This is a genomic window from Micromonospora sp. B9E7, assembly GCF_039871815.1.
Lineage (GTDB): Bacteria > Actinomycetota > Actinomycetes > Mycobacteriales > Micromonosporaceae > Micromonospora.
This window is the reverse complement of sequence record NZ_JBDPLX010000019.1, coordinates 1-114,329: the sequence shown is the minus strand read 5'-3', so window position 1 is coordinate 114,329 and position 114,329 is coordinate 1. Positions and strand designations below refer to the sequence as shown.

The 114,329-nt window shown below is 71.2% G+C and carries 105 protein-coding genes (1 of these 105 running past the window's edge); 35 read left to right on the top strand and 70 right to left on the bottom strand.

Features of this window, described 5'->3' with window-relative positions:
• Together ABGB10_RS25785 and ABGB10_RS25780 are read left to right on the top strand one after the other, a co-directional pair.
• A protein-coding gene (locus ABGB10_RS25785; protein WP_347663562.1) for an immune inhibitor A domain-containing protein crosses the window boundary here: on the top strand, positions 1-1,300 show its 3' portion. 1,136 nt of this gene lie to the left of the window's left edge; the window shows 1,300 of its 2,436 coding nt (coding positions 1,137-2,436); its start codon lies off the left edge, out of view; the stop codon is at positions 1,298-1,300.
• Between the two features lie 181 nt (positions 1,301-1,481).
• Entirely contained in the window at positions 1,482-2,414 is a 933-nt protein-coding gene (locus ABGB10_RS25780; RefSeq protein WP_347663535.1) for an alpha/beta hydrolase, read from the top strand.
• Between the two features lie 4 nt (positions 2,415-2,418).
• Here ABGB10_RS25780 and ABGB10_RS25775 read toward each other — a convergent pair whose 3' ends face one another.
• Together ABGB10_RS25775 and ABGB10_RS25770 are read right to left on the bottom strand one after the other, a co-directional pair.
• Complete coding sequence (locus ABGB10_RS25775; protein WP_347663534.1) at positions 2,419-2,784, bottom strand: hypothetical protein; 366 nt, start codon at positions 2,782-2,784, stop codon at positions 2,419-2,421.
• Positions 2,781-5,588: an SseB family protein gene (locus ABGB10_RS25770; protein ID WP_347663533.1), complete on the bottom strand. Its 2,808-nt coding sequence runs from the start codon at positions 5,586-5,588 to the stop codon at positions 2,781-2,783. Before ABGB10_RS25770 ends, ABGB10_RS25775 begins: the two co-directional genes overlap by 4 nt.
• A 152-nt stretch (positions 5,589-5,740) precedes the next feature.
• On the opposite strand from ABGB10_RS25770, the gene mycP reads away from it, so the two are divergent.
• Positions 5,741-6,964 carry a type VII secretion-associated serine protease mycosin gene (gene mycP / locus ABGB10_RS25765; RefSeq protein ID WP_347663532.1) on the top strand — a complete coding sequence of 408 codons (1,224 nt, stop codon included), beginning with the start codon at positions 5,741-5,743 and terminating at the stop codon, positions 6,962-6,964.
• Positions 6,965-7,130: 166 nt separating this feature from the next.
• Here mycP and ABGB10_RS25760 read toward each other — a convergent pair whose 3' ends face one another.
• Positions 7,131-7,424, bottom strand: coding sequence for a WXG100 family type VII secretion target (locus ABGB10_RS25760; protein WP_278137018.1), 294 nt, complete (start codon positions 7,422-7,424; stop codon positions 7,131-7,133).
• Positions 7,425-7,445: 21 nt separating this feature from the next.
• Positions 7,446-7,766: a WXG100 family type VII secretion target gene (locus ABGB10_RS25755; RefSeq protein WP_238645909.1), complete on the bottom strand. Its 321-nt coding sequence runs from the start codon at positions 7,764-7,766 to the stop codon at positions 7,446-7,448.
• A gap of 291 nt (positions 7,767-8,057) precedes the next feature.
• Between ABGB10_RS25755 and eccE the strand changes: the two genes are divergently transcribed.
• The 4 genes from eccE to rarD all read left to right on the top strand — a co-directional run bounded on the left by eccE (position 8,058) and on the right by rarD (position 11,949).
• A complete protein-coding gene (gene eccE, locus ABGB10_RS25750; RefSeq protein ID WP_347663531.1) occupies positions 8,058-9,965 on the top strand; it encodes a type VII secretion protein EccE in 1,908 nt (635 codons plus the stop codon).
• A 61-nt stretch (positions 9,966-10,026) separates the two neighbouring features.
• Positions 10,027-10,413: a phage holin family protein gene (locus tag ABGB10_RS25745; RefSeq protein ID WP_347663530.1), complete on the top strand. Its 387-nt coding sequence runs from the start codon at positions 10,027-10,029 to the stop codon at positions 10,411-10,413.
• 106 nt (positions 10,414-10,519) lie between these two features.
• The gene (locus ABGB10_RS25740) at positions 10,520-11,017 is read left to right on the top strand and encodes a GNAT family N-acetyltransferase (protein WP_347663529.1); all 498 of its coding nucleotides are present in this window, start codon (positions 10,520-10,522) and stop codon (positions 11,015-11,017) included.
• Positions 11,014-11,949, top strand: a complete 936-nt coding sequence (gene rarD / locus ABGB10_RS25735; protein ID WP_347663528.1) for an EamA family transporter RarD — start codon at positions 11,014-11,016, stop codon at positions 11,947-11,949. The genes ABGB10_RS25740 and rarD overlap by 4 nt, the downstream gene beginning before the upstream one ends.
• Before the next feature lie 307 nt (positions 11,950-12,256).
• Here rarD and ABGB10_RS25730 read toward each other — a convergent pair whose 3' ends face one another.
• Together ABGB10_RS25730 and ABGB10_RS25725 are read right to left on the bottom strand one after the other, a co-directional pair.
• Positions 12,257-12,967, bottom strand: a complete 711-nt coding sequence (locus ABGB10_RS25730) for a zf-HC2 domain-containing protein (protein ID WP_347663527.1) — start codon at positions 12,965-12,967, stop codon at positions 12,257-12,259.
• A complete protein-coding gene (locus tag ABGB10_RS25725; RefSeq protein ID WP_088986748.1) occupies positions 12,964-13,479 on the bottom strand; it encodes a sigma-70 family RNA polymerase sigma factor in 516 nt (171 codons plus the stop codon). Before ABGB10_RS25725 ends, ABGB10_RS25730 begins: the two co-directional genes overlap by 4 nt.
• A 214-nt stretch (positions 13,480-13,693) precedes the next feature.
• On the opposite strand from ABGB10_RS25725, the gene ABGB10_RS25720 reads away from it, so the two are divergent.
• Positions 13,694-15,820: a PhoX family phosphatase gene (locus ABGB10_RS25720; protein ID WP_347663526.1), complete on the top strand. Its 2,127-nt coding sequence runs from the start codon at positions 13,694-13,696 to the stop codon at positions 15,818-15,820.
• A 109-nt stretch (positions 15,821-15,929) separates the two neighbouring features.
• Here the strand turns inward: ABGB10_RS25720 and ABGB10_RS25715 are convergent, their stop codons facing one another.
• A complete protein-coding gene (locus tag ABGB10_RS25715; RefSeq protein ID WP_347663525.1) occupies positions 15,930-16,712 on the bottom strand; it encodes an IclR family transcriptional regulator C-terminal domain-containing protein in 783 nt (260 codons plus the stop codon).
• Positions 16,713-16,866: 154 nt separating this feature from the next.
• On the opposite strand from ABGB10_RS25715, the gene ABGB10_RS25710 reads away from it, so the two are divergent.
• Entirely contained in the window at positions 16,867-18,096 is a 1,230-nt protein-coding gene (locus ABGB10_RS25710) for an MFS transporter (RefSeq protein WP_347663524.1), read from the top strand.
• Here ABGB10_RS25710 and ABGB10_RS25705 read toward each other — a convergent pair.
• The 20 genes from ABGB10_RS25705 to mqnC all read right to left on the bottom strand — a co-directional run bounded on the left by ABGB10_RS25705 (position 18,072) and on the right by mqnC (position 41,326).
• Complete coding sequence (locus ABGB10_RS25705) at positions 18,072-19,157, bottom strand: polyprenyl synthetase family protein (protein ID WP_347663523.1); 1,086 nt, start codon at positions 19,155-19,157, stop codon at positions 18,072-18,074. The genes ABGB10_RS25710 and ABGB10_RS25705 overlap by 25 nt on opposite strands.
• Before the next feature lie 90 nt (positions 19,158-19,247).
• Entirely contained in the window at positions 19,248-20,801 is a 1,554-nt protein-coding gene (gene nuoN, locus ABGB10_RS25700; protein WP_347663522.1) for an NADH-quinone oxidoreductase subunit NuoN, read from the bottom strand.
• On the bottom strand, positions 20,798-22,330 hold the full coding sequence (locus ABGB10_RS25695) for an NADH-quinone oxidoreductase subunit M (protein ID WP_347663521.1): 1,533 nt from the start codon (positions 22,328-22,330) through the stop codon (positions 20,798-20,800). Before ABGB10_RS25695 ends, nuoN begins: the two co-directional genes overlap by 4 nt.
• A gap of 64 nt (positions 22,331-22,394) precedes the next feature.
• Positions 22,395-24,323 (bottom strand): NADH-quinone oxidoreductase subunit L, encoded by a 1,929-nt coding sequence (gene nuoL / locus ABGB10_RS25690; protein WP_347663519.1) that lies wholly within the window; start codon positions 24,321-24,323, stop codon positions 22,395-22,397.
• 11 nt (positions 24,324-24,334) lie between these two features.
• Positions 24,335-24,652: an NADH-quinone oxidoreductase subunit NuoK gene (gene nuoK, locus ABGB10_RS25685; protein ID WP_347663518.1), complete on the bottom strand. Its 318-nt coding sequence runs from the start codon at positions 24,650-24,652 to the stop codon at positions 24,335-24,337.
• The gene (locus ABGB10_RS25680; protein WP_347663517.1) at positions 24,652-25,422 is read right to left on the bottom strand and encodes an NADH-quinone oxidoreductase subunit J; all 771 of its coding nucleotides are present in this window, start codon (positions 25,420-25,422) and stop codon (positions 24,652-24,654) included. Before ABGB10_RS25680 ends, nuoK begins: the two co-directional genes overlap by 1 nt.
• On the bottom strand, positions 25,419-26,060 hold the full coding sequence (gene nuoI / locus ABGB10_RS25675; RefSeq protein ID WP_347663516.1) for an NADH-quinone oxidoreductase subunit NuoI: 642 nt from the start codon (positions 26,058-26,060) through the stop codon (positions 25,419-25,421). Before nuoI ends, ABGB10_RS25680 begins: the two co-directional genes overlap by 4 nt.
• Before the next feature lies 1 nt (position 26,061).
• Positions 26,062-27,414 carry an NADH-quinone oxidoreductase subunit NuoH gene (nuoH, locus tag ABGB10_RS25670; protein ID WP_347663515.1) on the bottom strand — a complete coding sequence of 451 codons (1,353 nt, stop codon included), beginning with the start codon at positions 27,412-27,414 and terminating at the stop codon, positions 26,062-26,064.
• 61 nt (positions 27,415-27,475) lie between these two features.
• Positions 27,476-29,983 carry an NADH-quinone oxidoreductase subunit G gene (locus ABGB10_RS25665; protein WP_347663514.1) on the bottom strand — a complete coding sequence of 836 codons (2,508 nt, stop codon included), beginning with the start codon at positions 29,981-29,983 and terminating at the stop codon, positions 27,476-27,478.
• On the bottom strand, positions 29,983-31,299 hold the full coding sequence (gene nuoF / locus ABGB10_RS25660; protein WP_347663513.1) for an NADH-quinone oxidoreductase subunit NuoF: 1,317 nt from the start codon (positions 31,297-31,299) through the stop codon (positions 29,983-29,985). Before nuoF ends, ABGB10_RS25665 begins: the two co-directional genes overlap by 1 nt.
• The gene (gene nuoE / locus ABGB10_RS25655; RefSeq protein WP_347663512.1) at positions 31,296-32,498 is read right to left on the bottom strand and encodes an NADH-quinone oxidoreductase subunit NuoE; all 1,203 of its coding nucleotides are present in this window, start codon (positions 32,496-32,498) and stop codon (positions 31,296-31,298) included. The genes nuoF and nuoE overlap by 4 nt, the downstream gene beginning before the upstream one ends.
• The gene (locus ABGB10_RS25650) at positions 32,495-33,820 is read right to left on the bottom strand and encodes an NADH-quinone oxidoreductase subunit D (protein ID WP_347663511.1); all 1,326 of its coding nucleotides are present in this window, start codon (positions 33,818-33,820) and stop codon (positions 32,495-32,497) included. The genes nuoE and ABGB10_RS25650 overlap by 4 nt, the downstream gene beginning before the upstream one ends.
• 52 nt (positions 33,821-33,872) lie before the next feature.
• Positions 33,873-34,610 (bottom strand): NADH-quinone oxidoreductase subunit C, encoded by a 738-nt coding sequence (locus ABGB10_RS25645; protein ID WP_347663510.1) that lies wholly within the window; start codon positions 34,608-34,610, stop codon positions 33,873-33,875.
• Positions 34,607-35,284, bottom strand: a complete 678-nt coding sequence (locus ABGB10_RS25640) for an NADH-quinone oxidoreductase subunit B (RefSeq protein WP_088986765.1) — start codon at positions 35,282-35,284, stop codon at positions 34,607-34,609. Before ABGB10_RS25640 ends, ABGB10_RS25645 begins: the two co-directional genes overlap by 4 nt.
• A gap of 14 nt (positions 35,285-35,298) precedes the next feature.
• Positions 35,299-35,664, bottom strand: coding sequence for an NADH-quinone oxidoreductase subunit A (locus tag ABGB10_RS25635; protein ID WP_007454588.1), 366 nt, complete (start codon positions 35,662-35,664; stop codon positions 35,299-35,301).
• 135 nt (positions 35,665-35,799) lie between these two features.
• Complete coding sequence (locus ABGB10_RS25630) at positions 35,800-37,077, bottom strand: geranylgeranyl reductase family protein (RefSeq protein WP_347663509.1); 1,278 nt, start codon at positions 37,075-37,077, stop codon at positions 35,800-35,802.
• Between the two features lie 139 nt (positions 37,078-37,216).
• Positions 37,217-37,441, bottom strand: a complete 225-nt coding sequence (locus ABGB10_RS25625) for a hypothetical protein (RefSeq protein WP_347663507.1) — start codon at positions 37,439-37,441, stop codon at positions 37,217-37,219.
• An 88-nt stretch (positions 37,442-37,529) separates the two neighbouring features.
• Entirely contained in the window at positions 37,530-38,264 is a 735-nt protein-coding gene (locus ABGB10_RS25620; RefSeq protein ID WP_347663506.1) for a demethylmenaquinone methyltransferase, read from the bottom strand.
• Positions 38,265-38,410: 146 nt separating this feature from the next.
• Entirely contained in the window at positions 38,411-39,706 is a 1,296-nt protein-coding gene (locus ABGB10_RS25615) for an LPXTG cell wall anchor domain-containing protein (RefSeq protein ID WP_347663505.1), read from the bottom strand.
• Positions 39,707-40,135: 429 nt separating this feature from the next.
• Positions 40,136-41,326, bottom strand: coding sequence for a cyclic dehypoxanthinyl futalosine synthase (gene mqnC / locus ABGB10_RS25610; RefSeq protein WP_347663504.1), 1,191 nt, complete (start codon positions 41,324-41,326; stop codon positions 40,136-40,138).
• 451 nt (positions 41,327-41,777) lie between these two features.
• On the opposite strand from mqnC, the gene ABGB10_RS25605 reads away from it, so the two are divergent.
• The 3 genes from ABGB10_RS25605 to ABGB10_RS25595 all read left to right on the top strand — a co-directional run bounded on the left by ABGB10_RS25605 (position 41,778) and on the right by ABGB10_RS25595 (position 44,211).
• Positions 41,778-42,995: an AAA family ATPase gene (locus ABGB10_RS25605; protein WP_347663502.1), complete on the top strand. Its 1,218-nt coding sequence runs from the start codon at positions 41,778-41,780 to the stop codon at positions 42,993-42,995.
• A 117-nt stretch (positions 42,996-43,112) separates the two neighbouring features.
• Positions 43,113-43,754: an RloB family protein gene (locus ABGB10_RS25600; protein ID WP_347663501.1), complete on the top strand. Its 642-nt coding sequence runs from the start codon at positions 43,113-43,115 to the stop codon at positions 43,752-43,754.
• Between the two features lie 16 nt (positions 43,755-43,770).
• Positions 43,771-44,211 (top strand): hypothetical protein, encoded by a 441-nt coding sequence (locus ABGB10_RS25595; RefSeq protein WP_347663561.1) that lies wholly within the window; start codon positions 43,771-43,773, stop codon positions 44,209-44,211.
• Here ABGB10_RS25595 and paaE read toward each other — a convergent pair.
• The 6 genes from paaE to paaA are packed head-to-tail and all read right to left on the bottom strand — an operon-like array spanning position 44,189 to position 48,008.
• Entirely contained in the window at positions 44,189-45,298 is a 1,110-nt protein-coding gene (paaE, locus tag ABGB10_RS25590) for a 1,2-phenylacetyl-CoA epoxidase subunit PaaE (protein ID WP_347663500.1), read from the bottom strand. The two genes, ABGB10_RS25595 and paaE, sit on opposite strands and share 23 nt — an antisense overlap.
• Entirely contained in the window at positions 45,295-45,771 is a 477-nt protein-coding gene (gene paaD / locus ABGB10_RS25585; protein ID WP_347663560.1) for a 1,2-phenylacetyl-CoA epoxidase subunit PaaD, read from the bottom strand. Before paaD ends, paaE begins: the two co-directional genes overlap by 4 nt.
• The gene (gene paaC, locus ABGB10_RS25580) at positions 45,765-46,490 is read right to left on the bottom strand and encodes a 1,2-phenylacetyl-CoA epoxidase subunit PaaC (protein ID WP_347663499.1); all 726 of its coding nucleotides are present in this window, start codon (positions 46,488-46,490) and stop codon (positions 45,765-45,767) included. Before paaC ends, paaD begins: the two co-directional genes overlap by 7 nt.
• Positions 46,487-46,651 carry a hypothetical protein gene (locus tag ABGB10_RS25575; RefSeq protein ID WP_347663498.1) on the bottom strand — a complete coding sequence of 55 codons (165 nt, stop codon included), beginning with the start codon at positions 46,649-46,651 and terminating at the stop codon, positions 46,487-46,489. The genes paaC and ABGB10_RS25575 overlap by 4 nt, the downstream gene beginning before the upstream one ends.
• Positions 46,648-46,932: a 1,2-phenylacetyl-CoA epoxidase subunit PaaB gene (paaB, locus tag ABGB10_RS25570; RefSeq protein WP_347663497.1), complete on the bottom strand. Its 285-nt coding sequence runs from the start codon at positions 46,930-46,932 to the stop codon at positions 46,648-46,650. Before paaB ends, ABGB10_RS25575 begins: the two co-directional genes overlap by 4 nt.
• Positions 46,929-48,008, bottom strand: a complete 1,080-nt coding sequence (gene paaA / locus ABGB10_RS25565; protein ID WP_347663496.1) for a 1,2-phenylacetyl-CoA epoxidase subunit PaaA — start codon at positions 48,006-48,008, stop codon at positions 46,929-46,931. The genes paaB and paaA overlap by 4 nt, the downstream gene beginning before the upstream one ends.
• A gap of 372 nt (positions 48,009-48,380) precedes the next feature.
• On the opposite strand from paaA, the gene ABGB10_RS25560 reads away from it, so the two are divergent.
• Entirely contained in the window at positions 48,381-49,367 is a 987-nt protein-coding gene (locus tag ABGB10_RS25560) for a hypothetical protein (protein WP_347663495.1), read from the top strand.
• Complete coding sequence (locus tag ABGB10_RS25555) at positions 49,367-50,329, top strand: hypothetical protein (protein ID WP_347663494.1); 963 nt, start codon at positions 49,367-49,369, stop codon at positions 50,327-50,329. The genes ABGB10_RS25560 and ABGB10_RS25555 overlap by 1 nt, the downstream gene beginning before the upstream one ends.
• A 92-nt stretch (positions 50,330-50,421) precedes the next feature.
• On the opposite strand, the gene ABGB10_RS25550 is transcribed toward ABGB10_RS25555, so the two are convergent.
• The 3 genes from ABGB10_RS25550 to ABGB10_RS25540 are packed head-to-tail and all read right to left on the bottom strand — an operon-like array spanning position 50,422 to position 53,237.
• Positions 50,422-51,273: a menaquinone biosynthesis protein gene (locus ABGB10_RS25550; protein WP_347663493.1), complete on the bottom strand. Its 852-nt coding sequence runs from the start codon at positions 51,271-51,273 to the stop codon at positions 50,422-50,424.
• Positions 51,225-52,610, bottom strand: coding sequence for an MFS transporter (locus tag ABGB10_RS25545; RefSeq protein WP_347663492.1), 1,386 nt, complete (start codon positions 52,608-52,610; stop codon positions 51,225-51,227). Before ABGB10_RS25545 ends, ABGB10_RS25550 begins: the two co-directional genes overlap by 49 nt.
• A 42-nt stretch (positions 52,611-52,652) precedes the next feature.
• A complete protein-coding gene (locus ABGB10_RS25540) occupies positions 52,653-53,237 on the bottom strand; it encodes a winged helix-turn-helix domain-containing protein (protein WP_347663491.1) in 585 nt (194 codons plus the stop codon).
• Positions 53,238-53,683: 446 nt separating this feature from the next.
• On the opposite strand from ABGB10_RS25540, the gene ABGB10_RS25535 reads away from it, so the two are divergent.
• Entirely contained in the window at positions 53,684-54,934 is a 1,251-nt protein-coding gene (locus ABGB10_RS25535; protein ID WP_347663490.1) for a DUF222 domain-containing protein, read from the top strand.
• Positions 54,935-55,545: 611 nt separating this feature from the next.
• Entirely contained in the window at positions 55,546-57,840 is a 2,295-nt protein-coding gene (locus ABGB10_RS25530) for an AAA family ATPase (protein ID WP_347663489.1), read from the top strand.
• 196 nt (positions 57,841-58,036) lie between these two features.
• On the opposite strand, the gene ABGB10_RS25525 is transcribed toward ABGB10_RS25530, so the two are convergent.
• Genes ABGB10_RS25525 through ABGB10_RS25510 form a run of 4 tightly spaced genes read right to left on the bottom strand, consistent with a single transcriptional unit; the run spans position 58,037 to position 60,392 of the window.
• Positions 58,037-58,648, bottom strand: coding sequence for a hypothetical protein (locus ABGB10_RS25525; RefSeq protein ID WP_347663488.1), 612 nt, complete (start codon positions 58,646-58,648; stop codon positions 58,037-58,039).
• A 4-nt stretch (positions 58,649-58,652) separates the two neighbouring features.
• Positions 58,653-59,054 carry a YbaB/EbfC family nucleoid-associated protein gene (locus ABGB10_RS25520; protein ID WP_347663486.1) on the bottom strand — a complete coding sequence of 134 codons (402 nt, stop codon included), beginning with the start codon at positions 59,052-59,054 and terminating at the stop codon, positions 58,653-58,655.
• Between the two features lie 10 nt (positions 59,055-59,064).
• Positions 59,065-59,991, bottom strand: a complete 927-nt coding sequence (locus tag ABGB10_RS25515) for a WXG100 family type VII secretion target (protein WP_347663485.1) — start codon at positions 59,989-59,991, stop codon at positions 59,065-59,067.
• Positions 59,988-60,392: a type VII secretion target gene (locus ABGB10_RS25510; protein ID WP_347663484.1), complete on the bottom strand. Its 405-nt coding sequence runs from the start codon at positions 60,390-60,392 to the stop codon at positions 59,988-59,990. Before ABGB10_RS25510 ends, ABGB10_RS25515 begins: the two co-directional genes overlap by 4 nt.
• A gap of 135 nt (positions 60,393-60,527) precedes the next feature.
• Between ABGB10_RS25510 and ABGB10_RS25505 the strand changes: the two genes are divergently transcribed.
• From ABGB10_RS25505 to ABGB10_RS25485, 5 genes are all read left to right on the top strand, one after another.
• Positions 60,528-61,166: a transporter gene (locus tag ABGB10_RS25505; protein ID WP_347663483.1), complete on the top strand. Its 639-nt coding sequence runs from the start codon at positions 60,528-60,530 to the stop codon at positions 61,164-61,166.
• Entirely contained in the window at positions 61,163-61,474 is a 312-nt protein-coding gene (locus ABGB10_RS25500; protein WP_347663482.1) for a transcriptional regulator, read from the top strand. Before ABGB10_RS25505 ends, ABGB10_RS25500 begins: the two co-directional genes overlap by 4 nt.
• Positions 61,471-62,412, top strand: a complete 942-nt coding sequence (locus ABGB10_RS25495; protein WP_347663481.1) for an ABC transporter ATP-binding protein — start codon at positions 61,471-61,473, stop codon at positions 62,410-62,412. The genes ABGB10_RS25500 and ABGB10_RS25495 overlap by 4 nt, the downstream gene beginning before the upstream one ends.
• Before the next feature lie 10 nt (positions 62,413-62,422).
• Complete coding sequence (locus ABGB10_RS25490; RefSeq protein ID WP_347663480.1) at positions 62,423-63,160, top strand: ABC transporter permease; 738 nt, start codon at positions 62,423-62,425, stop codon at positions 63,158-63,160.
• A gap of 94 nt (positions 63,161-63,254) precedes the next feature.
• Positions 63,255-64,019: a VOC family protein gene (locus tag ABGB10_RS25485; RefSeq protein WP_347663479.1), complete on the top strand. Its 765-nt coding sequence runs from the start codon at positions 63,255-63,257 to the stop codon at positions 64,017-64,019.
• On the opposite strand, the gene ABGB10_RS25480 is transcribed toward ABGB10_RS25485, so the two are convergent.
• From ABGB10_RS25480 to ABGB10_RS25465, 4 genes are all read right to left on the bottom strand, one after another.
• Positions 63,969-64,808, bottom strand: a complete 840-nt coding sequence (locus ABGB10_RS25480) for an ABC transporter ATP-binding protein (protein ID WP_347663559.1) — start codon at positions 64,806-64,808, stop codon at positions 63,969-63,971. The two genes, ABGB10_RS25485 and ABGB10_RS25480, sit on opposite strands and share 51 nt — an antisense overlap.
• Before the next feature lie 53 nt (positions 64,809-64,861).
• A complete protein-coding gene (locus tag ABGB10_RS25475) occupies positions 64,862-65,896 on the bottom strand; it encodes an iron ABC transporter permease (protein WP_347663558.1) in 1,035 nt (344 codons plus the stop codon).
• 148 nt (positions 65,897-66,044) lie between these two features.
• Positions 66,045-66,974, bottom strand: a complete 930-nt coding sequence (locus ABGB10_RS25470; RefSeq protein ID WP_347663478.1) for an ABC transporter substrate-binding protein — start codon at positions 66,972-66,974, stop codon at positions 66,045-66,047.
• A 353-nt stretch (positions 66,975-67,327) separates the two neighbouring features.
• Complete coding sequence (locus ABGB10_RS25465; protein WP_347663477.1) at positions 67,328-69,205, bottom strand: M14 family metallopeptidase; 1,878 nt, start codon at positions 69,203-69,205, stop codon at positions 67,328-67,330.
• A gap of 211 nt (positions 69,206-69,416) precedes the next feature.
• On the opposite strand from ABGB10_RS25465, the gene ABGB10_RS25460 reads away from it, so the two are divergent.
• Entirely contained in the window at positions 69,417-70,754 is a 1,338-nt protein-coding gene (locus ABGB10_RS25460; RefSeq protein WP_347663476.1) for a C39 family peptidase, read from the top strand.
• 105 nt (positions 70,755-70,859) lie between these two features.
• On the opposite strand, the gene ABGB10_RS25455 is transcribed toward ABGB10_RS25460, so the two are convergent.
• The 3 genes from ABGB10_RS25455 to mqnE form a co-directional block, all read right to left on the bottom strand.
• A complete protein-coding gene (locus tag ABGB10_RS25455; RefSeq protein WP_347663475.1) occupies positions 70,860-71,141 on the bottom strand; it encodes a DUF4229 domain-containing protein in 282 nt (93 codons plus the stop codon).
• Between the two features lie 73 nt (positions 71,142-71,214).
• Positions 71,215-71,688 carry a hypothetical protein gene (locus tag ABGB10_RS25450; RefSeq protein ID WP_347663474.1) on the bottom strand — a complete coding sequence of 158 codons (474 nt, stop codon included), beginning with the start codon at positions 71,686-71,688 and terminating at the stop codon, positions 71,215-71,217.
• 23 nt (positions 71,689-71,711) lie between these two features.
• On the bottom strand, positions 71,712-72,881 hold the full coding sequence (mqnE, locus tag ABGB10_RS25445) for an aminofutalosine synthase MqnE (protein WP_347663473.1): 1,170 nt from the start codon (positions 72,879-72,881) through the stop codon (positions 71,712-71,714).
• 239 nt (positions 72,882-73,120) lie between these two features.
• Here mqnE and ABGB10_RS25440 point away from each other — a divergent pair, with 239 nt between their 5' ends.
• From ABGB10_RS25440 to ABGB10_RS25425, 4 genes are all read left to right on the top strand, one after another.
• On the top strand, positions 73,121-74,668 hold the full coding sequence (locus ABGB10_RS25440) for a C40 family peptidase (protein ID WP_347663472.1): 1,548 nt from the start codon (positions 73,121-73,123) through the stop codon (positions 74,666-74,668).
• A gap of 114 nt (positions 74,669-74,782) precedes the next feature.
• Complete coding sequence (locus ABGB10_RS25435; protein WP_347663471.1) at positions 74,783-76,501, top strand: hypothetical protein; 1,719 nt, start codon at positions 74,783-74,785, stop codon at positions 76,499-76,501.
• 338 nt (positions 76,502-76,839) lie between these two features.
• Positions 76,840-78,726, top strand: coding sequence for a DEAD/DEAH box helicase (locus ABGB10_RS25430; RefSeq protein ID WP_347663557.1), 1,887 nt, complete (start codon positions 76,840-76,842; stop codon positions 78,724-78,726).
• Between the two features lie 114 nt (positions 78,727-78,840).
• On the top strand, positions 78,841-79,461 hold the full coding sequence (locus ABGB10_RS25425) for a putative glycolipid-binding domain-containing protein (protein ID WP_347663556.1): 621 nt from the start codon (positions 78,841-78,843) through the stop codon (positions 79,459-79,461).
• Positions 79,462-79,504: 43 nt separating this feature from the next.
• Here ABGB10_RS25425 and ABGB10_RS25420 read toward each other — a convergent pair whose 3' ends face one another.
• Genes ABGB10_RS25420 through ABGB10_RS25410 form a run of 3 tightly spaced genes read right to left on the bottom strand, consistent with a single transcriptional unit; the run spans position 79,505 to position 81,967 of the window.
• Positions 79,505-80,596 (bottom strand): PLP-dependent cysteine synthase family protein, encoded by a 1,092-nt coding sequence (locus tag ABGB10_RS25420; protein ID WP_347663470.1) that lies wholly within the window; start codon positions 80,594-80,596, stop codon positions 79,505-79,507.
• 31 nt (positions 80,597-80,627) lie between these two features.
• On the bottom strand, positions 80,628-81,458 hold the full coding sequence (locus tag ABGB10_RS25415) for an SDR family NAD(P)-dependent oxidoreductase (protein WP_347663469.1): 831 nt from the start codon (positions 81,456-81,458) through the stop codon (positions 80,628-80,630).
• Between the two features lie 50 nt (positions 81,459-81,508).
• The gene (locus ABGB10_RS25410; RefSeq protein WP_088986799.1) at positions 81,509-81,967 is read right to left on the bottom strand and encodes an Lrp/AsnC family transcriptional regulator; all 459 of its coding nucleotides are present in this window, start codon (positions 81,965-81,967) and stop codon (positions 81,509-81,511) included.
• Positions 81,968-82,237: 270 nt separating this feature from the next.
• Between ABGB10_RS25410 and ABGB10_RS25405 the strand changes: the two genes are divergently transcribed.
• Positions 82,238-82,504 (top strand): BldC family transcriptional regulator, encoded by a 267-nt coding sequence (locus ABGB10_RS25405; protein WP_007454516.1) that lies wholly within the window; start codon positions 82,238-82,240, stop codon positions 82,502-82,504.
• A 112-nt stretch (positions 82,505-82,616) separates the two neighbouring features.
• Here ABGB10_RS25405 and ABGB10_RS25400 read toward each other — a convergent pair whose 3' ends face one another.
• Entirely contained in the window at positions 82,617-83,246 is a 630-nt protein-coding gene (locus ABGB10_RS25400; RefSeq protein WP_347663468.1) for a UbiX family flavin prenyltransferase, read from the bottom strand.
• Positions 83,247-83,393: 147 nt separating this feature from the next.
• Here ABGB10_RS25400 and ABGB10_RS25395 point away from each other — a divergent pair, with 147 nt between their 5' ends.
• Positions 83,394-84,401: a terpene synthase gene (locus ABGB10_RS25395; protein WP_347663466.1), complete on the top strand. Its 1,008-nt coding sequence runs from the start codon at positions 83,394-83,396 to the stop codon at positions 84,399-84,401.
• A 63-nt stretch (positions 84,402-84,464) separates the two neighbouring features.
• On the opposite strand, the gene mqnP is transcribed toward ABGB10_RS25395, so the two are convergent.
• Both mqnP and ABGB10_RS25385 read right to left on the bottom strand, forming a co-directional pair.
• Positions 84,465-85,376: a menaquinone biosynthesis prenyltransferase MqnP gene (gene mqnP / locus ABGB10_RS25390; RefSeq protein ID WP_347663465.1), complete on the bottom strand. Its 912-nt coding sequence runs from the start codon at positions 85,374-85,376 to the stop codon at positions 84,465-84,467.
• The gene (locus tag ABGB10_RS25385) at positions 85,376-86,836 is read right to left on the bottom strand and encodes a menaquinone biosynthesis decarboxylase (RefSeq protein ID WP_347663464.1); all 1,461 of its coding nucleotides are present in this window, start codon (positions 86,834-86,836) and stop codon (positions 85,376-85,378) included. The genes mqnP and ABGB10_RS25385 overlap by 1 nt, the downstream gene beginning before the upstream one ends.
• A 368-nt stretch (positions 86,837-87,204) precedes the next feature.
• Here ABGB10_RS25385 and ABGB10_RS25380 point away from each other — a divergent pair, with 368 nt between their 5' ends.
• The gene (locus ABGB10_RS25380) at positions 87,205-88,080 is read left to right on the top strand and encodes an alpha/beta hydrolase (RefSeq protein WP_347663463.1); all 876 of its coding nucleotides are present in this window, start codon (positions 87,205-87,207) and stop codon (positions 88,078-88,080) included.
• Between the two features lie 24 nt (positions 88,081-88,104).
• On the opposite strand, the gene ABGB10_RS25375 is transcribed toward ABGB10_RS25380, so the two are convergent.
• Positions 88,105-88,659, bottom strand: coding sequence for a carboxymuconolactone decarboxylase family protein (locus tag ABGB10_RS25375; RefSeq protein ID WP_347663461.1), 555 nt, complete (start codon positions 88,657-88,659; stop codon positions 88,105-88,107).
• A 129-nt stretch (positions 88,660-88,788) separates the two neighbouring features.
• Here ABGB10_RS25375 and ABGB10_RS25370 point away from each other — a divergent pair, with 129 nt between their 5' ends.
• Positions 88,789-89,265: a MarR family winged helix-turn-helix transcriptional regulator gene (locus ABGB10_RS25370; protein ID WP_347663460.1), complete on the top strand. Its 477-nt coding sequence runs from the start codon at positions 88,789-88,791 to the stop codon at positions 89,263-89,265.
• A 91-nt stretch (positions 89,266-89,356) separates the two neighbouring features.
• Here ABGB10_RS25370 and ABGB10_RS25365 read toward each other — a convergent pair whose 3' ends face one another.
• Both ABGB10_RS25365 and ABGB10_RS25360 read right to left on the bottom strand, forming a co-directional pair.
• Positions 89,357-89,545, bottom strand: a complete 189-nt coding sequence (locus ABGB10_RS25365) for a DUF397 domain-containing protein (protein ID WP_238683230.1) — start codon at positions 89,543-89,545, stop codon at positions 89,357-89,359.
• Positions 89,536-90,315, bottom strand: a complete 780-nt coding sequence (locus ABGB10_RS25360; protein ID WP_347663555.1) for a helix-turn-helix transcriptional regulator — start codon at positions 90,313-90,315, stop codon at positions 89,536-89,538. The genes ABGB10_RS25365 and ABGB10_RS25360 overlap by 10 nt, the downstream gene beginning before the upstream one ends.
• Before the next feature lie 369 nt (positions 90,316-90,684).
• Here ABGB10_RS25360 and ABGB10_RS25355 point away from each other — a divergent pair, with 369 nt between their 5' ends.
• A complete protein-coding gene (locus ABGB10_RS25355; protein ID WP_347663458.1) occupies positions 90,685-90,885 on the top strand; it encodes a hypothetical protein in 201 nt (66 codons plus the stop codon).
• Positions 90,886-90,937: 52 nt separating this feature from the next.
• On the opposite strand, the gene ccsB is transcribed toward ABGB10_RS25355, so the two are convergent.
• From ccsB to hemL, 6 genes are read right to left on the bottom strand one after another with little or no spacing between them, the layout of a single operon-like run.
• Positions 90,938-91,909: a c-type cytochrome biogenesis protein CcsB gene (gene ccsB / locus ABGB10_RS25350; RefSeq protein WP_347663457.1), complete on the bottom strand. Its 972-nt coding sequence runs from the start codon at positions 91,907-91,909 to the stop codon at positions 90,938-90,940.
• Entirely contained in the window at positions 91,909-93,549 is a 1,641-nt protein-coding gene (locus ABGB10_RS25345; protein ID WP_347663456.1) for a cytochrome c biogenesis protein ResB, read from the bottom strand. The genes ccsB and ABGB10_RS25345 overlap by 1 nt, the downstream gene beginning before the upstream one ends.
• Entirely contained in the window at positions 93,549-94,421 is an 873-nt protein-coding gene (locus ABGB10_RS25340; RefSeq protein WP_347663455.1) for a cytochrome c biogenesis protein CcdA, read from the bottom strand. The genes ABGB10_RS25345 and ABGB10_RS25340 overlap by 1 nt, the downstream gene beginning before the upstream one ends.
• The gene (locus tag ABGB10_RS25335; protein WP_347663454.1) at positions 94,421-94,990 is read right to left on the bottom strand and encodes a TlpA disulfide reductase family protein; all 570 of its coding nucleotides are present in this window, start codon (positions 94,988-94,990) and stop codon (positions 94,421-94,423) included. Before ABGB10_RS25335 ends, ABGB10_RS25340 begins: the two co-directional genes overlap by 1 nt.
• Positions 94,990-95,637, bottom strand: a complete 648-nt coding sequence (locus tag ABGB10_RS25330; protein WP_278136946.1) for a histidine phosphatase family protein — start codon at positions 95,635-95,637, stop codon at positions 94,990-94,992. Before ABGB10_RS25330 ends, ABGB10_RS25335 begins: the two co-directional genes overlap by 1 nt.
• A 5-nt stretch (positions 95,638-95,642) precedes the next feature.
• Complete coding sequence (hemL, locus tag ABGB10_RS25325) at positions 95,643-96,980, bottom strand: glutamate-1-semialdehyde 2,1-aminomutase (RefSeq protein WP_278136945.1); 1,338 nt, start codon at positions 96,978-96,980, stop codon at positions 95,643-95,645.
• Positions 96,981-97,157: 177 nt separating this feature from the next.
• Between hemL and ABGB10_RS25320 the strand changes: the two genes are divergently transcribed.
• Positions 97,158-97,493, top strand: a complete 336-nt coding sequence (locus ABGB10_RS25320) for an STAS domain-containing protein (protein ID WP_007454492.1) — start codon at positions 97,158-97,160, stop codon at positions 97,491-97,493.
• Positions 97,494-97,511: 18 nt separating this feature from the next.
• Here ABGB10_RS25320 and ABGB10_RS25315 read toward each other — a convergent pair whose 3' ends face one another.
• Complete coding sequence (locus ABGB10_RS25315; RefSeq protein WP_278136943.1) at positions 97,512-98,066, bottom strand: response regulator; 555 nt, start codon at positions 98,064-98,066, stop codon at positions 97,512-97,514.
• On the bottom strand, positions 98,063-102,430 hold the full coding sequence (locus tag ABGB10_RS25310) for a HAMP domain-containing protein (RefSeq protein WP_347663452.1): 4,368 nt from the start codon (positions 102,428-102,430) through the stop codon (positions 98,063-98,065). The genes ABGB10_RS25315 and ABGB10_RS25310 overlap by 4 nt, the downstream gene beginning before the upstream one ends.
• Before the next feature lie 364 nt (positions 102,431-102,794).
• On the opposite strand from ABGB10_RS25310, the gene ABGB10_RS25305 reads away from it, so the two are divergent.
• On the top strand, positions 102,795-104,870 hold the full coding sequence (locus ABGB10_RS25305; protein ID WP_347663451.1) for a SpoIIE family protein phosphatase: 2,076 nt from the start codon (positions 102,795-102,797) through the stop codon (positions 104,868-104,870).
• Positions 104,871-104,965: 95 nt separating this feature from the next.
• On the opposite strand, the gene ABGB10_RS25300 is transcribed toward ABGB10_RS25305, so the two are convergent.
• Positions 104,966-106,324, bottom strand: a complete 1,359-nt coding sequence (locus ABGB10_RS25300; protein ID WP_347663450.1) for an FAD-binding oxidoreductase — start codon at positions 106,322-106,324, stop codon at positions 104,966-104,968.
• Positions 106,325-106,420: 96 nt separating this feature from the next.
• On the opposite strand from ABGB10_RS25300, the gene ABGB10_RS25295 reads away from it, so the two are divergent.
• Together ABGB10_RS25295 and ABGB10_RS25290 are read left to right on the top strand one after the other, a co-directional pair.
• The gene (locus ABGB10_RS25295; RefSeq protein WP_347663449.1) at positions 106,421-108,517 is read left to right on the top strand and encodes a S9 family peptidase; all 2,097 of its coding nucleotides are present in this window, start codon (positions 106,421-106,423) and stop codon (positions 108,515-108,517) included.
• A gap of 17 nt (positions 108,518-108,534) precedes the next feature.
• Positions 108,535-108,690 carry a hypothetical protein gene (locus ABGB10_RS25290; RefSeq protein WP_347663448.1) on the top strand — a complete coding sequence of 52 codons (156 nt, stop codon included), beginning with the start codon at positions 108,535-108,537 and terminating at the stop codon, positions 108,688-108,690.
• A gap of 28 nt (positions 108,691-108,718) precedes the next feature.
• Here the strand turns inward: ABGB10_RS25290 and ABGB10_RS25285 are convergent, their stop codons facing one another.
• From ABGB10_RS25285 to ABGB10_RS25265, 5 genes are all read right to left on the bottom strand, one after another.
• Positions 108,719-110,836, bottom strand: coding sequence for a bifunctional polysaccharide deacetylase/glycosyltransferase family 2 protein (locus ABGB10_RS25285; RefSeq protein ID WP_347663446.1), 2,118 nt, complete (start codon positions 110,834-110,836; stop codon positions 108,719-108,721).
• Positions 110,837-110,838: 2 nt separating this feature from the next.
• The gene (locus tag ABGB10_RS25280; protein ID WP_347663445.1) at positions 110,839-111,273 is read right to left on the bottom strand and encodes a hypothetical protein; all 435 of its coding nucleotides are present in this window, start codon (positions 111,271-111,273) and stop codon (positions 110,839-110,841) included.
• Between the two features lie 113 nt (positions 111,274-111,386).
• Positions 111,387-112,916 (bottom strand): FtsX-like permease family protein, encoded by a 1,530-nt coding sequence (locus ABGB10_RS25275; RefSeq protein ID WP_347663444.1) that lies wholly within the window; start codon positions 112,914-112,916, stop codon positions 111,387-111,389.
• Positions 112,913-113,614 carry an ABC transporter ATP-binding protein gene (locus ABGB10_RS25270; RefSeq protein ID WP_347663443.1) on the bottom strand — a complete coding sequence of 234 codons (702 nt, stop codon included), beginning with the start codon at positions 113,612-113,614 and terminating at the stop codon, positions 112,913-112,915. The genes ABGB10_RS25275 and ABGB10_RS25270 overlap by 4 nt, the downstream gene beginning before the upstream one ends.
• On the bottom strand, positions 113,611-114,147 hold the full coding sequence (locus ABGB10_RS25265) for a PadR family transcriptional regulator (protein WP_347663442.1): 537 nt from the start codon (positions 114,145-114,147) through the stop codon (positions 113,611-113,613). The genes ABGB10_RS25270 and ABGB10_RS25265 overlap by 4 nt, the downstream gene beginning before the upstream one ends.
• Between the last annotated feature and the right edge of the window lie 182 nt (positions 114,148-114,329).

The following is a 114,329-nucleotide window of genomic DNA, read 5'->3' as shown; positions in this document are numbered from 1 at the left end:
CCACGACCTGGGCCTGCCGGACGACTACGGCCCCGCGGACAACAGCAACGAGCACTGGACCCTGATGGCCCAGAGCCGGCTCGGCGCCAAGAACGACGTCGGCATCGGCGACCGGGGCGGCGACCTCGGCGCGTGGAACAAGCTCCAGCTCGGTTGGCTCGACTACGAGGTGGTCGTGGCGGGGCAGAAGCAGACGCTGCAGCTCGGCCCACAGGAGTACAACTCGAAGGAAGCGCAGGCCGTCGTGGTCGTGCTGCCCAAGCGGGAGTACACCTTCAACTACGGCGCACCGTTCGAGGGCTCCAAGCAGTACTTCTCCGGCAACAAGGACAACCTCGACGGCACCATGACGAGGACGTTCGACCTCACCGGTAAGTCCTCCGCGGCGCTGTCGCTGAAGGGCAAGTACGGCATCGAAGCCGGCTACGACTACCTCTACTTCGAAGCCTCGACGGACGGCGGTCAGACCTGGACCGACCTGGACGGCACGGTCAACGGCCAGCCGATCGGCGTCGACGGTGCCGGTCGCCCGGCCCTCGCCGGCAGCAGCAACGGCGCCTGGGCGGACATCAACATCCCGCTGACCTCGGTCGCCGGCAAGACGGCGCAGGTCCGCCTGCACTACGTCACCGACGGTGGTGTCTCCGAGGGCGGCTTCTTCGGTGACGCGATCACCGTGACCGCCGACGGTCAGACCGTGCTCAGCGACGGTGCCGAAACCGACGCGGGTTGGGCGCTCGACCAGTGGGAGATCGTCGGTGCCACCTACACCGACGAGTTCGACAACTTCTACATCGCCGGCAACCGGTCGTACGTCTCGTACGACAAGTACCTGAAGACCGGCCCGTACTTCTTCGGCTACGCGAACACCCGCCCGGACTGGGTGGACCACTACGCGTACCAGGAGGGCCTGCTCATCTCGTACTGGAACACCCGCTGGGAGGACAACAACACCGCCCCGGCGTCGCCGTCCAACCCGGGTGGTCACCCGGGTGAGGGTCGCAACCTGTACATCGACGCGCACCCGCGCCCGATCTACAACCTGACCGGGGCTCCGTGGCGCGCCCGCGTCCAGGTGTACGACGCACCGTTCAGCCTGAACAAGGCGGACTCGTTCACCCTGCACCTCAACAGCCAGCCGCAGTACATCCGTGGCCAGGCTGCCGAACCGCTGTTCGACGACACCAAGAAGTACTTCTACGAGGAGTTGCCGAACCACGGCGTCAAGCTCCCCGCCACCGGTGTCAAGATCAAGGTTCTGGAGCAGGACGGCACCTCGATGAAGATCCGGATCAGCTGACCCGCTGCTCCCGCAACACCCAGCGACGCCCGGGCAGGCCACCTGCCCGGGCGTCGCCCTTTTGTGGAGCCAGTCCCCTGGAGCCAGTCCCCTGGTGCCGGTCCGGGACAACCCGGGCCTTTCCCCTGTTCAACGCGACCACCAGGGTCGTCGGCGGCAACCGGGTCCTAGGCTGTCTGCCATGACCGACCAGCGCGGCGGAGCCGTCGACGAGTCCTGTGTCCTCACCGAGGGGCCGTGGACGCACCGCTTCGTCGGCGCCAACGGCACCCGGTTCCACGTGGTCGAGGCCGGCACCGGGCCGATGGTGCTCTTCCTGCACGGCTTCCCGGAGCACTGGTGGGCGTGGCACCAGATGCTGCCGGCGGTCGCCGACGCCGGGTTCCGGGCGGTCGCCGTCGACCTGCGCGGTTACGGCGCCAGCGACAAACCACCCCGGGGGTACGACGGCTACACCCTGGCCGCCGACATCGCCGGGCTGATCCGTGCGCTCGGCGAACGGTCGGCGACGATCGTCGGCAGCGGCCTCGGCGGCATGGTGGCCTGGACGGTGGCCTCGTTCCACCCGGCGCTGGTCCGTCGGCTCGTGGTGCTGGGAGCGCCGCACCCGCTGCGGCTGCGCGCCGCCATCTTCGCCGACCCGCGCGGGCAGTTCACCGCGTCCACACCGGCGTTGAAGTTCCAGCTGCCCCGCTACGAACACGTTCTGACCCGCGACGGTGCGGCGGGCGTCGCGGAGATCCTGCACCGCTGGGGCGGGCCGAGCTGGGTGGCGGGGCCGGACTTCGCGGCGTACGCCGAGCGGTGCCGGGAGGCGATGCGCATCCCGCAGGCCGCGTTCTGCGCCCTGGAGGGATACCGGTGGGCGTTCCGCTCGCTGCTGCGGCTGCACGGCTACCGGTTCGTCCGCCTGATGCAGAAGCCGCTGTCCACCCCGACCCTGCAACTGCACGGCGCGCTGGACGTCGCCTCGCTGCCGCGCACCGCGCTCGGCTCCGGCCGCTACGTGGTCGCGCCCTACGAGTGGCGGCTGCTCGACGGGGTGGGGCACTTCCCGCACCTGGAAGCGCCCGACCTGGTGCTCGGTGAGATCCTGCGATGGGCGAAGACCTGACCGGTCAGACCCGCTGCTCCCGTAGGTCGGTGACCTCGGCGGCCGGCGCCCAACCCTGGTAGACGCCGAAGTCGAACACCTCCAGCCGCATCGCCTCCGCCACCGGCCAGCGACCGCCGGTGTACTCCACCCGCAGCCAGGCGTCGTGCTCGCCGAGCACGATGAACGGCTGCCCCTTCCAGGTGCAGGTGGTCCGCACGTACGCCAGGTCCTCGATCTCACTCGCCGGCAGTACCCGGACGTACCGGCCCACGCGGACCTCCTCGAAGCCCTCGCCCGGCTCGGGCTGGTAGAGGCGGATGTCGTCGCCGTCCGGGCTGGCCTGGTATTCCCGGCCCTGCCAACGGGCCACGTAGCCGTCGCGCATCACGCCTCACCGACCCGTCGCCAGAGCACCGTGTCGGTGTCGAGTTCCGCCACCACCCGCTCGGTGCCGTCCGCGCCGATCCGCCAGAGCTGCGCGCCGTGCGGGAGGCGCGCGCTGTCCACCTTGAACTCCGCCACCACGTCGCTGCTCTCGCCCGGGGCGAAGCCGTTGCCCCGGAACGGGGGACGCTCGATGACCCAGCCCTCCATGGCTCGCATCGCCGGTTCGTTCTGACCGCCGTACGGAATCCGGTACAGGCTCGGCCGGTGCGCCGGCCAGCGCAGCACGTAGATCTCCTCGGCGTCCCGGGAGAACGGCGAGCCGGGGTAGCTGAGGCCGAGCGCGTCGTGCACCTGCGCCGGCGTGGTCAGGTGCGCCAACTCACCGGCCCGGTGCACGAAGCCGGAGACCCGGTCGTACCCCCGATCGAGGTAGTAGGCGAGCTGGGAGGGCGCGATCGCCTTCTGCATGACCGTCGGTCGGGTCGGGTCGACCGCCGCCGGCGCGTACCGGGGGCGGGCGGTGGGCTCCGCCGCGGCCGGCGCTTCCTCCGGGTCCACCTCCAGGTCGTCACCGAGCCCCACCTCGGCGGCCCAGTTGGCCAACGCGACGATCTGCTCACCGGGCAGCTTGGCACCGACAGGGGTGCCCGGGTTGACGGCGAACGACCAGTCCTCGTCCGGCCAGCGCCGGATCAGTTGGGCGAACTTCACCCGGACCGTGTCGACGTCACCCTCGAAGTGGTCGGCGAGACGCTCCGGGGACGTGTAGACCACCACGTACGTCTCGCCGTCGAGCTGCGCCGTACGCCAGACGAAGCCCACATCCCCGGGGCGGCTTCCGCGCAGCGAATCCGGTGCCGCCGGCAGCAGGACCCGGGCCAGCAGCAGGGTGGACAGGAACGTGTCGGTGCTGCCGGAGCCGGCGGCACCGAGCAGGTCCTCCTCGACCGTGTTGGCCGGCTCGAACTCGGCCGCCGCCGGGTCGTCGGCCGGCGGGAGCTGCCTGTCGCCGTCCGCGCTGCGGCTCTCGCCAGCAGCGGGCAGATCGTGGCTCGGCAGGCCGACCGACGGGCCGTCGATGTCGGCGTGACCAGCACCGACCGGGCTGTCGGCGCGGACACCGGCGGGCTCCGTCGGAACGGTGGGGCGCGGGGTGGACGGGCTCGGCACCGGCTGCGTCGGGCTGAACGACGGCGGGCCGAACATGCTCGGCTCGGAGGACGTCGAGCCGAACGGCGGCGGTGCGGCGTCGGCCGGGCCGCTGGGCCGGCTGGCGGTGGCGGCCGGACCGCTGGTCTCGACCGGGCCGGTGAGGTCGCGGGACTCGATGATGGTGCCCTCGATGACGATGGGCGTGAAGCCGCGGCGCGGCGCGGGCGGGCCGGACACCGGCTCCGCAGCCGACGTCGACAACTCCTCCGCCCGCGCGTACGGGCTCGGCCGGTCGCGGGGGATCGCCTGGGTCTCCTCGGGCGGAGGGCTGGGCCGCTCCGACACCCGGGTCAGTGGCGGTTCACCTGTCATCCGGAAGGCGCGGGTGGGCTCCTCCGCCGGCAGGTCGGGCCGGCGTGGAGGCAGCGGCTGGGTGACCTCCTCAGCGGACGCCGGTGCGCGTACGCCCCGGGACACGCCGAGGTCGGCCGCCGGCTGCCGGAACGGCCGGGTGGCGTCCGGATCGCCCATCGGGAAGGCCCGGGTCGCGGTCTCGTCGACTGGCGCATCGGCCGGGCGGCGGCGCGGGAAGGGCTGGCTGCCTCGCCCGAAGCGCGTCGGCGGGGCCGCCCGGTCACCGGTACGACCTCCGCCCGCGCTCGGGTCGGGTCCGCGATCCCGGGCGGTGCTGGGTTCGAAGAAGGAGCGGCGGGCACCCAGGGGTTGACCATTGCCATTGCCGTTGCCCCCGGCGGGGCCGTTGTCGCCCGACCGGTCCGCTGCGGGCCAGCCCACGCCGGGCCTTGGCTGGTCGATGCCGGGATGGTCGGCGGGCGTCAACGGTGCGAACCGGGACGGCCGGCCGGTGCGGGGCAGGGCGCCCGGGCGCGGCGGCTCGGTCGGTTGGCGCTGACCGGCGGCGGGCAGGTCCTCCTCGCCGGGTCGGCGCGACGGCTCGGCAGGGCTGGGCGTGCGGGACGCGGGGCCCGGCACAGAGGGCGCACCCACCCGGGGCGCCGCACCCCACGCGGGCCGCCGAGGAGGAATCGAGGAAGGTGGAATCGGGGCAGGAGGAACGGGGGCGGCGGGAACCGGGGGAGGCGGACTCGGGGCGGGCGCGGTCGCGTCGGACCCGACCGACGACGCACCCGCAGCCGAGGGTCGGCCAGCGGCTGGCGCGGCGTCCCGGCCAGGCGACCCGGCCCGGGTGCGGGCGAGGGTCTCCGCCCGTTCCAGACGGGCACGGGCACCCATGGCACGGCCGGGCAGCCGCACGTCCCCCCGGGAAAGTTGCGCAACGAACCAGGCCGGCAGGTAACCCTCGACCGGCAGGCCAGGGTTGACGGCGAGCCACCACTCCTGGTTGGGCCAGCCGACCGCGAGGTCGGCGAAGGGGACGCGTCGGTTGCTGCCCGGATGATCGCCGAGGCACGCCCGCAGCGCGGCGGAGGAGGTGAAGGCCAGAACGTGCGTCCGACCGCCGGTGGTCCAGGTGCCCCAGCCGGCGGGTGGCTGGCCGGGCTGCGTCGGGGCGGAGACCGGCAACAGCAGGTCGGTGCGGGACAGAAGCCGGAAGTAGAGCTCCTGGTCGTTGGCGTGCAGCGCGTCGCGCATCGCCACCTCGGCCTCCGTGGCCGGCTCCCATTCGGTCACGGCCACCTCCCCTTCCGAGAACAGGCCACAGGTATCGCGTACAACCTACAAGGTGGTATCAAGATCACAATGGCTGGCCGTCGACGGTCCGCCGGGACGCGGGTGAGGCGATAACATCCCGTCCCGGAGCCGACACGATACGGAGGCTGTCGATGTCTCGATCGATCACGCGCCCGGTCCTCGCAGGTCTGGCCGTCGGCCTCCTGACCGTACCGGCCCTCCCGGCCGTCGCCGCCACCGCCGGGCTGCGCATGGTGCCGGCCTGCGCGACCTCCCTCGCCCCGGCCCGGCCGGTCACCGCCGCACCCTGGCCACAGCAACGGTACGACCCCACCCGGCTCGCGCCGCTGGCCACCGGTGCCGGGGTGACCGTCGCGGTGGTCGACTCCGGGGTGGATCGGGTGCACCCCCAACTGGCCGAGCGCGTGCTGGCCGGCACCGACCTGCTCGACGCCGGCGGGGACGGCAGCCGGGACTGCGCCGGACACGGCACCGGAGTGGCGAGCATCATCGCGGCGGCACCCCGCCCCGGGGTCGCCTTCCACGGTCTCGCACCGGATGCCCGGATCCTGCCGGTGCGGGTGAGTGAGCAGCAGGTGGTGCAGGGGCGGGAGTCGGGGCGTACGGTCAGCGCCGACGAGTTCGCCCGGGCCATCCGCTGGGCCGTCGACCACGACGCCGACGTGGTGAACCTGTCCGTGGTGTTGTACGCGGACGACCCCGAGGTGCGCTCGGCCGTGCGGTACGCGGTCGACCGCGACGTCGTGTTGGTGGCCGCCGCCGGCAACCTGCACGACAACGGCGACCCCCGACCGTTCCCCGCTGGTTACGACGGGGTGCTCGGCGTGGGGGCGATCAGGGCGGACGGCGGGCGGGCGGCCTTCTCGCAGACCGGCCCGTACGTCGACCTGGTGGCGCCGGGCAGCGAGGTGCTGACCGCCGCACCCGGCGCCGGCCACCACCGGGTCGAGGGCACCAGTTACGCGGCACCCTTCGTGGCCGCCACCGCCGCGCTGCTGCGCGAGTACCGGCCGGAGCTGACCGCCGCCCAGGTGGCGGAGCGGATCATCGCCACCGCCGACCCGGCTCCGGGCACGGGCCAGGGCGGCGGGTACGGCGCCGGCGTGCTGAACCCTTACCGGGCGGTCACCGAGACCGGCGGCAGCCGTGCGGCCGGCCCTCGGCAGGTCACCGCGCTCGCCGACGACCGAGCCGACCCGGCGGTGCTCGCCCGCCAGACCCGGAGGGCGTCGGCACGGGATCGCGCCCTGCTGGTCGGCGCGGTGGTCGGCACGACGGCGGCCACCGTGGTGCTGCTCGCCCTGGTGGTGCCCCGCGGTGCCCGCCGACGCTGGCGTCCAGCCGGCGAGGCCTGACTCCGCGAGCCCACCGGCCCGGCCCGACTCCGTCAGCGCACTGCCCAGAGCTGACTCCGCCGGCACACCGCCCAGAGCTGACTCCGTCAGCACACCGCCCTGGCCGCTACGGCGCAGTGGCCGGGGCACCGACCTGGACATGGTCAGCGCTCCCGGCCCACCGCGCTCACTGGAACAGCCCGGTGTTCTTCTTTTCCGTGTCCAGATAGTCGGAGGCGGAGTCACCCACCGCCAACTTGATGTCCCGCAGCATCGCCTGGAGGTCCTGGGAGGCGGACCGCCACCGTGCCTGCCGCTGTTCGTAGGCCTGGCGGGCTTCGCCCGTCCAGCTCGCCACCAGCGGGGCGGCATCGCGTTCGAGTTGGCCGAGTTGCGAGTCGAGCCTGTTCAGCGCCTTCTGGATGTCCGCGCCGGCCTGCTGAAGCGCGGCGAAGTTGACGACCAGCACACCATGGTCCATCGGATTTCCTCCCGGGCGGGATCAGAGCGGCAGTTGGATGCCGCCGCGGTTGGTGCCGGCTACCCGGCTGGCGACCTCGTCGTCGGACACGTCGTACTGTCGGCCGGCGGTGCGGATCGCGCCGGCGGTCTCGCGCAACGCCCGGTGCAGCGCCGCCTGGTCCTGCGACCACTGCTGCTTGACCTGCTCGAACGATCGACCACCGGCACCACGCCAGGCCTGCTGCAACACCTCCAGCTCGGCCAGCAGGCCGGTCAGCATGGATTGCAACGACTGGTCGACCTGCTCGAACTTCGCGGCTGTCTGCTGCATCACCGCGGCTTCCGCCTGCGTCTGGGACACCCGGACGTCACCTCGTCTCTCCGATCGCACCTGGCTCTCGACGCGGCCACCCTGGGGACGCGTCGTCCGCTTGGCCCGGCCGTCGAGCACTGAGACACGGGTCAGCGACGAACTTCGTGGCTGACGGTAGCGACCTCGTAGCAGTTCTGCTACCCCCTGCGGCTCCCCTGTGGACAACCACGGCAGCCATCGGTCACTTACGATGTGCTGCAGCCACGTCGCGGCGCGTGACGACCACCCGAGGACGATCGGCCGCCCGTGCGACACGGTCCCACAGGTCGAGGAGGCGCGGTGCCGGCGATCACCACCGGAGGGCCGCACCGGGCGACACCGGCCCGGTCCGGGCCAGACACCCTGCCGCCGGCGCTCGACCCGGGCCGCCCCACCGATCGCAGCCCGGGCTTCGCCGACCAGCGGGCACCTCGTCGCCGATCGGCGCCCGACCGGTGGGCATCATCCGGCCCGGGCTCCGGGGTGCGGGTGCGCGCCGGTCAACTGGTCACCGCACAGGTCGCGGCAGCGTTGGTCCTCACCGCCCTCGGCCGGCCCGCGCCGGTCATCGCGGCGGCGACACTTGTCGCCGTGCTGCTGGTGGCAGTGACCGTGGTCCGGGTCCGGGGCCGGTGGCTCTTCGAGTGGCTGGGCACCGCCGCCGAGCACGTGACCCGTCGCCGGGAGCTGCCCGGGCCGGCCGGGGCAGCCGAACTGCTCGAACTGGTCGCTCCGGGCACCGTCGTCGGTTCGACGGAGCTGACCGGTGGGCCCGCGGCGGTGCTGGAGGACACCGCGGGAATGGTGGTGCTGCTGGAACTCGGCGACCCCGGCGATCTGCTCGGCGACGCGTCCCGGGCCGTTCCCGCGCCGTCCGTCCTGCTGCCTCCGGCCGGGCCGGACGTGCCCCCGCTGCGGGTCCAACTGCTGCTCACCGGGGCGCCGGCGCCGGTGCCAGCGGCGGCCGGCACGGTCGGCACGTCGTACCGGCAGCTCACCGACGGGCGGCTCGCCGGTCGGGAACGGGCGGTGGTCGCGGTTCGGGTGCTGCGGGTGGACGGCTGGTCCGGAGAGGACCTGCGCCGGGTGCTCGCCGGCACGGTACGCCGGATCGTCCGCCGGCTCGGGTCGCTGACCGCGCGGCCACTCGGCGTGCCTGCGGCGCTGCGCGTGCTGGGCGAGCTGGCCCATCACGACGGCCATCCGGTGCGGGAGTCCTGGCCCGCGCTTCGGTCCGGCGCTCTGTTCCAGGCCACCTTCCGGCTGGTCCGCTGGCCGGACGGCGCGGGTGGACGGCGACTGGTGCCCCGGCTGCTCGCGTTGCCGGTGACCGCGACAACCGTGTCGATCTCCGCGGGCCCGACCCCGACCACCTCCGGCGTCGGGGTGCCGACCGAGTTGACCGTCCGCCTCGCCGCCAGCACGGCGACCGAGCTGGCCGCAGCCGCCGAGGCGTTGACGCGCCTGGTGACCGACCTGGGCGGGGAGCTGCGGCGGCTCGACGGCGCGCACCTGAGCGGGCTCGGCGTGACGCTGCCGTTGGCGCTGACCACCCGCGCAGCGCAGACCCGCCATGGGATTGACGACTGGGAGCTCACCCTGGGCGACGCGGGCATGATGGTCGGCACGAACCGGCACGGCGGAGCCGTCACCGTACGACTGTTCCGACCGGAGGGCACCCGGGTGCTGCTGGTCGGCGGGGTGCGCGCCGCCCAGTTGGTGGCCCTGCGCGCCCTGGCCCTCGGTGCGCTCGTGGTGGTGCAGACCTCCCGGCCGCGCGCCTGGGAGCCGTTCGTCCGGGGTGTGGGTGCGCCGGGCGGGACGATCCCGTTGATCCCGCCCGGTCGACCGGTGGCCGACGGGGTGGGCAGTGCGCTGCGCCCGTTGCTGCTGGTCGTCGACGCGGGGCCGGTGCCGGCCGACGCCGAGCCGGGTCCGCCGTGGCGGGCCACTCTGGTGGTACGCGACGAGCTGACGCCGGCGGACGTGGACGCGTTGAGCCGGGCCGACCTGGCGTTGCTGCAACCACTGAACGCCACCGAGGCCGCACTGGCCGGCACCGCGCTGGGGCTCGGTGGGTCGGCCGAGTGGCTGACCCGGATCCGGGACGACATGGTGGCCGTGGTCAACCGCAGGGCGCTGCGCTGGGCACTACTCTCCCCCACTCCGATCGAGTCGCAACTGATCGGGCGACCGGGGCGCAGCTGATCCAGCAGGATGGTCAACTGCCGGGTTACGTCGGTGCGCGGTCCGTGGCACGATCCCCGCCATGGGTTTTCTGAACGGTCTGCTGATTCGGCTGGCCAGCACAGCGCTGGCTTTCTGGCTGGCCACACTCCTTATCCCGGGCATCTCTCTGGAGTCGAACTCGGCTGTCGAGACGGTGACCACGCTGCTCCTGGTGGCGGTGATCTTCGGCGTGGTCAACGCGGTTCTCCAGCCGGTCATCAAGACGGTCGGCTGCGGCTTCTACCTGCTGACGCTGGGTCTCATCGCGCTGGTGGTGAACGGGCTGCTGTTCCTTCTCACCAGTTGGATCGCGGACCAGGCCGGGCTGCCGTTCACTGTGGACGGTTTCTGGCCGGCCGCCGTGCTCGGTGCCCTCTTCGTGAGCATCGTGACCTGGATCCTGGGCGCCGTCCTCGACCGGGACTGACCGCCGACCAGATCGGCCCGTCCCGGTTTCCCGCCGGGGCGGGCCGCTGACCACCTTTCGGGAATTGGCCGCCGTGAGTGCCCACCTCGGCGGTTAGCGTCACGTGGTGTTCTCACTGACCCGCGCCGACGGCCATCTGCTCAGCACCGACCCCGCCCGGCTCGATCTGGAGCTGGTGCACCACTGGTTGTCGACCGACGCGTACTGGGCACTCGGGCGGGACCGGGCCGTGACCGAGCGGGCGTTCGCCGGCTCGCTGCCGTTCGGCGTCTACCGGCCCGAGGACGGCCGCCAGGTGGCGGTGGCCCGGGTGGTCACCGACGGCGCCACCTTCGCCTGGCTCTGCGACGTGTACGTCGACCGCGCGGCCCGGGGTCGCGGCCTGGGCGGATGGTTGGTAGGCGCAGCCCGTGACCACCTGGCCGAGCTGGGCGTACTCCGGATCCTGCTGATCACCAACGACGCACACCAGGTGTACGCGAGGGAGGGCTTCACGCCGTTGGCGGCCCCGGAGCGGTGGATGAACCTCGACCGGCGCCCACCGGTGACCCCGGTCACCGGAAAGGAACAAGGAGGCGGTACGCCCCTTACGGTAAAGGCGTGACGCCTCTCCGCCTGGGATACCTCTACGGCCTCGGCGCGTACCTGCTCTGGGGTTTCTTTCCGCTCTACCTCAAGCTGCTACGGCCGGCCGGCCCGCTGGAGATCCTGGCCCACCGGGTCATCTGGTCGGTGGTGTTCGTGGCGCTGCTGCTGGGCGCGCTGCGCAATGTCGGCTTCCTGCGGGCGCTGCTACGTCGCCCCTGGGCGATGGCCGGGATGGTCGCCGCCGCCGCGCTGATCGCGATCAACTGGGGCACCTACATCTACGGGGTCAACTCCGGTCGGGTGGTGGAGACCGCGCTGGGCTACTTCATCAACCCGCTGGTGGTGGTGCTGCTCGGCGTGACGGTGCTGCGGGAGCGGCTACGCCCGGCGCAGTGGGCGGCGCTGGGGATCGGTGCGTCGGCGGTCGTGGTGCTCACCGTGGACTACGGCCGGCTGCCCTGGCTGGCGTTGACCCTGGCGTTCAGCTTCGCCGGCTACGGCCTGGTCAAGAAGCGGCTGGGGCTGCCGCCGGCGGAGGGGCTCTTCGTCGAGTCCGCGGTGCTGGCGCTGCCGGCGCTGGGTTACCTCGCCTGGCTGACCGCGAGGGCCGACTCGACCTTCGGCCACGTCTCGGCCGGGCACACCGCGCTGCTGGTGCTGGCCGGTGCGGCCACGGCGATCCCGCTGCTGATGTTCGCCGGGGCGGCCAACCGGCTGCCGCTGAGCAGCCTCGGCATGGTCCAGTATCTGGCGCCGATCCTGCAGCTCGGCTGCGGTGTGCTGATCTTCCACGAACCGATGCCACCGGCCCGCCTGGCCGGCTTCGCACTGGTCTGGCTGGCCCTGATCGTCTTCACCGCCGACGCCGTCCGCACCTCCCGCAGAACCCGATCCCGCCAAACCGGACCTGCCGCCGATCATGGAGTCGTGGTGCCCGCCCGGCCATAGTTCGGGCGACTTGTTACCGAAGTCGGCGGCCTGGCGGCGGTCGGACCCCCCACGCCCCACGCCCCACGCCCCACGCCCCACGCCCCACGCCCCACGCCCCACGCCCCACGCCCCACGCCCCACGCCCCACGCCCCACGCCCCACGCCCAAGATCCGAACAACATCCCCGATGTTGCTGCCTCCGACACGCACGAGACACCAACATCCCCGATGTTGCGCGGATCTTGGCGACGCGCACACGGCGCGGGCGACGCGCACACGGCGCGGGCGACGCGCACACGGCGCGGCGGGGCGGGGCGGGGCCGGGTTAGGGGACGGCGTAGGTGAGGAGGGGGGTGCCGTCGGCTTTCTGCAGCTCCACGCTGGCCAGCTCGGCGTCGGTGAACCTCGTGGCACCGGTGAAGCTGAGGTCGTCACCGGGGGCCGCGAGCCAGGATCCGATCTGCTCGGTGGCGCCGTTCGGGCCACGCGCCACCAGTCGGAACGGGTACGCCTTGCCGTAGCTCGTCCGCGCGTCGTACCCGCAACGCATGGTCACCCGGGTGCCCCACTTGGTGCCGACCAGCCCGATGTCGGCGTGCACCGGTCCAGCAGCCGCCACCGGGCGCATGGCGACCATCGACACCTGCGGGCCCGGGGTGCCCTGTGCCCCTGGGGGCGGCGCGACCGGTCGGGGCAGCACCGCAGCCGTACCGACACCGACGACCAGGGCCAGCCCGGCGGCGGCCAGGGTGGTCAACGCGTACCGTCGCCGGTCCGCGGAGCGTTGCCGACGCCGGCGACGCCGGGCCTCGTCGAGCAGCGCGGGCACCCGGGGCGGGGCCGGCGGGGGCAGGATCTGCTCCAATCCCGCCGGGTCGAGGCGCCCGAGCAACCCGGGCAGCACGGCGATCTCGGCGACCGACTCCCGGCAGGAGGCGCAGCCGGAGAGGTGCCGCTCGTAGGCCGCCCGTTCGGCGGGAGCCAAGGCACCCAGCACGTACGCGCCGTCGTCGTAGGCGAACTCGCACCGGGTCATCCCGTCACCCCCATCTCGGCCAGGACCAACCGTAGAGACCGCAACGCGTAGTGGGTGCGGGACTTGACGGTCCCCGGCGGTACGCCCAGGCGGGACGCCGCCTCGGCCACCGACCGCCCCTGGTAGAAGCATTCGACAAGCACTTCCCGGTGGGTCGGGCTGAGTCGGTTCAGCGCCTCGGCGACGGTCCACGCCTCTACCGCCCGCTCGGCCTCGTCGATCACCTCCGGCGGTTCGGGCAGGTCGTCGGTGAACACCTCACCCACCCGGGTGGAGCGTCGCCGCCAGGCGTCGATGGCCAGGTTGCGGGCGGTGGTGAACAGCCAGGACCGCACCGAGCCGCGCTTCGGGTCGAGGGACTCCGGGTGTCGCCAGGCCCGCAGCAGCGTCTCCTGCACCAGGTCCTCGGCGCGCTGCCGATCACCGTTGACCAGCCGCAGGGCATGGGCGTACAGCGCCTCCGCGTGCTCGTCGTGCAGCGCGCGCAGCAGTTGGGCGTCGTGGTCGCTGATGGCAGTCTCCTCGCTTCCGGCGCGCGTCCGGCGTTGCGTCCGCCCGTGAATACGTGCGGTCACGCCGAACGGTTCAGCCCGAGGTCAGACGGTTGCCGCCCGGAGAGGTGTTCATGCCGGGTTCACATCGCGGCCGACGAGCGCTCACCACGTCCTCCTAGCGTCCGGCGGGTACCCCGCCTGTCCTGCGACCGACTCCCTGGAGGCTTCCCCCATGAGCGACCGCCCCCGGCTGCTCCCCCTGTTGACCGGCAACCGTCATGCCACCCGTGACGCCATGACCTGCCTGTACCGCTGCGGAAACGCCTGCGACCACCCGGTCCCGAACACCTCCGACAACGCGTACTTCGGAGACGTGGTGAACGCGGAGGTCTCGCGGCGCGGCGTGGTCCGGGCCGGCGCGGTCGGCGCCCTGGTCCTCGGGTTCGGCGGCGCGGCGGCGGGTGCGCTCGCCGGCGCGGCGCCCGCCATGGCCGCCCCCACCACCCCGGACGTCCCGGAGGCCTTCGGCTTCGGCCGTCCCAGCACCGGTGTCGGCAACGGCGCGCTGACCTTCAAGCCGATCCCGCCGAACAAGCTGGACACCCTGGTCGTGCCGAACGGCTACGACCACGCCGTGGTGATCAAGTGGGGTGACCCGGTGCTGCCGGGTGCCCCCGAGTTCAACCTGCACCACCAGACCGCCGCCGCGCAGTCCAAGCAGTTCGGTTACAACAACGACTTCGTGGGCGTGCTGCCGCTGGACAAGCAGGGCAAGCGGGCGCTGCTCGTGGTCAACCACGAGTACACCAACGAGGACCTGATGTTCCCCGGCTTCCCCGGCCTGGACGGGCTCTCCGTGGAGCAGCTGCGCACCGCGATGGCCGCACACGGCATGTCCGTGGTGGAGATCGAGCGGGTCGCCGGCACCGGGCAGTGGACGCCGGTCGCCAAGGGTCCCCGGGCGTACAACCGGCGGGTCACCGCGCTGAGCACCAAGTTCGACCTGACCGGCCCGGCCGCAGGCTCGGCCTGGCTGAAGACCGCCGCCGACCCCAAGGGTCGTACGGTCGTCGGCACGCTGAACAACTGCGCCGGTGGCGTCACCCCGTGGGGCACGGTGCTCTCCGGCGAGGAGAACTTCAACCAGTACTTCGTCGGCGCCGACGGCGTTCCGGCCGAGCTGAAGCCGAAGCTGGACCGCTACGGCATCAGCACCGCCAGCCGCTACCCCAGTGGCAGCCGCAAGTGGGAGCGCGCCGACGAGCGCTTCGACCTGGCCAAGCACCCCAACGAGGCGAACCGGTTCGGCTGGGTCGTCGAGATCGACCCGTTCGACCCGGAGAGCCGCCCGCGCAAGCACACCGCGATGGGCCGGTTCAAGCACGAGGGCGCGAACGTGATCATCGCCAAGGACGGCCACGTGGTCGCGTACATGGGCGACGACGAGCGGTTCGACTACCTCTACAAGTTCGTCTCGGACAAGAAGTTCATGAAGGGCAACTCCTGGGCTGCCCGCAACCACAACCTGACCCTGCTCGAGTCCGGCACGCTCTATGTGGCGAAGCTGGACCAGACCAGCGCCGCTGAGATCGACGGCTCGGGCAAGCTCCCCACCGACGGCGCGTTCAACGGCCGGGGCCGCTGGATCAAGCTGGTCAGCGGCAACCGGTCGTTCGTCGACGGGATGACCGCCGCGGACGTGCTCACCTTCACCCGGATCGCGGGCGACAAGGTGGGCGCGACCAAGATGGACCGCCCCGAGGACGTCGAGCCGAGCCTGCTCACCGGCAAGGTGTACGTGGCCCTGACCAACAACACCAACCGGGGCGTCGGCAGCAACCCGAAGGCGGACGAGGCCAACCCGCGCAACGCCAACAAGCACGGGCAGGTCCTGGAGCTGGTCGAGGACCGCAACGACAACACCTCGGAGACCTTCGCCTGGTCGCTGCCGATCGTCTGCGGTGACCCGACCGACCCGTCGACCTTCTTCGCCGGGTACGACAAGACCAAGGTTTCCCCGATCTCCTGCCCGGACAACGTCGCCTTCGACGCCACCGGCAACCTGTGGATCTCCACCGACGGCAACGCGCTGGGCAGCAACGACGGCCTGTTCGCCACCGCCGTGGAGGGCCCGGAGCGTGGTCACCTCAAGCAGTTCATGACCGTGCCGCTCGGCGCGGAGACCTGCGGCCCGTTCATCACCGGTGACAACCGCTCGGTGTTCGTCGCGGTGCAGCACCCCGGCGAGATCACCGGCGCCTCGGTGGAGAACCCGGCCTCGAACTGGCCGGACGGCGACTACGCCAAGCCGGGCGTGGTGGTCACCTGGCGCCTCGACGGCGGCCCGGTCGGCAGCTGACCTCACACCCGCGGCCGGCCGGCCGCTGACCTTGCTCAGGCGGTCCGGGGCTGGACCGCCCCCAGAGGCCCTCTCCCAGCCTGGGAGAGGGCCTCTGGCGTTGCTGCGGTCAGCTGTCGGACGCGATGCCGTCGGCGACGCTGCGGGCCACGGTGAGCAGCTTGGCGCGGACCACCCGGGCGGAGGTCATCATCTCGCTGGCCGGCAACGCGCAGGCCAGCACGACGCGGCGTTCCATGTCCTTGTCCGGCGCGACGAGCACCGCCGCGCAGGCCACCCCCTGCCGGAACTGCCCCATCTCCAACTGCATGCCACGCCGGTCACCGGCGGCCAGGTCGGCCTCGAACGTCTCGGTGGTGGTCAGCGTGGCGGTGGTGAACGGGCGCATGCCGTACTCCCGCAGGTAGCGGTGGCGCTGGTCGACGCTCAGGGTGGCGAGCAGCGCCTTGCCCAGGGCTGTCGCGTGTGCGCCCTCGTCGAAGCCGGGGACCAGATCCTCCAGGTAGGGCGAGCGGTGCCCCTCGGCGACCGCCGTGAGCGCCACCTGACCGCCGACGAAACGACCGAGGTAGTGGCTGTAGCCGGTGTCCAGAGCGGCCCGCCGCAGGGTCTCACCGACCGCTGGTGGGCCCCGGAAGGCGGTCACCAACTCCCGGTAGCGGTCCGCCACCTCCAACCCCACGATGTACGTGCCGTCCTCGCGACGGATCACGTAGCCCTCGTAGGCGAGTGTGCGGACCAGGTGGTAGGTGGTGGCCACGGTCAGCTCGCACCGCCGGGCGATCTGTTTGACGGTCAGGCCCTTCGGGGCGCGACCGACCGACTCCAGCACCCGCAGCGCTCGGGACACGCTGCGGATCAGGTCCGAAGGTTCTGCCAAGGGGTCGCGCACAACCACCTCCGCCGCCGGGGACTTACACCATATGAAAAACAGGCCCGGTGCGAAATGCCTGTTCGGGTCGAGGATGCCAGATCACCATCCACAGCTCGTGGCCCGACCATCACCCGGAGTGGTCTGAGCAGGATTCACGTAGGTTTGCCGGACGATGACCAACACCGCCATCACCCCCGATCCGACCCTCGCCCGATCCCACCCGATCAGGGCCAGCGCCGGTGCCGTCGCCACCACCGTGGCCTGCGTACTCCCCGTGTTCCTGCTCGGTGGTCTCGCCGTGCAGATGGGCACCGACCTCGACTTCTCCCCGGCCGGCCTCGGCCTGGCCGTAGCCGTCTACTTCGGCGTCAGCGCGCTGGCCTCGGTGCCCTCCGGCCGCCTGGTCGAGCGGTACGGCCCCGCCCGGGTGGCCCGCTGCGGCATCGTGCTGGCCGCCGGGTCGATGCTGGCCGTGGCGGCTCTCGCCCGGTCGTACCCGGTGCTGGTCGGGTTGCTGGCACTCAGCGCCGCCGCGAACGCCCTCGGCCAGTTGGCCAGCAACACGGCGCTGGCCCAGCACGTGCCGGCCCGACGGCAGGGGCTGTCGTTCGGTGTCAAGCAGGCCGCCATCCCGATCTCCACCCTGCTGGCCGGCGCGGCGGTGCCCGCCATCGCGCTCACGGTCGGCTGGCGGTGGGCGTTCGTGGCGGCAGCGGTGGCCGCGATGACGACGCTGCCCGCCGTACCCCGGGAGGTGTCCGGCCCGCGGCGACGGGCCGGTGCGACGCGCGCCGGCCGGGCGACGGCGGCGCTTGTGGTGGTCGGCGCGGCAGCGACGTTGGCCGCGGTGGCAGCGAACGCGCTGGGCACCTTCCTGGTGGACTCCGCCGCGGCGCGGGGCATGTCGCCGGGCCTGGCCGGCCTGACCCTGACGCTGGGCAGCGCGGTCTGCGTCGCGGCCCGGGTGGGCGCCGGTTGGTTGGCCGATCGCCGCGCCAGCGGTCACGTCGCCCTCATCGCCGCGATGCTGGTCGTCGGCGCGGTCGGGCTGGGCCTGCTCGCGCTGACCGGTACGGTGCCGCTGGTGATCGGCGTGGTGCTCGGCTTCGGCCTGGGTTGGGCCTGGCCCGGCCTGATGACCTTCGCGGTGGTCCGACTCCATCCACAGTCACCGGCCGCCGCCACCTCGATCACCCAGACCGGGGTGTACGCGGGCGGTTGTCTCGGCCCGCTGAGCCTGGGCCCGCTCGCCGCCCACCTCGGCTACCCGGCCATGTGGACCACCGCAGCGGTGTCCATGCTGCTCGCGGCCGTCCTCATGCTCGGCGGTGGCCGCCTGTTGAGCCGCGCCGCCGCTGCTGGGAGCCGGAACGAAGATCAGCTGGTGCGGTCGGCGATGTAGTCGCAGAGCGATTCGAGCGCGTGCCGCGACGGGCCCTCCGGGAGGGGAGCCAGGCGCGCGCGGGCGTCCTCGGCGTAACTGCGCACGGTCTCCCGGGCACGCTTGAGCGCCGGGCTCTCCCGGAGCAGCCCCAACGCCTCGGCGTGCAGCGCGTCGTCGGTCAGCGGACCGGTCGCCAGGATCTCCCGCAGACGCACCGAGGACGCGTCCGAGTCGTCCGACTGCCGGGCGTAGAGCACCGGCAGCGTCGGGACACCCTCGCGCAGGTCCGTGCCGGGCGTCTTGCCCGACTGCACCGACTCGGAGGCGATGTCGAGCAGGTCGTCGGTGAGCTGGAAGGCGACACCGATCGTCTCGCCGTACCCGGCGAGGGCCTCCACGTGCTCCGGGGCGGCGCCACCGAACATGCCGCCGAACCGGATCGAGGTGGCGATCAGCGAGCCGGTCTTGTCGGCGATCACGTTCAGGTAGTGGGTCACCGGGTCGTCCTCGGCGCGCGGCCCCACGGTCTCCGCGATCTGGCCGTGCACCAGCCGGGCGAAGGTGCGCGCCTGCAACCGGACCGCCTCGGGGCCCAGGTCGGCGGCGATGTCCGCCGCGCGGGCGAAGAGGTAGTCGCCGACCAGGATCGCGAGCGAGTTGGTCCAGCGGGAGTTCGCGCTCGCCGCGCCCCGTCGGACGACAGCCTCGTCCATCACGTCGTCGTGGTAGAGCGTGGCGAGATGAGTGAGCTCCATCACCACGGCAGCCGGGACCACCTGCGGGCCGGTCGGGTCACCGAACTGGGCGCCGAGCGCCACCAGAAGCGGCCGGAAACGCTTCCCGCCAGCCTCAAGAAGGTGCCGGGCGGCCTCGGTGACGAACGGGTCGGCGCTGGCCACACTGGCCCGCAACTCGACCTCGACCGTGTCCAGCACAGCCAGCACGGACGCCTCGACCCGCGGATCGGCAACGTTGAGCCCGATCGCGCCGAACTGACTCGTGCTCGCGCGACCCCGCCGACCGCCGGAGCCGGAGGCACCTGAACGCTCACCCGCCGGATTCACCACGCTATCAACCATGCCACACCCGTTCGACCTGCTCCGGGTCGGGGATACGCACCGAGGGCCGGCACGTGAACACGCGCCGGCCCTCGGTGATCGATCCTTGCGTCATCGAACGAATTCGGCAGCTCCGCTGGCCAGATCGAGCAGCGGCGCCGGGGCGACCCCCAGCACAAGGGTGGCCAGCACACCGATCATCAACGCGGCGGAGGTGAGCCCACCGGGCACCGTGACGGTCGGGGTGGACTCGCCCGGCTCGGAGAGCCACATCATCACCACGACCCGCAGGTACGGGAACGCCAGCACCATGCTGGTCAGCACACCGGCGATCACCAGCCAGGCCTGGCCGCCGTCGAGCGCCGGCCCGAAGATGGCGAACTTGCTGGTGAACCCGCTGGTCAGCGGGATACCGGCGAACGCCAGCAGGATGAAGGTGAACAGCGCGGCGAAGAACGGCGACCGCCGACCCAGCCCGGCCCAACGGGACAGGTGGGTGGCCTCCCCGTCGGCGTCCCGCACCAGGGTCACCACCGCGAACGCGGCCAGCACCGAGAAGCCGTACGCGACCAGGTAGAACATCGTGCCGGAGAGCCCGTCACGACTCGGCGCCAGCACACCGACCAGCAGGTAGCCGGCGTTGGCGATCGAGGAGTACGCGAGCAGCCTCTTGATGTCGGTCTGGGTGACCGCGAGCACCGCACCGACCAGCATGGTCAGCACCGCCACCGCGCCGAGGACCGGGGTGAAGTCCCAGCTGGCGTCGGCGAACGCGACGTGGAAGACGCGCAGCAGGGCACCGAACGCGGCGACCTTGGTGCAGGCCGCCATGAAGCCGGTGACCGGGGTCGGGGCACCCTGGTAGACGTCCGGGGTCCAGACGTGGAACGGTGCCGCCGCGGCCTTGAAGAGCAGGCCGATCGCGAGCAGCGCCATGCCGGCGAAGAGCAGCACCGGGCTGGCCGGGGATTCGCCCACCGCCGCGTCGATGGTGGCGAAGTCGACGCCGGCCGGCCGATCCGGGATGCCGGACGTGAAGCCGTAGATCAGCGCCACCCCGAACAGGAAGAACGCGGAGGCGTACGCGCCGAGCAGGAAGTACTTCATCGCCGCCTCCTGGCTCAGCAGACGCCGGCGACGGGCCAGCGCGCAGAGCAGGTAGAGCGGCAGGGAGAAGACCTCCAGCGCGATGAACATGGTCAGCAGGTCGTTCGCCGCCACGAAGATCAGCATGCCGCCGATCGCGAACGTGGTGAGCGGGTAGACCTCGGTGAGGCCGTTGCGCCCCTCGGCCTGCCGCCGGTCGTCGGCCGACTCGGCGGTCACCGCGGCCTGGGCGACGAACGCCCCGCCCCGCTCGACCGAGCGGTCACCGATCAGCAGCAGCGCCATCGCGGCCAGCACCAGGATCGCGCCCTGGAGGAACAGTGTCGGCCCGTCGATGGCGAGGGCCCCGCCCGCGGTGATGATCCGCTCGTCGGCGCTGAGCACCACCATGGTCAGTGCCGCGAGCACCGCGAGCAGCGCCAGCGTCAACTGCACCACGTGCCGCGAGCGCCGAGGCACGAGGGCCTCGACCAGCACGCCGAGCAACGCGGTGCCCAGCATGATCAGGATCGGAGCGATCGCCGCGTAGTCGATCGACGGCAGTTTCAACTCGGTCACTTTGCCGCCTCCTGGACGGTGCCCACCGACGGGGCCGGGTCGGTTCTGCCGATGTCGTCCATGGTCGCCTGGACGGCCGGGTTGATCACGTCAGTGACCGGCTTGGGGAAGAAGCCGAGCAGCACGATCAGTGCGATCAGTGGGGCGACCACGACCTTCTCGCGCAGGTTGAGGTCCTTGCGCATCCCGTCGACCTCGGTCAGCGCCGGGTTGAGCGTGCCCTGGGTGGTGCGCTGCACCATCCACAGCACGTACGCGGCGGCCAGGATGATGCCGAGCGTGGCGATGATCGCGACCGGCTTGTTCACCGTGAAGGTGCCGATCAGCACCAGGAACTCGGAGATGAACGGTGCCGTGCCGGGCAGTGCGAGCGAGGCGAGACCGGCGAAGAAGAGCACCCCGGCGAGCACCGGGACCAGCTTGCCGGCGCCGCCGAAGTCGCTGATGAGCGCCGAGCCACGCCGGGAGATCAGCATGCCGACCACCAGGAAGAGCAGGCCGGTGGCCAGCCCGTGGTTGAGCATGTAGAGCACCGCGCCGGTGCCGGCCTGGGTGGTGAAGGCGAAGATGCCCACCCCGATGAAGCCGAAGTGCGCGATCGAGGTGTACGACACCAGTCGCTTGAGGTCGTTCTGGCCGACCGCCAGCAGCGCGGCGTAGACGATGCCGATCACGCCCAGCGCCAGCGCCCACGGCGCGAACCACTTCGACGCCTCGGGGAACAGCGGCAGGCAGTAACGCAGGATGCCGAACGTGCCGACCTTGTCCAGCACGCCGACGAGCAGCGCCGCCGCACCCGCCGGGGCAGCGCCACCGGCGTCGGGCAGCCAGGTGTGGAACGGGAAGAACGGCGCCTTGATGGCGAACGCGAGGAAGAAGCCGAGGAACAGCCACCGCTCGGTGCCGGTGCTGATGTCGACCTGGGACAGCGCCTGCCAGTCGAAGGTCTTGCCGCCGACCACCCAGAGGCCGATCACCGCGGCCAGCATGAACAGACCGCCGACGAGCGAGTAGAGGAAGAACTTCACCGCCGCGTACTGCCGCTGGTGGCCGCCGTAGCTGCCGATCAGGAAGTACATCGGGACCAGCATGACCTCGAAGAACACGTAGAACAGGAACACGTCGGCGGCCGCGAAGACGCCGATCATCGTGCACTCGAGGACCAGCAGCAGCGCGAAGTAGACCGGCACCGACCGCTTCGACGACTCGGCGTCGTGCCAGGACGCCAGGATCACCAGCGGCACCAGCACCGCGATCAGCATCAGCATCACCAGCGCGATGCCGTCGGCGGCGAAGGTGAAGCTGACGCCCCAGTTCGGGATCCACGAGTACGACTCGCGGAACTGGAACCGGTCACCACCGGTCTTGAAGCTGACCCACATCACCACCGAGAGCACCAGCACGAGCAGCGACCAGGCGAACGCCACCTGCTTGGCCAGCTCCGGCCGGTGGCGCGGCAGGAAGGCCACCACCAGGGCGCCCACCAGTGGCGCCACGGTGAGCACCGAGAGGAACGGGAAGTTGGACATTATGCGGCCTTACCTCCGTCGTCACTGCGTGGTCCGCCGGCGGGGGCGGCCGGAAAGAGGTCGATCACGCCAACCACCCCGCCTGCACCGCCAGGAACGCCGCCATCACCAGCAGCGCACCGGCCAGGATCGAGGTGGCGTACGAGCGGACGAAGCCGGTCTGCATCCGCCGGAGCCGAGCCGAGCCACCGCCGACCGCGGCGGCGAGCCCGTTGACGACCCCGTCGATGCCCCGGTTGTCGAGGTACACCAGCGCCCGGGTGAGGAAGATGCCCGGCTTCTCGAAGACCGCCTCGTTGAACGCGTCGGTGTAGAGGTTGCGTCGGGCGGCGGTGACCAGCACACCGGCCGGCTGCGGCGCGGTGGCCGTACCGGCCCGGAACAGGAACCAGGCCAGGCCGGCGCCGAGCACGGTGACCAGCAGCGACAGGATCGTGATCACCGTGTGGGAGAGCACGCCGTGGGCCTCACCGGCGGCCTCCTCTCCGAGCACCGGCGACAGCCAGGAGGCGACGCCGTCGTTCCAGGCCATCAGGCCGCCGGCCAGCACCGAACCGACCGCCAGCAGGATCAGCGGGATGGTCATCAGCTTCGGCGACTCGTGCGGGTGCTCGATGTCCTCGGTCCACCGCTTCGGGCCGTGGAACGTGAGAACGAACAGTCGCGTCATGTAGAACGCGGTCAGGCCGGCACCGAGCAGCGCCGCGCCGCCGAAGAGCCAGGCGGTCCAGTCCTCCCGCTCGAAGGCGCTCGCGATGATCGGCTCCTTCGAGAAGTAGCCGGAGAGCGGCGGGAGGCCGATGATGGCCAGCCAGCCCATCATGAAGGTCAGCCAGGTGATCTTCATGTGCTTCGAGAGGCCACCGAATCGGCGGATGTCGACCTGGTCCTTCATGCCGTGCATCACCGAGCCGGCACCCAGGAACATGTTGGCCTTGAAGAAGCCGTGCGCCAGCAGGTGGATGATCGCCAGCGCGTACGCGCCACCGCCCAGGCCGACGCCGACGAACATGTAACCGATCTGGCTCACCGTCGACCAGGCGAGCACCCGCTTGATGTCGTCCTTGGCCGCACCGATGACGCAGCCGATCAGCAGGGTGAGCGCGCCGACACTGACGACCACGACCTGCAGCGTCGAGTTCGCGGAGAAGATCGGGTTGGACCGGGCGATCAGGTAGACGCCCGCGGTGACCATGGTGGCCGCGTGGATGAGCGCCGACACCGGGGTCGGACCCTCCATCGCGTCCGGCAACCACGCCTGGAGCGGGAACTGGCCGGACTTGCCAGCCGCGCCGAGCAGCAGCAGCAGACCGAGGACCAGCACGGTCGCGCCGGTCAGCGAGCCGACACCGTTGAACACCTCGTCGTACTGGGTGGTGCCCAGGGTGGCGAACATGATGAAGATGCCGATGGCCAGGCCGGCGTCGCCGACCCGGTTCATCAGGAACGCCTTCTTGCCGGCGGTGGCCGCGCTCGGCCGCTCGGTCCAGAAGGAGATCAGCAGGTACGACGCCAGACCGACGCCCTCCCAGCCGAAGTACAGCATCACGTAGTTGTTGCCGAGTACCAGCAACAGCATCGCAGCGACGAACAGGTTGAAGTACGCGAAGAACCGGCGACGACCCGCGTCGTGCGCCATGTACTCCACCGCGTACAGGTGGATCAGGAAACCCACCCCGGTGATCAGCAGCACGAAGACCGCAGCCAGCGGGTCGAACAGCAGGCCGAAGTCGACGCGCAGGTCACCGACCGCGATGAAGTCCCAGAGGCTCAGCTCGACCGACTTGTTCTCCAGGCCACGCAACTGGAAGAAGAAGGACAGGCCGAGCACGAACGCGGCACCGATGGCGGCCACACCCAACCAGTGCCCCCAGCGGTCGGCCCGCCGGCCGAGCAGCAGCAGGATGGCCGCGCTGAGCAGCGGGATCGCCACCAGCAGCCAGACGCCCCCGAGCAGCCCCGTGGCCTGGGCGTATTCCACAGTCTCTTCCACCGGTGGACCCCTCAGTACTTCAGCAGGTTGGCGTCGTCGACGCTCGCCGAGCGTCGCGTCCGGAAGATGGACATGATGATCGCGAGCCCGACCACGACCTCGGCCGCCGCCACCACCATCACGAAGAACGCCATGATCTGGCCGTTGAGGTCACCGTTGATCCGGCTGAAGGTGACCAGCGTCAGGTTGGCCGCGTTGAGCATCAGCTCCACGCACATGAACAGCACGATCGCGTTGCGCCGGATCAGCACCCCGGCTGCGCCGATGGTGAACAGCACCGCGGCGAGGACGAGGTAGTAGTTCGGCTCGACCGAGAAGAACGATCCCATTACTTGTCCGTCCCCTTCAGCGAGGTCTCCTCGGCGGTCAGCTCGCGCTGCGGAAGGATCGCCGGGGTGCTCCGGTCGGTCAGGCGACCGTCCGGCAGCCGGGCTGGCGTGGCCACCGAGGAGGAGGTCGCGAAGACACCGGGGCCGGGCTTCGGACCGGGGTAGTTGCCCGGGGCGAAGCGCGCACGCATGGTCGACACCTGGTCGACCTTGTCCTGCTTACGCCGCTCGACGTGGGCCAGCACCATGGCGCCGACCGCCGCGGTGATCAGCAGTGCCGAGGTCAGCTCGAACGCGAAGACGTACTTGGTGAACAGCAGCCGGGCGATGCCCTGCACGTTGCCCTCGGCGTTGACCTGCTCCAGGCCGACCGCGGTGGTCCGGTCCAACGCCTGGTAGACGCCGGTGCCGACCAGGCCGGCGAAGCCCAGGCCGAGCACGATCGCGGCGACCCGCTGGCCGCGCAGCGTCTCGATCAGCGAGTCCGTGGAGTCCCGACCGACCAGCATCAGCACGAAGAGGAACAGCATCATGATCGCGCCGGTGTAGACGATGATCTGCACCATGCCGATGAACGGACCGGCCTGGAGCACGTAGAACACGCCCAGGCAGAGCATGGTCAGTACCAGCCACAGCGCCGAGTGCACGGCGTTGCGCGCGGCCACCATCCCGATCCCGCCGAGCAGCGCGAGCGGGGCGAGGATCCAGAAGGTGACCGCCTCGCCGCCGGAGACCGAGTTCGCCGCGGCGAGCACCGTAGACGTGGTCATGCTTTCTCTCCCTTGCCGGCAGCCGCGCGCTGGGCGGCCTGCTCGGCGCCCGGGAACGTCACGCCGGGGTGCTCCTCGACCTGGTAGCGGCCGGGGCCCATCGGGGACGTCTCGGCACCGGCGGAGGTGCCCGGGTTGTCCAGTGCGCCGACGTAGTAGTCCTTCTCGCTGTCACCCAGCCGCATCGGGTGCGGCGGCTGCTCCATGCCCTCGAGCAGCGGCGCGAGCAACTGCTCCTTGGTGAAGATCAGGTCCTGCCGGTTGTCCCGGGCCAGCTCGTACTCGTTGCTCATGGTGAGCGACCGGGTCGGGCAGGCCTCGATGCACAGTCCGCAGAAGATGCAGCGGGCGTAGTTGATCTGGTAGGTGCTGGCGTACCGCTCACCCGGCGAGAAACGCTGCTCGTCGGTGTTGTCGCCGCCCTCGACGTAGATGGCGTCCGCCGGGCAGGCCCAGGCGCACAGCTCGCAGCCGATGCACTTCTCCAGGCCGTCCGGGTGGCGGTTGAGGATGTGCCGCCCGTGGTAGCGCGGCGCCGACACCGGCGGCTTGAACGGGTAGTCGGTGGTGACGACCTTCCTGAACATGTGCGAGAAGGTGACACCGAATCCCTTGAACGTTCCGGTGATCGCGCCCACGTCACACCTCCCTGGAGTCCGAGCCGGCGACGATGTTGGCCGGCTCCCGCTCGGCGACCACGCGCGTGATACGCGGGCTCGGTGGTACCTGTAGATCCATCGGCGGCAGCGGGAAACTCCCGTACGGCCGGTTGTCGACCTGTTCCTGCGTCGTCGGCTTCGGCTGCGGCTTCCGGCTCGGCCAGAAGAGCGTGGCGATGAGCAGGATGCCGGCCGGAATACCGACGGCGATCGCCTTGCCCTCCCAGCTCCAACCCTCGATGGAGCGCAGGCCCGACAGGACCAGGATCCAGACCAGGTTGATCGGCAGCAGCACCTTCCAGCCGAGGCGCATGAACTGGTCGTAGCGCAGCCGGGGCAGCGTGCCACGCAGCCACACGAAGACGAAGACGAGCGCGATCACCTTGCCGAAGAACCAGAGCATCGGCCACCAACCGGAGTTGGCGCCCTCCCAGATGGTGATCGGCCAGGGCGCCCGCCAACCACCGAGGAACAGCGTGGTGGTGACCGCGGACATGGTCACCATCGCCACGTACTCGCTGAGCATGAAGAGGGCGAACTTCAGCGAGCTGTATTCGGTCATGAAGCCGGCGACCAGCTCGGACTCGGCCTCGGGGAGGTCGAACGGCGCCCGGTTGGTCTCACCGACGGTGGCGATGAAGAAGATGATGAAGCTGGGCAGCAGCAGGATCGCGTACCAGCCCGGTGCCGGGATCTCGTAGCCGCCGATGGTCAGTCGCGTGGCGTCGCCCTGGGCGGCGACGATCCCGCTCGTGCTCATCGTGCCCGCGGTCATGAAGACCGCCACGATGGAGAGCCCCATGGCGACCTCGTAGGAGATCATCTGGGCGCTCGACCGCAGACCGCCGAGCAGCGGGTACGTCGAGCCGGAGGCCCAACCACCCAGCACGATGCCGTAGACGCCCATCGACGAGCAGGCGAGCAGCAGCAGCACCGCCACCGGCACGTCGGTGACCTGCAACGGCGTGTGGTGGCCGAAGATGCTCACCATCGGCCCGAACGGGATCACCGACAGGGCGGTGACCGCGCAGATCACCGAGATCGTCGGGGCGAAGAAGTAGACGACCTTGTCGGCCGCCTTCGGGAGGATGTCCTCCTTGAAGGCCATCTTCAGACCGTCGGCGAGCGTCTGCAGCAGGCCGAACGGGCCGACCTGGTTGGGGCCCGGCCGCACCTGCATGTAGCCCACGACGCGCCGCTCGAACCAGACACCGAGCAGGGTGGCCAGCAGACCGAACGCGAACGCAAAGACGATCTTGCCGAGGACCAACCACCACGGATCCCGGCCGAAGTCGGCCAGCGTCGGGTCCTGGGCCAGGTGGATCGCACTCACTGTGCCCGCCTTTCGTTCGCGACTGCGGGGCTCACTCGCTGCGCTCGTTCACTCCTCGCACTCACTGGTTACCCCCAGAACTGAGGAGCGGACCCGGGAGGCCGGTCTCGTCGGCCGCCAGACGCCCGGCCGGAACGGCCGCGGTCGGTGCGGGAACGGAGATCCGGACGACCGCGCCGGACGTCGCCCCGAGGCTGCGTCGCACGGTCGAACCGGGTGAGTTGGTCGGCAACCAGACCACGCCGTCCGGCATCTCGGTGAGCTCGGCCGGCAGGGTCAGCGCGCCCCGGTCGGTGCCGACCGTGACCGCGTCGCCGTCGACCACACCGAGCGCCTCGGCGGTGCCCTTGCCCAGCCGGACGACCGGCGGGCGGGCGGTGCCGGCGAGGTGCTCGTCGCCGTCGGTCAGGGTGCCCAGGTCGACCAGCTGGTGCCAGGTCGCCAGCACGGCCTCCCCGGCGCCCGGGTGCGGCACTCGGCCCGGCGCCACCGACGGAGCGGCCGGCCGGGACGTCCGGGTCGCCGGCAGCGAGCCCAGCTCACGGCGAACGCTCGGCACGTCGGCGGTGCCCAGCCGCACGTCGAGCAGCGCGGCCAGCGCGTCGAGCACCCGACCGTCGGTCATCGCGGAGGTGTTCAGCACCGCCTCGAACGGACGCAGCCGACCCTCCCAGTCCAGGAAGCTGCCGGACTTCTCGACCACCGGGGCGACCGGCAGCACCACGTTCGCCCGCCGGGTCACCGCGCTGGCGCGCAGCTCCAGGCTGACCAGGAACGGCACCGTGTCCAGTGCGGACTCGGCCAGGCGCGGGTCGGCCAGGTCGGCCGGGTCGACGCCACCGACGACCAGCGCACCGAGCTGCCCGTTGGCCGCGGCGGTGAGGATGCCGTCGGTGTCCCGGCCGGCCTGGCTCGGGATCACCCCGGCCGGGATGTCCCACGCCTCACCCAGCTCGGCCCGTGCGGCCGGCTCGGTCACCAGGCGTCCGCCGGGGAGCAGGTTGGGCAGACAACCCGCGTCGACCGCGCCACGGTCACCCGCGCGCCGCGGCACCCACACCAGCTTCGCTCCGGTACGCCGAGCCACGTCCGCGGCGGCGGAGAGCCCACCCGGCACACTGGCCAGTCGCTCACCGACGATCAGGATCGCGCCCGGCGCGCTCAGCGCCTCGGCGACCGTGGCGTGCTCGGCGAGCACGCTGGCCTCCTCGCCCGGCACCACCCGGGCCAGCTTGGCACCGAGCTTCTCCAGGCCGCGGGTGGCGAACGGCGCCAGCGCGTACACCGTCAGGGTCTTCTTCAGGTACGCCTTGCGCAGCCGCAGGAAGAGGATCGGGCACTCCTCCTCCGGCTCCAGGCCGACCAGCACCACCGCCGGCGCGTTCTCCACGTCGGTGTAGGTGACGTCGGTGACCCCGGCGACCGAGCTGGCCAGGAAGTCGGCCTCCTCACGGGAGACCGGCCGGGCCCGGAAGTCGATGTCGTTGGTGTTCAACGCGACCCGGGCGAACTTGGCGTACGCGTAGGCGTCCTCGACGGTCAGCCGACCACCGGTGAGCACCGCCGTGCCCTGTCCGCTCTCCCGAGCCGCGTGCAGCCCTTCGGCGGCCACGGTGAGCGCCTCGCTCCAGGACGCCTCGCGCAGCTCACCGGTGTGCTCGTCGCGGACCAGCGGAGTGGTCAGCCGGTCGGTGGCCCGGGTGTACTGGAAGCCCCAGCGACCCTTGTCGCAGTTCCACTCCTCGTTGACCTCCGGCTCGTCGCCGGCCAGCCGGCGCAGCACCTTGCCGCGCCGCCAGTCGGTGCGCTGCCCGCAGCCGGCCGAGCAGTGCTCGCACACACTCGGGCTGGACACCAGGTCGAACGGGCGGGCCCGGAAGCGGTACTGGGCACCGGTCAGCGCACCCACCGGGCAGATCTGCACGGTGTTGCCGGAGAAGTAGGAGTTGAACGGGACGTCCCCGGCGTCGCCCTCCTCGCCGTAGGCGTCGTCCCGGTAGATGTTGATCTCCTCGGCGGACGACCGGCCCATCAGGTCGATGAACTTGTCGCCGGCGATCTCCTCGGAGAACCGGGTGCACCGCTGGCAGAGCACGCAACGCTCGCGGTCCAGCAGCACCTGGCTGCTGATCGCCATCGGCTTCTCGTACTCCCGCTTGTGCTCGTGGAAGCGCGAGTCGGTGCGGCCGGTGGACATGGCCTGGTTCTGGAGCGGGCACTCACCGCCCTTGTCACACATCGGGCAGTCCAGCGGGTGGTTGAGCAGCAGCAGCTCCATCACCCCCTCCTGCGCCTTCTTGGCCACCGGGGAGGTGATCTGGGTACGCACGACCATGCCGTCGGCGACGGTCTGGGTGCAGGAGGCCACCGGCTTGCGCTGCCCCTCCACCTCGACCAGGCACTGCCGGCACGCGCCGGCCGGGGCCAGCAGCGGGTGGTCGCAGAACCGGGGGATCTCGGTGCCCATCTGCTCGGCGACCCGGATCAACAGCGTCCCCTTGGGAGCGGTGACCTCGACGCCGTCGATGGTGAGGGTGACCGTGTCGGTCTGCTTGGCTACGTCCGTCATCAGTGAGCTCCAACCAGCTGCTTGTCGGAGAGCTTCGGCGCGGTCCGTCCCTCGATGTAGTCGAGGTAGTCCTGCTTGAAGTACTGCAGCGACGAGGTCACCGAACTGGTCGCGCCGTCACCCAGGCCGCAGAACGAGCGGCCGAGGATGTTGTCGCAGGTGTCCAGCAGGGTTTCCAGGTCCTCGTGGGTGCCCTGACCGGCGAGGATCCGCCGGTAGACCCGAACCATCCAGTAGTTGCCCTCGCGGCACGGGGTGCACTTGCCGCACGACTCGTGGTGGTAGAACTCCAGCCACCGGTACGTCGCGTAGACCGGGCAGTCCTGGTCGGAGAAGATCTGGGTGGCCGTGGTGCCCAGGATCGAGCCGGCCGCCGCCACCCCCTCGAAGTCCAGTGGCACGTCCAGGTGCTCGGCGGCGAGCAGCGGGGTGGACGAGCCGCCCGGGGTCCAGAACCGCAGGTTGTGCCCGGGCTGCATGCCACCGGCCAGCTCCAGCAGCTCGCGCAGCGTGACACCCATCGAGCACTCGTACTGGCCCGGGTTGGCGACCCGGCCGGACAGCGAGTAGATCATCGGCCCGGAGGACTTCTCGGTGCCCATGCTCTTCCACCAGTCGGCCCCACCGAGCACGATCGGCGGCACGCTGGCGATGGTGCCGACGTTGTTCACCACCGTCGGGCTCGCGTACAGGCCGTGGGTGGCCGGGAACGGCGGGCGCAGCCGGGGCTGGCCCCGGAACCCCTCCAGCGAGTCCAGCAGTGCCGTCTCCTCGCCGCAGATGTACGCCCCGGCGCCGGAGTGCACCACCAACTCCAGGTCGTAGCCGCTGCGCAGGATGTTGCGGCCGAGGTAGCCCTTGTCGTACGCCTCCTGGACCGCGTTGCGCAGCCGACGCGCGGCGTGCACCGCCTCGCCCCGGATGTAGATGTAGGCGCGGGCGGCCCGGATCGCGTACGACGCGATGATGACGCCCTCGACCAGCGCGTGCGGGTCGTGGGTCATCAGCGGCAGATCCTTGCAGGTGCCCGGCTCGCCCTCGTCGGCGTTGACCACCAGGTAGTGCGGCTTGCCGTCGCCCTGCGGGATGAAGCCCCACTTGAGACCGGTCGGGAAGCCGGCGCCACCCCGGCCCCGCAACCCCGAGTCCTTGATCAACTGAATCAGGTCGTCCGGGTGGGCCTTGAGCGCCTTGCGTAGTGCGGCATAACCGTCGAGCTGCTCGTACGTGCCGATGCGCCAGGCGTCCGGCGACAGCCAGCGCTTGGTCAGCACCGGCGTCAGCTTGGCCACGGTCTCCGGGCGGGGAGTGGTCACTTCTGGGCCCCCGTTTCGTTCGCGTCCGCCGGTCCGGCGCCGTCGGCGTCCGTGCCAGCCTTCGCTTCGGTGAGGTTGCGCTCCTGCGCCCCGGCCTCGTCGCCGGCGGGCTTGCCGTCGCCGGCCGGCGCGTTGGCCGCCACGCCGGCGGCCTCGGCCGACCGCGCGTCGCCAGCCGCGGGCGCGGTGCCGGTGCCGTCCGTCGGGACCTTGGTGCCCGGGGCGTCCGGCACCGCCGTGCCCGCGTCCGGCTGCCGGGTCTCGGCGGTGCGCACCTGCGGCGACTTGTCGTCCGGTGCCTTGACGTCCCGCGTGGTGCTGCCGCTGGCCTCTGCCGGCTTCGCCGGCCCGCTGGCCTCTGCCGGCTTCGCCGGCCCGGCGACCCCGGCCGCCCCGGTCGGGGCGGACGCTCCGTCGCCGCCCTTGACCGGTGCGGCGCTGGCCTCGACGGGCGCCGGCTTGGCGGCCTCCGCCTTCGCCTTCGCCTCAGCGGCGGCCTTGTCGGCCTCGGCCTTGCTGCGGATCGGGGTGTTCGGGTCGAAGCCCGGCACCGAGACGCCGTGCTCCTGCGCCAGCCGCAGCCCGCGCAGGGTGGGCTCACCCGGCCCACCGTCGGCGACCGCGCCCTCGCGCTCGTCGGCGAAACCGGCGAGCTGCACCGCCATCTCCTTGAGGGTGCAGAGCCGGGCACCGCGGGTCGGCATCGGCCGCCCGCCCGCCCGCAGCTCGTCGACGACCCCGACCGCGGTGGACGCGTCCACGCCGTCGAAGAAGTCGTAGTTGACGGTCATCACCGGGCCGTAGTCGCACGCCGCCAGGCACTCGGCGTGCTCCAGCGTGATCGTGCCGTCGGCGGTCGTCTCGTCGTGCCCCACGCCCAGGTGCTCGGAGAGGGTGTCGTAGACCTCCTGCCCACCGAGCACGTTGCACATGGTGTTGGTGCAGACGCTGACCAGGAAGTCACCGGTCGGCTTGCGCTTGTACATCGTGTAGAAGGTGGCCACCGCGCCGACCTGGGCCTTGTTCAGCCCCAGCACCTCGGCGCAGAACGCGACCCCGGCCGGGGAGACGTACCCCTCTTCGGCCTGCACCAGGTGCAGCAGCGGCAGCAACGCCGAGCGGGACCGGTCCGCCGGGTAACGGGCGATGATCTCGCGCGCCCGCTCCCGGGTCTCGTCGGTGAAAGTCGTCGTCGTCATCGGTCACACCCACCCATCACCGGGTCCAACGAGGCGCCGCCGGCGATCACGTCGGCGATCAGGCCGCCCTCGGCCATCGCCGGGAGGGCCTGCAGGTTGACGAAGCTGGGCTCCCGGTAGTGCACCCGGTACGGCCGGGTGCCACCGTCGGAGACCGCGTGCACGCCCAACTCGCCCCGGGGAGCCTCGATGGCGACGTACACCTGGCCCGGCGGAACCCGGAAGCCCTCGGTCACCAGCTTGAAGTGGTGGATCAGCGACTCCATCGACTGACCCATGATCTTCGCGACGTGCTCAAGCGAGTTGCCCATGCCGTCCACGCCGATGGCCAGCTGCGCCGGCCAGGCGATCTTGCGGTCGGCGACCATCACCGGGCCCGGGCGAAGCCGGTCCAGGGCCTGCTCGACCAGCTTCATCGACTCCCGGATCTCGGCGAGCCGGACCTGGTAGCGGCCCCACACGTCACCGTCGGGGTGGGTCGGCACGTCGAACTCGTAGTTCTCGTAACCGCAGTACGGCATGGTCTTGCGCAGGTCCCAGGCGAGACCGGCGGAACGCAGCACCGGCCCGGTGATGCCGAGGGCCACGCAGCCGGTCACGTCCAGCACCGCGACGTTCTTCGTCCGCTCGGTCCAGATCGGCTGGCCGGAGAGCAGGTCCTCGTACTCCTTGAGCTTCTTCGGCATCATCTTGAGGAACTCGCGGATCTTGCGGACCGCGTCGTCCGGCACGTCCTGCGCCACACCGCCCGGCCGGACGTACGCGTGGTTCATCCGCAAGCCGGTGATGGTCTCGAAGATGTCGAGGATGTACTCCCGCTCGCGGAAGCCGTACAGCATGATCGAGATCGCGCCCAGCTCCATGCCGGTGGTGGCCAGCCAGACCAGGTGCGACGAGATCCGGTTGAGCTCCATCATCAGCACGCGGATGGTGGTGGCCCGCTCGGTGATGTCGTCGGTGATGCCCAGCAGCTTCTCGACGGCGAGGGCGTACGCCGTCTCGTTGAAGATCGGGGCGAGGTAGTCCATCCGGGTCACGAACGTCGAGCCCTGAACCCAGTTGCGGTATTCGAGGTTCTTCTCGATGCCGGTGTGCAGGTAGCCGATGACGGACCGGGCCTCGCGGACCGTCTCGCCCTCCAGCTCCAGGATCAGCCGCAGCACCCCGTGCGTGGACGGGTGCTGCGGACCCATGTTGACGATGATCCGCTCGTCGTTGATCGGGTCGGTGCCCGAGACGATCGTGTCCCAGTCCCCACCGGTGACGGTGAAGACCCGACCCTCGTCGGTCTCGTGCTCGCTGGCGTAGTTCGACGTCGTCACAGTGCCCGCCCTCCGTTCACGACTGCGGGGCTCGCAAGCTCACTCCTCGCGCTCACTGGTACGACCTCCGCTCGTTCGGCGGCTGGATCTCCGCGCCCTTGTACTCGACGGGCACGCCGCCGAGCGGGTAGTCCTTGCGCTGCGGGTGACCCTCCCAGTCGTCCGGCATGAGGATCCGGGTCAGGTTGGGGTGGCCGTCGAAGACGATGCCGAACATGTCGTACGCCTCCCGCTCCTGCCAGTCCGCGGTCGGGTAGACGGCGGTCACGCTGGGCAGGTGCGGTGCCTCGACGGAGACCGCGGCCTCCAGCCGGACCCGCCGCCGGTACGTCATCGAGGTCAGCAGGTAGACCACGTGCAGCCGGCGTTCGTCGGCGCCCAGGTAGTCCACGCCGGACACCGACGAGCACAGCTCGAACCGCAGCGCCAGGTCGTCCCGCATCACCTGGCAGACCTCGGCGATCCGCTCCGGGCGCACGTGCAGGGTCAGCTCACCCCGGTCGACCACGACCTTCTCGATCGCGTCGCCGAAGGCGGGGTAGGCCTCCTCCAACGCGTCGCGGACCTCGTCGAAGTAGCCCCCGTACGGCCGGGACGCCTCCTCGATGGGCTGGCGCTGGCGGACCAGACCGCCGTAGCCGGACACGTCACCGGTGCCCTGGTTGCCGAACATCCCGCGACCGGCCGGGCTGGCCGGCGGGAACTCGGCAGGGGCACCACTCGTGGCGCCGGCCGGCACCACCGGCAGCGGTACGCCGCCGTCGTTGGGCTTGTCCGTGGGTGACGTCATTTCGGGCCTACCTGCGGGTGGAGGTGGTTCTGGGCGTTCATCCAGTTCTCGATCCGCAACTGCTCCTCGCGACCCTCGCGGACCGCGCGGGTCCACTCGGCACGCCGGGCCTTGTCGCTGCGGTACGAGGAGGGCATGGAGCCGTAGGGCACGACGGGGACGTCGCCGCGCTCCTGGCGGGCCGCCAGCATCTTGCGGCCGTTCGGGCCCAGCGGCTCATACATGATCTTCTCGCGGAGCTTGAGGATCGCGTCGATGAGCATCTCCGGCCGGGGCGGGCAGCCGGGCAGGTACATGTCGACCGGCACCACGTGGTCGACGCCCTGCACGATGGCGTAGTTGTTGAACATGCCGCCGCTGCTGGCGCAGACGCCCATCGAGAGCACCCAGCGGGGCTCGGCCATCTGGTCGTAGATCTGGCGCAGCACCGGGGCCATCTTCTGACTCACCCGGCCGGCCACGATCATCAGGTCGGCCTGCCGGGGCGACGCCCGGAAGACCTCCATGCCCCAGCGGCCCATGTCGTAGTGCGGACCACCGGCGGCCATCATCTCGATGGCGCAGCAGGCCAGGCCGAAGGTCGCGCCCCACACGGACGACTTCCGGGACCAGTTGACCAGCTTCTCCACCGAGGTGAGCAGGACGCCGGCGGGAAGCTTCTCCTCGATGCCCATCTGACGTTCCTTCCTCAGTCCCAGTCCAGGCCGCCGCGCCGCCACACGTAGGCGTACGCAACGAAGACCGCGACGATGAACAGGACCATCTCCACGAAGCCGAAGATCGGCAGAGCGTCGAACGAGACCGCCCAGGGGTAGAGGAAGATGATCTCGATGTCGAAGACGATGAAGAGCATCGCCGTCAGGTAGAACTTGATCGGGAACCGCCCGCCGCCGACCGGCTGCGGGCTGGGCTCGATGCCGCACTCGTAAGCCTCGAGTTTGGCCTTGTTGTAGCGACGGGGACCGGCGAAGCGGGCGGCGCCGACGGAAAACAGCGAGAACGCCGCGGCGAGGGCGAACAGCCCGATGATCGGTGCGTAAGGCGAGAGCGACATCGTTTTCTCCTGCTCGTCCTTCCCTGCCCTCGGTGCTTGACGAAAATCACACTATTCACGTCCCTCGCAGTGGCAGTCGGCGGGGGTCGATCTTTGTCAGCGTCGGGGCCGTGACCAGCACCGATGCCGTCCTACTTATACGGCTGGCGCGGCCTTCGTCATCGCGTTGATGACCCGGTCCATCGCATCCCCGCCGCGCGGATCGGTCAGGTTGGCCAACAGCTTGAGCACGAAACGCATCAGCGTCGGGTGCGGCATGCCGTGTTTGGTGGCGATCCGCATGATCTCCGGGCGGCCGATCAGTTTCACGAAGATGCCGCCCAGCCGGTAGTAGCCGCCGAGCCGGGCCTTCAGCTCGTTCGGGTACGCCATCAGCGCCCGCTCCCGCTCCGGGCCGGCCGGCCGCGCGAGGGCCTGGACCACTACCTCCGCGGCCAGTTCGCCGGACTCCATCGCGTACGCGATGCCCTCGCCGTTGAACGGGTTGACCATGCCGCCCGAGTCACCGACCAGCAGGACGCCACGGGTGTAGTGCGGCACACGGTTGAAGCCCATCGGCAGCGCGGCGCCCAGGATCGGGCCGTCGGCGTTGGTCTCGTCGGTCATCCCCCAGTCTTCCGGGGTGTTGGCGAGCCAGTCGGTGAGCAGCCGGCGGTAGTTGGTCTTGCCGAACGCCGAGGACGAGTTGAGCACGCCGAGGCCGACGTTGACCCGACCGTCGCCGAGGCCGAAGATCCAGCCGTAGCCGGGCAGCAGGTTGTCGCCGCTGTCCTTGCTGCGCAGCTCCAACCAGGATTCGAGGTAGTTGTCCTCGTGCTTGGCCGGCGAGCGGTAGTAGCGGCGGACGGCCACGCCGATCGGCCGGTCCTCCCGCTTGGCCAGCCCGAGCGCGAGCGGGAAACGGCCGGAGACGCCGTCCGCCGCGACGACCAGCGGGGCGTGGAAGGTGGCCGGCTCCTTGCCCGGGCCGACCTCCGCCTCGACGCCGGTGACCCGGCCGTCGTCGTCGAGCACCGGGCCCAGCACGTTGACGTTGGTGCGCAGCTTCGCGCCGGCCGCCACCGCCTGCTGGGCGAGCAGGTCGTCGAAGTCCAGCCGCGTCCGCACCAGGCCGTAGTTGGGGAAGCTGGCGAGCTCGGGCCAGTCCAGTTCGAGGCGCACCCCGCCACCGATGACCCGCAGGCCGCGGTTGTGCAGCCAGCCCGCCTCGGGCGAGGTGTCCACACCCATCCGGATGAGCTGGCGCACGGCGCGCGGGGTCAACCCGTCGCCGCAGACCTTCTCGCGTGGGAACTCGGTCTTCTCCAGCAACAGCACCCGTACGCCGTGCCGGGCCAGGTGGTACGCAGTCGCTGACCCACCGGGACCGGCGCCCACGACGATGACGTCGGCATCGTGCTCCACCGCGGTCATTCGCGCCTCCTCCCGCACGCTCGTGAAATGCTTCACAAGCCAGACGGGACGAGTGTATGACCGGCGTCATACCAGCGCAGGATCAGGGGTACCTAACTCGCCGATGTGACAGCCCATGACCGTCCACAGCAGTCAGGTGTCAGGCCGGACTGGGGGCGTCCAGCCCCGCATCGACCCGGATGGTCTCCGGCAGATGCTCACGGAGCGCTCCACCCGCCGCCCGATCAAGTGCCGCCAACACCTCGGCGACCACCTGCCGGACCTCCCCCGGATCGGCGCCGGCCAACGCGCGCAACTGCGCGATGAGTTCGGCCGCGTCGTCGTCGGTGGCGGCCACCGGGTCCGCCGGGTCTGCTCCGGTCATGGGATCCAGCGTACGGGGCAAAGTGGACCAAAAACGGATATTCACGAAACCTGAATAATGTCCGCGCCGCCGGTGTGGGTGCCGACCGCTACTCGCGGACGCCCCGGTGCAGGGCCACCACGCCACCGGTCAGGTTGCGCCACGCCACCCGTCCCCACCCGGCCGCGGCGACCCGCCCGGCCAGCGCGGCCTGGTCCGGCCAGGCCCGGACCGACTCGGCGAGATAGACGTACGCCTCGGGGTTGCTCGACACCGCACGGGCGACCGCCGGCAGCGACCGCATCAGGTACGACAGGTAGACCGTCCGGAAGACCGGGTTGACCGGGGTGCTGAACTCGCACACCGCCAGCCGCCCGCCCGGCCGGGTCACCCGTGCCAGCTCCCGCAGGGCCGCATCGGTGTCGTTGACGTTGCGCAGCGCGAAGGAGATGGTCACCGCGTCGAAGCTGGCATCGGCGAACGGCAGTCGCAGCGCGTCTCCGGCCAGCAGCGGCACCTCGGGACGGGACCGCTTGCCGGCGTACAGCATGCCCAGCGACAGGTCGACCCCGACCGCGTACGCCCCCGACTGGGCCAGCTCACGGGTCGAGACGCCGGTCCCGGCGCCCACGTCCAGCACCCGCTCGCCCGGCCGCAACCCGAGCGCCGCCCGGGTGGCCCGACGCCAGGAGCGGTCCTGACCCAGCGAGATCACCGTGTTGGTCAGGTCGTAACGCTCTGCCACGCCGTCGAACATCGCGGCGACCTCGTGCGGCTGCTTGTCCAGGCTGGCTCGCTGGCCCTGCGGAGTACGGCTCACCCCACCACTCTGCCAGCCGTCCATCGACCGACGCTCGGAGGGTGGCGCGGCCCGCACCCCGGGTACGCGAAAGGGCGGGGTGGTAGCCCACCCCGCTCTCGCGTCGTGCCAGGTCCCGTGGCGCCTGCCGGCACGGGTTCGTCCACGCGACCCCGGTCAGCGCGGATTCGTCAGTCGGTCGACTTCTCGTCGTCGGGGGCGACCAGGACGACCTTGCGCCTGCGGGAGAGCACCAGCAGCGCACCGCCCGCGAGCAGGATGATCGCGCCGATGCCGCCGATCAGGCCGGCCTGCACACCCGTGACCGGCAACCCACCGCCGCCACCACCGCCGCCGGCAGCCGGCGAGGTGCTGGTGCCCGGCGTGGCCGTCCCGGTCGGCGTGGGCGTCGCGGTCGGCGTCGGCGTCGCGGTCGGCGTGGGCGTCGCGGTCGGCGTGGGCGTCGCGGTCGGCGTGGGCGTCGGCGTCGGCGTCGGCGTCGCGGTCAGGTCCACGAACGCCTCGAAGGTGGTGTGGTTGTCCATCACGTCGACCTCGGTGAACGCCTTCCGCTGCGCCAGGTTGGCCACCTCCGGCTCCTCCTCGGGCTGCCCTGCGGCACCGTCCAGCCCGTACGCGAAGAGGTCACCCTCGTGCAGCACCGGCTCGGTCACGTCGTCGCCGACGGTCACCCGAACGTCCGAGGTGTAGTACTCGCCGGGCTTCACGACCGCACCGGCGTCCTCGCAGAACAGCTGCTGCTTGTCCTGGAACACCTGCTCGATGCAGCCCTCCGGCTTCTGCGCGAAGGTGACGCCCACCGGCAGGGTCAGACCGTAGAAGACGCCCGTCGCCTTGCGGCTGCCGTTGTTGTAGATCGCCCAGTCCAACGGCACCGTCTCGCCCCGCCGCACCGGACGCAGGTCGGGATCGTCGCCCTGCACGCCGTTCACCACGACGTTGGCCTGGACGTCCTGCACCCAACTGGTCAGGTCGTAGCCGGGCTTGGCGACGGTGATCGCGTGCTCGACCTTGTTGTCGCCACGCTTGGGGTCGACAGTGGTCGACTTGATGGTGACCACCAACGTGCCGGCGTCACCACGACCACCGGTGGAGAACAGCGGAATGCCGAACTCCTCGCTGGTGCCGGCCGGCACGTCGCCGAGCGCGCAGGTGAACGTCTTGCCCTTCACCTGGCAACCGTTCGGCACCACGACGCCGACCATGTTCTTGTCCAACTGGCTGACGTTGGCGGTGTAGCTGACACCCTTGGCGGCGACGGTGCTCCGGCTGTTGTCGACCCGGAACTTGAACGGCTTGGCCTTCGCCGCCTTGACGCCCTTGGCCAACTCGTAGCTGAGCGGCACCAGCGCCAGATCGGCCTGGTCGGCGGCCTGCGCGGGGGCGGCCACGGTGGCCAGGCCACCGGCCGCGAGCAGAGCCACGACACCGGCGCGCGCCAGGGCCGAGCGGTGGAACGCTGTCATCAGTCCCCCGGGGGGTAGGGAAGGAAGAATTGGTTGCGGAACGAGCGGACGCTATCGGAGGTCGATCTCGCACACCAGCATCCGGAGGCGATTTCATCCGTCCGGCCCGAGCTGCGCAGACGGTACGGGCGGGATGGTCACCCATCCCGCCCGTACCGCCGTGCGTTATATGAACGACCCGCAACGGGCCGATGGAGGACGAGCCCACGACGAGGACCGTCAGACCATCCGCCACCAGCACGATCGCGCCCAACTCGGCAACCTACGGTGGCAACGGATACGAGCCGCGACGCTAGCCGTCGCCGATCATCTCCACCACCCCCGCGCCGGGCAGCCTGACGGAGCGGCGACGGGGACCACCCGTACCGCCGGGGCGTTCCGGCGGGAGCATGAGCCGTGGTCAGCCGAACGGCCGGGCGTCGACAGGCGTCAGTTGACCTCGACCAGCGGCAGGGGCCTGCCCGCGCCGCCGCCGGGCAGCGCGATCGAGGAGAAGTGCGAGACCACCCGCTCGTCGGTCGGGTCGTCGGCCGGCGTGTGGTGCACGGCGAGCCGGTTGTAGAGGGTGTCCCGCTGCGCGGGGATCCGGTCCGCCGAGCGAATCATGCCGATCAGCTCGTGCAGGTTGGAGCGGTGCCGCGCACCGGCGGAGGAGATGACGTTCTCCTCCAGCATGATCGAGCCGAGGTCGTCCACACCCATGTGCAACGCGAGCTGGCCGACGTCCTTGCCGGTGGTCAGCCAGGACGCCTGCAGGTGCGGCACCGTCTCGAAGAAGAGCCGGGCCACCGCGACCAACCGCAGGTATTCCAGCGTGGTCGCCTGGGTGCGGCCCTTGAGGTGGTTGTTCTCCGGCTGGTACGTCCACGGGATGAAGGACCGGAAACCCCCGGTACGGTCCTGCACGTCCCGGATCATGCGCAGGTGCTCGATCCGCTCGGCGTGCGTCTCGCCGGTGCCCATCATCATGGTGGCGGTCGACTCGATGCCCTGCCGGTGGGCCAGCTCCATGACCTCCAGCCAGCGCTCGCCCGACTCCTTGAGCGGCGCGATGGCCTTCCGCGGCCGCTCGGGCAGCATCTCCGCGCCGGCACCGGCGATCGAGTCCAGACCGGCGGTCTTGAGCCGGGCGATGGCCTCGTCCAGGCTCACCCCGGAGACCTTCGCCATGTGCAGGATCTCGCTCGGGCCGATCGAGTGGATGACCAACTGCGGGTACGCCTGCTTGACCGAGGAGAACAGCTCCTCGTAGTACTCCACGCCGTAGTCCGGGTGGTGCCCGCCCTGCAGCATCACCTGGGTCGCGCCCAGCTCGACCGCCTCGCCGCACCGGCGCAGGATCTCCTCGGTCGGGTGGGTCCACCCTTCCTTGTGCTTGGGGGCTCGGTAGAACGCGCAGAACTTGCAGGCCGTCACGCAGACGTTCGTGTAGTTGATGTTGCGGTCGATCAGGTAGGTGACGACGTTGTCCGGGTAGCGCCGCCGGCGTACCGCGTCCGCCGCCTCGCCCAATGCGTGGAAGGGCGCCTCGGTGTAGAGCAGCAGCGCCTCCTCGGGCGTGATCCGCCCGCCGTCCGCGCCACGCTGCAGGATGTCGTCGATCTCCCGGCTCACCGTCACACCCCGAGCCTACGTCGACCCCTGGCGCACCTCTCGGCCCGGTGACGTGGATGTGACCTCGACTGGACGCCTACCTGGTGCTGGGCTATGGGCAGCCCGGTTAAAGGCGTCCGTGCAACGCGTCAGCAGGGAGTCGCAGCAGGTCTGATGAAACGCGAGACCCGACTCACCCACCGTCCGGAAGGCTGCCGGGTCCACTTCCAAAGGAGCTACTGCCCCTGGCAGTCGCAGGCTACCCCTGTCCGGAGCTTGCGAACGAGGAATTGGCCCGTTCCGTCTGCCGCGCCCGTCCGACCCCTCGTGGGCGGGACCGGTCGCCCCGGTTGGCGCCTGGACACCAAAACGTGCTCTGGAAACACTCAGGCGGGCCAGAATGTCAGTTCTTGACGCCTGAAGCCACAAGACCGGGTATTGTAATAGTTGTTCCGGGGATTAGGAGTTGAGCTAGAGAATGCTGCTGCGCTTCCGGGTGACCAACTTCGCCTCCCTCCGCGACGAGGCCGAGCTGAGCCTCATCGCCGCCGACGAGCACCCGGGCCTCGCCGTCCGGCCGGTGCCGCGGGAGAAGCTGTCCGTTCTGCCCGTGGCAGGCATCTTCGGCCCGAACGCCTCAGGCAAGTCCAACATCGTCAAGGCCCTCGGCTTTGCGCGCGACGCGGTTCGACTGTCCCACCAGCGTTGGCTACCGGAAGAACCGATCCCGGGTCGCTGGCCGTTCCGACTCGACCACGAGAGCGGGAACCTGCCGAGCGAGTTCGTCTTCGACTTCGTCGTCGAGAACGTCAGGTACGAGTTCGGCTTCTCACTGGACGACGAGGTAGTCCGACAGGAGTGGCTGTATGCCTTCCCGAAGGGCCGGCGGCAGATCTACCTTGAGCGCGACGGCGGGTCACTGCACTTCGGGAACAACTTGACCGGTCCGCGCGAGTTGATCGCGGAGACTGTCCGACCAAACAGCCTCTTCCTCTCCGCGGCAGCCACGCTGAACCACCCACAGTTGAGCAAGATCTACCGCTGGTTCAGTCCTCGTCAGATGATCGCCTCGGGCGACGTGTCGATCGCTCGGCCTCCACACCTCCTACCAGACGATCGAATGCTCGCGCTCCTCCGATTCGCGGATCTGGGCATCGTTGGCGCGGCGCTCGTTCAGCGGGAGCCAGAGCCTGGCACTGGCCCAGCAGAGCCGCAGATTGAGCTTGTGCACTCGGCACACACCGAGGACGGGAAAGCAACTCTGCCTTGGCAGTGGGAGTCCGCCGGCACCCGCAGCTGGTTCGACCTTCTACAACTGGCGGTGCGGGCACTCGACGCTGGCGGGCTGCTGGCCGTCGACGACCTGGGCAGCGAACTGCATCCGCTCCTCACAACCGAACTGATTCGCCTCTTCCACGAGCCGGATACCAACCCGCGTGGTGCACAGCTCATCTTCAACAGCCATGACGTCGGCCTCCTCGGCCGCCACCGGAATCTCCGACTCAACCGGGACCAGGTCTGGCTCACCGAGAAGGACAGCGGTGGCGCGACGCGGCTCTACCCCCTCAGCGAGTTCCGGGTACGCGGCGGCCTCGACGATGTCGAGGGCAGGTACCTGAAGGGTCGCTATGGTGCCGTGCCCTTCCTGGACCATGAGGTGCTGGACCTCCTCGTTCCGCCGACGCGCGCTGCCTGAGCACCACCAGTCGAAAACTTCAAGCTTTGAGGCACTGGCAATTGAAGTCTGGCGGCACAGTGCCTAGGGTTTACCCATGCCCCTCGTCGACGTGCGCTACTTCTCGGCCGCCGGCTGATGGCCCGCCCCGGCAAGCCGCTGCGCCGCCAGCCCGGAACCCGGCAGGAGCGCAAGACCTACCTGGTCTGCTGCGAAGGCGAGAACACCGAGCCCCTGTACTTCAAGGGTCTGCGCCGCGAGCTACGGGCGGGCAATGTGCGGATCGAAGTCTTCTCCGGCCACGGTGAGCCGTACGGCGTTGTCGAGAAGGCCGTCGCGGAGGCCAACCGGGCTGCCACCCAGGGTGACGGTTACGACGAGGTCTGGTGTGTCTTCGACGTCGAAGCTCCGGAAGCACACGCCCGCCTCAGCGCGGCGCTCGCACTGGCCGCGAGGCACGGCGTCAACTGCGCTATCTCCAACCCCTGCTTCGAGGTCTACCTCCTCCTTCACTACGAGGAGCTGTCCTACCTGACGTCCAACGAGGCGTGTCGCCGGCTGGAACGACACCCGTGCGGTTATCGCCGACGCGGCAAGCTCTTGGACTTCGAGGCGCTTAGAGCGAGCCGTCCTGACGCGTTCCGTCGGGCGGCGCGACTGGACAGGCTGAGCGCAGGCCGGCCGTTGGCCGACAGGAATCCCTCGACCTCGGTGCCAGGCCTGGTGACCGCGCTGGAGTCCGACGCGGCCACCAACAAGTTTTCCCAGAGAACGGCCTGAGGAGCACACCGTGCCAATGCACAAGATCGAAATCGACGACCAGGTTTACGCCCTGCTTCAGCAGCACGCGGAGCCCTTCGTCGATCGGGAGAACGACGTGCTCCGCCGGTTGCTGGGGCTCGACCTCGGCCCCGAGAAAGCGAAGGAAGATCGGCGGCCGGGCGGAGACCTCATGGGTCTAATCGAAGCCAATCTGCTGATCCCCGGCGACGAACTCATCCACGTTCAGTCACGGAAGGGCAGGACGCACCGGGCGGTGGTCACCACAGATGGGCACCTCCGCCTTCCCGACGGGTCCACCTATGCGAAGCCTTCGCCGGCGCTGAAGGCGTGCGTCGGGCACGACATCAACGGCTGGGGGCAGTGGACCCACGTCCGGAGCAATGAGCCACTTCAGGTGCTCCGCGAGGAACTGTTGCACCGGTCTGAGTCCGTCAGGCGTCGTAGTCGACCGTGAGCTTGTCGGTGGTCGGGCTCGACTGGCAGGTCAGCACGTAGCCGGCGGCCAACTCGTCCGGCTCCAGCGCGTAGTTGCGGGCCATCGTGACCGACCCGTCGACGACCTTCGCCTTGCAGGTCGAGCAGACACCACCCTTGCAGGCGTACGGCAGCTCGCCTCGCACCTTCAGCGCGGCGTCCAACACCCGCTCCTCGCGCCCCATGGTGAAGCTCGACGACCGCCCGTCCAGCACGATGGTCACCTCGGTCCCGGCACCGGCCTGGTCGACAGGCCGGCGGACCGGCTCCGGCGGCGCGTCGACGTGGAACAGTTCGGTGTGCACCGCCGACTCGGGCAGCCCTTGACCGGTCAACACGTCCCGGACGTCGACCACCATGCCGTACGGGCCGCAGAGGAACCACTCCTCGATCAGGTCGCCCGGCACGATGCTGCCGAGCAACCGACCCAGCCGTTCCGCGTCGATCCGCCCGGAGAGCAGCGGAGACTCGCCCTGCTCCCGGGAGAGCACGTGCACCAGGTGCAGCCGGGTGGGATAGCGGTCCTTCAGGTCGGCCAACTCCTCGGCGAACATCACCGTGTTCGCCGTGCGGTTGCCGTACACCAGGGTGAAGGTGCTGGCCGGCTCGACGGCCAGGGCGGTCGCGACCAGCCCGAGCACCGGGGTGATGCCGGAGCCCGCGACGACCGCGCCGTAGTGCCGCACCCGGTCCGGCGCGAACGCCGTGGTGAACGTGCCGAGCGGCGGCAGCACCTCGACCGTGTCGCCACTGCGCAGCGCCCCGCAGGCGAACGCCGAGAACGCGCCGCCGGGAACCTCCCGCACCCCGATCCGCAACCGGCCGTGCCGGGCCAGGTCGTCGGGGGTCGAGCAGATCGAGTACGACCGGCGCACGTCCGTGCCGTCCTCGGCCACGCGACGGACGGTGAGGTGCTGACCGGCTCGGAACGCGAAGGTGTCCCGCAACTCCTTGGGTACGGCGAAGGTCACCGCCACGGAATCGTCGGTGAGCCGGTCGACGGCGGCGACCGACAACGGGTGGAAGACCGGCCGTCGGCGGACCGGGCGGGTGATGGTGACAGTCACAGCGCCTTCAGGTGGTCGAAGGGTTCGGAGCAGGAGCGGCACCGCCACAGCGCCTTGCACGCGGTGGAACCGAACCGGCTGACCTGCTCGGTCTCCGGTGATCCGCACTGGGGGCAGCGGACCGCGAGGGTCAGCGACACGACCCCGGCAGCAGGTGCCGGACCCGGCGGCGCGATCCCGGCGGCGGCGAGCTTCGCCCGCCCGTCCGCGGAGATCCAGTCGGTGCTCCACGGTGGGCTGAAGACGGTGCGGATCTCGGCGTCGGGGTGACCCGCCACCGCGAGCGCGCGGCGGATGTCGGCACGGATCACGTCCATCGCCGGGCAGCCGGTGTAGGTCGGGGTGATGGTGACGGTGACCCGGCCACTGGCCGGATCCTCCTCGACGGCCCGCAGGATGCCCAACTCGTCGATGGTGATGACCCGGATCTCCGGGTCCACCACCGACGCGGCCGCCTCCCTGGGGTTCACCAGGTCGCCCCGGGGTGGGCGCGGTGCAGCACCTGCATCTCGGCGAGCAGGTAGGCCAGGTGCTCGGTGTGCACACCGGTCCGTCCGCCACCCGGCGCCCAGCCGCTCCCCGGCCGGCTGAGCGTCGCCTCGGTCAGCACCGCGCCGACGGTCTCGTCGAACGCCGGCCGCAGGGTGGCCGGGTCGACCGGAGCCGCCGGGTCCGCGACGAACAGCTCATGGGTGTACGGCCACACCTGGTCGACCGCCGTCTGCATCCGACGGTGCGACTCCTCGGTGCCGTCGCCGAGCCGCTTCATCCACAGCGCGCCGTGGTCCAGGTGGTACGCCGACTCCTTGCGCGCCTTGGCGCCGATCGCGGCCAACCGCTCGTCCGCGCAGTCGACCAGCGCCGTGTACAGCGGCAGCTGGTACGCCGCCAGGAAGAACAGCTTCGCCACCGTCACCGCGAAGTCGCCGTTGGGCAGCTCGACCAGGAGCGCGTTGCGGAACTCACGGTCGTCGCGCAGGTACGCCAACGCGTCCTCGTCCCGGCCCGCGCCCTCCAACTCACCCGCGTACGACAACAGCAGGCGGGCCGCGCCGAGCTGGTCGAGGGCGATGTTGGCCAGCGCGATGTCCTCTTCCATCTCCGGCGCGCGGGTGGTCCACTCGGCCAGCCGCTGCGCCGCGATCAGCGCGTCGTCGGCGAGGCCGAGGGTGAAGTCGAAGGGACCGTTCACGAAGCCACCTCGATGCGCTCGGCGGTGTCGCGAAGCGCCGCGTTGCTGAGCTGGCTGGTTCGCTCGCTCCGCTCGCTTCCCGCCACCACCTCGCTGCGCTCGGCGGCGACGCGAAGCGCCCCGCTGCTGAGCTGGCTGGTTCGCTCGCTCCGCTCGCTCACAGGTGAGCCACCCCGTCCGGCACCTCGTAGAAGGTGGGGTGGCGGTAGACCTTGTCGGCCGCCGGGTCGAAGAAGGCGTCCTTCTCGTCCGGGCTGGACGCGGTGATCGCGCTGGCCGGCACCACCCAGATCGACACACCCTCCTGGCGGCGGGTGTAGAGATCCCGGGCGTTGCGCAGGGCCAGCTCGGCGTCGGGGGCGTGCAGGCTGCCGACGTGGGTGTGCGACAGCCCGCGTCGGGCCCGCACGAAGACCTCCCAGAGAGGGGTGTGTGGCGTCATGCTGCGGCCGTCTCCTTCTGTCCCGCCCGCTTCGCGGCGTACGCCGCGGCGGCCTCGCGTACCCATGCGCCGTCGGCGTGCGCGGCCCGGCGGTGGGCGATCCGTTCCCGGTTGCACGGCCCGTTGCCGGAGATCACGCGCATCAGCTCGTCGTAGTCCGGCTGGGTGTAGTCGTACGCCTGCCGCTCCTCGTTCCAGCGCAGGTCCGCGTCGGGGATGCGGAGCCCGAGGACCTCGGCCTGCTGGACGCACATGTCGACGAAACGCTGACGCAGGTCGTCGTTGGAGAAACGCTTGATCTTCCAGGCCATCGACTGCGCGGAGTGGGTGGAGTCGCCGTCCGGCGGGCCGAACATGGCCAGCGACGGGTACCACCAGCGGTCCACCGCGTCCTGAGCCATCGCCTGTTGCCCCGGGGTGCCGTGCGCCAGGGTGTGCAGGATCTCGTAGCCCTGCCGCTGGTGGAACGACTCCTCCTTGCAGACCCGGATCATCGCGCGGGCGTACGGACCGTACGAGCAGCGACACAGCGGCACCTGGTTGACGATCGCCGCACCGTCCACCAGCCACCCGATCGCGCCCACGTCGGCCCAGCTCAGAGTGGGGTAGTTGAAGATCGAGCTGTACTTCTGCTTCTCGTCGAGCAGTAGCTGGACCAGCTCGTCGCGGCTGATGCCGAGGGTTTCGGCGGCGGCGTAGAGGTAGAGGCCGTGGCCCGCCTCGTCCTGCACCTTGGCCAGCAGGATGGCCTTGCGCTTGAGCGACGGGGCCCGGCTGATCCAGTTGCCCTCCGGCTGCATCCCGATGATCTCGGAGTGGGCGTGCTGGGCGATCTGCCGAATCAACGTCCGTCGGTACGCGTCGGGCATCCAGTCCCGTGGCTCGATCTTCTGCTCCGCGTCGACGACCTCGGCGAAGTACGCGGCGAGGTCCTCCGTGGGGGTGGGGCCACCACGTCGCCCGCGTGCTGCCGCCGCGCGCAGCTCGGCTTCGGCGGCCTCGACCTCGCCCAGCAGGCCGCTGCCGGGCCCCTCGTCCGGGGCGCCGTCCGGGGCGGAGAAGTCGTTGCCATACATGAGGCTAAGTGTTACAGCTTGCACCACGATGCGCCAGGGGGTGTAACAGGAATCCGAGGATCCCATCCGTAACGGAATGAGCGCTTTACGTCACCTCGGACCGTCGAACGTGGCCGTGACTTAGGCCACGAAACAAAGGTGAATCCACTCAATAACCGCATACCGGCCCCATATCCCGCCTTTATCGCAGGTTGCCTAGTGTCGAGGTCTGGCGGGTCCGACAACCGGACGTAGACTTTCGCCGTCACACCGATCGGCTTCAGACGATTGCCGCGAAGGACAGAGGCCACCTCCCCCGGCCTCGGCGATCGGCCGATCCTTCCGGACAACAAGCCGGTCCCCCCGGCCCTGACACCTGGAGCTCACCCACTCATGCGATCCCGCGTGACCATGGTGCTCGCCATAACGGCGGTGCTGCTCGGCGGCGTCCTCCTGGTCCCCGCCGCGTACGCCCGGCTCTCCGACGGCGACAGCAGCGGAGGCGGAGGCGGCGCCTCGACCGTCGCCGCGCCCGCGCCCGCCCCACCACCGCCGCCCACGCTGGCGGCCGGCCCGGTGTCGGTGACCTTCAAGGGCGACTTCTTCTCCTGGGCACTGCTGGACCGGCAGACGGGCAAGATCTCCGGATCACCGAACATGGCCGCGACCAGCTCGACCGAGTCGATGCTCAAGGCGTGGATCGTCTCGGACTATCTGCGGCAGCTCAAGGACAAGGAGCCAACCGCAGCGTTGAAGGAGGCGGCCCGGCTCGCCATCGTCGAGAGCAACGACACTGCGGCCAACAAGGTCCACGCTGCCGCGGGCGGCTCGTACAAGGCATCCAAGAGCAGCACGCCCGACGCGGTGATCCAGCGGGCTATCAAGATCTGCGGGCTGACCGACACCAAGCGCGGCAACGTCGAGCCGTACACCGGCTGGTGGAGCTTCACGCGGATGTCCCCCCGCGACGCGGTCCGGCTCGGCGACTGCATCGCGGACGGCAAGGCCGCCGGACCCAAGTGGACCGCGTGGGTGCTGGACCAGATGAGCAAGGTCAAGGGCACCACCGCCGCGAAGGACCAGAAGCCCAAATCCGGCGGTGGCCGCTGGGGGATCATCGACGGCCTGCCCAAGTCGATCACCGCTCAGGGCCCGGTCAGCATCAAGAACGGTTGGACCCCGATCAACTACGACGGCAACTGGCACGTCAACTGCCTGGCCGTCAACGACAAGTGGAGCCTCGCGGTGATGCTGCGTTATCCGCAGAGCAGCGGTCTGGACTACGGCGCGAAGGTCTGTGCGAGCGTGGCGACCCAGTTGGTCACCCCGCAGCCCGGTGCCGCGCTCAAGGTGCCGCAGCAGCCGGTTGGGAAGCTCTGATGGCCGGCAACCGTCGGGCCACCCGGCGCCAGGGCGCTGACGCATCCCCGCTTCGGCTGGTCGCGATCGCGGTCATTCTGATCGGGTTGGTGTTGGTGTCACTGCGGCTGCTGCCCGGGTCGCCGTTCGAGTCGGCTGCCGCCGCCAAGTGGGGCGACGCCGGCACGACGACAAGCGATCGGTCCACCGGTAAGGCCACCGACCGCAGCGCCCGCCAGCCGGCCCCACCGTCGCCGAGCCCCAGCCCCTCGTTGGAGCCGCTGCCGTTCGTGGCGAAGAACCTCGACCTGGACATCGAGGGCTGGTACTCCTGGAGCGTGCTGGACCGCCGGACCGGGCAGATCATCGGCTCCAAGAACATGGGCGAGACCAGCACCACCGCCTCAATGATCAAGTCGTGGATCGTCGCCGACTACCTGCGTCGCTCGGCCGACGTCGGGCAGACCCCGAGCGACGCGAAGCTAGCCGACGCGACGCGGATCATCCGGGACAGCGACAACACCCGGGCGGAACAGTTCTACAACCAGGTCGGCCGGGACGCCTCGATCAAGCGGCTCATCTCCATGTGCAAGCTGACCGACAGCAGCGTCGCCCCCGACAAGGGCTGGTCCCGGACGGCACTGTCCCCGCGGGACACGGCCCGACTGGGCAACTGCATCGCCACCGGCACCGCCGCCGGGCCGAAGTGGACCAAGTGGCTGCTCAACGAGATGAAGCTGGTGCGCGGCGCCGGTGACTTCGGCATCCGCAAGGCCTTCCCGGCCGCCGAGCAGAAGCAGATCGCCATCAAGAACGGGTGGATCGACCGGACCAAAGAGCAGGAGATGCACATCAACTGCCTGGCCATCGGCGACACCTGGACGATGGGCGTGATGGTCAAGTACCCGATCAACCTGGGCTACGACTACGGCATGAAGAACTGCGAGAAGATCACCGAGGCGTTGCTGCGCCCCGGCGTCTGAGCCGCGCTCACCTTCCCGTCGCCCCGCCCGACCAGGCTGCTGGTCGGGCGGCTCGCGTTCCGGCCCACCGCGCGGTCGGGTCCGGTCTTCGCTCAGCCGGCGAAGAACTCCGGGCCGCCGTCCGGCAGCGCCGGTGCCTCGCCGATCGCGGTGGCCCGCCGGGCCCACTCGCGCAGACCGGCGACCTGGCGTTCACCGAGGGAGAAGTCCAGGGTCCGGAAGTACGTGGCCAGGGTTGCCGCGTCGAACGTCTCCCAGCGCGCCGCCGCCGCGGCGACCTGGTCCAACTCGGCCAGGCAGAGGTCCCGCGAGCGCAGGAAAGCCTCGTGCACCTCCTTGACCATGCCCGGGTGGGCGGCGGCGAAGTCACGGCGGACCGCCCAGACCGCGAAGACCATCGGCAGCCCCGTCCACTCCCGCCACGCCTGCCCGAGGTCGGTGACGGTGAGACCCCGCTGCGGCGCCTCGTAGTACGCCCGGAGCGCCACGTCCCCGATCAGCACCGCGGCGTCGGCCTCCAGCAGCATCTGGGTCAGGTCCGGCGGGCAACGGAAGTACTCGGGCCGCACGTTGTACTGCTCGGTGAGCAGCAGCTGGGCCAGCATGACCCCGGTCCGCGACGTCGAGCCGAGCGCCACCCGGGCGCCGTCCAACTCGTCGAGGGGTCGGGTGGAGACCATGTTGACCGAGAGCACCGGCCCGTCACTGCCCACCGCCAGATCCGGCAGGAGCAGCAACTCGTCGGCGTGCTTCAGGTACTCCAGCAGCGTGATCGGACCGATGTCGAGGTCCCCGGCGACCAGTGCCGCGCTCAACCGGTCCGGCGAATCCTTGTGCAGGTCGACGTCGAGCAGGGCACCGGAGCGCATCAGACCCCAGTAGATCGGCAGGCAGTTCAGGAACTGGATGTGCCCGACCCGCGGGCGTGCGATGCGCTCAACCATGACCCGACCGTATCCCCGGCCTCCCGCGCCGGCTCGGCGGGCCGGCCCGAAGTGGCCAACCCCGCACCGCGGTGTCGCCCGTCGGCCTCGCCCGACGACGGCCGTCGTACCGCGCGGGCAACGACCGGCACGAAGACCAGCACCACCAGGAGACCCGCCACGCCCGCTCCGGCGATCAGTGGGCGGGGCGGAACAGCCGTGAGCAGCGCGCCGCCGATCAGATAGCCGGCCATCGAGCCACCCTGCACCGCCGCGCCGTAGCTGGCGTACGCCCGGCCGCGCATCGCCTCCGGCACCCGGCGGCTGGTGAGCAGGTTGGCGAAGACGTTCTCGCCGCCGTTCGCCGCGCCAGCCACCAGCCAGAGCGGCACCAGCACACCGGCCGTCGGCACCCCTGCGGCGAACAGCACCAGCAGGCTGCACACGGCCAGGCTCACCAGTACCCCACGGATGAGAGCCGCGTCGTCGTCGAACCGGCGGGCGAGTCGCGCGGCGAGCCAGCTACCGGGCAGCATGCCGGCCATCCAGGCCGCACCCACCAGGCCGTAGGTGGTCGCCGAACCGTGCAGCGTCTCCCGGATGAAGAAGACCTCGATCACGTTGATGCCGCCGATCGCCGCGATCACCACCGCGGTGCTCGTGACCATGACCAGCATCAGCGGGTCACGACGCAGTCGCCAGCCCAGGTTCGTACCCCTCGGGTCGGCCGTGCGGTCAGGGCTGGACCCTCCCGCCTGCCCAGCCACGACGGCGGCGGGCCGCCGGCCTCCACGCCGGGTCCGCAGCAGCAGGCCCGCGACCACCAGCGCCAGGTAGGTCGCGGCATCGAGAAGCAGGGGTACGCGGGTGCCGAACTGCCCCACCAGCAGGCCGGCCAGCACCGGCCCACCGAGCGCGCCGAGGGAGACGGCGTTCTGACTGATCGCACTGGCCCGTGGCAGGTCAGCGGGGCGGACCATCGCTGGCAACAGCGCCGCCAGGCAGGGCTGGGTCACCGCGAGCCCGCAGGCGAGCAGCGCGACGAGGCTCACGACCACGATCGGGTGCTCGGCGACGGCGAGCAGCGTGCAGATCACCGCCTGCGCAAGACCAACGGTCACCAGCAGTGCGCGGCTGTCCACCCGGTCGACGAGCCGACCGGTGAGCGGGGCGAGCACGACCAGAGGCAGGGTGGCCGCGAGCAGGAGCCCCGAGACGGCAAGTCCTCCCGCACCGGCACCCTGCAACGCCAGCGCGAGCGCGGTAGCGGCCAGAAAATCGCCGCAGATCGTGGTGCCACGCGCGGTGGCGGCGAGCCAGACGTCCGGCCAGCGCGATGCCTCAGTTGTGAAGGACATACTTCGAAAATAATCCTTCACAACTTGTTCGCGCAAGGGGCGTCAGGCCAGCGGCACCGTCCGGTACTGCACAGCGACCGAACGCGCCCCCGAGGGCGGATCGGCCTGACGCCGTCGCGCCTGGTACGGCCGAAGCAGCGCCATGACCGCCTCGTTCAGCCCGCTCAACTCCTCGGCGGTCAGCAGCAGCAACGTGTCGGTGAACAGCGCCGTGTCGTACCACTCCGCCGGCTCGTCCCCGGCGCGCCGCAACCAGTCCCGGGTCCGCTCCATACCCCGGACCGCATGCGCCTCCACCAGCGCCTGCTCCGCGGCGCGCGCCTCAGGCCCGGCATCACGACCGGCCTCGACCAGCACACTCGAACTCGACACGCGCCACAGCCGCTCGCGCGCGTCCCCACGACTCGGCGCCTGCTCGACCAGACCGAACTTCGCCAACGCCCGCAGGTGATAACTGGTGGCGCTCGGCGACAGCCCGACGATCTCGGCGCACTCGGTGGCAGTCCCGCCGCTCTCGCGGCTGTTCAGGTACTCCATGATCGCAATCCGGGCCGGATGCGCCATCGCCCGCATCACCTGCGGGTCACTGATCGTCATCCGACGTGAATCGGGGCGGGCATCGGTCATGACCCCATGATCCCGGCCGGCCTCCCGACCCGCCACCACCCCCGCGTCGGCCGACCTGGCCTCTTCGGCGATCGCCCCAGCTTTCGACAGCAGCCCAGGCGGCGTGGCACACGGGGGTGGCGCGGCGCGGGCCGCACGGGCAAGCAGCGCGGGCGGGCGGCACGCGGCGGGCGGCACGCGGCAAGCAGCGCGGGCCAGCGGCACGCGGCGGGCGGCGTGGGCGATGCCGCGCTCGCGCATTGCTCTGCCCGGAGCTTGCCCACGGGGCCCGTCACGTCCGTCCGCCGCGTCCGTCCCGCCCTGCGCCGCGCCCGCCGTCGACCCTGCCGCCTCACACCTCCGCACAGCGAACAGCAGCCGGCCGACCGAGACGACCCGACAATGCATCTGGTCAGCATTGATCAACGCGGATCGAAAGTGTCGTACATGCGTTCTATTCTGTCTTCATGTTGAGGGCGTTGGCGCAGGCAGGCGATGCCGTCGACGACTGCGCCCACGCCTCGCTGTGGGGGCTCGCCGACGACGAGTTGCTCGCGTCGCTCGACGCGGCGCACGTGCTGGCGCAGCGGCTGGCCACCGTCCAGCTCGGCCTGGTGCGCGAGTTGGACAGTCGCGGCCTGGCGGTCGCCCAGGGCGCCTCGTCCACTGCCACCTGGCTGCGGGAGCGGCTCCGGCTCACCAGTCGATCCGCCCGCCAACTGGTCCAGCTCGCCAGCACCGTCGACGACGCCCCACCGGCGGTGCGTGACGCGCTGCTCAGCGGTGCGATGTCCGTCGAGCAGGGTCGGGTGGTGGCCGAGACGATCGCCGCCCTTCCACCGGAGGCCGGCCCGGAGGTGGCGGACAAGGCCACCCAGCTGCTGGTCGACTGGGCCGACCGCTTCGATCCGACCATCCTGAGCCGGCTCGGGGAGCGCGTCCTCACGCACGTCGCACCGGACCTGGCCGACCAGGCTGAGCTGGCCGCCCTCAAACGCGCCACCGAGCGCGCCGAGGCCCGCCGGCATGTCACGCTCTCCGAGCAGCAGAACGGGCAGGTACGCCTCAGCGGCAACCTCGACACGGAAACCGCCAGCCTGCTGCGAGAGGCGATCGATCCGCTCTGCACCCCGGCCGGTGAGCACGATGACCGCAGTCCTGGCCAGCGCCGGGCGGATGCGCTGGGCGAGGTCTGTCGGCTCGCGCTGCGCACCGGTGAGCTGCCCGACAACGGTGGCGACCGGCCGCAGCTCGTGGTGACCGTCTCGCTGGACGAGTTGGTCAACGGCGTACGCGCCGGCACCCTGGAGACCGGCGAATCCCTCACGCCCGGCGCGATCCGCCGTCTCGCGTGCGACGCGGGCGTGCTGCCTGCGGTGCTGGGCGGCAACAGCCAGGTCCTGGACGTCGGACGTCAGCGCCGGCTCTTCAGCGGGCCGTTGCGCCGTGCACTGGTGCTACGCGACGGCGGCTGCGCCTTTCCTGGCTGTGATCGGCCGCCCCGATGGTGCGATGGTCACCACGTCCGGCACTGGGCGGACGGTGGTGTGACAGCACTGGGCAACGCCGTGCTGCTCTGCGGTTACCACCACCGGCTCGTCCACCGCGGCGACTGGACGATCCGCATCGCGCCCGACGGTCGACCCGACTTCCTCCCGCCCAGCTGGCTCGACCCGCTGCGGAGACCACGGCGCAACCTCTACCACCGGCGCTGCTGATACCGGCAAACATGCCTCCGCCACCCCGACACCGGGACCAACCACCTGGGTCGATCCTCGACGCCACCAGCACATCGGCGCGCTCACACGTCCGCGCTCCCCTACCCGCCCGCCTCACCCCTCCCCGCGTTCGCCTGCCCGCGCTCGCGCAGCCCTGCCCTTCCACCTCACCCCTCCCCGCGTTCGCGTGCCCGCGCTCGCGCCCTGCCCTTCCACCTCACCCCTCCCCACGTTCGCGTGCCCGCGCCCGGGCAACCCTGCCCGGCGACACCCGGACCACGGCACCGGCCGACACGCCAACATCCACAGCACCGGCCGAGCCGCCGACAGGCGCACCAACGGCACCGCCCACCCCGGCGACACCCACATCACAAGCGCCGGCCCACCGGGGCGACACGCGCACCAGTGCACCGCTCGCCCGGCGACACGCCATCTCGCACGGGTGGTCGTGTGGGTAATTCGGTGGAAGGAACCGCGGTGGGCGCGTAGGGTTGCAGGCCGCTTGACGGCCAAGGTGAGCTGCACCGGAACGGACGTCTTCGCGCCGGGCCGGCGGCCATCCGCCCCCGGACACGCGAGCGCGCAGCAGATGTGAACGATGGGACGTCAGCATGCCCGCACTTGATCTCGACACCCACCTCGACACGGATCTGTCCGCCGAACGCGCTCACCTCGCCACCTCGCGGGCAGCGCTACGCCGGATGCGGGAGCGGGCCGAAGCTCTCTTCGCCAGCGGTGACCAGGTTGCCGGCGATGCCTACGCAGCCGAGACGCTCGGCCGCACACTGGCCCGCCGGGTGGCCGAGCTGGCGGACGACCCCACCACGCCGCTCTTCTTCGGTCGCCTCGACTTCGCGGGAACGGTGAATCCCGAAACCACCGACAGCGATACCACGGACAGCGACACCAAAGGCAGCGACACCAAGGACAGCGACACCAAAGGCAGCAGCACCACCGGCAGCCAGACAACCAGCAGCAAAACCACCGACGGTCGAACCGCCAGCAACGCGACAGCCGATGACACAGCCACCAGCGGCAGCGGCAGCGGCAGCGGCAGCGGCAGCGGCAGCGATCATGACGGCCGGCGGTACCACGTGGGGCGGCGGCACGTTACCGACGAACGCGGCGAACCGTTGGTGCTGGACTGGCGGGCGCCGGTCTCCCGGTCGTTCTACCGAGCCAGCGCCCGGGATCCGCAGGGGGTGGCGGTCCGGCGGCGGTTCGGGTTCAGCAACGGGGTGCTGACCAGCTTCGAAGATGAGCGGTTGGATCGGGGCGAGGAACTCGGTACGACCAGTCGGATCCTCACCGCCGAGATCGAGCGGCCGCGCGTCGGGCCGATGCGGGACATCGTCGCCACCATTCAGCCGGAGCAGGACGAGCTGGTTCGGGCCGACCTGGCCGACTCGATCTGCGTGCAGGGCGCACCGGGCACGGGGAAGACGGCGGTCGGGCTGCACCGGGCCGCGTACCTGCTCTATCTGCACCGGGAGCGACTGCGGCGGGCGGGCGTGCTGATCGTCGGGCCGAACCGGGCGTTCCTGTCGTACATCGCGGCGGTGCTGCCGGCGCTCGGCGAGGTCGAGGTCGAGCAGGCCACAGTGGAGGAGCTGATTTCTCGGGTGCCGGTGCGGGCGGTCGAGGTGCCGGCGGTCGCCGCACTGAAGCACGACGTACGCATGGCGCGCGTGCTGCGACACGCGGTGCGGGCACAGATTGGTACGCCGACCGAGTCGATCACCGTGTCGGACGGTTCGTTCCGGTGGCGGATCGGGTTGGAGCCGTTGCACCGGATCGTCGAGGAGACGCGCCGGGAAGGGCTGCCGTACAGCACCGGCCGGGAACGGGTCCGGGCCCGGGTGGTGAGCCTGCTGCAACGGCAGGCCGAAGCCCGCCGGGCCGAGTCGCCCGGTGATGCCTGGCTGCGCCGGATGGGCCGCTGCCGACCGGTCACCGACTTCCTGGACGCGGTGTGGCCGGCACTCACTCCGGAAGGGCTCGTACACGGCCTACTCTCCGACCCGGGTCGACTCGCCGTAGCGGCGGACGGCCTGCTCGACGACGCCGAGCAGGCCCTACTCGTGTGGGAGAAGCCGGCTCGGACCCCGAAGGCGACCCGCTGGACCGCCGCCGACACGGTGCTGATCGACGAGGCGGCCGGGCTGCTCGAACGACCCTCCGGGTTCGGGCACGTGGTGGTGGACGAGGCACAGGACCTGTCCCCGATGCAGTGTCGGGCCATCGCCCGCCGCAGCGAGCACGGCTCGATCACCCTTCTCGGTGACCTCGCCCAGGGCACCGCGCCGTGGGCGGCCACGGACTGGAAGGTCTCCCTTGCCCACCTGGGCAAGCCGGACGCTGTGGTGGTCCCGTTGACGATCGGCTTCCGGGTGCCCGCCGCGGTGGTCGCGTTCGCGAACCTGCTCCTCCCGGCGCTCGCGGTGGACGTACCGCCGGCTGAGTCGCTGCGGCACGACGGCGGCCTGGACGTGCGTACCGTGACCGACCTGACCTCGGCGACGGTGGCGGAAGTGCGTGCGGCCCTCGCGCACGACGGCTCGGTGGGTGTGATCGCCGCGGACGACGCGGTCGACGGGCTGCGCGCGGCGCTCGCCGACGCCGGTGTCGCGACCGCGACCGCCGACGACGTGGCGACCGCGGAGCGGGTCACCGTGGTGCCCGCGACGTTGGTCAAGGGCCTGGAGTACGACCACGTGGTGGTGGTCGAGCCGGCCGCGATCGTCGCGGCCGAACCGCGCGGGCTGCACCGGCTGTACGTGGTGCTCACCCGGGCGGTGTCCCGACTGGCGGTGCTGCACCACGAGCCGCTGCCCGCGCCGCTGCCGACGGAGCCGCTGTCGACGGAGCCGCTGCCGACGGCGCCGCTGTCGACTGCGCAGCACTGATCGGGCCAGCCACTGACGAGGGCCAGCTGCCGACAAGGGCTGGCGCCCCGCGCCGGGTCAGCACGCCGCCAAGGCCGGCGAACCGCGCGGGTCCGGACGCCGCCAACCGCAAACCCACCGCGCGGGTCAGCACCCCGCCAAGCGCAAACCCACCGCGCGGGTCAGCACGCCGCCAACCGCAAACCCACCGCGCGGGTCAGCGGCCGGTGAGGGCTGCGGCGATCTCGCGCAACGGCTTGCCGGACTCGGCGATCGGCACGATGAATGCCAGCCAGGAGCCGTCGGTGAACTCGATCCGGAGTCGCTTGGGGTTGAGCCGGTGCCAGCCCACCCGAGCGTTGGCCACGGCGGCTCGGGGCGCCGACCAGACCACCTGGGTCTGGGCTGCGGCCCTCTCGTCGTCGGCCTGGCTGGACCAGAGCTTCGTCGGCCCGGAGGCGCACACCAGTAACCGCCGGTCGGTGACGGCGAGGATGGTGTCCTCGATCGTGGTCGCCGGCGGCACCGGGCGTCGGGAGTGTTGCAGGGCGGACGCGGCCGAACCCGGCGCGCCCCGCCCGGCGACCCCGTAGATGATGCGGTCGACGAGCCGGTCTCCCGCCGAGAAGGAGATCAACGGCGAGATCAGGTTGAGCAGGACGCCGGAGACGACGCCACCACGACCGCCGGCGGACGACTCCGGGCTCCCGGTAGCGGGCATCTCTGCCGGTCGGGCACCCTGGGCGATCTCCGTCTTCGCGACGGCGAGCACACGTTCGCCCGGCTCGACGAGCTGGCTGAGTCGTTCCTGGTAGCTGTTGTCCGTCACCGGCTCAGTACCAATCCGGGCGGTCGTCGGGCACCTGGCCGCCTCCAGCCGGTCGACTACTCTCGGCCGGTCGACTGCTCTCGGCTGGTCGACCGCCGCCAGGCGCGTCGGCGATCACCTCACCGACCAGTTCGCGGACCCGGGCGGCGGCCGCCTCCTGGGCACGCTTGGCGGCGGCGGTGAACTCCTCGGCCAGGGTGTACGAGTCGAGGCGCATCGCCCGGGCGTTCACCTCGGTCGAGACGATCGTGCCGTCCGCCGCAGCGGTGACCCGGACCAGGCCGGAGTCGCTCACGCCCTCGGCGGTGCTGTCTTCCAGCTCGGTCATCTTGCCGGCCAGCTCGCGCTGCCAGCTGTCCAGGTTGCGGGCCAGCGCCTCGATGCGGTCCAGACCGGGAAAGGTCATGTCGGTCCCCTCAGGTCAGGATGGAGTCGAAGACATTCTGCACGCCCTTGGTGTAGGGGCCCAGATCCTCGCGGTACGTGCCGTCCACCAGGTAGTTGCGATCCTTCGTGCCGTCGGAGATGTCGTGCAGGCCGACGCCGGTGTCCAGAAGGGCGCCACCGATGCCGGGGATGTTGACCGGGGACACCTGGTTGATCACGAACTTGCCCGGGAAGAGCGTCTTGAACTTCTCGATCTGGAACGCCCTGCCCTCGGCCGTCCAACCGGACTTGTTCCACACCTTGTACGCCTTCTTCGCCTTGCGGATCTCCAGGACCGCGCGGCGGTAACGCATCAGCAGCGCGGCGACCTCCTGCATCTTGGCGGCCAGCTTCGTCAGGATCTCGGCGAACCGCGCGACGATCTTGACCATCCGCCCGACGGTGGTGGCGAGCCGCGCCAACACCCGGACGACCGTCGCCGCGAGCGAAATGCCGGCGCTCAGCGCCGCTGCCACCGCCGCGATGATCACCTCGGTGAGGAACCAGAGCAGGAACTCGAGGATCAGCTCGACCAGCAGGTTGAACGCGTCGACTGCGGCGTTGGCAGCGTCGACCAGCACCTCCTTGGTGCCGTCCAACCCCTTGGCCAGTTCCTCGATGGCCTCCTCCACCGACTCCATCGAGGCGTGGAAGCTCTCGGCGGCATCACCCGACCAGGCCCCCCGGAGGCGGGCCCGGTGCTGGATCTGCTCACCGGCGATCTCGCGGACCGCCGCGCCGGTGTCGAGGCAGAGCTGAGCGGCGCGCATCAGATCGTCCGGCTCGCCGGCGACGAGTTCGAGGAGCTGCTCGAAGGGCCAGAGCACCGCATTGGACAGCGGCTTGAACGGATCGGGGGTGCCGGAGACGATCTGCTCGAAGTAGGTCTTGTTGCGCGTCAACGCCTCGGTGCTCATGCCGGCACCTGCCCGCTCGCGCCGCCGGGAGACGAGGTGCCCGGCGACCAGGGGCCCGGTGCGATGACGTCGGGAGCGGCCGGGCGGCCGGGCACGAACATGTCGGTGTTGGCCACGTCGGTGCCGGTGTAGGCGCCGGCGGTGTCGTCGAGCCCCTCGGCGATGTCCGCCATCACCTCGGCACCGTCTGCCAGCCCTTGCAGGCACGCCTCGAACTGCTCGGCGTACGCCGCCGCGAGGCTGAACGACGCCGGCATCACCCCGAACGCGTGCCGGGGCACGTGCCCTTCGCCGAAGGAGCGGTGCAATTCGCGAAAGCGCGCCGCCCGGTCGGTGGACGCCTTGGCGAACGCCGTCAGCGCCTCCGGCTGGACCTCCAGCTCTCTGCTCGGGCTCGACACGGACCCTCCCCTGTGTCCTGTGCGACGGATCAGCCGCTACGACTCCCCACCATAGGCACTGCTCGCCGCACTCGGTGACCCCGCCCGCGACGTCGGGGGCATCGCGGCTGGACTTTGTGCCGTAAAGTAGTTTGCGTGGACCTAGACGATGACCTTCCACCCCCCGACGCCGCGGCGGCGCTGCGGCTGATCCAGGACCAGCGGTCCGCGGCGGCACGCCGGATCCAGCCCGACGCCCGCCTGCTCTACTGGCCGTGGGGAGTCGCCTGGCTGGTCGGCTTCGGGCTCTTCTTCCTGCAGTTCTCCCCCGGCGAGAGAGAGTTGCTCCGACTGCCGGGCTGGCTGCCGCTGGCCGTCCTCTTCGCGCTGCTCCTGGCCGCGGCCGCGGTCCAGGCGGTGGTCAGCACCCGGGCCTACGGCCAGTTGAGCGGAGACTCCGCGCGGCGTGGCGGCTGGTACGGGTGCGCCTGGGGCCTCGGATCGGTGAGCGTCTACGCGGGGCTCGGCCGGATCACCGAGCACCTGCCACACGACCTGGCGGCGCTGCTCTGGTCGGCGACGGCTGTCGGGCTGACCGGCGCGTTGCACATGGCCGGCGGAGCGATCTGGCTGGACCGGGACCTGTTCCGGCTGGGCGTCTGGATCAGCGTGATCAACCTGGCCGGCGCGTTCGCCGGGCCGGGCTGGCACGCGCTCGTCGTGTCGGTGGCCGGCGGCGGCGGGATCCTGGTGGCCGGCGCACTCGCCCGGCGGCGACAGCGACTCCGGTCGTGACCGAACTGGACCCCGTGATCCACGTGCAGGCCCGGCTGCGGGTGGTCGCCACTCTCTCGGCGCTCGACGACGGCGACAAGATCACCTTCCCCCGGTTGCAGGAGCTGCTGGGAATGACCGCCGGCAACCTCTCGGTGCACCTGCGCAAGCTGGAGGACGCCGGCTACGTGGAGATCAGCAAGACCCACCGTGGACGCACCCCGGCGACTCTGGTCCGACTGACCCGGCGGGGTCGGCTGGCGTTCGAGGAGTACACCGCAGCGATCCGCGCCCTGCTCGACCCCACCCCGTCGAAGGAGTTTCAATGACCCTCGCCCGCGCCGACCAGGCCAGCCGCCGGTACGGCGACGTCCTCGCCCTCGACCGCGTCGACCTCGAAGTCTCCGCCGGTGAGCTGGTCGGCCTCCTCGGGCCGAACGGCGCCGGCAAGAGCACCCTGATGAACCTCCTGGTCGGCCTGCGTCGCCCCAGCTCGGGGCGGGTCGAGCTGTTCGGTGGCGACCCCCGCGATCCAGCGAGCCGGCGGCAGATCGGGGTCACCCCACAGGAGACCGGCCTGCCGGGCACGCTGCGCGTCGGCGAGGTCGTCGACTTCGTCTCCGCGCACTACCCCGACCCGATACCCCGCGCCGAACTGCTCGACCAGTTCGGCCTGGGCGACCTTGCCCGACGGCAGACCGGTGGGCTCTCCGGAGGGCAACGCCGTCGACTGGCGGTGGCGTTGGCCTTCGTCGGCCGACCCCGGTTGGTGCTGCTCGACGAACCCACCACCGGCCTGGACGTCGCCGCCCGGCACACCCTGTGGGACGCGATCCGGGCATTCCACGACGACGGCGGCACCGTGCTGCTGAGCAGCCACTACCTGGAGGAGGTGGAGGCGCTGGCCCACCGGGTGGTGGTGATCGGGCAGGGCCGGGTGCTCGCCGACGACACGGTGGACGCCGTGCGCGGCATCGTCGGCGTACGCCGGGTCAGCCTCGTCGCCGACCACCTGCCCGACCTGCCCGGGGTCGTCCGCACCGAGCGGATCGACGGCCGGCTGCACCTGCTCACCACCGACGCCGACGAACTGGTCCGAGCGCTGGTCACGGCCGGAACGGCCTTCACCGACCTGGAGGTACGACCGACCTCGCTGGAGGAGGCGTTCCTCGCCATCACCAGCGGGGGCGGGTCCACCGCGGACCAGGCCACCGCCGAGGACCAACCCGCCACCGCCGTCACCGGCGGCCGACCCACCACCGTCTGAGGAGGCCGCCGTGCAGCTCGCTCTGATCCACGCCCGATACCAACTCCTGGAGATCATCCGGATTCCGGTGGCGGTCTTCGGGAGTGCCTTCTTCCCGGCCGCCGCCATGATCTTCTTCGTGGTGCCGTTCGCCGGCGACGACTCGGCCGGCGCCACCTTCGCCACCGCGTCGATGATCACCTTCTCGGTGATGAGCGCCAACATCTTCCAGTACGGCGTCGGTGTCGCCGAGGACCGCGACCAGCCGTGGAACCCGTACACCCGGACCCTGCCGGCCGGGCCGGCACCCCGCTTCGCCGGCCGCGTGCTGGCCGGGCTGGCGCTGACGTACCTCTCGCTGATCCCGGTCGTCGTGATCGGCGGGACACTGACCGCGGCCCAGGTGACCCCGGCGGCGTTCCTGCTGACCATCGGGACCGTGGCCGTCATCTCGGTGCCGTTCACGCTGATGGGTCTCGCCATCGGCTACTCGCTGCCGAGCAAGGCGGCGATCGTCGTCGCGCAGGTCGTCTTCCTGCCGCTGGCGTTCGGCGGCGGGCTGCTCTCCGCGCCGGGCGACGCACCCGGGTTCATCGAGACGATCGCGCCGTTCCTGCCCACCAGGGGCGCGGCCGAGCTCATGTGGGCGGCGGTCGGCGACTACCGCGTCCAACCGTTGGCGCTGATCATGCTCGGTGTCTGGGTGGTGGTCCTCGCCGCGCTCGCCGGCTGGGCGTACCGACGGGACGAGGGTCGCCGGTTCAGCTGACGATTCGTCCGTTTCCGCCCCGAGCTGCGGCGGGACGGTGCCAGGATTCCGGCAGGGGACCGCAATGGTCGCCCCGGCCGAGAGGGGTCTTGACGTGAGCACCGTCCCGCCGGGTACGCCCTGCTGGGCCGACCTGGCCACCCCGGACCTGGGCGACGCGCGACGCTTCTACCCGGAGCTGTTCGGTTGGACCGGCCGGGTGACGCCGGAACCCGAGGCGGGCGGCTACACGGTCTTCCTGCTCGACGGCAGGCCGGTCGCCGGAGCCGGGCCGCCAGCGATCCCGGACCAGGTGCCGATCTGGTCGACGTACGTCGCGACCGACGACGCCGAGCTGGTCGCCGGACGGGTCGAACGGGCCGGCGGGCAGGTCGTCGTGCCGCCGTTCGAGGTCTTCGACCGAGGCTGGATGGCCGTCTTCGCCGACCCGGCCGGCGCCACCTTCAGCGTCTGGCAGCCGCTGGCGATGAGCGGCGCCGAAGTGTTCAACGTGCCGGGCGCGATGAGCTGGAACGAACTTGTCACCCCCGACCCGGAGGGCGCGAAGGTCTTCTACGAGCTGGTGTTCGGCTGGCAGCCGGACGACCAGGCGGTAGGTCCCATGACGTACACCGGCTGGCGGCTCGGGACACAGATCGTCGCCGGGATGATGCCGCCGCTGGCCGACGACTTCCCGGCTGACCTGCCCGCGTACTGGACGGTGTACTTCGCCGTGACCGACGCGGACGCCGCCGCGGCCCGCGCCGCCGAGCTGGGCGGCACGATCCTGGTCCCGCCCCGCGACATCCCGGCGGGCCGGTTCGCCGCCCTACGCGACCCCCAGGGCGCCCTCTTCTCCGTCATCGACCTCGGCCCCTGACCCACGAGCCCCGCGGGGGGTGGGCCGGACGGGAACCACCAGGGGGCCGTGGGTGCCGGGGACCACCCGGACGCTGGCCCGGTAGTGGGTGGCGAGCAGGTGTTCGGTCAGCACCTCGGAGGGGGTCCCGGCGGCCACCACCTGACCGCTGGCGAGCATCACCATCCGGTCGGCGTACTCGCCGGCCAGGGAGAGGTCGTGCATCGTGGCGAGGACGGTCAGGCCGTGCTCACGGCGTAGCTGGTCGACGAGTTCCAGCACCTCCTGCTGGTGACCGATGTCGAGTGCGCTGGTCGGCTCGTCGAGCAGCAGCAGTGTCGCGCCCTGGGCGAGCGCTCGGGCGAGGAACACCCGCTGCCGTTCGCCGCCGGAGAGGGTGGCCAGCTCGCGACGGTGGAAGCCGGTGAGGTCCAGCCGCCCGAGCACCTCGTGCACGGCGTCGAGGTCGGCCGTCGACTCCCGGCCCAACGTCGGGATGTACGGGGTCCGGCCGAGCAGCACGTAGTCCAGCACCGACATGCCGGGCGGCACCACCGGGGACTGCGCCACCGTGGCCACCACCCGGGCGCGGTCCCGGCGGCGCAGCGCTGTGCTCGGCGTACCGAAGAGGGTGATCGCCCTCGGCGCGGGCAGCAGGCCGCCGACGGCGCGCAACAGGGTCGACTTGCCGGCGCCGTTCGGGCCGATCACGGTGACCCACTCGCCCACGGCGACGGTGAGGTCGACGCCGGTCAGGATCGGCGTGCCGCCGAGGTCGACGTGCAACCCACGCACCTCGACGGCCGGCACGCCGCCGGACGGACCGGCGACGGACGGGCCCGGGCCGGCGGCGGGCTCGCGGCTCACGTGAGCACCCGCCGGGCGGTCCGCAGCACCAGGACGAAGAACGGGCCGCCCAGCAGGGCGGTCACCACTCCGATCGGCACCTCGGCCGGAGCGGCGGCGGTGCGGGCCACCACGTCGGTCAGGGCCAGGAACGCTCCGCCGAACAGCAGCGACAACGGCAGGATCACCCGGTAGCTCGACCCGGCGAGCAGCCGGACGGTGTGCGGCACGATGATGCCGACGAAGCCGATCAGGCCGGTCGCGGAGACCGCCGCCGCGGTGCCCAGGGAGGCGGCGGCGATCAACAGGTAGCGGGTGCGCTGCGGGTGCAGGCCCAGACTCTTCGCCTCGTCGTCACCCACCGCGAGGACGTCCAGCTCGCGGCGGTGCAGCAGCACCACCACGGTGGTCAGCGCGGCGTACGGCAGCACCAGCAGCACGTCGTGCCAGCCGGCGGTGGCGAGCCGGCCGAGCAGCCAGGAGTAGACCGGCTGGATGCTGTCGGCGTGCTTCTGCAGCAGGTACGTCTGCCCGGCGGAGAGGAACGCGGAGACCGCCACCCCGGCCAGGATCAGCATCGCCGGTGAGTTGCTGCGCCCTCCGCCCGCGCCGAGCACGTAGGTCATCGCCACGGCGAGCAGCGAACCGGCGAACGCGGCCAACGGGATGGTCATCGGCAGCCCGGAGATCGAGCCCTCCCGGCCGGCGCCGCCGAGGGCGATCACCGCCGTGACCGCGAGGCCGGCGCCGGCAGCCACCCCCAGGAGGTACGGGTCGGCGAGCGGGTTGCGGAACACGCCCTGGTAGCAGCCGCCGGCGAGGGCGAGCAGGCCGCCGACGAGCAGGGCCAGTACGACCCGGGGCAGCCGCAACTCGGTGACGATCGCGATTTCCCGCTCGGACAGCCCGCTGTCGAGGTGGACGCCCGGGATCAGGTTGAGCAGTTCGGCGGCGACGCTGCCGGCGGGCAGGCTGACCGGGCCGAGCGACACCCCGGCGACGAGCGCGACGAGCACCGCGAACACCCCGGCGACCAGCCAACGCTTGCGCATCCCGGCGGGCCGGGCCACGGAGGGCAGCCCGGCGGGCCGGGCCTCGGCAGGAGGCTCGGCCCGCTCAGACGACGGCGGCGTCTCGGCCGGCCGACTGGTTGGTGCCGGATCGGACACCGGTCGCGGCCCGGTCACCGACGGACGACGGTCACGCGGGCACCTTGGCGACCGCGTCGATGATGACCCGGAGAAGGTCGACGACGCGCGGGCCCCAGCGGGAGGCGATGTCGTCGTCAAGTGCGACCACCTGGTTGTTCTTTACCGCGGTGAGCCCGGCCCAGCCGCTGCGCGCCTTGACCGCGTCGGCGTTCTGCTGGCAGCACTTGGAGTCGGCCAGGAAGACGAAGTCCGGGTCGGCCTTGACGATGAACTCCTGGGACAGCTGCGGGTAGCCGGCGTTCTTGCCGTCCGCGTCGGCCGGGTCGGCGATGTTGGTCAGCCCGACCTGGCTGTAGAGCGAGCCGATGAAGGTCTTGCTGGTGGCGCTGTACAGCTCCGGACCCAGTTCGTGGAAGTAGGTGAGCTTCTCGGCGCGCTGAGGCAGATCCTTGACCAGCTTGGCGATGTCGTCCTTCATCCGGGTCACCACGTCGGTGGCCTGGTCCGCGTGCCCGGTCAGCATGCCCAGCTCGGTGATCTGCCGGTACGAGTCGTCGAGCGTGGTCGCCGCCGGGGTCCGGTAGACCGGGATCTTCAGCTTGCCGAGCTGGTCGACGACCTTGTTGCGGTCGTCGGAGAGCACCACGAGGTCGGGGTTCTTGCCGGCGATCGCCTCGGCGTTCGGCTGGTAGGCGGAGAGGTCGGTCTTGGGCGCGTCGGCCGGGTAGTTCGACTGGTCGTCGACGGCGGTCACCTGCGGGCCGGCGCCGATGGCGAAGAGCATCTCGGTGGCGCTGGGCGACAGCACGACGATCTTCTCGGGACGCTTGTCGAGGGTGAGCGCGCCGACCGTGACCGGGTAGGCGGCGGCTGCGGTGCCGGCGCTCGGCTTGTCGTCGGCCTTCTCGGCGCAGGCGCCGAGGGCGAGCGCGGCGACCGCGAGGGTCGCGGCGAAGAGCCGGGGGGTACGTCTGAACATGGGGGCCTCCTGTCGGTCGAGGAGTGTGGTGCTTCGCCGACAGGGACTTTCGTACGCCCGCCCACGAGGCGCCCTTCCTCGAGAGCGCGTATCGCGACCGATCCGTAGGCGACCTGGCTCGTCCCCACCGGGGTGGGGCATCACAGTTGCGGGACAGCGCCGGGTTTCGCACCGGCTTCGCTGCGGACTGGTCGCTAAGACGGTAGCGCACCCTCCCGACGTGCCGGATCGACCAAGGTTCGATCGGCGCCGGACGATCGACCGTGCCGCCGCGCGGTGCGGGATATGTCCCGGATACAGACCATCGGGAGCGGGTGGTGGGGCCCCGCCGGGCGGAGCGGGGCCCCACCCGATCAGGAGGACGTGATGGTGACGTTGTCCACAGCCGCCTCCACCAGACTGGCGCCGGAGGCGTCCGCCGCCTCCACGAGGATGCGCACCGACTGGCCGGCGTACGGGCTGAGGTTCAGGTTGGCCACCGCCCAGCTCCCGTTACGGTTGGTTGCCGCGCCGGCCTGGGTGAGCAGCGCGGTGGTGCCGCCGTTGTGCACCACGCTCACCCGCAGGTAGTCCGCCGACGAGGCGTTCGAGCCGTGCGCCAGGTACCAGGCCAGCGAGAGCGTCAGCGTGCCGGACGACGGCAGGGTCACCGCCGGCGACCGGGCGCTGGTCACGCCGCCGTCGACGTCGTGGTCACCGGCCCCCGAACCGGCGAGCCGGCCGCTGACCAGGTCGTTTGAGCCGGCGTACGGGGTGAGCTGCTTGGCGCCGGAGGACGTGGTCGCCTGGGCGGCACCCCGTTCGAACGCGCCGAGGGTGGCGGTGTCGGTGCCGGACGGGTTGATGGTCCAGCCGGTGGCCGTCTCGAAGGTGTCCGACCAGACCGTGGTGCCACCACCACCGCCGCAGTACTGCGTCTGCTTACCGATCGCCCGGTACGGGCAGTCGGCGTACTCACTGAGCATCAGCACCGCCTCCCGGTTGCGCGAGGTCTGCGCGGGGATCACCTCGTCGGGCGGGTAGAAGCCACCACCGCCGGACGAGCCGGGATACATCTCGAAGGTGTACGCCCAGATGTTGTGGGTCGCCCACATCCAGTCGATGCTGTCCCCGTCGGTGATGTAGAGATCGCTGGACTGTTGCGGGGTGTAGTTGTTGGTGGCCGCCATCTGCTGCCCGATGGTGGCGAAGGTGTTGTACTGGTCGGCGCTCATGCCCGTCGCGGTGTTCGCGGTGGTGTAGCCGTACGGCCAGAGCACGAGCTGCGAGTACGTGTGGAAGTCGATGTTCGCCTTGATCTGCTGCACGCCACCGACCACCCGGCCGTTGACGAAGTTGCGCAACGCCTGCGTCTCGGGGGCGGAGAACGCCGACGGACCCCGGTAGGTCTCCGACGAGGTGCTGCCGGACGAGCCGCCGCAGCAACCCCAGTTGTAGGACCAGTTGCGGTTGAGGTCGGTGCCGACGTTGGACGAGCCGCTGTTGGGCTGCCGATTCTTGCGCCAGGACCGGTACGACCCGGTGGCGATGTCGTACTCACTGCCGTCCGGGTTGACCGTCGGCACGATCCAGAGCTCCCGGCTGTTGACGATGTTGGTGATCCGGGAGTCGCCGCCGTAGCTGTCGGTGAAGAGGTTGAGCAGGTAGATCGCCATCTCGACGGTCAGGTGCTCACGGGCGTGCTGCTGGGCGTTGAACAGGATCTCCGGTTCGCTCTCGTCGGTGCCGACGTTGTCGGAGATCTTCACCGCCATCAGGTCGCGGCCCTCGTACGACGTACCAATGCTGATCTTGCGGGCGATCGCCGGATGGTCGGCGACGACCTGGTTCACGACGGCGGTCAGTTCCGCGTAGTCGTGGTAGTTGGAGTCGGCAGGCGGGAAGGCGAGCGTGCCGATCTCACCGGCGCCGCGCTCGGCGTTGGGCGGCGGAGCCAGGGGTTCCAGCCGGAAGCCGAGCTTGCCGATCGCGGCGGCCTCACCGGCGGTGGCCGAGATGTGCAGCACGCCGTGTTCGGAGTAGTCGATGGCGGCTCCGGTGCGGGCCACCGCGTTGCGGTCGGCGAGGGTCCGGGGCCCGAGCACCCGGTAGCTGGCGGCGGCCGGCTCGGCGGTCCGGTCCGGTGCCGGCTGGGCGGCGACCGGACCGGTGGCGACGGTGACGATTCCCAGTCCGGTGACGACGGCGAGCACCAGGACGCGGCGGAGAGGAAAGGGCGTGCGGAGGGCCATGGACTACCTCCTCGATGGGCGGGAGATCCCGCTCGGTGAAGGACACTTCACCACCTGTCACATGGTCATATCAATATCAATCGCTGGCTTCTCCATCCCGAGCCGATCATCTCGGCGGCAATGATTTTCCAACCACGAACATCTGGCGAAACTTCTCTCCAGGCGGAAAACTGACCAGCGACGATGCCCCTCTCGACACCGCGGAGCCCCCATGGCCAGATCCCGCCTGCACGCGGCCGCCCTCGCCGGCGTCACCGCGCTCACCCTGCTCGCCACCGCCGCGCCCGCGACGGCGGCCCGCCCGCCCGCCGTCAGCCACGACGAGCAGATCACCTTCCAGGACTGGTCCGGGCCCGCCGACTGGCACCGGGGCGACCGGTCCGGCACCCGCGTGGTGCCCGGCGCACGAGCGGGCCTCACCCTGGCCCGGCCAGCCGGCACCACCGAGTACGCCGACCCGCACACCGGCGCCACCCGCACCTGGGAGTACGGCACCTGGACCTCACCGGTGACCCGGATCGGGTTCGACGCCACCGAGCTGATCGCCTCGTGGAACGCGGAAACCCCCGCCGGCACCTGGATCCAGGTGGAGATGCAGGGCAGCTACACCAGCGGTGACGAGACCCCGTGGTACGTCCTGGGTCGCTGGGCGTCCGGCGACACCGACATCAAGCGGACCAGCGTCGAACGGCAGGGCGATCCCTGGTCGACGATCTGGACCGACACCTTCAGCATCGACGACGCCGCCGCCGGAGTGCTGCTGCGGTCGTACCAGCTCAAGCTGACCCTCTACCGGGCACCCGGGCAGACCGCCGCACCGGTGGTCCGGATGCTCGGCGCGATGAGCTCCACCGTGCCGGACCGGTTCACCGTGACGCCGAGCGCCGGGCACATCGCGTGGGGCGTCGAGCTGCCGGTGCCGCGCTACTCGCAGAACGTGCACGCCGGGCACTACCCCGAGTACGACGGCGGCGGCGAGGCGTGGTGCTCACCCACCTCCACGGAGATGGTGGTCGAGTACTGGGGTCGCAAGCCGTCGGAGGCCGACACCTCCTGGGTGGACCCGACCTACCCCGACCCGACGGTCAACCACGCGGCCCGGATGACCTACGACTACGCGTACGACGGCGCTGGCAACTGGCCGTTCAACACCGCGTACGCGGCCAGCTTCCCGGGCCTGGAGGGACGGGTGACCCGACTGCACTCGCTGGACGAGCTGGAGCGTTTCATCGCCGCCGGCATCCCCGTCGTGACCAGCCAGTCCTTCCTCGCCAGCGAGTTGGACGGCGCGAACTACGGCACCTCCGGGCACCTCTTCGTGGTGGTCGGCTTCACCGCCGACGGCGACGTGATCGTCAACGATCCCGCCTCGTCCAGCAACGACGTGGTGCGCAACGTCTACAAGCGCGCGCAGTTCGAACAGATCTGGCTGCGGACCAAGCGCACCAACGCCAGCGGGGGCACCTCCGGCGGCTCGGGCGGCATCGCGTACCTGATCAAGCCGGTGTCGAAGCCCTGGCCCAAGGTCCCCGGTTCCACCAACTGGTAGGCCCCCACCCCCACACCGCACCGCACGGCCCTGCCCCCGCCCCTTGCGTCGGTGATCAAGAGGTTTGCGTCACGGATTCAGCCTCCGGTGACGCAAACCTCTTGATCACCGTGAAGAGTCGGTGGGCGGGGTGGTTGGGTCCTGGTCTTCGCCGGCCAGGGCGGAGCGGAGGCGTTCCTTCTCCGAACGGCGGCGCTCGGTCGCGTCGGCCATCTCTCCGGCCATCTCGTCCCGCCAACCGCGCAGCAGGAAGAAGGAGAGCGCGGCGGAGAAGACCAACGCCAACATCAGCTTCAGGAACACGTTCATGTCGATCAGCCAGAGGCCCGCCAGTACGGCGACGAACAGCCCGATCCGGCCCAGCGTGTACTTGAGCGCGGCGCTCACCCGCACCACTCCGTTCTCTCCGTCGCCCGCCGATGCCGGCGGAACTGTCGATCCGCCCGGTGGGCGGTAGCGGTCAGCCGGTCCGGCGGGCCAGCCAGCGGACGCCCGGGAACCAGACCACCGCGTACGCCACGGTGAACGCCGCCGCCGCCAACGCGCCGGACAGCAGCGGTGGCAGCCCGGCGCCCAAGCCTGCGATAAGCAGCCCGACGAACACGCCCACGGCCGCCGCGACGACCGCCGCCAGCACCCGGGCCGCGCCGAACTCCCAGGCCCGGAAGTCGTCCCAGAACAGCCACGCCGGCAGGATCACCGCGAGCCAGCCGTTGGTGCGCCCGAAGTCACCGGCGCCGATCGAGGCGAACGCCCAGTCGAACAACACCAACGCCAACGCGCCGATGACGACTCCGGCCAGGCACACCCCGAGCAGATCCCCCAGGGTACGGACCCGCCCCTCGGCGTCCCGGCGGGGAAACCCGCTCTGCGGCCCGGAACCGCCCTGCTGCCCGGAACCGCCCTGCCTCTCGGAACCGCTCTGCTCGGTCATCGACTGCGAGGGTACGTGGTGGCTCAGGCCCAGACCTGCTGCGGCTCGGCGCGCCGCTGCGCCAGCGACGGGGCCTTGTCGTACTCCCGGACCACGTTGTAGCGGGTGTCCCGCTCGACCGGCTGGAAACCGGCGTCCCAGATCAGGTGCAGCAGGTCCTCGCGGTGCATGGTGTTCGGGGTGCCGTACGAGTCGGCATCGTGCGTGATCTTGTATTCGACGACCGAGCCGTCCAGGTCGTCCACGCCGAAGTTCAGCGAGAGCTGGGCAACCGACAGCCCGTGCATCACCCAGAAGTTCTTCACGTGCGGCACGTTGTCGAAGAGCAGCCGGGAGACGGCGAACGTCTTCAGCGACTCGGCCGGCGACGCCATCGTGGTGCGCGCCTGGATCCGGTTGCGGATCTTGCCGTCCGCCGAGTCGACGAAGTCGTGCTGGTAGCGCAGCGGGATGAAGACCGCGAAGCCTCCGGTCTCGTCCTGCAGCTCCCGCAGCCGCAGCACGTGGTCGACGCGGTGCCGAGGCTCCTCGATGTGGCCGTACAGCATGGTCGCCGGGGTCTTCATGCCCTTGCGGTGCGCCAGGGCGTGGATGCGCGACCAGTCCTCCCAGTGGCAGGCGTGGTCGACGATATGCTGCCGGACCTCCCAGTCGAAGATCTCCGCGCCACCACCGGTCAGCGACTCCAGGCCTGCATCCATCAGCTCGTCGAGGATCTCGTCGGCGCTCAGGCCGCTGATCTTCTCGAACCACTGCACCTCGGTCGCCGTGAAGCACTTGAGCTTGACGTTCGGCAGCGCCGCCTTCAGCTCGCGCAGCACCTTGGGGTAGTAACGCCAGGGCAGCGTCGGGTGCAGACCGTTGACGATGTGCAGCTCGGTGAGCTGCTCGTCCTCCATCTCCTTGGCCTTGCGGACCGCCTCGTCGATGCGCATCGTGTACGCGTCCTTCTCGCCCGGCTTGCGCTGGAACGAGCAGTACGCACAGGACGCCGAGCAGACGTTGGTCAGGTTGAGGTGCCGGTTGACGTTGAACATCACCCGCTCACCGTTCAACTCGGTGCGCTTGTGGTGCGCCAGCCGCCCCAACCAGGTCAGGTCGTCGCTCTCGTAGAGGGCGACCCCGTCCTCCCGGGTCAGCCGCTCACCGGCGTACACCTTCGCTTCGAGCTCACGCTTGAGTCCGGCGTCCATGGCACGTCCCTTCCACCTGCGGTCCGGATCGAGCGTACGTCGCGGGGCCGACGGCCCCGGCGGCACGGTCGCCGGCAGCGACCCACTTCACCGAACTCTCAGCCTCCCGTAACCCGGCCACGCATCGACATGAGTGGCGAGGTGCGGTAGTAACAAGGTGGGGCGGAACACACACACTGGTACCGTCCCGGCGGTCGCGCCCACCGTGCGCGGCGAGGAGCAGCGGGACGGGGAGCGGCATGATCTACAGCGGGCGCGGGCGACGGCAGCGACGACGGAGCCCGGTGATCTCGCCGGTGCTGCGTCCGAAGCTCTGGGCCGCCCTGCTCGGCGCGATCGCCGCCGCTGTGCTGTCGACCCCCGCGTACGCCGAGCCGGGACTGCCCACGACGGTGCCGGACACCGGCGCCCGACCGCCAGCGATCGGCGCGGTCCAACTGCCCGGCGGCCCACCCGTCGCCGGCGTCCCGGCGCCGCCGGTGGGCACCATCGGCACCGGTCCGCTGGCCGCGCAGATCTATGCCGGCGAAGCCCAGGTCGGCACACTCGGCGAAGCGCTCCTGAAGGTCAAACAGAAGCAGTCCGACGCCAAAGCCCAGGTGGAATCTGCCGGCAAGGTGCTCGCGAGCGCGCAGGACGCCCTGCTCCGGGCCCAGCAGGAGGCCGACGCGGCCGCCGCCGACGCCGTCAAGGCAGCCGCCGCGCTGCCGCCTGGCGACCTCGCCCAGGACATCCGTGAGTTGAGCCGCCTCCAGCAGATCACCCGGGGCGAGAAGGTCGACGGCGGCACCACCGGCGTGGCCGGAGGGCTGTCCCGAGCCCGTGCCGGTGAGCAGGCGGCGTACCAGAAGCACACCGAAGCCAAGAACCTGCTCGCCGCCGCCGACGCGGAGTTCACCACGGGCGAGGCGGCGCTGCGCACCGCCGAGGCGAGCCTGCTCAAGTTGCGCCGCGACAACGCCGCCCAGCTGATCGAGATCGAGCGCCAACAGGAGGCCGCCGAGCAGCAGATCGGCGCCGGCTACGTCTCCAACCAGAGCATCAGCGGCATGGCCGCCCACCCGCGGGCACTTGCCGCAGTCCGGTACGCGCTCGCCCAGCTCGGCGACCCGTACAAGTGGTCCGAGGAGGGGCCGGACCAGTTCGACTGCTCCGGTCTGATGTGGGCGGCGTACCGGTCTCCCGGCGCCGACTACTTCGACCTGCCCCGGGTCTCCCGCGACCAGTACGCCGCCACCCGGAGCCGGACGGTGCCGCAGAGCGCGCTGCTCCCCGGCGACCTGCTCTTCTTCGCCTCCGGCAGCAGTTGGACGACGATCCACCACGTCGGCATGTACATCGGCAACGGCAAGATGGTGCAGGCACCCACCACCGGCGACGTCGTCAAGATCTCGGTCGTCCGCTGGACCCGGCTGTACGCGGCGACCCGGGTGATCGGCGCGGTGCCGGCACCGATCGTCTCCGTACCGACTCCGCCGGTCCCGACGCCCACCCCGACGCCGACGCCCACGAAGTCCGCCACCCCGACGCCGACGCCGACGAAGTCCGCCACCCCGACCCCGACGCCGACCGGCAGCGCGACGCCCACGCCGACGCCGACGCCCACGAAGTCCGCGACCCCCACGCCGACGCCGACCAAGACCACCACCCCGAGCAACACGCCGACCACGCCGCCCTCGGCGCCCACCAGCGCGCCGAACAGCACGTCGCCGCCGACCACGCCGGAGGCAACCACGAGCGCGACGGGCGGCGGCAGCCCGTCGGGCAGCGCCAGCACCGCTGGTTGATCCGCCACGACCCGCTCCGGCTGTCCGCTCGGGGATATCTGTGGCACGGTGACAACCAGGCACATCCGACTCGACGTCACGGGTCCGGGTGCGAGCATGGCGCGGAGGGCGGAGATGGCCGAGCAGAGAGATCCGGCGGAGACTGTCGACCCCGTGGTCGACCGAGCCGACCCGCCAGGGCTCGGCAGCGCCGACCCGGTGTCCGGCGCGCCGTCGTCCACCGACGCCGAACCAGTGGCCCCGCCTGCTGACCCGGCCCCCAGCGACACCGCGTCCCCCGACAACACCGCATCCCCCCGCGGCGACGCCGCCGACACCGGTGACGCCCCCGTCGGCACGGACGCTCCCGCTGTGGCCACCGCGCAGGCGACGCCCGCTGAAGCCACCGGCCGAGCGACGCCCGCCGAGGTCGCTGGGCAGGCAGCGCCCGCCGAGGCCACCGCGCAGGCAGCGCCCGCCGAGGCCACCGCGCAGACGACGCCCGCCGAAGCCACCGGCCGAGCGACGCCCGCCGAGGTCGCTGGGCAGGCGACGCCCGCCGAGGTCGCCGGCCAGGCGACGCCCGCCGGGCCCGCCGGGCAGGCAACGCCTGTTGATGCCCGCCCGGGGCAGCCCGCCGCCCCGGTACGGGCTCGCGCCAGCGTCGCGACCGCCGGGGCATCCCGCGGCGACCTGCCGGCCAGCGCTCAGGTCACCCCGACCACCTACCGCGCGACCGGCTCGGCCGACGTTCCGGTGCCCGGGCAGCGCAACGACTCGACCGCGCCGGCCCGGGCCAGCGCGACCGTTCCCAGCAGCAGCCGGGTCACGGCCGGTGCGGTTGGCACGCCGGACCCCCGGGGCAGCACGCCAACCGTCTACGGAGCCGGGCCGGTGAGTCCCGAGCCACCCGAGCCGGCGCAACCGCCGCAGCCGGCCCAGCCACCGGAGCCGTCGACTCCGGAACCGGAGCCGGCACCCACGCCACCCGGGCCCGGGCCGACCCAGCCGGCACCACCCGAGCCGGAACCCGCGCCGACCCCGGGGCCGTACCCGCCCGGCCCGATGCCGACGCCACGGCCCCGACCCACGCCACCGCCCGGTCCGGTCCCGCCCGTTCCGGGTCCACCCGTACCGCCGCCCTCGCCGGTGCCGCCCATCCCGGGTCCGCCGGCGCCGCCCGTCCCGGGCCCACCCGTTCCGCCACCCGCACCGCCGGTGCCCGCCCCACCAGGCCCGCCCGGCCCGATGCCCGCACCGCCGTTCCCGCCGCCGCCGGCCATGACCGACACGCCCGGCGTACGCGCCACCGCATCCGTCTCCGCACCGCCGTCCGGATGGTCCACCGCCGCCGAGACGACCCGCTCGACGTCGGGCGGCGGGTGGACCGAGACGCCCGCCGCCGCGCCACCGGTGGTGCCCGCGCCCGCGCTGCCGAGTTGGCCGCCGTCCAGCGTCGGTGCTCCCCCGTCGACGGGAAGCGGCACCGGAAACTCCCGGACCACCGGGCCGACGGGCAGGCCGGCCGTCAACTCCGGCCCGGGTACGGCCAGTGCACGTGGTGGGCGAGGCGGCGGTGGCTCCGACCTGGCCGGCACCGTCTACGGCAGCGGCGAAGGGCCTGGTTTCACCACGATCGCGATGCCCACCAACGCGGTGGAGACGTCCGGCTCGTTGACCGGGCACATCCTCGCCCAGGGCTGGGCTGACACCCCGGCCGAGCGCTCCCGCAACACACGGGTGGTGATCGTTCTGGTCGCCGCCCTGGGGCTGCTGGTCGCGATCAGCGTCATGATCGTCCTGCTCGCCGGCGACGCGCTGGACGGTCTCGTGGGCGGCGTGCTCAACGGGTGAGCCGCCGAGGGGACGCGATGGTGAGTCCGCCCACTACCGTCGGGCAACCGGCTGGCGGGTTCGCCGGACCGCCGTACACTGGCTTAGATCACTGACCCGGCGCGCGTGGTGCGCGCCCCTGGGCGATCTTGCGGGCGATCCGGCGGCACAGCCGCGGCAGGCCATCGCGAAGATGCGCCCCGCTCGAAAGGCTTTTGTTGACCACCTCTGCTGACCCCAGCACCGTCACGTCCGTTTTCAACTCAGTCCCGGCGGCCGACACCGCACGGGAGCAGCTCGACGTCGCCCCAAGCGAGGCCAGCACCGCGCAGGCCGAGCCGACCGAGACCGCCGAGCCGATCAGCTTCGCCGCCCTCGGCCTGCCCGAGCCGCTGGTCCGCGCACTGGCACAGCAGGGCATCACCAGCCCGTTCGAGATCCAGCGGGCCACCGTTCCGGACGCGCTCGCCGGCCGCGACGTGCTGGGCCGCGGGCAGACCGGTTCGGGCAAGACGCTCGCCTTCGGGCTGCCGATGATCGCCCGGCTGGCCAACCGCAACCGGGCCCGGCCGATGCGTCCGCGCGCCCTGGTCCTGGTGCCCACCCGCGAGCTGGCCATGCAGGTCAACGACGCCCTGATGCCGCTGGGCAAGGCCGTCGGCATCTTCCTCAAGACCGCCGTCGGCGGTGTCCCGTACGACCGTCAGATCGACGCGCTGCGGCGCGGCGTGGAGATCATCGTGGCCACCCCCGGCCGGCTCGGCGATCTCATCGAGCGGGGCATCTGCCAGCTCGACGACGTCGAGGTCACCGTGCTCGACGAGGCCGACCAGATGGCCGACATGGGCTTCCTGCCCGAGGTCACCGAGTTGCTGGCGAAGACGCCCGCGAACGGTCAGCGGCTGCTCTTCTCGGCCACCCTGGACGGTGACGTCGACGCGTTGGTCAAGCGGTTCATGACCGACCCGGTGACCCACTCCACGGCACCGTCGACCGCCTCGGTGTCCACCATGGACCACCACATGCTGTTGATCCCGCCGCACGAGAAGTTCCCCGTGGCGGCCTCGATCGCCGCTCGGGACGGCCGGACCATGGTCTTCGCCCGTACGCAGCTCGGCGTGGACCGGCTGGTCGAGCAGCTCGCCGCAGTCGGGGTCCGCGCCGGTGGGCTGCACGGCGGCAAGACCCAGCGGATGCGCACCAAGACCCTCGCGGAGTTCCGTGAGGGCCGGATGAACGTGCTGGTCGCCACGGACGTGGCGGCTCGGGGCATCCACGTCGACGGGGTCACCCTGGTGCTGCACGTCGATCCGCCGAAGGACCCGAAGGACTACCTGCACCGGGCCGGGCGCACCGCCCGGGCCGGGGAGTCGGGCGCGGTCGCCACGCTGGTGCTGCCCAAGCAGCGCCGCACCACCCTGGCGATGATGGAGAAGGCCGGCGTCGCGCCGGCCGAGACCCGGGTCCGGGTCGGCGACCAGGCTCTGGCCGAGCTGGTCGGCGCCCGGGAGCCCAGCGGTGTCCCGGTTCGCGTCGAGGCGGAGCCGCGCGGCTACGGCGACCGCTCCGGCGGTTCGCGTCGGTTCGACGACCGTTCCGGTGGCCCGCGCCGCTTCGGTGACCGGACGGGCGGCGAGCGGCGCTACGGCGACCGGCCGACCGGTGAGCGCCGCTACAGCGACCGGCCCCAGGGTGAGCGCCAGTACGGTGACCGCCCGCAGGGTGAGCGCCGCTACGGCGACCGCCCGGCCGGCGAGCGGCGTTTCAGCGACCGCCCCCAGGGTGACCGCCAGTACGGTGACCGCCCCCAGGGCGAGCGTCGCTACGGCGACCGCCAGCACAGCGACCGCCAGCACAGCGACCGCCCGCAGGGCGAGCGACGTTACGGCGACCGGCCCACCGGCGATCGCGGCTTCGGCGACCGCCCGCAGGGCGAGCGGCGTTACACCGATCGGGACACCCGGGGTTACGGCGACCGGCCGCAGGGTGAGCGCCGGTTCGGTGACCGGCCGCAGTTCGGCGACCGGGACGGCCGACCGACCGGCGAGCGGCGCTTCGGCGACCGGGACGGCCGGGGTGACCGGCCGACTGGCGAGCGGCGTTTCGGCGACCGCGACACTCGGGGTGGTTTCCGCCCGGAGAGCCGTGGTCGGGACGACCGGCCCCGCGACGACCGCCCCCGTGAGGACCGTCCGCGCGACGACCGGCGCGGTTTCGGCGGGCGACCGCCGGCGCGTACCCACTGACGCACTGACGCACTGACGCACTGAACGCCGTCGCGGAGCACATGCTCCGCGGCGGCGTTCGCGCATGCCCTGCCGAGGTGGGTCGGGTCGCGTAACGTCCGGCTCATGTCGACCATGCCGCAGTCAATCTTCTGGTCCCGGACAGACACCGCCGGCAGCGAGCAGGTCCTCCTCGACGACAGCCGCGGGTTGGCGGCCCGGGGCACCCTGCTCGCCGTGGACCCGATCCCCTGGACCGCCCGCTACCAGCTGACCACCGCGCCGGACTGGTCCACCACCCGGGTCGAGGTCGAGGCCGAAGGGCTGGGCTGGCTGCGCAGGGTGACCCTGGAGCGGGCGGCGGGTCGGTGGCGGGTGACCACCGCCGAGCAGGGCGACCTGGACCGAGCCCTGGTCACGGCGGGTCATCCTCGTGCCGGCCTGCCGGGCACCGACGACACGGACCGGCTGGCCGACGCGCTCGACGTCGACCTGAGCGGTTCGCCGCTGTTCAACACCCTGCCGGTCCACCGGCTCAGGCTGGCCGCCGAGCCGGCCGACGTGGCACACCGGATCACCGTCGCCTGGGTGCTGCTGCCCGGTCTGGAGGTGGTGGCGGCCGAGCAGATCTACACCGGGCTCGGGCCGGGTCGGGTGCGCTTCGCCAGCGGCACCTTCACCGCCGACATCGATCTGGACGACAGCGGCTACGTGGTGCGCTACCCCGGGCTGGCGGAGCGGATCGACCCCCGCTGAACGCGCGGTGCCCGCCGGCCTCGACCAGTCGCGGTCGCGCGGCTCAGGCGGGCCAGGCCCCGCTGGTCAGGAAGCGTTCGATTGTGGCCAGGTGCGGGGTCAGGTCGAGGCCCTGGGCGGCCACCCAGTCGTCGGCGTAGTAGGTGTCGGCGTACCGGTCGCCCGGGTCGCAGATCAGGGTGACCACCGAGCCGGTGCGGCCCTCGGCGAGCATCGCGGCGATCAGGCCGAACGCGCCCCACAGGTTGGTGCCGGTGGACCCGCCCACCCGGCGGCCGAGCTGCGCCGACCCGGCACGCATGGCGGCCAGTGACGCCGCGTCCGGCACCTGGACCATCCGATCCACCACCGAGGGCAGGAACGACGCCTCCACGGTGGGCCGGCCGATCCCCTCGATGCGGGAGCCCTTCCCGGTCCGTACCGACCAGTCGGCGGCCAGCCAGGCCGGGTAGAACGCCGAGTTCTCCGGGTCGACCACGCAGAGTTTGGTGGCGAGTCGGCGGTACCGGGCGTACCTGCCGATTGTCGCGCTGGTGCCCCCGGTGCCGGCGCCCACCACGACCCAGGCCGGGATCGGGTGCCGCTCCAGTTCGAGCTGGGCGTAGATCGACTCGGCGATGTTGTTGTTCCCCCGCCAGTCGGTCGCCCGCTCGGCGTAGGTGAACTGGTCCATGAAGTGCCCACCGGAGTCCTCGGCCAGCCACCGGGCCTCGACCACCACGCTGGCGGGGTCGTCCACCAGGTGGCACCGGCCGCCCTGGAACTCGATCTGCGCGATCTTCTCGGGCGAGGTGGAGGCAGGCATCACCGCGATGAAGGGCAGCCCGAGCATCCGGGCGAAGTACGCCTCGGAGACCGCCGTGGAGCCCGAGGACGCCTCGACGATCGTGGTGCGCGGTCCGATCCAGCCGTTGCAGAGCCCGTAGAGGAACAGCGAGCGGGCCAGCCGGTGCTTCAGCGAGCCGGTGGGATGTGACGACTCGTCCTTGAGGTAGAGGTCGATCCCCCAGGCCCGGGGCAGCGGGAATGGCAGCAGGTGGGTGTCGGCCGAGCGGTTCGCGTCCGCCTCGACGGCGGCGATCGCCTCCGTCACCCAGATTCGGCTCGGCTCGTCGCACCGGTCGAGATGAGTCACGCCGGAAACGTAGCAAGCAGGCCAGGCGTGGTCAGCGCCGGTCCGGCGGCATGCTCCGACGGTGTTGGCGGCGCTGACCGGCGCGGCCGACGGCCTGGACGAGTGGGGTCAGCGCGAGGGCCAGCCGGGGCAGGGCGTCCAGCAGGCGTACCTGCGCTCCCCGCCAGCGAGGCAGACTGACCACCGGGCGTGGTCGGTGGGCCAACCGGACCGCCCGGGCGGCGACCCGCTGCGCGGTCAACATCGACCCGGTGAACGAGGCCACCGCTCCGGGGTCGGCGAGCCGGTCGTGCAGCATCGGGGTCCAGATGCCGTCCGGGCAGAGGCAGGAGACGTGCACCCGGCGGTAGCCCGCGATCCGCAGATCCGACAGCGTGCCGAGGCTGAACGCCAGCAGGGCGTGCTTGCTGGCCGCGTACACCGTCTCGCCGGGCGCGGCGATCAGCCCGGCCAGCGAGACGACGTTGAGCACGTGGCCGTGGCCCTGCCCGCGCATCACGGCCAGCGCGGCGAGGGTGCCGTTCATGGCACCCAGGGCGTTGACGTCGAACAGCCGGCGGCGGGTCGGCCCGTCGTGCTCCCAGGACGGCCCGGTGGTCAGGACGCCGGCGTTGTTGACCCAGAGGGCGAGGTCGCCCCGGGCTGCCGCGCTCGCGGCGACGGCGGCGCAGGCGCCCTCGTCACGCACGTCGAGGGCCGCCGACCAACCGCCGAGGGGCGCTGCGGCGGCGGCCACCGCTGTCGGGTCGAGGTCGGTGAGCAGCACCGACCAGCCGTCGGCGTGCAGCGCGGTGGCAATCGCGTGGCCGAGCCCTCCGGCAGCGCCGGTCACCACGGCCACGCGCCGTCCCGGCGGGGTCATCGGCGCACGCTACCGCCGGCCGACCGGGCGACACCAGGGGTACGCGTCGGTCAGGTCGCGGGCGGGCCGACCGGCTGCGGGCGGTTCTCCCACTTGGTGGAGAGTGCGATGGCGGTGCGGGTGGAGGCCACCCCGGGGGTCCGGTTCAATCGCACGATCAACTGCTCCAGCTCGGCGATCGTGCCGACCCGGGCCTTGAGCAGGAACGACTCCACGCCGGCCATGAAGTAGCAGGACTCGATCTCGGGCAGCACCCGCAGCGACTCGAGCATGTCGTCGGTGTCGGCGCCGGAGTCCTCGACGATGCCGATCAGCGCCGTGACGCCCAGTCCGATCGACTCCGGGGCCACGTCCGCGCGGTAGCCCCGGACCACGCCGCTGCTCTCCAACTTGCCGACCCGTTCGTGCACGGCCGGGGCCGACAGGCCCACCTGTCGGGCCAGCTCGGCGTAGGAGAGGCGAGCGTTGCCGCGCAGCAGGTCGACGAGGTTCAGGTCGATGGCGTCCACAGAGAGTGACCCTAACCTCTGAGGCATAACGTGGCGGCTTCGGCATCCGTTGGGCTGAGTGGTGAGTCACTGTTGACAAACCGCCGGTCACGGCGGAGGTAGCACAAGTACCATTACTAACTCCTCACTCAGTGCATTTTTCGCGTTTGGGCGGACAGGTCATGTCCCCGGTGCTGTAATTGCCATACGTCCCTCATGACGGCTCTGGGCTACGCACCAGCCGGGGGCAGTGTGTTCAGCCGGGGGCTTCGTCGACGCGAGGAGGGGGCTGTGGACACTGGAGATCGCCTGCTGACACCGGGTGAGGTCGCCGCGCTGTTTCGGGTAGACCCGAAAACTGTGACGAGATGGGCGGCGGCCGGCCGGATAGGAAGCATCCGGACTCCAGGCGGGCATCGCCGGTTTCGGGAATCCGAGGTGCGGGCCCTGCTTGAGGGGGAGGGCATGCTGGACGAGGTGGACGAGGTCGGAAAGCCACGCAATGTGGGGCCGGCCGCATCCACGGGGCCGGGTCCGGCCAACGCCGGCATGTACTGAACTGGTGCGGACATCGCTACGCGGACCGGACTTCGGCCCGGTCCGCGTCCCGCTTCGGCCGACCGCCCGGGCGGCGTCGCGGCGCGGTGCCGGTGCCTGCCGAGTGGTCGGCTCAGCTCCGGGCCGTGCCGAGCTGGCCGGACCAGCGCCGGAACAGGGTGTGTGGGACGCCGAGCGCGTCGAGCACCTTGCCGGCCACGAAGTCGACCAACTGCTGGGCGCTGGCGGCCGCGCCGGCTCCGTAGAAGCCGGGGCTGGCGGGCAGCACCACCGCGCCGGCGTCGTGCAGCGCGATCAGGTGCTCCAGGTGACTACGGGTCACCGGCGTTTCCCGGGGGACGATCACCACCGGGCGGCGTTCCTTGAGGTTGACCTCGGCGGCGCGCTGCAACAGGTCCTTGGAGAGCCCGATGGCGATGCCGGCGCAGGCTGCCGTGCTGGCCGGGACCACGGCCATCCCGCGTACCCGGTAGGAGCCGCTGCTCGGCCCGGCGGCCAGGTCACCGGCCGGCCAGTGCCGCACGTCCGCCCCGGTCAGGTCCCGGTCGAGCCAGGCGGTGAGATCCTCGGCCCAGTGCCCGTCGCGGAACGGTCGACCGGTCTCGTCGAGCACGGTGAGTCGTGCCGCGCGGGACACGATCAGGTCCACCGGCTCGCCCGCGTCGAGCAGTCCTCCGATGACGGCCGCCGCGTACGGCGTACCAGATGCTCCGGAGACCCCGACCACCCATGGTTCCCGCATGCCCCCAGCCTGCCTGGTGCGGCTGGTCCGATGGTGGGCACCCCCGGGATACGCCGCTTCGGCATGCTGGCGGGCTAGGTGGGCATTGCGTCAACCTGACATGCTGCTGGAGATTCGCATGGGAACCATCTCGCGCAGGAGGCATCGGTGACGACCGGTGGGGCCCTTCTGGTGTTGCAAGCCGAATGTCCGATCCAGTCCCGGCTCTCACCGTACGCCGACCGCGTGCAGGAGTGGCTGCTCGGCCTGCTGCCCGACCTCGGCCTCGCACTGGACGACGCCGCGCTGCACCGGCTGACCCGGGGAGCGTTCGCCCGGTACGCCGGACGGCTCTACCCGGACGCCACCGAAGCCGACCTTCGGGTGCTGACCGTGCTGTTCACCTGGTTCTTCCTGGTCGACGACGCCTGTGACGGGCCGGATCGACTCACCTCGGAGCAGATCCGGGGCCTCCGCAACGGCACGCTGGCGCTGCTGCGCGACGGCCCCCGGCTGCGTCACGCCGGGCTCACCGGTCCGCTCCGACGGCTGCTGGTGCTGGCCTGGCGGGAGCCGCGCCGCCGGATGCCGGCCCGGTGGCGGTCGCGTTTCGCCGACACGGTCGCCCGGCACCTCCACGGCACCTGGCAGGAGGCGGTCAACAAGGAAGCCGCCCGCCGGCCCGGCGTCGACGAGTACGTGGAACTGCGGCGGGCGACCTCGGCGGCGGAGGTGTCGTACGCGCTCGTGGAGTTCGCGGGTGGGCGTCCGTTGCCCGACCCCGTCTACCACCATCCGCTGCTGCGTCAGATCGCCCAGGTCGGCAACGACCTGCTCTCCTGGTACAACGACCTGGCCTCGCTGGAGAGGGACCGGGCGACCGCAGGCGGGCACAACCTCGTCCTGGCCATCGAGGCCGAACTGGCGGTGCCGTCGGCGGAGGCGGTCGCCCTGGCGGTCGAGCGGTGGCGGGAGTCGATGCGGCAGTTCGTCGCGCTACGGTCCGCGGTGCCGTCGTTCGGCCCGACCCTGGACCGGGCGGTCACCGACCACCTCGACGTGGTCGCGTACGCCGTCCGGGGCACCATCGACTGGACCCTGGAGAGCGCCCGCTACCCCACCAGCAAGGAAGGGCCCCTTACCAACGCCTCGGGTATAGGAAGGGGCCCTTCCTAACGCTCAGGCTGCGGGGCGGCGCAGTCAGCCGGCCGGGCTGCGGGGCGACGGCGCAGTCAGCGGTCAGGGCCGTAGGCCGAGCCGGATCACCAGGTCGAGCAGCGCGAAGACGAACAACGCGATGCCGACGAACCCGTTGGCCGTGAAGAACGCCCGGTTGACCTTGCTCAGGTCGGTCGGGCTGACCACCAGGTGCTGATAGGCGAACGCGACAGCGGTGAGCGCCAGCCCGATCCACCAGAGCCAGCCGAAGCCGATCATCACACCGAACCAGACGAACAGCGCGAAGGTCACCACGTGCGCGACAGTGGAGGCGTGCAGCGCGAAGCGCCGACCGTACCGGGCGGGCACGCTGTGCACCCCGATCTCCTGGTCGATCTTGGAGTCCTGGCAGGCGTAGATCAGGTCGAAGCCGCCGATCCAGAGCCCGACCGCCGCGCCGAGCACCCAGGCCGGCCCGGAGCCGTCCAGGGTGCCGGTGACCGCCAGCCAGGCGCCGACCGGGCCGACCGCCTGGGCGATCCCCAGGATGGCGTGCGGCCAGTTGGTGAACCGCTTGCCGTAGGGGTAGACGACCAGCGGCACCACCGCGAGCGGCGCGAGCACCAGGCAGAGCGGGTTGAGCAGGGCGGCGGCGACGAGGAAGACCACCAACGCGACGCCCGCGCCGGTCCAGGCCGTCCGCACGCTCACCGCCCCGGTGACCAGTTCCCGTCCGGCGGTACGCGGATTCCGCGCATCGATCCGCCGATCGAGGATCCGGTTGGCGGCCATCGCGAACGTCCGTGCCCCGACCATCGCCACGGTGATCAGCAGCAGGTCCCACCAGCGCACCCGCCCGCCGTCGACCTGCATGGCGCTCAGCGCCGACAGGTACGCGAAGGGCAGCGCGAACACCGAGTGCTCGATCGCGACGAGCTTGAGGAAGGACTTGACCCGGCCCGGCTTCTCGGCCGGAGCGTCGAGGACGGCCATCAGAGCCCGTACTCCTTCCAGCGCTTGTCGACCAGGGCCGTGACCTCCGGGCTCATGCTCATCTCCTCCGGCCAACCGCGGGTGTAGCCCTCGGTCGGGAGTTTGCGGGTCGCGTCGACGCCCGCCTTGCCGCCCCAGAACTGCTGGTACGACGAGTGGTCGAGGTGGTCCACCGGCCCCTCGGTGAGCAGCAGGTCGCGCGCGTAGTCGACGTTGCCGAAGGCACGGAAGGCGACCTCGTTGTAGTCGTGCACGTCGCAGTCCTCGTCGACGATCACGATGAGCTTGGTCAGCGACATCAGGTGCGCGCCCCAGATCGCGTTCATCACCTTCTGCGCGTGCTTCGGGTACCGCTTGCGGATCGACACGATCGCGCAGTTGTGGAAGACCCCGGCGGCCGGCAGGTCGTAGTCGACGATGTCCGGGATCATCAGCTTGAGCAGCGGCTGGAAGATCCGCTCGGTGGCCTTGCCGAGACCGTGGTCCTCCTGCGGCGGCTTGGAGGTGACGATCGAGTGGTAGACCGGCTTGCGTTGCATCGTCATCGCCTCGACGTGCAGCACGGGGAACGGCTCGACCGGGGTGTAGAAGCCGGTGTGGTCGCCGAACGGCCCCTCGGGCAGCCGCTCACCGGGCTCCAGGTAGCCCTCCAGCACGATCTGCGCGTGCGCCGGCACCTGCAACGGCACGGTGAGGCAGTCGACCATCTCCACCCGCTCGCCGCGCAGGAACCCCGCGAACAGGTACTCGTCGATGTCGCCGGGCAGCGGCGCGCTGGCCGCGTACGAGACGACCGGGTCGCAACCGATCGCGATCGCGACCGGCAGGCGCTGCCCGAGCCGCTCGGCGACCGCGTGGTGGGCGGTCGAGTCCTTGTGGATCTGCCAGTGCATGCCCAGGGTGTTGCGGCCGTGCTGCTGGAGCCGGTACAGGCCGAGGTTGCGCTTGCCGGTCTCCGGGTGCTTGGTGTGGGTCAGCCCGTAGTTGTGGAAGATCCCGCCGTCGCCGGGCCAGACCTGCAACCCCGGCAGCCGGTTCAGGTCGACGTCCTCACCCCGGTAGACGACCTCCTGGCAGGGCGCGGTCTTCACCTTGCGCGGCGGCACCGACTTGAGCTGCATGACCTTGCCGAGGCCCTCCCGGATGCCCGACCAGCCGACCGGCAGCTCCGGCTTGATCAGCGCGCCGATCCGGGCACCGATCTCGTCCAGCGAGTCGACACCGAGGGCCATCGCCATGCGCTTCTCGGTGCCGAACAGGTTGATCGCCACCGGCATCTCGCCCCGGGTCGGGCGCTCGAAGAGCAGCGCCGGCCCGCCGGCCCGCACCGTGCGGGTGACCACCTCGCTGATCTCCAGGGTGGGGTCGACCGGGACGTCGACCCGGCGCAACTCCCCCGCGCGCTCCAGCGCCGCGAGAAAGTCCTTGAGATCGGTGTACGGGAAGCCACGAGCCGCCATACCCGCCAGTCTCCCGCACCGGCTCCCGCACGGCCCAAGCCGGGTGCTGTGACGCTCGCGATTACCCGCCACCGCTGGCGGGCGACGGGCGACGGGCAGCGGGCGACGGGCAGCGGGCGGCGGGTTTTGATCAACTCGGCTTTCAGGAAACTGCGGTGTCCCAGGCCGCCGGACACCGCGACTTCAAGGAAGGCGAGTGGATCAACCGGCAGGACCCGAACCTCGGGCATGGCGGGCGGTTGAGCGGGTAGCCGGGCAGGCGGCGGGCGAATGACAGACGGAGGCGCGCGCGGGCGGAACCGGCAGAGGCCACGCGCGGGCGGAACCGGCAGAGAGCACGCGCGGGCGGACGGCAGGCGGAGGCGGCGATGGGCGCGGAGCGGGTTCCGGCGGGGTTCACCGAGCAGCGGGCTCGGGTCGGCCAGATCACCATGAACTACGTGCGTGGCGGCACCGGACCGCCTCTGGTGCTGCTGCACGGGTATCCGCAGTGCTGGTACATGTGGCGGCACCTGCTGCCCGAGTTGGGGCGCTCCTTCGACGTGGTCGCGCCCGACCTGCGCGGCTTCGGGGGCAGCGACGCCCCGGACGGCGGGTACGACAAGAAGACTGTCGCCGCCGACCTGCACGGACTACTCGACCAGCTCGGCTTGGCCGGTGACCTCCGGCTGGTCGGGCACGACCTGGGGACCATGGTGGCGTACGCCTACGCCGCCGCCCATCCGCAGCGGGTGAGTCGGCTGGTGCTCACCGAGGCGCCGATCCCCGACGAGAGCATCTACACGTTCCCCGCGCTCACCTCGGCCGGGCCGGGGGTGTGGAACTTCGGCTACTTCTCTCTCGGCAACGGGCTGCCGGAGGCGCTGGTCAAGGGGCGGGAGTCGCTCTGGGTGGACAAGTTCACCGACGCGCTGATGGTGCGCAGGGGCAGCATCGCCGCGCCCGACATCGAGGAGTTCGCCAGCCATCTGCGCGACCCGGCGCACCTGCGGGCCAGCTTCGCCTACTTCCGGGCGTTCGAGCAGGACATCGCCGACAACGCGGCGTACCGGGCGACGAAGCTGACGATGCCGGTGCTGGCCGTCGGCGCGGCGGCCAGCCTCGGTGGGCAGGTCGACGAGCAGGTTCGTCGGTACGCCGACACGGTCCGCGGTGAGGTGATCGAGGACTGCGGGCACTGGCTGTACGAGGAGCGCCCCGACGAGATGCTCGCCCTGCTGCGCGACTTTCTCGGGGCGGCCTGAGCAGCGGCCCGAAGGCGTCTTCGGTCAGGCGGCGGGCGTCCAGGCGTGGACGGCCAGCGGCGGGTCGAGCGGTGCCCGGGTGAGCCGGTTGGCGAAGGTGGACATGGTGTACGCGCCGACGCCGAGCACCACGTCCAGCGCGTGCCGGGGCTGGTAGCCGGCGGTCAGGAAGTCGTCCAACTCGTCGTCGGGCACTGCGCCTCGGTGGTCGAGCACGGCCAAGGTGAATTGACGCAGCGCCTCCAGTCGCGGCTCGGGCAGCGCCGAGCCGGCACGCAGTGCGGTGATCAGCTCGGCGGTCGCTCCGAGTTGGGTGAGCTTGCCGGTGTGCAGGGCGACGCAGAAGTGGCACTCGTTGGTGGTGGAGACCGTCAGGATGACCACCTCCCGCTCCAGCGGGACGAGGTCGGTCTGCTCGAAGCCCGCACTGGCGGCGAGAAAGCCGGCGAGCAGCCGCGGTGACTCGGCCATCAGCGCCACCGGGGTGGGCAGCCAACCGAACCGGGTCTGCACGCCCTCGACGGCCCGACGGGCGGCGGTGGGCACGGTTTCGGCGGTGTGCGCGGTGAAGACGGACACGGTGCACCTGCTTTCAGAGGATCGGCCGGGAGAGCGAGAGCGCGCGGCGCCGGGAGGGCGCCGGGGGCCGTGCCGCATCCCGTACGATAGTCAACGTGGTTGACGAAATAGTAAACGGGGTTGTCGAACATGGCAACCGCTGATCCCGCGCGTCCCGGCTTCGCGCTGCCGCTGCTTCTGTTGGCCGGCTTCCGAACGCTGATCGACGACCTGCACGCCGAGCTGGCCCGCGAGGGGCATCCGGAGCTGCGACCGCTGCACGGGTTCGTGCTCCAGGCCGTCGGCGCGGACGGCACCACCGCCACCGAGCTGGGCCAGCGGCTGGGCATCTCCAAACAGGCCGCCGGCAAGACCGTCGACCGGTTGGTGGCCGTCGGCTACCTGGAGCGGGTCGACGACCCCTCCGACGCCCGACGGCGGCTGGTCCGAGTGACCCCGCGCGGCGCCGACGGGCTGCGTCGCTCGGCCGAGATCTTCGACCGGCTACGTACACAGTGGACTGAGACGCTCGGCCCGGAACGGGTCACCGCAATGGAAGACGACCTCGGCACGATGGCCTCGGCCAACTGGTTCCGACTCGACGTGCCCGGCTGGTTCGGCGGCTGATCGCGGGCGGCGAGCGAGACCTCCGGGCCATCCTGCGGAGTGGCCCCGGTCGGGTGCGGGAACGCCGGCGACCGGCCGGCTGGGGGGACGGTCAGTGGGTGCGGGCCAGCTCGACGAAGGCCCGCCACGCGGCCGGGGTGAAGGTGAGCAGGTCGCCGTCGCGGTCCTTGGAATCGCGGACGTGCACCCGGCCCGGCAGGTTGTCGGCGACCTCGACGCACGCGCCAGCGTCGTTGCCGCTTCGGGTGGACTTGTGCCAGCGGGCTCCGGTCAGATCCATGGCTTCACGATCTCCTCGAGCAGGTCGATCGACTGCTGCCGGGGCAGCGCGTCACTCCGCAGACTCTCCCACCTTCCGAGCAGGGTCGCCACCTCGTTGATGTCGTCCACGGCGGTGCCACCGGTCTGGCTGTCGAGGAAGCCGAGCCAACTGCCGTCGGCGGTGCGGCCGAGGATGAACGGCCCGAAGAGACCGGCGTGCAGCCCCACACTCTGCGGCAGCACGTGCACCCTGATGTGCGGGCGTCGGGCGCACACCACCAGGTGCCGCAGTTGCTCGGCCAGCACCCCGGCGCAGCCCTCCGCGAAGCGCTGCAACGCGGCCTCGTCGATCACGGCGGTGAGCTGCGGCGGGTGCTCCCGGTCGAGGATCGTCTGACGCTCCAGCCGGGCGGCCACCAACTCCTCGACCCGGTCGGCGGTGAGCCCCAGGTCGAGCCGGAACACCGCCCGGGCATAGTCGGCGGTCTGCAACAGACCGGGAATCATCGTCGCGCCGAAGCAACGCAGCTGGGTGGCGACCCGTTCGACCTCCAGCCAGGGGCGGAACCAGACCGGCTCACCGTCGCGCCGGCCCAGCTCGCGCAGCGAGACCAGCAGGCCGCCGGTGTCGAGCACCTCGTCGGCCCGGGTCAGGTAGGCCAGATTGGGCACCGTCTGGCCCAGCTCGACCGACGAGACCATCGAGGGCGAGTAGTGCGCGCGTTTGCCATACTCCTCCTGGCTCAGCCCGGCTGCGAGCCGCGACCGCCGGAGTTGGTCCCTGATCATCGCCGCCGTGGACACCGCTGTGGTCACCGCACCCCACCTTCCGCCGCGATCGTTGGGTCGCACGACCCCCCTGCCGCACGGTATCGAGCGCTTGACGCTGCGTCACCCCATGACGCGCATATCGCGGTAACGCGAGCTGCGTCCCCGCCTGACCGCCCGGCTCACCGGTGGCCACCACAAGATCCACTCGGGTTTCAGGAAGTCGCGGCGTCCCAGGGCGCAGGACACCCCCACTTCCTGAAAGCCGAGTGGATCAACGGCTGACCAGGCGCGGGGCACCGCCACAATGGTGCCGAGGACCGGTCAAGGCCGGCAGACACGTCTCACTGTTCCTGGCCGAATGCCTGGACGCGGGAGCAGAGTGAGTTCATGTCGGACGCGTATGTCGTCGGCGACCCGGACGGGCTGTCGCCCCTGCTGGTCGAGCTTCGCGACGCCGTCGCTCGGGAGCTGCACGCCCAACTGGCGTTGCGCGGCGAGCGGATCGAGCTGGCCGATCTACCGGAGGTGTCATACCAGGTCACCAGGCAGGTCGAGCGGACCTTGCGGGCCTGGCAACCCACGCGGTAGATGCGGGCCGGCCACGGACGAATCCGTGACCGGCCCGCGCTCCACGTTCAGGTCAGTCCAGCCCACCGTACGAGTGCAGGCCGGTGAAGAAGATGTTCACGCCGAACAGGTTCATCAGCATGGTGAGGAAGCCGAGCACCGCGAGCCAGGTCGCCACGTTGCGCCGCACGCTGGGCGTGGCCCGGGCGTGCAGGTAACCGGCGTACACCACCCAGGAGATGAACGCCCAGGTCTCCTTCGGGTCCCAACCCCACGGCCGACCCCAGGCCGCCTCGGCCCAGATGGCACCAGCGATCACCGCGAAGGTGAAGATCGGGAACGCGAAGGCGTGCAGCGCGAAGGTCAGCCGCTCCAGGCTGGCTGCGCCGGGCAGCCGCTTGGCCAGGGTGTACGGGAAGCTCCGCTTGCCCTTCTCGTACCCGTTGCGCATCAGGAAGCCGACTGCCGGCACCGCACCGAGCAGGAAGATGCCGGACGCGAAGACGATGGTCGAGACGTGGATGACGAACCAGTACGAGTTCAGTGCGGGCACCAGCGGCACGATCGGCACGTACAGGACCAGCTCGGCGGTGGCCACCAGCAGCACCATCACCAGCGTGAGGAACAGCCCGAGCTTGCGCAGCGACGGTCGCTTCCAGAGCACCACCAGCCAGGCCGCGACCCCGATGAACGTCACCGTGAGCACGAACTCGTACATGTTGCCCCACGGCATCCGGTCGGCCGCGAGGCCACGGGTGACCAGCGCCGCCAGGTGCAGCACGGCGGCGACCGCGGTCGCGCCCACCCCGATCAGACCCGCGAGGCGGGCACGCCGCGCGGGACCGTCGGCCACGGGCGGCGACGGGACCGGTGCGGGCAGGGTCGGCACGACGCCGCCGCCGGCACCGACCAACTCGCGCACCGGAGCCGCCGTGGCGACCCGGGTACGGGCGTTGCCCAACGCGTACTCGACGGCGTGACCGATCATCGCGATCAGATACGCCAGGATCGCGAAGGTCACCAGATTGTCGGAGAGTGCGGACATCACTCGGCTCCTTCTCGCACACCGCGGTCACTGGAGTCAGTGCCCGCGTCGGCCCGTCGGTCACCGCTGACGGCGGCCACGAGCTGGGCGAACTCCTCGGCGAACCCTGGATAGTCGGTGCGCGGCAACCCACCGGCCTCCACCAAACTACTACCGTCCGTCGGAGATCCTGCCCCGGGGTTGGCCGGCACCACCCGGAAGAACACCCGGCGACGCCGCCCGAACAGCGAGCCCATCAGCCCGACCAGCAGGACACCGCAGCTGATCAGCAGCGGCGTCGCACCGGGGTCGTGCCGGATGGAGAGGGTGACGTACCGCTCGGTGCCCAGGAACTCGACAGTGGTGCCGTCCTCCAGCGTCCAGGTCTCGCCCTTGCGGAGCAGCTTGGTGCCGACCTCCTTGACCTTGCCGGTCCGCACCTGCCGCTGGTCGAGCTGGTAGACCGAGCCGGGGATGCCGGCGTCCAGGCCGAGGTTGCCCCGGTAGGCGACGAGGTTCAGCACCGGGTTGCGCTCGGTCGGATACTGCGAGCGGACGAACGGCGCCTGTTCGGGTGCCGTGGGCAGGTAGATGCCGGTGAACGCCATCTGCTCGTCCGGGGTGCGCTGGCCGGTGGCCGGATCGACGTTCGCGTCCGGGAACGCGGCCAGACCTTCGCTGGTCAGGCCCATGTCACCGGTGGTCAGGAACGGCTCGTCGCTGACCTGGCTGTTGCCGAACCGGTCGGTGTAGCGGATCACCGGGGCGTACCCGTGGCCGAGCAGGTAGACGTTCGCGTCGTTCAGGCGCAGCGGCGAGTTCACCGAGAAGTCGGCGCTGCGGGTCGGCTCGTCCGGGCCGTCGACGGTGACCGTGGCGTTGAAGAACTCCGGCTGACCGGACGGCAGGAACCGGGCCTCGAAGTCGTCCAACCGCAGGCAGAAGCGGGGCAGGTCCGCGCTGTCCACCCGGGGCCCGAGCTTCGCCTCCGCGTACTGCTGTCGGGTGTTGCAGAAGGCGTTGTCCGCGCCCGCCACCAGCAGGCGGTTGCCGCTCCAGCCGTACCACGAGCCGAGCGCGACGCCGATCAGCACCGCGATGAGCGAGGTGTGGAACAGCAGGTTGCCGGTCTCCTTGAGGTAGCCCTTCTCGGCGGAGACCTCGTCGCCGCGCACCTCCACCCGCCAGCGGCGTTTGCGCAGCACGTCGGCGATCGCCGCCACGCCACCGGGTGGGGCGGGCAGCACAGTGTGCTGTGGCAGCCGGGCCATCCGCTTCGGCGCGGCCGGCGGCCGGGACCGCAACGCCCGGACGTGGTCGCGCAGTCGGGGCGTGATGCAGCCGATCAGGGAGGTGAACAGCAGCAGGTAGATCGCGGAGAACCAGACTGACCCGAAGACCTCGAACGCGCCGATCCGATCCAGTCGGGGGGCCCAGTCCGGGTGGTCGACGAAGTACTCGTTGACCTTCTCCGGGCTGATCCCGCGCTGCGGCAGCACCGAGCCGGGGATCGCGGCGATGGCGAGCAGGAAGAGCAGGATCAGGGCGGTACGCATGCTGGTGAGCTGCCGCCACGAGTTGCGCAGCAGCGCCAGCAACCGGTTCGGCCGGCGGCGTGGCGCCGGCGCCACGGTCTCCGGCCGGTCGTCGACGACCGTCATCAGATGCCCACCTCGCCCACCCCGACGGTGGTCTGCAACCAGATCACGAAGCTCTGCCACCCGCCGGTGACCAGCGCCAGGCCGATCAGGATGAGCAGGGCGCCGCCGACCCGGGTGACCCAGCGGCTGTTGCGCCGGACGGCGCGGAAGACCCCGAGCAGGCGTTCGAAGCCCAGCCCGAAGACCACGAACGGTATCCCCAACCCGAGGCAGTACGCCACGGCGAGCACCACGGCGCGGTCGCTCTGGCCGGACGCGGTGGCCATCCCCATCACCGCACCGAGCGTGGGGCCGGTGCAGGGCACCCAACTGAGCGCGAAAACCGCCCCGAAGACCGGTGCGCCGAGCAACCCGGCCGACGGCAGCCGGGAGATCCGGAACTCCCGTTGCAGGGCGGGGATCATCCCGAGGTAGCCGAACCCGAGCACGATGATCAGCACGCCGACGACGATTTCGAGCTGCCGCTCGTACTCGAAGAAGACCCGGCCGATACCGGCGAACAGGATGGCGGTGGCGACGAAGACGACAGTGAAGCCGGCGATGAAGAGCAGCGTGCCCGCGAGCACCCGGCCCTTGACGGCGCCGACCCGCGCGATCCGCTCCCGTACCGCGACACCCCCGCCGCCACCGTCGCGTGCCTCGGCGGCGGTGTTAGTAGGGGACCCCTGCTCTACCGCAGGCGTTAATAAGGTGCCCTTCCTTGCACTGCCCTCCAGGTCCGCCCCGGCCAGGCCGGTGACGTACGACAGGTAGCCGGGGACGAGTGGGAGCACGCACGGAGAGAGGAAGCTGACCAGACCGGCGAGCGCCGCCGCGCCGATGGCGAGCAGCAGCGGCCCGCTCAGGGCCAACTCTTTGAAGGTCTCGCCCATCAGTTCGACGCCGGCTTCTCGGCCACGATCCGCTCGACGATCGGTTGCAGGCCCTCCTGCTTGACGGCGGCCCGGATCACCGACGCGATCCGCCCCTCCCGGTCGAGCACCACCGTCGCCGGCACGCTGTTCGGCGGGATGTCCAGCGCGAGTGCCGTCTTGCTCGACGGGTCGTAGAGGCTCGGATAGGTGACCCGCCCCTGCTCGAACGCCTTGGCCTTGTCCCGCGAATCCTGCACGTTGATGCCGAGGAAGGTCACCCCGGAGCCCTTGGTGGCCTGGTAGACGGCCTCCAGGTCATCCGCCTCGGCCCGGCAGGGCGCGCACCAGGATCCCCAGAAGTTGACCACCACCACCTGGCCGCGGGCCTGGCTGACGTCATAGGTGCCGCCGAGGAGCAGCTCACCGGCGAGCTTCGGAGGGGCCGAGCGCTGGTCCGGCGCGCACTCGAAGATCCCGTCGGTGGTGGTCGTGCAGGCCTTCTCCTGCCCCTTCGACGACGTGCAGCCGACCAACGCCACCGCGGCGACGGTGGCGAGCAGGCCGGCGGTCCACCTCCGGGCGTTCATCAGGCCCCCTTGGCCGTCCGGGCGGTCGCGGAGAGGGCGATCAGGTGCGCGGCCGGCTCGCTGTAGCCGATGCCCACCACCTTCGCGCCGTCGAAGTGGAACGAGGTGAGGCTCGCCAGCCCGCACTGCCGCTTGCGCGGGTCGTGCCAGAGCCGCTTGCGCTCGACGTGGCGGCGCAGCGTCCAGATCGGCAGCTGGTGCGACACCAGCACCGCCTCGCGCCCCTCGGCGGCGACCCGGGCGGCTTGCACCGCGGCGAACATCCGCTCGGCGATCACCCGGTACGCCTCGCCCCAGGACGGGGTCACCGGGTCGCGCAGCACCCACCAGTTGCGCGGGTCACGGAACGACCCGTCGCCCGGGGACACCTTCTTGCCCTCGAACCAGTTCGCGCTCTCGATCAGCCGCTCGTCCACCCCGACCGGCAGCCCGAACTGGGCGGCGATCGGCTCGGCGGTCTGCTGGGCGCGTTCCAGCGGGCTGGCCACCACGTGCACGATCTCCCGCTCGGCCAGGCCCTGCGCGGCGGCCTTGGCCATCTGCACACCCAGCTCGGAGAGGCGGAAACCGGGCAACCGACCGTAGAGAATCTGATCCGGGTTGTACACCTCGCCGTGCCGGAGCACGTGGACCACCGTCTTACTCAAGGTTTCTACCCCCCGTGACCAGCCGCTGCCGCCGCGTTCGCCGCCGTCGGCAGCGCGTCGGCGATGTGTTCCAGAGCGGCGTCGTCGAGCGCCGCCGACACGAACCACGACTCGAACGCGCTCGGCGGCAGGTAGACGCCGGCGGCGAGCATCGCGTGGAAGAACGCCTTGAACGCGGGCACCTGCTGGGTGCGGGCGCTGTCGTAGTCGACCACGTCGGCGTCGGTGAAGAAGATCGAGAACATGCTGCCCGCGTACGACAGTCGGTGCGGGACCCCGGCGGCGGCCAGCGCGTCGGAGGCCAGCTTGCCCACGGTGGCGGCCGTCTGGTCGAGGCGCTGGTACAGCGCGTCGTCGGCGAGCCGCAGGGTCGCCAACCCGGCGGCGCAGGCGAGCGGGTTACCGGAGAGCGTGCCAGCCTGGTAGACCGGGCCGGCCGGGGCGAGACGCGCCATGATGTCCGCCCGCCCGCCGAACGCGGCGGCGGGCAGGCCACCACCCATGACCTTGCCGTACGTCCACAGGTCGGCGTCGGAGGCGTCGAGGCCGTGCCACCCGGCGCGGGAGACCCGGAACCCGGTCATCACCTCGTCCACCACGAGCAGGGCACCGTGCGCGTGCGCGATCCGGGCGAGCTGCTGGTTGAAGCCGTCGCGAGGGGCGACCACACCCATGTTGCCGGCGGCCGCCTCGGTGATCACCGCCGCGATGTGCGGGCCCTCGGCGGCGAATGCCTCCTCGACGGCCCGGATGTCGTTGTAGGGCAGCACGATCGTCTCGCTGGCCGCCGCGCCGGTCACGCCCGGCGAGTCGGGCAGGCCCAGGGTGGCCACGCCGGACCCGGCGGCGGCGAGCAGCGCGTCGACGTGCCCGTGGTAGCAACCGGCGAACTTGACGATCTTGGAGCGGCCGGTGAAGCCACGAGCCAGCCGGATCGCCGACATGGTGGCCTCGGTGCCCGAGTTGACCAGGCGGACCTGCTCCATCGGAGTCCGGTCGACGAGCTCGGCGGCCAACTCCACCTCACCCGGGGTGGGGGTGCCGAAGCTGGTGCCCCGGGCTGCGGCGGCCTGCACGGCGTCCACCACCTCCGGGTGGGCGTGCCCGAGGATCAGCGGCCCCCAGGAGCAGACCAGGTCGACGTAGCGGCGGCCGTCGGCGTCGTACAGCCACGGGCCCTCGCCACGGACCATGAAACGTGGGGCGCCGCCGACCGCCTGGAAGGCGCGCACGGGAGAGTTGACCCCGCCCGGCACGATGGCGCGGGCGCGGTCGAACAGGGCCTCGGAGGCCGGCGCTTCGGCCGGGTAGCGGCCGGATCCGGCGGGAAAGATGTCGGTCACGATGCGGCCATTGTGTCAGCGGCGAACGGCCCACCAGCAGCCACCCCGCAGTCGGGTTACCAGGCTCACCCGCAGGCGGTGCCCGCCAGCAGCGCCGGAAGGGGGCGCGCGCGGCCTGGCGGCGACGGCTCACGGCCTCGACAGGCCGGACCGGTCGGATCGCGCTAGGCTGACCGGGTGGATCGTGCCGAACTGTCCATCACGCTACACCGGACGGGCGACGAAGCAGTGCTGCGCCTGGCTGGTGAGATCGACATGCTCACGGCGGCCCAGCTCTCCACCGTGGTCAACGAGGTACTGGCCGACCCGCCGCCGCGGATCGTGCTCGACCTCGGCGGTGTCACCTTCTGCGACTCGCAGGGCCTGGGCACCCTCGTCGTGCTCAGCCGCAAAGCCAGCCACGCACAGAGCCTGCTGATGCTGACCCACGTGGGCGACTTCCTCATCCGGGTCCTGGACATCACCGGCCTCCGCAGCGCCCTGATGATCCGCAACGACCAGCCCACCGGCTGACCCACCCGCTCCCCCGCGTCAGGCGGTGTTGCCCCAGCGGGCCTGCTCCAGCATGCGTACCGCCCGGTCGCGGGCCTCCACGTCGTCGGAGCGCAGCAGGGTCGTCGCCTCGTCGACCGCGTCGGTGAGCCTCCGCCACTGCGTGTCGCGCTCCCGGACCAGGTCCGACTGGGCGGCCAGCTGCCGGGTCTTCACCCACAGCTCGACGAAGACCGACACCTTGGCCCGCAGCACCCACGGGTCGAACGGCTTGGTCAGGTAGTCCACCGCGCCCACCTGGTATCCCCGCAGGGCGAGCTGGGCGTCCCGGTCGGCCGCGGTCAGGAAGATGATCGGCACGTGTCGGGTCCGCTCGCGGCGCTTGATGTGACTCGCCGTCTCGAAACCGTCCATGTCCGGCATCTGCGCGTCCAGCAGGATCACGGCGAAGTCGTCCACCAGGAGCTGCTTGAGCGCCGCCTCGCCACTCTCCACCGCGACGGACTGGACCGGCAGGCCCTGGAGGATCGCCTCCAGGGCCGTCAGATTCTGCCGCCGGTCGTCCACGAGCAGCGCCTTGGCCATCTGGGTCACGAATTCTCCTCGGTCCGGCTGCCGTTGATCCAGGACGACATCAACTCGATCAGGTCGTCCAGGTCGACCGGCTTGGTGATGTAGTCGCTGCCCCCGGCAGCGAGCGCCGACTCACGATCACCCGGCATCGCCTTCGCGGTCAGGAAGACCACCGGCAGGTCGGCGAAGCGGTGGTTGCGGCGAATCTGGCGGGTGGTCTCGTACCCGTCCTGGTCGGGCATCATGGCGTCCATCAGCACGATGTCCACCTCCGGATGCTCGGCCAGCAGGCGGACACCGTCCGCCCCGTTGTCCGAGTACAGCACGGTCATCCCGTGCAGCTCCAACGCGCTGGTCAAGGCGAAGACGTTACGGACGTCGTCGTCCACGATCAGGACGGTGGCGCCGTCCAGTTGACGGGTGGCCGGTGCCTCCGGCCGCTCCGACAGCAGTTCCAACGGCGGCATGAGCAGCGACGACGGCAGGCCGGCCCGCTGCGGAGACGGCGCCTGGGGCGCGACCACCGCGTCCGGAGCCAGCACCTGCGGCACGAACAGGGTGAACGTCGAACCCTGACCCGGCGCGGACGACACGGTGATGGTGCCGCCGATCAACCGGGCCAGGTCGCGGCTGATCGACAGACCCAGACCGGTGCCGCCGTACCGGCGACTGGTCGTGCCGTCCGCCTGCTGGAACGCCTCGAAGATGATCGACAACTTGTCGTCGGAGATGCCGATCCCGGTGTCGATCACGGTGAAGGCGATCACCTGCTGGGCGTTGGTCAGCGCCGGCACGTCGAACACCGCGTTCTCCGCCGCCGGAGCGATCCGCAGCGTCACCGCACCGTTGTCGGTGAACTTCACCGCGTTGGAGAGCAGATTGCGCAGGATCTGCTGCAACCGCTGCGCGTCGGTCACCAGCGCCGGCGGCAGGTCCTTGCTCACCCGTACCTGGAAGTCGAGGTTCTTCTCCTCGGCCTGCGGCGCGAACGCCTGCTCGACGAAGCCGCGCAGCTCGGTGAAGCGGATCTCGGTCGGCTCGACGTCCATCCGACCCGCCTCGATCTTGGACAGGTCGAGGATGTCGTCGATCAGACGCAGCAGGTCCGAGCCGGACCCGTGGATGGTCCGGGCGAACTCGATCTGCTTCGGGCTGAGGTTCTGCTCCGAGTTCTCCGCCAGCAGGCGGGCCAACAGCAGCAACGAGTTCAGCGGCGTACGCAGCTCGTGGCTCATGTTGGCCAGGAACTCCGACTTGTAGGCCGACGCCCGGGTCAGCTGCTGCGCCTTCTCCTCCAGACCCAGCCGCGCCAGCTCGATCTCCCGGTTCTTCGTCTCGATGTTGCCCTTCTGCTCGGAGAGCAGCGTGGCCTTCTCCTCCAGCTCGGCGTTGGTGCGCTGCAACTCCGCCGACTGCTCCTGCATCTCGTGCGCCAGACGCTGCGACTGGGCCAGCAGCTCCTCCGTACGCCGGTTGGCCTGGATGGTGTTGACCGCGATGCCGATGGTGAGCACCAGCCGCTCCAGGAACGCGAGGTGCAGGTCGGAGAACGCCGACACGCTGGCGAACTCGATCACCCCGAGCAGCTCGCCCTCGAACAGGACGGGGAGCACCACCAGGTCGGACGGAGGTGTCTCGGCCAGACCGGAACGCAGGGTGAGTCGGCTGTTCGGGGAGGCGCTGACCCGGATCGTGCGGCGGGACAACGCGGTCTGCCCGACCAACCCCTCACCCGGCCCGAAGGTGACGTCGGTGCCCCGCGCCACGTACCCGTAGGAGGAGGTCAGCCGCAGCCGCATGCTGCCGTCGGTGTCGTCGGCCAGGAAGAAGGCGCCGAGCTGGGCGTCGACCAGCGGCGTCACCTCCGTCATGATCATGCGGCAGACCTCGCCGAGGTCGCGCTGGCCCTGCAACAGGCCACCGATCCGGGCCAGGTTGGAGTCCAGCCAGCCCTGCTCGGCGTTCTTCTTGGTCGTCTCCCGGAGGGTGACGATCATCTGGTTGATGTTGTCCTTCAGCTCGGCGACCTCGCCCTGCGCCTTGACCGCGATCCGCTGGGTCAGGTCGCCCCGGGTGACCGACGTGGACACCTGGGCGATGGCCCGCAGCTGCGTGGTCAACGTCGAGGCGAGCTGGTTGACGTTCTCGGTCAGGTCCCGCCACGTGCCGGAGACGCCCTTCACCTGCGCCTGACCACCGAGCTTGCCCTCGATGCCGACCTCGCGGGCCACCCGGGTCACCTCGTCCGCGAACGAGGACAACTGGTCGACCATGGTGTTGACGGTGGACTTCAGCTCCAGGATCTCGCCCTGGGCGTCCACCGTGATCTTCTGCGACAGGTCACCCTTCGCCACGGCGGTGGTCACCGAGGCGATGTTGCGGACCTGGCTGGTCAGGTTCGACGCCATCGAGTTCACGTTGTCGGTCAGGTCCCGCCACGTGCCGGAGACGCCCTTCACCTGCGCCTGACCACCGAGCTTGCCCTCGGTGCCCACCTCACGGGCCACCCGGGTCACCTCGTCCGCGAACGACGACAACTGGTCCACCATCGTGTTGACCGTGGACTTCAGCTCCAGGATCTCGCCCCGCGCGTCCACCGTGATCTTCTGCGACAGGTCACCCTTCGCCACCGCCGTGGAGACCTGGGCGATGTTGCGCACCTGGGCGGTCAGGTTCGACGCCATCGAGTTCACGTTGTCGGTGAGGTCCCGCCAGGTGCCGGCGACACCGCGCACCTGGGCCTGGCCGCCGAGCTTGCCCTCGGTGCCCACCTCACGGGCCACCCGGGTCACCTCGTCGGCGAACGACGACAACTGGTCCACCATCGTGTTGACCGTGGACTTCAGCTCCAGGATCTCGCCCCGCGCGTCCACCGTGATCTTCTGCGACAGGTCACCCTTCGCCACCGCCGTGGTCACCGAGGCGATGTTGCGCACCTGACTGGTCAGGTTCGACGCCATCGAGTTCACGTTGTCGGTCAGGTCCCGCCAGGTGCCCGAGACGCCCTTCACCTGGGCCTGACCGCCCAGGTTGCCCTCGGTGCCCACCTCACGCGCGACCCGGGTCACCTCGTCCGCGAACGACGACAACTGGTCGACCATGGTGTTGACGGTGTTCTTCAGCTCCAGGATCTCGCCCTGGGCGTCCACCGTGATCTTCTGCGACAGGTCACCCTTCGCCACGGCGGTGGAGACCTGGGAGATGTTGCGGACCTGGCTGGTCAGGTTGCCGGCGAGCTGGTTGACGTTCTCGGTGAGGTCCCGCCAGGTGCCGGAGACGCCCCGCACCTGGGCCTGACCGCCCAGCTTGCCCTCGATGCCCACCTCACGCGCGACCCGGGTCACCTCGTCCGCGAACGACGACAACTGGTCCACCATCGTGTTGACGGTGTCCTTCAGCTCCAGGATCTCGCCCTGCGCGGCGACCGTGATCTTCTGCGACAGGTCACCGCGCGCCACCGCTGTCGAGACCTGCGCGATGTTGCGGACCTGGGCGGTCAGGTTCGACGCCATCGAGTTGACGCTGTCGGTCAGGTCCTTCCACGTCCCGGCCACGTTCGGCACCTCGGCCTGACCGCCGAGCTTGCCCTCGGTGCCCACCTCACGGGCCACCCGGGTCACCTGCTCGGCGAAGAGCCGCAGCGTGTCGGTGAGGTAGTTGATGGTGTGCGCCAACTCGGCGACCTCACCCTTGGCGGACACGGTGATCTTCTGGGAGAGGTCGCCCTTCGCCACCGCAGTCGACACCTGGGAGATCGACCGGACCTGGTAGGTCAGGTTCGACGCCATGGTGTTCACCGAGTCGGTGAGGTCCTTCCAGGTGCCGGCGACACCCCGGACGTCCGCCTGACCACCCAGCTTGCCCTCGGTGCCCACCTCACGGGCCACCCGGGTCACCTCGTTGGAGAACGAGGACAGCTGGTCCACCATCGTGTTCACGGTGCGCCCGATGCGCAGGTACTCACCGCGCAGCGGTCGGCCGTCGATCTCCAAAGCCATGTGCTGCGACAGGTCGCCGTCCGCGACCGCCACGATGACCCGGGCGATCTCGGTGGTCGGTCGGCCCAGGTCGTCGATCAGCGAGTTGATCGCCCGCTGCCCCTCGGCCCAGGAGCCGTCCAGCCCCTCGTCGTCGAGCCGCTCGGTCAGCCGGCCGTCGCGACCGACGATCCGGCTGATCCGCCGCAGGTCCAGGTACTGCCGCTCCTGGAGCGAGACCACCTCGTTGAAGGCGTCCGCCACCTCACCGGCCGCGCCCGCCCGGCGGGGGAGCCGGACCTTCAGGTCGCCGCGACCGATCCGTCGCAGTGCCTCGGTCAACTCACCGAGGAGCGCCTCGTGGTCGGGCGCGGACGGATCCGCCACCGACTGCTTCGCCGTGGTCATCATTCCTCGCTCAACTCGGGGGCGCCGGTCCGTGCGGACACACCGACACCCCATATTGTGCCCGCGCGAGCCGTAGTGCCAGGGTGCGCGACCCGCCAGGTGGCCGGGATCGCCACCGGAACCGGCTCGATGACGGCCGATCGGGTACGGCCCGTCGCAGACCTCGCAGCCGTGACCAACCCGCCTGCCCGGCACATCCTGACGGAGTGTGCCGGGTAGAGCCCGTCCTGAGGGCGGTCGGGCCGAGGCGGAGGCCGGGGCGGCCGTCCGGCAGCGCACACGGTTGGTGCTCCGTACGCTCGGCGGAGGGCGCGCGAGGATGATCGGCTTGGCACCCGGCAGGGGGACGGTGGAGGATACGGGTGTGTCAGCCGAGGCGGGGACGGCGACGACCGGGGCCCGGGACGGGGCGGTCCGGCGTGTGCGGCTGCCCGCAGATCGCCGTACGCCCGCCGCCGCCCGCGCCGTGGTCCGCTCGGTGTTGACCGAGTCACACCTGGACGAGCTGGTCAACGAGGCGCTGCTGCTCACCACCGAGCTGACCACGAACGCCGTGGAGCACGCCCGCACCGAGTTGGACATCGAGGTAGTCGCCGACGAGGTCGGGCTGACCGTCACCGTCTCCGATTTCGCGCCCGGGTCGGGCGACGAGCTGACCGTCGGCACCCGCAACGACTCCACCGAGATCGACGAGGTCTCCGAGCGGGGCCGAGGCCTCCTGCTGGTCGACCACTTCGCCAGCCGCTGGGGCACGACCTACCTGCCCACCGGAAAGGGCGTCTGGTTCCGACTGGACCGCCCCGGCGCCGAGACCTCGGCCGAGGACATCACCGCTCGCGCGTCGGCGCCGAACGGCGACGGAGCAGGTACGACCGTGGACAGGTCCGCGCCGAGCGCCAGCGCGATGAGTGAGCTCATGCAGACCGCGCCCGACCTGTACGCGGACGACCCCCTGCCCGACTTCGCCACCAGCCTCCTCAGCCGGGTCGCCGAGATGGTGGGCGCGGCCGGCGGCACGATCCGCCTGGACCGGGGCGACGGGCAGGGCCGCCAGGTGTTGGCCCGCTTCGGTCGACCGCCCCGCCCCGGCAGTGAACTGCTCCGGGTGCCCCTGACGGTGCACCGCCCGTACGCCGGTGAGCTGGAGTTGGACGCCGCGCCGTCGGCGTACGCCCGGCCGTTGGCGGTGCTGACCGCCGAGCGTCTGTCGCTGCACCTGGAGAACGACCGGCTGCGCCGGGCCGACGTCCGCCGGCAGGTGTGGCTGACGTTCCTCGCCGAGGCGAGTGAGCTGCTCGCCCAGTCGTTGGACGTCGACCTGACCATGGCGCTGGTGCCGCAGTTGGTGGTGCCGCGACTCGGCCAGTGGTGCGCGGTGCACACCACCGACGAGTGGGGCCGGCTGCGGCTGGCGGCGGCCAGCCACGCCGACGAGTCGACGCTCCCGCAACTGCACGAGGTGTTGGCGGAGACCGGGCCGGACTCGATCCAGGCCCGCCTGCGCGAGGCCTCGCGTAGCGCGGCGCAGATCCCCCTGGGCGGGCCGATGGAGGGTTTCGCGGTCCCGCTGATCGCTCGTGGGCAGCGGCTCGGCACCCTGGCGGTGGGGCGGCACCAGCGGCACCGGCACGACCCGGACGAGGTGGCCGTGTTGGAGGACGTGGCCCGGCGTGCCGCGTTGGCCATCGAGAACGCCCGGATCCACGCCGAGCGCCGCCGCGTGGCGCAGACGCTCCAGCAGTCCCTGCTGCCGCCGGTGCTCCCCGTGGTGGACGGGATCGGGTTCGCCGCCGAGTACGTGCCGACCGGCGACGACGCCGAGGTGGGAGGCGACTTCTACGACGTGGTGCCGCTGCCCGACGGGCGTTGGCTGGTGGTGATCGGTGACGTCTCGGGCAAGGGTGTCCAGGCTGCCGCGGTGACCGGGTTGGTCCGGGATGTGATCCGGGTGCTGGTCGGCGACGGTAAACCGTTGCCGGAGGTGTTGGCGCGGCTCAACGAGACGCTTGTCGAGCGGGGCGGCGGGCGGTACTGCACGTTGGCGCTGGCGGCGGTCGGGCCCGGCGAGGGCGACCAACTCGACGTGTCACTGCACCTGGCCGGGCACGACCGGCCGGTCCTGCTGTCCGCGGCGGGCGGCGCGGGGTTCGTCGGCACCGGCGGCACCGCGCTCGGCCTGCTCGACACGATCACCTCACCGACGGCGCAGATCGCGCTCGCGCCCGGCGATTCGCTGATCTTCTACACCGACGGCGTCACCGAGCGGCGACGGGGCCGGGAGCTGTTCGGCACCGACCGCCTACGGGACGCGGCAGCGCCCCTGGCGGGATATTCGGCCGACGTGGTGGCCGCCCGGCTGCGCTCCGCCGCGATCAACTTCTCGGTCGAGCCGCCCCGGGACGACATCGCCGTCCTGGTGCTCCGCAACGACGCCACCTGACCGTCGCACGCGGCCCACGCGGCGCTCGGCCTGCAGTTGGCGATCGCTGCTGGACACGCACAGCTGGTGGATGGACTGACCGACCCGGGCGGGTCTCACAGACCGCCGGGGAGACGCCCGGGTGCGAGCCGGTGTTCCGGATCGAGGTGCTCCTTGGCCGCCCGCAGTTGGGGCAGGCCGGCCAGCTCGCCCCAGAGGTCGACGGCCCGCCGGACTTCCGTCGGAGCGGAGACCACGACGCAGCGGCCCTGCCGGGCCAGCAGCACACCGCGGACCGCGGCCAGGATGGACGCCACCCGGTCGGGGGCCAGTGCTCCGGGCAGTGCCGCGTGCACCACGCCCAACCCGGCGGACCCGCGCACCGGCACCGGCGTGCCGGCGGCGTCGCGCAACGCGTAGACGGCGGCGTGCAGGTCGCCGATCGGCACCTCCAGGCGCAGCGCCGTGTCGCCGGGGGCGAACGGGTAACGACGCCACCACGTCGGGGCGGAGTGGGCGATCGTGGCCTCCCCGTGCAGCAGGCCGACCAGGCGCTCGGCGCGTTCGGTGACGTCGGCGGGCCCGCCCTCCAACAGCACCACCAGACTGCCCGCCCTCGCCGGCACACCGGCCCGCCCGGACATCGACGGGTGGCGCTCGCGAGCGGTGGCTGCCGGGTGCCCCGGCGGGTAGGGCGTGCGCGGGCGAGGCGTGCCTCCGGGCAGGTCCAGCTCGATGGCCGCCGGCTCCAGTCGGGCGGCGAGGATCGTCCGGACCAGGTCGTGCACCTCCAACGGCGTCCACACCGGACGGGACACCCAGAGCCGGCTGGCCGGGACCTGCTGCACCCGCAGGGTCGCCGCGACCAGCACGCCGAGCGCGCCCTGGGAGCCGCAGAGCAGCCGGGCCAGGTCGAGCCCCGGCGCGCCACCCCCGGCGCTCACCAACTCACCGTCGGCGGCGAGGTAACGGACACCGAGCAGTTGGTCGCACGGGCTGCCGTGACGGTGGCTGAGTGGGCCCGCCTCGCCCGCGGCGAGCACACCGCCGAGGGTCGCACCGGGCGACGGGGCGTCCATCGCCAGTCGCTGGCCGGTGCGCTCCAACGTGGCCTGCACGGCCCGCAGTGGCGTGCCGGCGCCCACCTCGGCCACCAACGCGCCGACCGGCTCGTGACCGATGCCGGCCAGCCGGCCGGTGTCGAGCATGATGTCCACCTGCACCGGCGTGGCGCCCCAGTCGATCTTCGTGCCGGCGCCCCTGGGCACCACCGCCAGGTCGTGCGCGGCGGCCAGCCGCAGCACCTCGGCCGCGGCGTGCGGGCCGCCTGGCACCGCCACCCAACGCGCCGGCCGCCCCGCCACCTCGTCGGCCGGCCCACCCAGCCGGGAGAACGGTGGGCCACAGATGGCCGCCAATCGTCGGGTGATCTCCAGGGCTCCGGACCGGCCGAGGGAACTCGCTGCTGCCGCCATGGCGGTCATCGTACATGTGTTCTAAAGCCGTGGTGAGGACTATCGGGATGCCGCTGGTCCGGCGTGCAGCGGGTGCCGGCCGGTAACGTGGCCGCCGTGACCACCGAGACTGCCCCGCCCGCGGCGAAGCGGGTGCCCAGCGAGCGCACCCACCACGGCGACACCGTTATCGACGAGTACGCCTGGCTCGCCGCCAAGGACGATCCGGAGACAATCGGCTACCTGACCGCCGAGAACGCGTACACCGACGCGCGCACGGCCCACCTGACCGAACTACGCGCCGCGCTGTTCGAGGAGACCCGTCAGCGGACCCGGGAGACCGACCTGTCCGTGCCGACCCGCAAGGGCGGGCACTGGTACTACACCCGGACGGTCGAGGGACAGCAGTACGGGGTGCACTGCCGCCGCGCGGTCCGCGACGGTGAGATCGAGCCGCCGGTCAGCGCCGACGGGGCCCCGCTCGACGGTGAGGAGGTGCTGCTCGACGGCAACCTGCTGGCCGAGGGGCACGACTTCTTCTCGCTGGGCGCGTTCGACGTCAGCCCGGACGGTCGTTGGCTTGCCTACTCCACCGACTTCTCCGGCGACGAGCGGTTCACCCTGCGCGTGAAGGACCTGGCCACCGGCGAGTTGCTGCCGGACGAGGTCCCCGACACGTTCTACGGCACCGCCTGGTCGTCCGACGCTTCGGTGCTGTTCTACGTGACCGTGGACGACGCCTGGCGGCCGAACCGGGTGTGGCGGCACACCGTCGGCTCGGCCGCCGCCGACGACGTGGTGGTCCACCAGGAGGACGACGAGCGGTTCTGGGTAGGCGTGGAGCTGACCCGCTCGGAGAAGTTCGTCCTCATCGACATCCACAGCAAGGTGACCAGCGAGGTGCTGGTGATCCCCGCCGGCAACCCGGCCGGCGCGCCGGCCGTGATCGCCCCCCGGCGCCAGGGCATCGAGTACGCGGTGGAGCACCACGGCCACCGTTTCCTGATCCTGCACAACGACGGCGCGGAGGACTTCGCGCTGGCGTTCACCTCGGCGGACGCGCCGGGCGACTGGGTGCCGGTGATCGAGCACACCCCCGGCACCCGGCTGGAGGCCGTGGACGCCTTCGCCAACCACCTGGTGGTGTCGCTGCGCACCGACGGCCTCACCGGCCTGCGGGTGTTGCCGGTCGGCAGCGACGACTCGTACGACATCGACTTCCCGGAGCCGCTCTACAGCGTCGGGCTGGACGCCAACCCGGAGTACCGCACCGGGCAGGTCCGCCTGCGGTACTCCTCCCTGGTCACCCCCGACTCGGTGTACGACTACGACCTGGTCACCCGGCAGATGGTGTTGCGTAAGCAGAAGCCGGTGCTGCCCGGGCCGGACGGCCGGCCGTACGACCCCGCCGAGTACGAGCAGCACCGCGACTGGGCACTCGCCGACGACGGCACCCGCGTGCCGATCTCCCTGGTCTGCCGCGTCGGCACGCCCCGGGACGGCTCGGCGCCCTGCGAGGTGTACGGCTACGGCTCGTACGAGGCCAGCATGGACCCGTGGTTCTCGGTGGCCCGACTGTCCCTGCTGGACCGGGGCGTGGTCTTCGCCGTGGCGCACATCCGGGGCGGCGGCGAGCTGGGTCGACGCTGGTACGACCAGGGCAAGATGCTGGCCAAGAAGAACACCTTCACCGACTTCGTCGCCTGCGCCCAGCACCTGGTCAAGGCCGGCTGGACGGCCAGCGACCGGCTGGTGGCCCGGGGCGCCTCGGCCGGCGGCCTGCTGATGGGCGCGGTCGCCAACCTCGCGCCGGACGCGTTCACCGGGATCGTGGCACAGGTGCCGTTCGTGGACGCGCTCACGTCGATCCTCGACCCGTCGCTGCCGCTGACCGTCACCGAGTGGGAGGAGTGGGGCAACCCACTTGAGGACCCCGAGGTGTACGCGTACATGAAGTCCTACACGCCGTACGAGAACGTGGCCGCCGTGGACTATCCCGCGATCCTCGCGGTGACCAGCCTCAACGACACCCGGGTGCTCTACTCGGAGCCGGCGAAGTGGATCGCCCGGCTGCGGGCTGTCGCCTCGGGCGGTGACTACCTGCTCAAGACCGAGATGGGTGCCGGACACGGCGGTCCGAGCGGTCGCTACGACGCCTGGCGCGAGGAGGCGTTCATCAACGCCTGGATCCTGGACCGGATCGGCCGAGCCTGACGACGGGGACGGCGGCGATGACCGACGAGGACGGGCAGGGGTCGGCGCCCCGGCGTGCCTCCGCGTGGATGATCCTCGCCGTGGTCGCCGCCGCCCTGCTCGTCTGCTGCTGCTCCGCCGCCGTGGGCCTGCTGATCTCCTGGTCGGTCGGGCTCTTCCACAACGCGACCTGACCGGCCGACGGCTGACGCCGACGAGGCGTCAGCCGCGGCCGGCGCCGATCAGCGCTGCCGCCTCGCCGGTCCGCACCATCCGCTGCCAGCGCAGCCGGTTGCCGATCAGCGCGGTGACCACCGACTGCACCACCACCAGGTACATGAGCTGCCGGTAGAGCAGTTGCTGGAACGGCAGTGCCCACAGTGGCCCGTACCGCTCCCGGTCCAGTCGCAGGGCGTACGCGGCGGTGACCGCCTGGAGCAGCAGCAGCCCCGCCCAGGCCAGGGCGAGGGTCGACCAGGGCAGGAAGAGCAGTCCGTACACGGCGAACACGTCGACCGCCGGCGCGGTCAGCGGCAACACGATCTGGAACACCGTGAGGTACGGCAGCCCGCGTCGGCCCAGCTTGCCGCCGGCACCCGACTCACGCAACGCGTGCCGGTGCTTCCACATCGCCTGCATCGTGCCGTAGCACCAGCGGTAGCGCTGTCTCCAGAGCTGGCGCAACGACGACGGGGCTTCGGTCCAGGCGATGGCCGACTCCTCGTAGACAACCCGCCAGCCGGCGCGGAGCACCTTCATGGTCAGGTCGGTGTCCTCGGCCAGCGTGTCCGACGGCACCCCACCCACCCGCAGCAGCACCTCGCGGCGGAACGCGCCGATCGCGCCGGGGATGGTCGGCATGCACTCCAGCACGTCGTACATCCGTCGGTCGAGGTTGAAGCCGATCACGTACTCCAGGTGCTGCCACCGGCCGAGCAGCCGACGCCGGTTGGCCACCTTGGTGTTGCCACTGATCGCGCCCACCGACGGGTCGGCGAAGCCCTGGACCAGCCGGCGCACGGTGTCCGGCTGGAAGACGGTGTCCCCGTCCACCAGTACCAGCAGGTTCGCCCGGGCGGCCCGGATGCCGGTGTTCAGCGCCGCCGGCTTGCCGGCGTTGGCCTGCCGGATCACGCGTACCCCGCGCAGTCGCATCCGCTCGACGATGTCGGCGGTGCCGTCGTCCGACCCGTCGTCGACCACGATCACCTCCAGTGCCGGGTACGCGCTGGCCACCAGGGACCGGACCGTGGCGGCGATGTTCGCCGCCTCGTTGTACGCGGGCACGATCACCGAGACGGGTGCCAGCACCTCCGGCCGGTCCCGGCGGGGACGGCGGACCCGGCGCACGTGCCGCTGGGCGCAGAACACCTGCACCGCGAGACGGGCGACTCCGAGCACGAGCGCGGTGGCGAGCAGGACGTTCATCACGTCGGCCGACCAGCGGGCACCGGTCTGGGTCCAGCGCAGTGCGGTGCCGCTCAGCCGGGCGCCGACCCCGGCCGGGACCATCGACGGCGAGGCGTCGATGCCCGCGGATACGGTGGTGAAGCGGTAGCCCTGATCGCCCAGCGCGGGCAGCAGCCGGTCCAGCGCGGCGAGGGTCTGCGCCCGGTCACCGCCGCCGTCGTGCATCAGCACCACCGCTCCCCGCCCCCGCTTCGGGGTGGCCGCCCGCACGATCTGGTCGGCCCCGGGGCGCTGCCAGTCCCTGGTGTCCAGGTCGCTGAGGACCGCGACGTGCCCGGCGCTGGCGGCAGCGCGCAACGCGGCGTACTCGGACCCGGTCAGCGCCGTCGGCACCGAGGAGAACGGTGGCCGCAGCAGGGTCACCTCCCGGCCGGTGGCCGAGGCGACCGCCTTGCGGGTCAGCGACAGTTCGAGATCACGCCGCCACGGCGACACGTCGGCGAGGTTGGCGTGGGTGAACGTGTGCGAGCCGATCTCGTGCCCCTCGTCGAGGATCCGCCGGACCAGGTCAGGGTGCTCGTTGACCCGGGCACCCACCACGAAGAAGGTGGCGTGCGCGCCGTGCCGGCGCAGCACGTCGAGGACCTGCGGCGTCCAACGCGGGTCCGGCCCGTCGTCGAAGGTCAGCGCGATGGTGCGGTCCGGCAGCGCCCGGCTGACCGGTTCGGCGCGATCCAGCCGCAGCACCGGGCTGCCCGAAGCGACGGCGGCCGGGACGTCCGGCGCGGGCCCTGCGGTGGCGTTTCCCGAGCCACCGGCCAGGCCACTCACCAGTCCGTTGACCGTGAGCGCCGCGAGCAGCAGGAGCAGCCCGAGCAGGAGCAGCAGCCAGTGCGCCCGAGGGTCACGCCGGGCCACGTGTCTCGCCATCGTCACTGCGGCTTACCGGGCGACTTGCTCGGCTTGGCGGTGTTGCGGTGCTCGTCGCCACGGCCCGGTGGATCGGTGGCGGCCGGCGCCCCGGTGGCGGTGGCGGTCGTACCAGCCGGGCTGGGGGCCTGGTTTCCGGTGGTCGGCGTGGCGCGCGGCAGCGGTGCCGACGTGCGGGTCACCGACGGCGATGGCGACGGGGCGACCCGGGGCTGGATGATCCCGTCCACGCCGGCCTCCACCGGGCGCGTTCCCCGGGAGTCGTCCGTCCAGCCGGGCAGCGGCACCGAGGTGTCCAGGAAGAGCCCTGCGGCGATCAGGGCGAGGCTGGTGAGCAGGCCGAGGCCCATGGCGGTGCCCGCGATGACGGTCAGCCGGCGGCGACGCCCGGTGCCGTCGACGAACACCGGTGGGGCGGAGCCCGGTGGGTTGTGCATCTGGCGAACTCCCACGGTTACCGTGCCGGGACCGTCCGGTCCGACACCGGAGACCCGACCGTCCGGGCCTCTGGTGCACACAGCGGCACCGCCACCAGCGGTGTTACATCGGCTCAGGTCATGCGCAGCTCGTCCAGGGCCGTGCTGGCACGCAGGAAGAGCAGGCCGACACCGACCGTCACCAGCACCGCGACCAACGCGCCGGCACCGAGCCAGGCCAACTGCTCCAGTGGTACGGCAACGGCTCGCTCGATCGCCGGGGTGTACACGATCCGGGTGTACTGCTCCCGGGTGGCCGGGTCGTCACAGAGCGCCGCCGTGGCCTCGCAGATCTCCGTCGACGAGACGCCCGTCGACACCTCCCCGACGAGCCCACGGCCGAGCAACGTGCCGACGGTGAGCGCGAGCAGGATCGCCGGCACCGCCGGGGCCAGCGCCTGCCAGACCACCGAACGGCTCAGCGTCGCTCGGGGCACCCCGGTGGCGACCAACGCCGCGTAGGCGCGTCGGCGGGCGACGATCCCCTCGACCAGCGCGACGATCAGGCCACCCGTCGCGATCAGGATGGCCACCGCGACCGCGGCATCGACCAGATCCATCGTGGACAGATAGAACGAGTCGGGGTCGCCGCCCGCCCCGACGAGCCCGTTCTGCTCCTGGTCGAGCTGGTCCTTGGTGGCGAAGTAGGCGCGCTGGGCGGCGGCACCGCCACCGAAGATCAGGGCGGCGAGCAGCGCCGCGAACGTGCGGCTGCCCGCCCACGGGTCGGCCATCAACCGGCCCGCCGCGAGCAGCGCCGCGGGCCGGCGGGCGTGCCGGCGCAACATCCGCCCGCAGTTGTACGAGATCCAGCCGGTGCCGATCACCACCCCGATCATCGCCGCGAGCGCACCCAGCGCGAACAGCAGGGGCATCAGCCAGGCCAGCTCTCCGCTGTAGTCGATCCGGTACGCCACCGGGCGGATCACCGCGAACGAGACCACGCCGAACCCGATCAGGAGCCCGGCCCACGGGCCTGGACCACGCTCACGGGTGGTCTTGCGGCTCACCCCGAGCGGGCTGGTGGTGACCGTACGCAGCATCAGGGCGGCGGCCAACGCGGCGACGACCGGCAGACCGAGCACCACGGCGGTCAGCGCCCCGGTCGACGGCAACACATCGGTCGGCAGGGCCAGTTGACCTCGCGCGTCCGGCCGGTGCAGCAACTCGCGGCCGAGCAGGTAGACACCCAGCCCGGCGAGCGTGCCGAGCAGGGCAGCCATGCCGGTCTCCAGCACGGCCAGCCGGGTGACCTGGCCGGGGGTGGCACCAGCGAGCCGGATCGCGGCCAACCGGCGGTCCCGCGCCGGTGCGCCGAGGCGGGCACACTGACCGGCCAACGCCAGCACCGGAACCATCAGCATGAGCAGCGCGAACGCGGTCCCGCCGCGCAGTCCCGGTTCCCCGAGCAGCGCGTTGTGGTACTGCTCGGACAACCTGTTCGGGTTCTCGTCCGTCGCCGCGGACGTGGGGATGGCCAGCACGGTCAGCGCCGCGAGCCCGGCCAGGGTCGCCAGCAGGGCGCTGAGGGCGGTGAGCACCACCCGGGCGATGTCGGTGCGACTTCCGGCGAGCGCGAGGCGGACCAGCGTCGCCGGTCTCACCGGGCGCCGCCGACCATCGGCACGTCGAGCCCCAGCCCGGTGTGGTCCACCAGGCCGTCACGCAGCACGACCTCCCGATCGGCGTACGCGGCGATCCGCGGCTCGTGCGTGACCAGCACGACGGCGGTGCGCTGCTCACGGGCGAGCCGGACCAGTCGGGTGAGGACCTGCTCGCCGGTGAGTGTGTCCAGTGCGCCGGTCGGCTCGTCGGCGAAGAGCATCCGAGGCTCGGTCACCAGGGCCCGCGCCGTGGCGCAGCGTTGCTGCTGACCGCCGGACATCTCACCCGGCCGCACGTCTGCCAGCTCCGCCACCCCGAACCGTTCCAGCCAGGTGAGCGCCGCCGTCCGTGCCTCTCGCCGCCCCGTGCCGGCGAGGAGCAGGGGCAGGGCGACGTTCTCCGCTGCGGTCAACTCGGCCACCAGTTGGCCGAACTGGAACAACACCCCGAACTCGGTACGCCGCAACCGGGACCGGGCCGCCTCCGGCCAGGTGTCGATGCGCTGCCCACGCCAGGTGACCTCGCCCGCGTCCGGGCGGAGGATCCCGGCCAGGCAGTGCAGCAGCGTCGACTTGCCGCAGCCGCTCGGGCCGGTGACGGCGACGATCTCACCCTCGGCCACGTCGAGCGTCACGCCGCGCAGCGCGGGTGTCGGGCCGTACGCCCGAACCACGCCGCGAGCCTGGAGTTGCGTCACGGGTGCACCTCCCGGTGCCAGTCGGCGACCCGGCCCAGGGTGGCGTGCAGCCACCGTAGGTCCGCGTCGAGATGGGAGATCGCGAAGTCCGCCGCGACCACGTCGCTGAGGGTGGCGGTCGGGTCGGCCTTGACGGTGGTCAGCTCACGCAGCCGCGCCGTGTGCGCGGCGCGCTGGGCGATCAGGTAGGACCGGGCCCGGTCTACGTCGGCGACCAGGAGCGCCACCACGACCTTGGCGAAGAGCGTGCTGGCCACGTACGGCATGGGTGGTTCCACGGTGGTCAGCCACTGGTCCAGCGTGGCCCGCCCCTGGCCGGTCAGCGCATAGGCCGTGCGATCCGGCCCGCCCGCGCGGTCCTGCCCGGCGGCGGCCACCAGACCGTCGCGTTCGAGGCGGCCGAGCGTGGCGTAGACCTGCCCGAAGGCCAACGGCCGCGCCCTCGGCAGCCGCTCGTCATGCGCACGCTTCAGCTCATAACCGTGTCGGCTGCCGGCAGCCAACAACCCGAGCAGAACATGCGGCGTAGACACGCCCCCCACTATTCACCAAGCGAATACCCAAACTCAACAACCACCCCACCCACCCACTCACTCGGCCCACCCGGGCCGCTCGGCCCACCCACCGGGTTGATCAAGAGGTTTGCGTCATGAACGGGCCGAAATCTGACGCAAACCTCTTGATCACCGGGGCGGGGTGGGGGCGGGTGGGGGTG

Coding starts and splice junctions, on each gene's coding strand:
- nuoK (WP_347663518.1), bottom strand. CDS start 24,652: ATGGGATCGTTCTTCTCGGTCGAGCCGAACTACTACCTCGTCCTCGCC.
- ABGB10_RS25340 (WP_347663455.1), bottom strand. CDS start 94,421: ATGGGCGAGACCTTCAAAGAGTTGGCCCTGAGCGGGCCGCTGCTGCTC.
- ABGB10_RS25535 (WP_347663490.1), top strand. CDS start 53,684: ATGTTGAGGGCGTTGGCGCAGGCAGGCGATGCCGTCGACGACTGCGCC.
- ABGB10_RS25515 (WP_347663485.1), bottom strand. CDS start 59,991: ATGAGCACCGAGGCGTTGACGCGCAACAAGACCTACTTCGAGCAGATC.
- ABGB10_RS25475 (WP_347663558.1), bottom strand. CDS start 65,896: ATGCGCAAGCGTTGGCTGGTCGCCGGGGTGTTCGCGGTGCTCGTCGCG.
- paaA (WP_347663496.1), bottom strand. CDS start 48,008: ATGTATGGCAACGACTTCTCCGCCCCGGACGGCGCCCCGGACGAGGGG.
- ABGB10_RS25545 (WP_347663492.1), bottom strand. CDS start 52,610: ATGTCCTTCACAACTGAGGCATCGCGCTGGCCGGACGTCTGGCTCGCC.
- ABGB10_RS25645 (WP_347663510.1), bottom strand. CDS start 34,610: ATGACGTCACCCACGGACAAGCCCAACGACGGCGGCGTACCGCTGCCG.
- ABGB10_RS25440 (WP_347663472.1), top strand. CDS start 73,121: ATGATCTACAGCGGGCGCGGGCGACGGCAGCGACGACGGAGCCCGGTG.
- ABGB10_RS25540 (WP_347663491.1), bottom strand. CDS start 53,237: ATGACCGATGCCCGCCCCGATTCACGTCGGATGACGATCAGTGACCCG.
- mycP (WP_347663532.1), top strand. CDS start 5,741: ATGTCTCGATCGATCACGCGCCCGGTCCTCGCAGGTCTGGCCGTCGGC.
- mqnE (WP_347663473.1), bottom strand. CDS start 72,881: ATGGACGCCGGACTCAAGCGTGAGCTCGAAGCGAAGGTGTACGCCGGT.
- ABGB10_RS25680 (WP_347663517.1), bottom strand. CDS start 25,422: ATGACCACGTCTACGGTGCTCGCCGCGGCGAACTCGGTCTCCGGCGGC.
- ABGB10_RS25495 (WP_347663481.1), top strand. CDS start 61,471: ATGACCCTCGCCCGCGCCGACCAGGCCAGCCGCCGGTACGGCGACGTC.
- ABGB10_RS25370 (WP_347663460.1), top strand. CDS start 88,789: ATGGCAACCGCTGATCCCGCGCGTCCCGGCTTCGCGCTGCCGCTGCTT.
- ABGB10_RS25720 (WP_347663526.1), top strand. CDS start 13,694: ATGAGCGACCGCCCCCGGCTGCTCCCCCTGTTGACCGGCAACCGTCAT.
- ABGB10_RS25435 (WP_347663471.1), top strand. CDS start 74,783: ATGGCCGAGCAGAGAGATCCGGCGGAGACTGTCGACCCCGTGGTCGAC.
- ABGB10_RS25285 (WP_347663446.1), bottom strand. CDS start 110,836: ATGGCGAGACACGTGGCCCGGCGTGACCCTCGGGCGCACTGGCTGCTG.
- ABGB10_RS25555 (WP_347663494.1), top strand. CDS start 49,367: ATGGCCGGCAACCGTCGGGCCACCCGGCGCCAGGGCGCTGACGCATCC.
- ABGB10_RS25625 (WP_347663507.1), bottom strand. CDS start 37,441: ATGACCGGAGCAGACCCGGCGGACCCGGTGGCCGCCACCGACGACGAC.
- ABGB10_RS25710 (WP_347663524.1), top strand. CDS start 16,867: ATGACCAACACCGCCATCACCCCCGATCCGACCCTCGCCCGATCCCAC.
- ABGB10_RS25425 (WP_347663556.1), top strand. CDS start 78,841: ATGCCGCAGTCAATCTTCTGGTCCCGGACAGACACCGCCGGCAGCGAG.
- ABGB10_RS25760 (WP_278137018.1), bottom strand. CDS start 7,424: ATGGACCATGGTGTGCTGGTCGTCAACTTCGCCGCGCTTCAGCAGGCC.
- ABGB10_RS25310 (WP_347663452.1), bottom strand. CDS start 102,430: ATGACCACGGCGAAGCAGTCGGTGGCGGATCCGTCCGCGCCCGACCAC.
- ABGB10_RS25280 (WP_347663445.1), bottom strand. CDS start 111,273: ATGCACAACCCACCGGGCTCCGCCCCACCGGTGTTCGTCGACGGCACC.
- ABGB10_RS25640 (WP_088986765.1), bottom strand. CDS start 35,284: ATGGGCATCGAGGAGAAGCTTCCCGCCGGCGTCCTGCTCACCTCGGTG.
- ABGB10_RS25345 (WP_347663456.1), bottom strand. CDS start 93,549: ATGACGGTCGTCGACGACCGGCCGGAGACCGTGGCGCCGGCGCCACGC.
- ABGB10_RS25780 (WP_347663535.1), top strand. CDS start 1,482: ATGACCGACCAGCGCGGCGGAGCCGTCGACGAGTCCTGTGTCCTCACC.
- ABGB10_RS25560 (WP_347663495.1), top strand. CDS start 48,381: ATGCGATCCCGCGTGACCATGGTGCTCGCCATAACGGCGGTGCTGCTC.
- ABGB10_RS25520 (WP_347663486.1), bottom strand. CDS start 59,054: ATGACCTTTCCCGGTCTGGACCGCATCGAGGCGCTGGCCCGCAACCTG.
- ABGB10_RS25665 (WP_347663514.1), bottom strand. CDS start 29,983: ATGACGGACGTAGCCAAGCAGACCGACACGGTCACCCTCACCATCGAC.
- ABGB10_RS25550 (WP_347663493.1), bottom strand. CDS start 51,273: ATGGTTGAGCGCATCGCACGCCCGCGGGTCGGGCACATCCAGTTCCTG.
- ABGB10_RS25385 (WP_347663464.1), bottom strand. CDS start 86,836: ATGGCGGCTCGTGGCTTCCCGTACACCGATCTCAAGGACTTTCTCGCG.
- ABGB10_RS25365 (WP_238683230.1), bottom strand. CDS start 89,545: ATGGATCTGACCGGAGCCCGCTGGCACAAGTCCACCCGAAGCGGCAAC.
- nuoE (WP_347663512.1), bottom strand. CDS start 32,498: ATGACGACGACGACTTTCACCGACGAGACCCGGGAGCGGGCGCGCGAG.
- ABGB10_RS25600 (WP_347663501.1), top strand. CDS start 43,113: ATGGCCCGCCCCGGCAAGCCGCTGCGCCGCCAGCCCGGAACCCGGCAG.
- ccsB (WP_347663457.1), bottom strand. CDS start 91,909: ATGTCCGCACTCTCCGACAATCTGGTGACCTTCGCGATCCTGGCGTAT.
- ABGB10_RS25595 (WP_347663561.1), top strand. CDS start 43,771: ATGCACAAGATCGAAATCGACGACCAGGTTTACGCCCTGCTTCAGCAG.
- ABGB10_RS25415 (WP_347663469.1), bottom strand. CDS start 81,458: ATGACCCCGCCGGGACGGCGCGTGGCCGTGGTGACCGGCGCTGCCGGA.
- paaB (WP_347663497.1), bottom strand. CDS start 46,932: ATGACGCCACACACCCCTCTCTGGGAGGTCTTCGTGCGGGCCCGACGC.
- ABGB10_RS25460 (WP_347663476.1), top strand. CDS start 69,417: ATGGCCAGATCCCGCCTGCACGCGGCCGCCCTCGCCGGCGTCACCGCG.
- mqnP (WP_347663465.1), bottom strand. CDS start 85,376: ATGGCCGTCCTCGACGCTCCGGCCGAGAAGCCGGGCCGGGTCAAGTCC.
- ABGB10_RS25615 (WP_347663505.1), bottom strand. CDS start 39,706: ATGACAGCGTTCCACCGCTCGGCCCTGGCGCGCGCCGGTGTCGTGGCT.
- ABGB10_RS25360 (WP_347663555.1), bottom strand. CDS start 90,315: ATGATCAGGGACCAACTCCGGCGGTCGCGGCTCGCAGCCGGGCTGAGC.
- ABGB10_RS25620 (WP_347663506.1), bottom strand. CDS start 38,264: ATGGACGGCTGGCAGAGTGGTGGGGTGAGCCGTACTCCGCAGGGCCAG.
- ABGB10_RS25450 (WP_347663474.1), bottom strand. CDS start 71,688: ATGACCGAGCAGAGCGGTTCCGAGAGGCAGGGCGGTTCCGGGCAGCAG.
- ABGB10_RS25695 (WP_347663521.1), bottom strand. CDS start 22,330: ATGTCCAACTTCCCGTTCCTCTCGGTGCTCACCGTGGCGCCACTGGTG.
- ABGB10_RS25290 (WP_347663448.1), top strand. CDS start 108,535: ATGACCGACGAGGACGGGCAGGGGTCGGCGCCCCGGCGTGCCTCCGCG.
- ABGB10_RS25705 (WP_347663523.1), bottom strand. CDS start 19,157: ATGGTTGATAGCGTGGTGAATCCGGCGGGTGAGCGTTCAGGTGCCTCC.
- ABGB10_RS25400 (WP_347663468.1), bottom strand. CDS start 83,246: ATGCGGGAACCATGGGTGGTCGGGGTCTCCGGAGCATCTGGTACGCCG.
- ABGB10_RS25300 (WP_347663450.1), bottom strand. CDS start 106,324: ATGGCGGCAGCAGCGAGTTCCCTCGGCCGGTCCGGAGCCCTGGAGATC.
- ABGB10_RS25605 (WP_347663502.1), top strand. CDS start 41,778: ATGCTGCTGCGCTTCCGGGTGACCAACTTCGCCTCCCTCCGCGACGAG.
- ABGB10_RS25355 (WP_347663458.1), top strand. CDS start 90,685: ATGTCGGACGCGTATGTCGTCGGCGACCCGGACGGGCTGTCGCCCCTG.
- ABGB10_RS25335 (WP_347663454.1), bottom strand. CDS start 94,990: ATGAACGCCCGGAGGTGGACCGCCGGCCTGCTCGCCACCGTCGCCGCG.
- ABGB10_RS25530 (WP_347663489.1), top strand. CDS start 55,546: ATGCCCGCACTTGATCTCGACACCCACCTCGACACGGATCTGTCCGCC.
- ABGB10_RS25470 (WP_347663478.1), bottom strand. CDS start 66,974: ATGTTCAGACGTACCCCCCGGCTCTTCGCCGCGACCCTCGCGGTCGCC.
- ABGB10_RS25465 (WP_347663477.1), bottom strand. CDS start 69,205: ATGGCCCTCCGCACGCCCTTTCCTCTCCGCCGCGTCCTGGTGCTCGCC.
- ABGB10_RS25745 (WP_347663530.1), top strand. CDS start 10,027: ATGGGTTTTCTGAACGGTCTGCTGATTCGGCTGGCCAGCACAGCGCTG.
- ABGB10_RS25730 (WP_347663527.1), bottom strand. CDS start 12,967: ATGACCCGGTGCGAGTTCGCCTACGACGACGGCGCGTACGTGCTGGGT.
- ABGB10_RS25635 (WP_007454588.1), bottom strand. CDS start 35,664: ATGTCGCTCTCGCCTTACGCACCGATCATCGGGCTGTTCGCCCTCGCC.
- ABGB10_RS25380 (WP_347663463.1), top strand. CDS start 87,205: ATGGGCGCGGAGCGGGTTCCGGCGGGGTTCACCGAGCAGCGGGCTCGG.
- ABGB10_RS25630 (WP_347663509.1), bottom strand. CDS start 37,077: ATGACCGCGGTGGAGCACGATGCCGACGTCATCGTCGTGGGCGCCGGT.